The organism is Streptomyces sp. NPDC045021 (genome assembly GCF_056432645.1).
In genome coordinates, this window is the sequence record NZ_JBWKIQ010000010.1 from 57672 (window position 1) to 173014 (window position 115343).

The 115343-nt window shown below is 68.8% G+C and carries 93 protein-coding genes and 10 pseudogenes; 47 read left to right on the forward strand and 56 right to left on the reverse strand.

What is annotated here, in order from left to right; genetic code table 11:
- The first annotated feature begins 83 nt into the window (after positions 1–83).
- Positions 84–1577 (forward strand): ricin-type beta-trefoil lectin domain protein, encoded by a 1494-nt coding sequence (locus AC07DC_RS27500; RefSeq protein WP_478917176.1) that lies wholly within the window; start codon positions 84–86, stop codon positions 1575–1577.
- Between the two features lie 164 nt (positions 1578–1741).
- A complete protein-coding gene (locus tag AC07DC_RS27505; RefSeq protein ID WP_478917177.1) occupies positions 1742–3199 on the forward strand; it encodes a GH1 family beta-glucosidase in 1458 nt (485 codons plus the stop codon).
- Between the two features lie 41 nt (positions 3200–3240).
- Here AC07DC_RS27505 and AC07DC_RS27510 read toward each other — a convergent pair whose 3' ends face one another.
- Positions 3241–4401 (reverse strand): RNA-guided endonuclease InsQ/TnpB family protein, encoded by a 1161-nt coding sequence (locus AC07DC_RS27510; RefSeq protein ID WP_478917178.1) that lies wholly within the window; start codon positions 4399–4401, stop codon positions 3241–3243.
- 26 nt (positions 4402–4427) lie between these two features.
- On the opposite strand from AC07DC_RS27510, the gene tnpA (AC07DC_RS27515) reads away from it, so the two are divergent.
- Positions 4428–4856, forward strand: coding sequence for an IS200/IS605 family transposase (gene tnpA, locus AC07DC_RS27515; protein ID WP_478917179.1), 429 nt, complete (start codon positions 4428–4430; stop codon positions 4854–4856).
- Between the two features lie 926 nt (positions 4857–5782).
- On the opposite strand, the gene AC07DC_RS27520 is transcribed toward tnpA (AC07DC_RS27515), so the two are convergent.
- Positions 5783–6391, reverse strand: a complete 609-nt coding sequence (locus tag AC07DC_RS27520) for a TetR/AcrR family transcriptional regulator (protein WP_478917180.1) — start codon at positions 6389–6391, stop codon at positions 5783–5785.
- A 131-nt stretch (positions 6392–6522) separates the two neighbouring features.
- Here AC07DC_RS27520 and AC07DC_RS27525 point away from each other — a divergent pair, with 131 nt between their 5' ends.
- The 5 genes and pseudogenes from AC07DC_RS27525 to AC07DC_RS27545 all read left to right on the forward strand — a co-directional run bounded on the left by AC07DC_RS27525 (position 6523) and on the right by AC07DC_RS27545 (position 9154).
- Complete coding sequence (locus AC07DC_RS27525; RefSeq protein WP_478917181.1) at positions 6523–7284, forward strand: SDR family NAD(P)-dependent oxidoreductase; 762 nt, start codon at positions 6523–6525, stop codon at positions 7282–7284.
- A gap of 408 nt (positions 7285–7692) precedes the next feature.
- Positions 7693–7955 (forward strand): annotated as a pseudogene (locus tag AC07DC_RS27530) (aldehyde dehydrogenase family protein); the annotation flags it as partial.
- A gap of 165 nt (positions 7956–8120) precedes the next feature.
- Entirely contained in the window at positions 8121–8504 is a 384-nt protein-coding gene (locus AC07DC_RS27535) for a PPOX class F420-dependent oxidoreductase (protein ID WP_478917419.1), read from the forward strand.
- A 112-nt stretch (positions 8505–8616) separates the two neighbouring features.
- Positions 8617–8897: pseudogene (locus AC07DC_RS27540) on the forward strand (hypothetical protein); the annotation flags it as partial.
- 128 nt (positions 8898–9025) lie between these two features.
- Positions 9026–9154 (forward strand): LuxR C-terminal-related transcriptional regulator, encoded by a 129-nt coding sequence (locus AC07DC_RS27545; RefSeq protein ID WP_478917420.1) that lies wholly within the window; start codon positions 9026–9028, stop codon positions 9152–9154.
- Between the two features lie 1110 nt (positions 9155–10264).
- On the opposite strand, the gene AC07DC_RS27550 is transcribed toward AC07DC_RS27545, so the two are convergent.
- From AC07DC_RS27550 to AC07DC_RS27590, 9 genes are all read right to left on the reverse strand, one after another.
- A complete protein-coding gene (locus tag AC07DC_RS27550; RefSeq protein ID WP_478917182.1) occupies positions 10265–11929 on the reverse strand; it encodes an RICIN domain-containing protein in 1665 nt (554 codons plus the stop codon).
- 178 nt (positions 11930–12107) lie between these two features.
- The gene (locus tag AC07DC_RS27555; RefSeq protein ID WP_478917183.1) at positions 12108–12335 is read right to left on the reverse strand and encodes a class II fructose-bisphosphate aldolase; all 228 of its coding nucleotides are present in this window, start codon (positions 12333–12335) and stop codon (positions 12108–12110) included.
- Between the two features lie 66 nt (positions 12336–12401).
- A complete protein-coding gene (locus AC07DC_RS27560; RefSeq protein WP_478917184.1) occupies positions 12402–13220 on the reverse strand; it encodes a DeoR/GlpR family DNA-binding transcription regulator in 819 nt (272 codons plus the stop codon).
- Between the two features lie 160 nt (positions 13221–13380).
- Positions 13381–14295: a carbohydrate ABC transporter permease gene (locus AC07DC_RS27565; RefSeq protein ID WP_478917185.1), complete on the reverse strand. Its 915-nt coding sequence runs from the start codon at positions 14293–14295 to the stop codon at positions 13381–13383.
- Positions 14292–15275: a carbohydrate ABC transporter permease gene (locus AC07DC_RS27570; RefSeq protein ID WP_478917186.1), complete on the reverse strand. Its 984-nt coding sequence runs from the start codon at positions 15273–15275 to the stop codon at positions 14292–14294. The genes AC07DC_RS27565 and AC07DC_RS27570 overlap by 4 nt, the downstream gene beginning before the upstream one ends.
- Positions 15272–16540: an ABC transporter substrate-binding protein gene (locus AC07DC_RS27575; RefSeq protein WP_478917421.1), complete on the reverse strand. Its 1269-nt coding sequence runs from the start codon at positions 16538–16540 to the stop codon at positions 15272–15274. Before AC07DC_RS27575 ends, AC07DC_RS27570 begins: the two co-directional genes overlap by 4 nt.
- A gap of 941 nt (positions 16541–17481) precedes the next feature.
- The gene (locus AC07DC_RS27580) at positions 17482–19881 is read right to left on the reverse strand and encodes a ricin-type beta-trefoil lectin domain protein (protein WP_478917187.1); all 2400 of its coding nucleotides are present in this window, start codon (positions 19879–19881) and stop codon (positions 17482–17484) included.
- A 52-nt stretch (positions 19882–19933) separates the two neighbouring features.
- Positions 19934–21373 carry an RICIN domain-containing protein gene (locus tag AC07DC_RS27585; RefSeq protein ID WP_478917188.1) on the reverse strand — a complete coding sequence of 480 codons (1440 nt, stop codon included), beginning with the start codon at positions 21371–21373 and terminating at the stop codon, positions 19934–19936.
- Between the two features lie 652 nt (positions 21374–22025).
- Positions 22026–23513, reverse strand: a complete 1488-nt coding sequence (locus tag AC07DC_RS27590) for an RICIN domain-containing protein (protein WP_478917189.1) — start codon at positions 23511–23513, stop codon at positions 22026–22028.
- A gap of 1288 nt (positions 23514–24801) precedes the next feature.
- Between AC07DC_RS27590 and AC07DC_RS27595 the strand changes: the two genes are divergently transcribed.
- Positions 24802–26346, forward strand: a complete 1545-nt coding sequence (locus AC07DC_RS27595; RefSeq protein WP_478917190.1) for a sigma-70 family RNA polymerase sigma factor — start codon at positions 24802–24804, stop codon at positions 26344–26346.
- A 219-nt stretch (positions 26347–26565) separates the two neighbouring features.
- Here AC07DC_RS27595 and AC07DC_RS27600 read toward each other — a convergent pair.
- Together AC07DC_RS27600 and AC07DC_RS27605 are read right to left on the reverse strand one after the other, a co-directional pair.
- Positions 26566–26679: pseudogene (locus AC07DC_RS27600) on the reverse strand (transposase); the annotation flags it as partial.
- Positions 26680–26998: 319 nt separating this feature from the next.
- Positions 26999–27484, reverse strand: a complete 486-nt coding sequence (locus AC07DC_RS27605) for an ester cyclase (protein ID WP_230529430.1) — start codon at positions 27482–27484, stop codon at positions 26999–27001.
- A gap of 33 nt (positions 27485–27517) precedes the next feature.
- Between AC07DC_RS27605 and AC07DC_RS27610 the strand changes: the two genes are divergently transcribed.
- Entirely contained in the window at positions 27518–28096 is a 579-nt protein-coding gene (locus AC07DC_RS27610; protein WP_280882421.1) for a PadR family transcriptional regulator, read from the forward strand.
- A gap of 20 nt (positions 28097–28116) precedes the next feature.
- A complete protein-coding gene (locus tag AC07DC_RS27615) occupies positions 28117–29097 on the forward strand; it encodes an NADPH:quinone reductase (RefSeq protein ID WP_478917191.1) in 981 nt (326 codons plus the stop codon).
- Positions 29098–29129: 32 nt separating this feature from the next.
- Here AC07DC_RS27615 and AC07DC_RS27620 read toward each other — a convergent pair whose 3' ends face one another.
- Positions 29130–29948 carry a hypothetical protein gene (locus AC07DC_RS27620; RefSeq protein WP_478917192.1) on the reverse strand — a complete coding sequence of 273 codons (819 nt, stop codon included), beginning with the start codon at positions 29946–29948 and terminating at the stop codon, positions 29130–29132.
- 810 nt (positions 29949–30758) lie between these two features.
- Between AC07DC_RS27620 and AC07DC_RS27625 the strand changes: the two genes are divergently transcribed.
- Entirely contained in the window at positions 30759–31295 is a 537-nt protein-coding gene (locus AC07DC_RS27625; RefSeq protein WP_478917193.1) for a hypothetical protein, read from the forward strand.
- A 252-nt stretch (positions 31296–31547) separates the two neighbouring features.
- Here AC07DC_RS27625 and AC07DC_RS27630 read toward each other — a convergent pair.
- The 4 genes and pseudogenes from AC07DC_RS27630 to AC07DC_RS27645 form a co-directional block, all read right to left on the reverse strand.
- Positions 31548–31703 (reverse strand): annotated as a pseudogene (locus tag AC07DC_RS27630) (IS3 family transposase); the annotation flags it as partial.
- A 444-nt stretch (positions 31704–32147) separates the two neighbouring features.
- Positions 32148–33563: an FAD-binding oxidoreductase gene (locus AC07DC_RS27635; RefSeq protein WP_478917194.1), complete on the reverse strand. Its 1416-nt coding sequence runs from the start codon at positions 33561–33563 to the stop codon at positions 32148–32150.
- 72 nt (positions 33564–33635) lie between these two features.
- Complete coding sequence (locus AC07DC_RS27640; RefSeq protein ID WP_478917195.1) at positions 33636–36890, reverse strand: ATP-binding protein; 3255 nt, start codon at positions 36888–36890, stop codon at positions 33636–33638.
- A 768-nt stretch (positions 36891–37658) separates the two neighbouring features.
- The gene (locus AC07DC_RS27645) at positions 37659–39092 is read right to left on the reverse strand and encodes a hypothetical protein (RefSeq protein ID WP_478917196.1); all 1434 of its coding nucleotides are present in this window, start codon (positions 39090–39092) and stop codon (positions 37659–37661) included.
- A 485-nt stretch (positions 39093–39577) separates the two neighbouring features.
- Between AC07DC_RS27645 and AC07DC_RS27650 the strand changes: the two genes are divergently transcribed.
- Positions 39578–41143, forward strand: coding sequence for an acyltransferase family protein (locus tag AC07DC_RS27650; RefSeq protein WP_478917197.1), 1566 nt, complete (start codon positions 39578–39580; stop codon positions 41141–41143).
- A 403-nt stretch (positions 41144–41546) separates the two neighbouring features.
- On the opposite strand, the gene AC07DC_RS27655 is transcribed toward AC07DC_RS27650, so the two are convergent.
- The 4 genes and pseudogenes from AC07DC_RS27655 to AC07DC_RS27670 form a co-directional block, all read right to left on the reverse strand.
- A complete protein-coding gene (locus AC07DC_RS27655) occupies positions 41547–41915 on the reverse strand; it encodes a hypothetical protein (protein ID WP_478917198.1) in 369 nt (122 codons plus the stop codon).
- A gap of 18 nt (positions 41916–41933) precedes the next feature.
- Positions 41934–43091, reverse strand: a complete 1158-nt coding sequence (locus AC07DC_RS27660) for a phosphotransferase (protein ID WP_478917199.1) — start codon at positions 43089–43091, stop codon at positions 41934–41936.
- 190 nt (positions 43092–43281) lie between these two features.
- Positions 43282–43446 carry a hypothetical protein gene (locus AC07DC_RS27665; protein ID WP_478917446.1) on the reverse strand — a complete coding sequence of 55 codons (165 nt, stop codon included), beginning with the start codon at positions 43444–43446 and terminating at the stop codon, positions 43282–43284.
- Between the two features lie 13 nt (positions 43447–43459).
- Positions 43460–43798, reverse strand: a pseudogene (locus AC07DC_RS27670) (ATP dependent DNA ligase); the annotation flags it as partial.
- Positions 43799–44583: 785 nt separating this feature from the next.
- Between AC07DC_RS27670 and AC07DC_RS27675 the strand changes: the two are divergent.
- Complete coding sequence (locus AC07DC_RS27675) at positions 44584–45537, forward strand: NmrA/HSCARG family protein (protein ID WP_478917200.1); 954 nt, start codon at positions 44584–44586, stop codon at positions 45535–45537.
- 1055 nt (positions 45538–46592) lie between these two features.
- Here the strand turns inward: AC07DC_RS27675 and AC07DC_RS27680 are convergent.
- Positions 46593–47732, reverse strand: a complete 1140-nt coding sequence (locus AC07DC_RS27680; RefSeq protein ID WP_478917201.1) for an AraC family transcriptional regulator — start codon at positions 47730–47732, stop codon at positions 46593–46595.
- Positions 47733–47781: 49 nt separating this feature from the next.
- On the opposite strand from AC07DC_RS27680, the gene AC07DC_RS27685 reads away from it, so the two are divergent.
- Positions 47782–48630: a sterol desaturase family protein gene (locus AC07DC_RS27685; RefSeq protein ID WP_478917202.1), complete on the forward strand. Its 849-nt coding sequence runs from the start codon at positions 47782–47784 to the stop codon at positions 48628–48630.
- 818 nt (positions 48631–49448) lie between these two features.
- On the opposite strand, the gene AC07DC_RS27690 is transcribed toward AC07DC_RS27685, so the two are convergent.
- From AC07DC_RS27690 to AC07DC_RS27720, 7 genes are all read right to left on the reverse strand, one after another.
- Complete coding sequence (locus AC07DC_RS27690) at positions 49449–50489, reverse strand: DUF4190 domain-containing protein (protein WP_478917203.1); 1041 nt, start codon at positions 50487–50489, stop codon at positions 49449–49451.
- A gap of 1061 nt (positions 50490–51550) precedes the next feature.
- Complete coding sequence (locus AC07DC_RS27695) at positions 51551–52933, reverse strand: aldehyde dehydrogenase family protein (protein WP_478917204.1); 1383 nt, start codon at positions 52931–52933, stop codon at positions 51551–51553.
- Between the two features lie 232 nt (positions 52934–53165).
- On the reverse strand, positions 53166–54074 hold the full coding sequence (locus AC07DC_RS27700; RefSeq protein WP_478917205.1) for a dihydrodipicolinate synthase family protein: 909 nt from the start codon (positions 54072–54074) through the stop codon (positions 53166–53168).
- A gap of 120 nt (positions 54075–54194) precedes the next feature.
- Complete coding sequence (locus AC07DC_RS27705) at positions 54195–55619, reverse strand: FAD-dependent oxidoreductase (protein WP_478917206.1); 1425 nt, start codon at positions 55617–55619, stop codon at positions 54195–54197.
- Positions 55600–55914 carry a (2Fe-2S)-binding protein gene (locus AC07DC_RS27710; protein WP_478917207.1) on the reverse strand — a complete coding sequence of 105 codons (315 nt, stop codon included), beginning with the start codon at positions 55912–55914 and terminating at the stop codon, positions 55600–55602. The genes AC07DC_RS27705 and AC07DC_RS27710 overlap by 20 nt, the downstream gene beginning before the upstream one ends.
- A 28-nt stretch (positions 55915–55942) precedes the next feature.
- Positions 55943–57091, reverse strand: a complete 1149-nt coding sequence (locus AC07DC_RS27715) for an NAD(P)/FAD-dependent oxidoreductase (protein ID WP_478917208.1) — start codon at positions 57089–57091, stop codon at positions 55943–55945.
- Positions 57092–57516: 425 nt separating this feature from the next.
- Positions 57517–57897 carry an ATP-binding protein gene (locus AC07DC_RS27720; protein ID WP_478917209.1) on the reverse strand — a complete coding sequence of 127 codons (381 nt, stop codon included), beginning with the start codon at positions 57895–57897 and terminating at the stop codon, positions 57517–57519.
- A 623-nt stretch (positions 57898–58520) separates the two neighbouring features.
- Between AC07DC_RS27720 and AC07DC_RS27725 the strand changes: the two genes are divergently transcribed.
- The 8 genes from AC07DC_RS27725 (at position 58521) to AC07DC_RS27760 (ending at position 68036) form a co-directional block, all read left to right on the forward strand.
- A complete protein-coding gene (locus tag AC07DC_RS27725) occupies positions 58521–59747 on the forward strand; it encodes a metallopeptidase domain-containing protein (protein ID WP_478917210.1) in 1227 nt (408 codons plus the stop codon).
- Positions 59748–60068: 321 nt separating this feature from the next.
- On the forward strand, positions 60069–61754 hold the full coding sequence (locus tag AC07DC_RS27730) for an ABC transporter substrate-binding protein (RefSeq protein WP_478917211.1): 1686 nt from the start codon (positions 60069–60071) through the stop codon (positions 61752–61754).
- Entirely contained in the window at positions 61751–62695 is a 945-nt protein-coding gene (locus tag AC07DC_RS27735; protein WP_478917212.1) for an ABC transporter permease, read from the forward strand. Before AC07DC_RS27730 ends, AC07DC_RS27735 begins: the two co-directional genes overlap by 4 nt.
- Positions 62692–63684, forward strand: coding sequence for an ABC transporter permease (locus AC07DC_RS27740; RefSeq protein WP_478917213.1), 993 nt, complete (start codon positions 62692–62694; stop codon positions 63682–63684). The genes AC07DC_RS27735 and AC07DC_RS27740 overlap by 4 nt, the downstream gene beginning before the upstream one ends.
- A complete protein-coding gene (locus tag AC07DC_RS27745; protein ID WP_478917214.1) occupies positions 63681–64526 on the forward strand; it encodes an ABC transporter ATP-binding protein in 846 nt (281 codons plus the stop codon). Before AC07DC_RS27740 ends, AC07DC_RS27745 begins: the two co-directional genes overlap by 4 nt.
- Positions 64523–65509: an ABC transporter ATP-binding protein gene (locus AC07DC_RS27750; RefSeq protein WP_478917215.1), complete on the forward strand. Its 987-nt coding sequence runs from the start codon at positions 64523–64525 to the stop codon at positions 65507–65509. Before AC07DC_RS27745 ends, AC07DC_RS27750 begins: the two co-directional genes overlap by 4 nt.
- Positions 65506–66786, forward strand: coding sequence for an alpha/beta fold hydrolase (locus tag AC07DC_RS27755; RefSeq protein WP_478917216.1), 1281 nt, complete (start codon positions 65506–65508; stop codon positions 66784–66786). The genes AC07DC_RS27750 and AC07DC_RS27755 overlap by 4 nt, the downstream gene beginning before the upstream one ends.
- A 35-nt stretch (positions 66787–66821) precedes the next feature.
- On the forward strand, positions 66822–68036 hold the full coding sequence (locus AC07DC_RS27760; RefSeq protein WP_478917217.1) for a M6 family metalloprotease domain-containing protein: 1215 nt from the start codon (positions 66822–66824) through the stop codon (positions 68034–68036).
- A gap of 177 nt (positions 68037–68213) precedes the next feature.
- Here the strand turns inward: AC07DC_RS27760 and tnpA (AC07DC_RS27765) are convergent.
- A pseudogene (tnpA, locus tag AC07DC_RS27765) lies at positions 68214–68642 on the reverse strand (IS200/IS605 family transposase).
- A 23-nt stretch (positions 68643–68665) separates the two neighbouring features.
- On the opposite strand from tnpA (AC07DC_RS27765), the gene AC07DC_RS27770 reads away from it, so the two are divergent.
- On the forward strand, positions 68666–69823 hold the full coding sequence (locus tag AC07DC_RS27770) for an RNA-guided endonuclease InsQ/TnpB family protein (RefSeq protein ID WP_478917218.1): 1158 nt from the start codon (positions 68666–68668) through the stop codon (positions 69821–69823).
- Between the two features lie 73 nt (positions 69824–69896).
- Here AC07DC_RS27770 and AC07DC_RS27775 read toward each other — a convergent pair whose 3' ends face one another.
- Positions 69897–70868: a LysR family transcriptional regulator gene (locus tag AC07DC_RS27775; RefSeq protein ID WP_478917219.1), complete on the reverse strand. Its 972-nt coding sequence runs from the start codon at positions 70866–70868 to the stop codon at positions 69897–69899.
- A 211-nt stretch (positions 70869–71079) separates the two neighbouring features.
- Here AC07DC_RS27775 and AC07DC_RS27780 point away from each other — a divergent pair, with 211 nt between their 5' ends.
- The 8 genes from AC07DC_RS27780 to AC07DC_RS27815 all read left to right on the forward strand — a co-directional run bounded on the left by AC07DC_RS27780 (position 71080) and on the right by AC07DC_RS27815 (position 80322).
- Positions 71080–73971, forward strand: a complete 2892-nt coding sequence (locus AC07DC_RS27780) for an ATP-binding protein (RefSeq protein ID WP_478917422.1) — start codon at positions 71080–71082, stop codon at positions 73969–73971.
- A 210-nt stretch (positions 73972–74181) separates the two neighbouring features.
- Positions 74182–74577, forward strand: a complete 396-nt coding sequence (locus tag AC07DC_RS27785) for a hypothetical protein (protein ID WP_478917220.1) — start codon at positions 74182–74184, stop codon at positions 74575–74577.
- Between the two features lie 194 nt (positions 74578–74771).
- Positions 74772–75971, forward strand: a complete 1200-nt coding sequence (locus tag AC07DC_RS27790) for a branched-chain amino acid ABC transporter substrate-binding protein (RefSeq protein ID WP_478917221.1) — start codon at positions 74772–74774, stop codon at positions 75969–75971.
- Positions 75972–75986: 15 nt separating this feature from the next.
- Entirely contained in the window at positions 75987–76880 is an 894-nt protein-coding gene (locus AC07DC_RS27795; RefSeq protein WP_478917222.1) for a branched-chain amino acid ABC transporter permease, read from the forward strand.
- Entirely contained in the window at positions 76880–77917 is a 1038-nt protein-coding gene (locus tag AC07DC_RS27800) for a branched-chain amino acid ABC transporter permease (RefSeq protein WP_478917223.1), read from the forward strand. Before AC07DC_RS27795 ends, AC07DC_RS27800 begins: the two co-directional genes overlap by 1 nt.
- Entirely contained in the window at positions 77917–78732 is an 816-nt protein-coding gene (locus AC07DC_RS27805; protein ID WP_478917224.1) for an ABC transporter ATP-binding protein, read from the forward strand. Before AC07DC_RS27800 ends, AC07DC_RS27805 begins: the two co-directional genes overlap by 1 nt.
- On the forward strand, positions 78686–79432 hold the full coding sequence (locus tag AC07DC_RS27810) for an ABC transporter ATP-binding protein (RefSeq protein WP_478917225.1): 747 nt from the start codon (positions 78686–78688) through the stop codon (positions 79430–79432). Before AC07DC_RS27805 ends, AC07DC_RS27810 begins: the two co-directional genes overlap by 47 nt.
- 341 nt (positions 79433–79773) lie before the next feature.
- Complete coding sequence (locus AC07DC_RS27815; protein ID WP_478917226.1) at positions 79774–80322, forward strand: hypothetical protein; 549 nt, start codon at positions 79774–79776, stop codon at positions 80320–80322.
- Between the two features lie 52 nt (positions 80323–80374).
- Here AC07DC_RS27815 and AC07DC_RS27820 read toward each other — a convergent pair whose 3' ends face one another.
- Positions 80375–80959 (reverse strand): CGNR zinc finger domain-containing protein, encoded by a 585-nt coding sequence (locus AC07DC_RS27820; RefSeq protein ID WP_478917227.1) that lies wholly within the window; start codon positions 80957–80959, stop codon positions 80375–80377.
- Between the two features lie 106 nt (positions 80960–81065).
- On the opposite strand from AC07DC_RS27820, the gene AC07DC_RS27825 reads away from it, so the two are divergent.
- The gene (locus AC07DC_RS27825; RefSeq protein ID WP_478917228.1) at positions 81066–81923 is read left to right on the forward strand and encodes an SDR family NAD(P)-dependent oxidoreductase; all 858 of its coding nucleotides are present in this window, start codon (positions 81066–81068) and stop codon (positions 81921–81923) included.
- A 403-nt stretch (positions 81924–82326) separates the two neighbouring features.
- Here AC07DC_RS27825 and AC07DC_RS27830 read toward each other — a convergent pair.
- The 9 genes and pseudogenes from AC07DC_RS27830 to AC07DC_RS27870 form a co-directional block, all read right to left on the reverse strand.
- A pseudogene (locus AC07DC_RS27830) lies at positions 82327–82506 on the reverse strand (phosphotransferase); the annotation flags it as partial.
- Positions 82507–83287: 781 nt separating this feature from the next.
- On the reverse strand, positions 83288–83551 hold the full coding sequence (locus AC07DC_RS27835; RefSeq protein WP_478917229.1) for a hypothetical protein: 264 nt from the start codon (positions 83549–83551) through the stop codon (positions 83288–83290).
- Positions 83552–83738: 187 nt separating this feature from the next.
- Complete coding sequence (locus tag AC07DC_RS27840) at positions 83739–86201, reverse strand: FtsX-like permease family protein (RefSeq protein WP_478917230.1); 2463 nt, start codon at positions 86199–86201, stop codon at positions 83739–83741.
- Complete coding sequence (locus tag AC07DC_RS27845) at positions 86198–86929, reverse strand: ABC transporter ATP-binding protein (RefSeq protein ID WP_478917231.1); 732 nt, start codon at positions 86927–86929, stop codon at positions 86198–86200. Before AC07DC_RS27845 ends, AC07DC_RS27840 begins: the two co-directional genes overlap by 4 nt.
- Positions 86926–87540, reverse strand: coding sequence for a PadR family transcriptional regulator (locus AC07DC_RS27850; RefSeq protein WP_478917232.1), 615 nt, complete (start codon positions 87538–87540; stop codon positions 86926–86928). The genes AC07DC_RS27845 and AC07DC_RS27850 overlap by 4 nt, the downstream gene beginning before the upstream one ends.
- 735 nt (positions 87541–88275) lie before the next feature.
- Entirely contained in the window at positions 88276–89649 is a 1374-nt protein-coding gene (locus AC07DC_RS27855; RefSeq protein ID WP_478917233.1) for an extracellular solute-binding protein, read from the reverse strand.
- Positions 89650–89702: 53 nt separating this feature from the next.
- On the reverse strand, positions 89703–92420 hold the full coding sequence (locus tag AC07DC_RS27860; protein ID WP_478917234.1) for a substrate-binding domain-containing protein: 2718 nt from the start codon (positions 92418–92420) through the stop codon (positions 89703–89705).
- A 5-nt stretch (positions 92421–92425) separates the two neighbouring features.
- A complete protein-coding gene (locus AC07DC_RS27865) occupies positions 92426–93046 on the reverse strand; it encodes a hypothetical protein (RefSeq protein WP_478917235.1) in 621 nt (206 codons plus the stop codon).
- Between the two features lie 178 nt (positions 93047–93224).
- A pseudogene (locus AC07DC_RS27870) lies at positions 93225–93383 on the reverse strand (helix-turn-helix domain-containing protein); the annotation flags it as partial.
- Positions 93384–93513: 130 nt separating this feature from the next.
- Here AC07DC_RS27870 and AC07DC_RS27875 point away from each other — a divergent pair.
- From AC07DC_RS27875 to AC07DC_RS27885, 3 genes are read left to right on the forward strand one after another with little or no spacing between them, the layout of a single operon-like run.
- The gene (locus AC07DC_RS27875) at positions 93514–93972 is read left to right on the forward strand and encodes a MarR family winged helix-turn-helix transcriptional regulator (protein WP_466424111.1); all 459 of its coding nucleotides are present in this window, start codon (positions 93514–93516) and stop codon (positions 93970–93972) included.
- Positions 93973–93998: 26 nt separating this feature from the next.
- Positions 93999–95399 (forward strand): MFS transporter, encoded by a 1401-nt coding sequence (locus AC07DC_RS27880; protein WP_478917236.1) that lies wholly within the window; start codon positions 93999–94001, stop codon positions 95397–95399.
- Between the two features lie 33 nt (positions 95400–95432).
- A complete protein-coding gene (locus AC07DC_RS27885) occupies positions 95433–95726 on the forward strand; it encodes a DUF1330 domain-containing protein (RefSeq protein ID WP_478917237.1) in 294 nt (97 codons plus the stop codon).
- 45 nt (positions 95727–95771) lie between these two features.
- Here the strand turns inward: AC07DC_RS27885 and AC07DC_RS27890 are convergent, their stop codons facing one another.
- Both AC07DC_RS27890 and AC07DC_RS27895 read right to left on the reverse strand, forming a co-directional pair.
- Positions 95772–95939: a hypothetical protein gene (locus AC07DC_RS27890; protein WP_478917238.1), complete on the reverse strand. Its 168-nt coding sequence runs from the start codon at positions 95937–95939 to the stop codon at positions 95772–95774.
- A gap of 274 nt (positions 95940–96213) precedes the next feature.
- Positions 96214–96564 (reverse strand): winged helix-turn-helix transcriptional regulator, encoded by a 351-nt coding sequence (locus AC07DC_RS27895; RefSeq protein WP_478917239.1) that lies wholly within the window; start codon positions 96562–96564, stop codon positions 96214–96216.
- A gap of 120 nt (positions 96565–96684) precedes the next feature.
- Here AC07DC_RS27895 and AC07DC_RS27900 point away from each other — a divergent pair, with 120 nt between their 5' ends.
- The 6 genes from AC07DC_RS27900 to AC07DC_RS27925 all read left to right on the forward strand — a co-directional run bounded on the left by AC07DC_RS27900 (position 96685) and on the right by AC07DC_RS27925 (position 101271).
- Entirely contained in the window at positions 96685–97074 is a 390-nt protein-coding gene (locus AC07DC_RS27900) for a hypothetical protein (protein ID WP_478917240.1), read from the forward strand.
- A gap of 29 nt (positions 97075–97103) precedes the next feature.
- The gene (locus tag AC07DC_RS27905; protein WP_478917241.1) at positions 97104–97694 is read left to right on the forward strand and encodes a class I SAM-dependent methyltransferase; all 591 of its coding nucleotides are present in this window, start codon (positions 97104–97106) and stop codon (positions 97692–97694) included.
- Between the two features lie 524 nt (positions 97695–98218).
- Positions 98219–99093, forward strand: a protein-coding gene (locus AC07DC_RS27910; RefSeq protein ID WP_478917242.1) for an IS5 family transposase whose coding sequence is annotated in 2 segments (ribosomal slippage) — positions 98219–98855 and positions 98855–99093 — 876 coding nt in all. Because the reading frame shifts where the segments join, the coding sequence is not laid out codon by codon here.
- Positions 99094–99281: 188 nt separating this feature from the next.
- The gene (locus AC07DC_RS27915; protein WP_478917243.1) at positions 99282–100163 is read left to right on the forward strand and encodes a GNAT family N-acetyltransferase; all 882 of its coding nucleotides are present in this window, start codon (positions 99282–99284) and stop codon (positions 100161–100163) included.
- A gap of 332 nt (positions 100164–100495) precedes the next feature.
- Entirely contained in the window at positions 100496–100861 is a 366-nt protein-coding gene (locus AC07DC_RS27920) for a hypothetical protein (RefSeq protein ID WP_478917244.1), read from the forward strand.
- Entirely contained in the window at positions 100858–101271 is a 414-nt protein-coding gene (locus AC07DC_RS27925; protein ID WP_478917245.1) for a transposase, read from the forward strand. Before AC07DC_RS27920 ends, AC07DC_RS27925 begins: the two co-directional genes overlap by 4 nt.
- 225 nt (positions 101272–101496) lie before the next feature.
- Here AC07DC_RS27925 and AC07DC_RS27930 read toward each other — a convergent pair whose 3' ends face one another.
- The 3 genes and pseudogenes from AC07DC_RS27930 to AC07DC_RS27940 form a co-directional block, all read right to left on the reverse strand.
- Positions 101497–102336, reverse strand: coding sequence for an endonuclease/exonuclease/phosphatase family protein (locus AC07DC_RS27930; protein ID WP_478917246.1), 840 nt, complete (start codon positions 102334–102336; stop codon positions 101497–101499).
- A complete protein-coding gene (locus tag AC07DC_RS27935; protein WP_478917247.1) occupies positions 102333–103109 on the reverse strand; it encodes a hypothetical protein in 777 nt (258 codons plus the stop codon). The genes AC07DC_RS27930 and AC07DC_RS27935 overlap by 4 nt, the downstream gene beginning before the upstream one ends.
- A gap of 203 nt (positions 103110–103312) precedes the next feature.
- A pseudogene (locus AC07DC_RS27940) lies at positions 103313–103576 on the reverse strand (ISKra4 family transposase); the annotation flags it as partial.
- 59 nt (positions 103577–103635) lie between these two features.
- Here AC07DC_RS27940 and AC07DC_RS27945 point away from each other — a divergent pair.
- The 3 genes and pseudogenes from AC07DC_RS27945 (at position 103636) to AC07DC_RS27955 (ending at position 105344) form a co-directional block, all read left to right on the forward strand.
- Positions 103636–104040: a hypothetical protein gene (locus AC07DC_RS27945; protein WP_478917248.1), complete on the forward strand. Its 405-nt coding sequence runs from the start codon at positions 103636–103638 to the stop codon at positions 104038–104040.
- Positions 104041–104416: 376 nt separating this feature from the next.
- A pseudogene (locus tag AC07DC_RS27950) lies at positions 104417–104701 on the forward strand (Tn3 family transposase); the annotation flags it as partial.
- 94 nt (positions 104702–104795) lie between these two features.
- The gene (locus AC07DC_RS27955; RefSeq protein ID WP_478917249.1) at positions 104796–105344 is read left to right on the forward strand and encodes a Tn3 family transposase; all 549 of its coding nucleotides are present in this window, start codon (positions 104796–104798) and stop codon (positions 105342–105344) included.
- A 183-nt stretch (positions 105345–105527) separates the two neighbouring features.
- Here the strand turns inward: AC07DC_RS27955 and AC07DC_RS27960 are convergent, their stop codons facing one another.
- On the reverse strand, positions 105528–106289 hold the full coding sequence (locus AC07DC_RS27960; protein ID WP_478917250.1) for an SDR family NAD(P)-dependent oxidoreductase: 762 nt from the start codon (positions 106287–106289) through the stop codon (positions 105528–105530).
- Between the two features lie 223 nt (positions 106290–106512).
- Here AC07DC_RS27960 and AC07DC_RS27965 point away from each other — a divergent pair, with 223 nt between their 5' ends.
- On the forward strand, positions 106513–107088 hold the full coding sequence (locus AC07DC_RS27965; protein WP_478917423.1) for a TetR/AcrR family transcriptional regulator: 576 nt from the start codon (positions 106513–106515) through the stop codon (positions 107086–107088).
- 782 nt (positions 107089–107870) lie between these two features.
- Here the strand turns inward: AC07DC_RS27965 and AC07DC_RS27970 are convergent.
- Positions 107871–108638, reverse strand: coding sequence for a phosphotransferase (locus AC07DC_RS27970; protein ID WP_478917424.1), 768 nt, complete (start codon positions 108636–108638; stop codon positions 107871–107873).
- A gap of 507 nt (positions 108639–109145) precedes the next feature.
- Positions 109146–109496: a hypothetical protein gene (locus tag AC07DC_RS27975; protein ID WP_478917251.1), complete on the reverse strand. Its 351-nt coding sequence runs from the start codon at positions 109494–109496 to the stop codon at positions 109146–109148.
- A 300-nt stretch (positions 109497–109796) separates the two neighbouring features.
- On the opposite strand from AC07DC_RS27975, the gene AC07DC_RS27980 reads away from it, so the two are divergent.
- Positions 109797–110006, forward strand: a complete 210-nt coding sequence (locus AC07DC_RS27980) for a hypothetical protein (protein ID WP_478917252.1) — start codon at positions 109797–109799, stop codon at positions 110004–110006.
- A 245-nt stretch (positions 110007–110251) separates the two neighbouring features.
- On the opposite strand, the gene AC07DC_RS27985 is transcribed toward AC07DC_RS27980, so the two are convergent.
- From AC07DC_RS27985 to AC07DC_RS28010, 6 genes are all read right to left on the reverse strand, one after another.
- A complete protein-coding gene (locus AC07DC_RS27985; protein WP_478917253.1) occupies positions 110252–111121 on the reverse strand; it encodes a GNAT family N-acetyltransferase in 870 nt (289 codons plus the stop codon).
- An 87-nt stretch (positions 111122–111208) separates the two neighbouring features.
- The gene (locus tag AC07DC_RS27990) at positions 111209–111928 is read right to left on the reverse strand and encodes a ribonuclease FAU-1 family protein (protein ID WP_478917254.1); all 720 of its coding nucleotides are present in this window, start codon (positions 111926–111928) and stop codon (positions 111209–111211) included.
- 313 nt (positions 111929–112241) lie between these two features.
- Positions 112242–112415 (reverse strand): hypothetical protein, encoded by a 174-nt coding sequence (locus tag AC07DC_RS27995; protein WP_478917255.1) that lies wholly within the window; start codon positions 112413–112415, stop codon positions 112242–112244.
- A gap of 66 nt (positions 112416–112481) precedes the next feature.
- A complete protein-coding gene (locus AC07DC_RS28000; RefSeq protein WP_478917256.1) occupies positions 112482–113009 on the reverse strand; it encodes a tetratricopeptide repeat protein in 528 nt (175 codons plus the stop codon).
- A gap of 662 nt (positions 113010–113671) precedes the next feature.
- Positions 113672–114082: a DUF3291 domain-containing protein gene (locus AC07DC_RS28005; protein ID WP_478917257.1), complete on the reverse strand. Its 411-nt coding sequence runs from the start codon at positions 114080–114082 to the stop codon at positions 113672–113674.
- 290 nt (positions 114083–114372) lie between these two features.
- Complete coding sequence (locus tag AC07DC_RS28010) at positions 114373–114906, reverse strand: MarR family winged helix-turn-helix transcriptional regulator (protein ID WP_478917258.1); 534 nt, start codon at positions 114904–114906, stop codon at positions 114373–114375.
- Positions 114907–115343 lie beyond the last annotated feature (437 nt).

Genomic DNA, 115343 nt, shown 5'->3' on the forward strand with positions numbered 1-115343 from the left:
CGCCCACCGCGGCAGATCGCTTCGTGGCGCCCAAGGCGGCAACGACCGCCTGCACAGAGCCGCATGCAGAAAAGGAACACGACATGCCCAACTCCCAACGCACCCGACCCAGTCCTCACTCAGCCGTACTCCCCCCCGCCCGTACCCGCTTCCTCCGCCGCGCGCTGGCCTGCCTCGCGGCCGCACTGATCGCCGCGCCGATCACCATGCTGTCCACCGCGTCGCCGGCGGCTGCGGAAACCAACCCGACGGACGCCAGCAAGCTCAAGGGCGTGAACTGGGCCATGCCGGGGGACAACTTCGTCCACGGCGACGTCGTCCCGGAGGGGCTGAACAGCTCCGACAGCTACGACACCGTCAAAGCCAAGGCCAACGCCATCCTCAGCGGATTCCAGAGCACGCTCGGCGCCAACACCGTCCGGCTGCCGATCAACACCCACTCCGTCCCCGGCACGACGTGGGGCGACAAGTACACCGGCGCCATCGACGCCGCAACCGCCAAGGGCTTCAAGGTCATCCTCTCCTACTGGGAGGACGATGCGGCCCAGAGCGGCAGGATCACCAATATGGCCGCATTCAACTCGATGTGGAACTCGGTCATCGGTAAGTACGGCTCCAACAGCCTGGTCTACTTCGAGCCGATGAACGAGCCCAACGGCTACAGCGCCACCAACTGGGCGAACCTCGCCGCCACCTGGATCACCGACCGCCCCTCGGTCCCCAAAAACCGGATCATCGTGAGCGGACCCGGCTCGAACGACTACGTCACGACCGTGTGCGCCGACTCCCGCCTCGACGGGACCTACCTCTCGCTCCACCACTACGCCTTCGGTAAGCCGGAGAAGACCTACAGCGAATGGGTCACCGACTTCAAGAGCAAGGTCGGCACCTGCGGCACGCGTACCATCCTGGACGAGTTCGGCGCGCCGATGGACACAGGTCTCAACTACAACGACGCGACGAGCACCGACAACTTCGTGCGGTACCTGCGTGCCGACACCGACACCGCCCGTTCCCTCGGCATGGGCGCGGTCTACTGGCCGGCCCTCGGCGGTAAGCGCATCGACCGGCCCACCTACGACTGGTACTCCCTGTTCGACCTCAAGGGCAGCGGCACCAACCTGGCGCTGGGCGTTCGCAACATCAGCGGCATCGACCGCCTGAAGTACGCCTGGGGCAGCGACCCCGGCTCGCACACGAACATCCTGCGCAACGTCGGCAGCGACGGCTGCCTCGACGTCCCCGACCTCAGCCACAACAACGTCCAGGTCCAGGTCTGGGCCCAGTGCTGGGGCGGCGACAACCAGCAGTGGACCCGGACGCCCTCCGGGCAGATCACCGTCTACGGCGGTACGAGCACGAAGTGCCTGGACGCCTACGGAGCAGGCACCAACGACGCCACCGTGGTCGGCACCTATGACTGCAACGGCGGGGCCAACCAGAAGTGGATGTTCTACTCCGACGGCACGATCCGGGGAGTGCAGTCCGGTCATTGCCTGGACAGGGACGGGGCCACATCCAAGGTCCAGCTCTGGTCCTGCTGGGGCGGCAACAACCAGAAGTGGCAGACCAGCTGAGAGGCCACCCCCCGCCTGACACACCCACAGGCCGGTCGCGGACGTCAAGAGCCGCGACCGGCCCCATCCCCGGGGCGCTCCCCTCCGGGCCCGAGCAGCGGACCGGTCCATCCACGGTCCCATCGGCACTCCGAACGTCTCCCCACCACGAAGCGAGGAAAGCTGTGCCCCTTGACGACCTGACCGCATTCCACTCCGGCTTTGCCTGGGGAGCGGCCACCTCCGCCTACCAGATCGAAGGCGCGGTCGCCGAGGACGGCCGAGCACCATCCATCTGGGACACCTTCTGCAAGCAGCCCGGCACCATCGCCGGCGGGCACACCGGCGACATCGCCTGCGACCACTACCGCCGGTGGCCCGACGACGTGGCGTTGATGAAGGCCCTCGGCCTCAACGCCTACCGATTCTCCATCGCCTGGCCCCGCGTCATGCCGGACGGGGACAGCCGCGTGAACCCGACAGGGCTGGCCTTCTACGACCAACTGGTCGACGCACTGCTGGAAGCGGGCCTTGCTCCTCATGTCACCCTCTACCACTGGGACCTGCCGCAGGCCCTCGAGGACCGCGGCGGCTGGCCCGCCCGCGACACCGCCCTGCGATTCGCCGACTACGCCACCGTTGTCGCCGACAGGCTCGGTGACCGGGTCACCAACTGGGCGACGCTGAACGAGCCGTACTGCTCCGCATGGCTCGGCCACCTCCAGGGGGTCATGGCGCCGGGCCGCACCGACCTGACCGCCGCCGTGCGCGCCTCACACCACCTGCTGCTCGCCCACGGGCTCGGCGTCGAGGCCCTCCGGTCCACCGCCTCACAAGCGCGGATCGGCATCGTCAACATCCTCACGCAGTCCGAGCCCGCGAGCGACCGGCCCGAGGACATCGCCGCCGCCCGCCGCGACGACGGGCACAACAACCGCTGGTGGCTCGATCCCATCCACGGCCGCGGTTACCCGGCCGACATGGTCGAGGTGTACGGGACCGAACCACCCGCCAAACCCGGTGACCTGGAGGCGATCGCCGCGCCGCTGGACTGGCTCGGCGTCAACTACTACAAGCGGTCAGTCACCGTCGACGATCCGCAGGGGCCCGCACCGTTCGCCCGTCCCGTCACACCGCCGGGCACACCCCGTACCGGAATGGACTGGGAGGTCCACCCGGACCGGCTGGAACACCTGCTCGTCCGGATCAGCGAGGACTACGCACCGCGATCGATCTTCGTCACCGAGAACGGCTCCGCCTACCCCGACCGTGCAGCGCCCGACGGCAGCATCCACGACGTCGAGCGCATCGCCTTCCTGGAGTCCCACCTGGCAGCCTGCGCGCGGGCTGCCCGCCGCGGCGTCCCGCTCGACGGCTACTTCGCCTGGTCCCTGCTGGACAACTTCGAATGGGCCTACGGCTACTCCCAGCGGTTCGGCATCGTCCACGTCGACTACGAGACCCAGACACGCACCATCAAGGACAGCGGCCACCGCTACGCCGAGATCATCCGCGCCCACGGGCGCACCACACAACACGCAGCTTCCGTCGCGATTCCCACCCCCGAGAAGAGAACCTCTATTCGGAGGAGCGGCGCAGTAAGTCAACTTGACCCGGCCCTAAAGGACCGGGCTTGGAGGTAGGGCGCCACTGGCTGTGGTGTGGCCTCCTCCGTCCTGACCACCTATGGGGTGGCTGGGACGCGTGACTCACGCCCCGCGGTCCACACAGCTTCGCCCTTGCGGTCGATGTTGTGGGACGCGTTGTCGTCCGCGTGCAGGGTGACGCCGCAGGCGCGGCACTCGAACGTTGCTTGATCGACTCGGTTCTTCCGGTCGATGTGTCCGCACTGGGAGCATTGCTGGCTGGTGTACGCCGGATCGACGTACACCAGCGGCACCCCGGCCCGGCGCGCCTTGTACTCAAGGAACGTGCCGAGCTGGTGAAAGCTCCACGCATGCAGTTGTGCCCGCTGATCCTTGCGGAGCCGTACCCGGTCGCGGATGCCCGTGAGGTCTTCCAGGGCGATACCGCGACCGGTGCGTTCAGCGGTGGCGACGATCTTCTTCGAGATGATGTGGTTGATGTTCGCGGCATGCCGTGTCTCTTTGCGGCTGCGGTGTTTGAGTCGGCGTTTGGCGGACTGGGTTGCCTTGGCCTGGAGCTTGCGGCGCAGTTCGATCTGCCGCGTGCGGTGCCGGTTCAGGCCGCGCCCGGCGGCCCGGTAGCCGGTGGACGTGGTGGCGATGTTGACGATCCCGAGGTCCACGCCGATGAAGCCGGACGGGTTCTCGTTGATCGGGGCCTGGGGGACCTCGCATACCGCGATCAGGTAGAACACGCCGTCGCGTTCGATCAGATCCGACTCGCCCCTGCGGTACTCACGGAGCATGGTGAGCGCATCCGCCGAGCAGGCGAAGCGGACGGACTTCAGCCGGCCCGCCGTGGTCCAGATACTGACGGTCTGAGCGTCGTACTGCCACGACAGGCACCGGTCGTCGTACGGGTGCGCCGCATCCGCCCGGAATCCGATCGGCTTCGACTCCGCCTTGATGCGGCGCTTCGAGCCCGGCTTGCCCAGGTTCCCGGCATGGATGTTCGCCTTCAGCGTGGTGTAGGCGTCGCGGACCTTCTTGATCGTGTGCTGGGCTGCCTGCGCCCCCAGACCGCGTGTCTTCAGCTCGGTGTAGGTGTGCTTGCGCAGCTCGTACTCACGCGGGACACCGTGGGCGAAGGCCACCTCGGACACCCAGTTCGCGGCGACGTTGACCGTGCGCAAGGTCGCTGCGATGACCGGTGCCTGTACGGCATCCGGCATCAGCTTGACCTGCACGACGATCTTCACGCGGGACAGCGTACTACGGTTGATCTATGTCACCACGCTGGGAACCAAACCCCAAGATCCGCAGGGGGCGTACAGTCGTCCATACCCTCCACGCCCATTTGGTCTTCACCCCGAAGTACCGCCGCGGACCGTTCACCGACGAGATCCTGCGACGCTGCGAGGAAGTCATGCGGTCCGTCTGCGCCGACTTCGAAACCGAACTCGTCGAGTTCAACGGCGAGCATGACCACGTCCACCTCCTCGTGCACTACCCGCCGAAGGTCGCCATCTCCAAGCTGGTCGGTTCCCTCAAGGGCGTCTCCGCCCGCAGACTCCGCCAGGAGTACCCCGACCACATCCGCAAATATCTGTGGGGCGCGCACTTCTGGTCACCCTCGTACTTCGCGGCGAGCTGCGGCGGAGCACCGTTGGCCATCATCAAGGAGTACATCGAGCAGCAAAAACGCCCGACGTGACCTACGCGTCAGAGCAATCCAGAGAAGCGATTCCTCCCGGGGCTGAAGCCCCGGGGTTCCTCGCTAGATCATGCTGAACAACTCGTTGGTATCGAATCACCGAGCAGGAGGCCCCGGTGCCGCAGTGTTCCGTGTTGATGTCCGTGCAGTCCAGATCGGTCGCCCTGGAGGTGACTGCCTGGCTCACCGGTTCGGAAACGCCGCGGACAACGGGGTCCGCAAGTGCCGATACCCGACGGACAGGACGGACGCGGAGCGGGCGGCGGTCCGGCCGCTGCTTCAGTAGCTGTTGCCTTTCCGATCTTGAGATGCGCGCGCCTCCGCTGAGACAAGGCCTGGCCTCCCGGGCCGGGACGCGGGCAGGAGAACGGGCATGCTCCGAGTGGATCCGGGCAGGGCCGTTGTCCCTATTTGGGGCGTAAATCGCCTCTATCTGCGGGAATGCGAAAGTCGATATGGGCATAATCGGTGCGGAATGCATGACGTTTCGCCTGCTCATGCGGCCGAGAGAGCCTGTAGAAAATCCACATGAACCCGAACGGACCGAACTCCGCCACTACGCGGCCGAGTCTTCACTTCGTCGCCGTGGCAGGCCCGAAGGTGACGCCGGAAGATGAGGGAGCAGGCGAGTTCGGCCGCGCAAGCCGGGAAGGCCCATCGGGGCGGCGGCAGACCGTGAAAGATCCCACAAGCCGCTCTACAGCTGGCGTGAGGACAGCAGGGGGGTTATCGTCGAGAGGTAGAATGACCGGTAACCCTACCTCGGGTGGCATCTCGGTCTCCGGGCGGGACTGCCACCAGGCAAGCCACCGCCAGTGGGTCCTGGTGTACGTAGAAGAGAGATCAACAGTTCCATGAAAGCAACCCGCGCCCCGGCTTGGCCGGGGACCCGCACAGGGCCGCTGATTCCCGCGGCTCCGATGGGGTCAGCCGTCAGATCGGATGAGCCGGACCGCGTTCAGCAGGGTCTTGTGGGCGGCCGTCGAGTCGTCGAGGTAGCCGGCGGCCATCGCGCCGTCGTACATCATCAGCAACGCACCGGCGGCCGATTCCGGGTCGGTGTGGCCGAGCCGGGTGAGCAGGTCCTGGAAGAGGGTGCGGATCCAGTCCCGGTGGGACGTCACCAGGCCGCGGACCGGATGGTCGGCGTCCGGGTACTCGGCGGCCGCGTTCAGGAACGGCGATCCTCGAAAGCCGCGCTCGCGAGCGTGCTCGGCGATCGCCTCGAAGATCAGGTCGAGCGCCTCCGCGGGCGGGTGCCCGGCGGCCAGCGGTTCGGCCACCTCCTTGTAGTAGGCGTCCTTGGTCAGCAGATAGGCCACGACCAGGTCGTCCTTGGAGGCGAAGTGCCGGTAGAAGGTCACCTTCGTCACCCCGGCCTCGGAGATCAGCCGTTCCACGCCGACCGCGCGGACGCCCTCGTAATAGAACAGCCGCGACGCGGCCTGCACGAGGCGTTCGCGAGGCGGGAGGTCTGCCACAGTCTTGGTCCCCTGATGTGCGGTGTCGGTGGTCTTCTTCCCAGTGATGCTCACTTCCCCATTGTGCCCTCGGCCCGGCCTTGGGCGTCCTCCACCCCTGTACGGCCCCACCAGCAGGGCCGTATCCCCATATCCCGCACGGCTCGCAGCAAGGCGGCCGTGCCGCGTATCGAAAGGCTTGAACGATGACTCGTCGTCTTGAAGGAACCGTCGCCCTGGTCACCGGAGCATCCAGCGGCATCGGTCACGCCACCGCCCTTGAGCTCGCCCGCGAGGGCGCCTCCGTCGCCCTGGTCGGCCGCCGCGAGGACCGGCTCACCGGCCTCGCCGCGGAGATCTCCAAGGCGGGCGGAAAGGCTCTGGTCGTGCCCGCCGACATCACCACCTCCCAGGCCGCCGCGGAAGCCGTGGAGCGGACCGTCGAGAGCCTGGGCCGCCTGGACACCCTGGTCAACAACGCCGGCCTCATGCTGCTCGGACCCACCCCCGGCGCCGACCTGAACGACTGGCAGCGCATGGTCGACATCAACCTCATGGGCCTGCTGCACACCACCCACGCGGCCGTCCCCCACCTGGTCAAGGCCGCCGCCGACGGGCCGCGCCAGGTCGCCGACATCATCAACGTCAGCTCGCTGAACGGCCGCAACGCCTACGCCATGATGGCCGTGTACACCGCCACCAAGTTCGGCGTCACCGGCTTCAGCGAGGCGCTGCGCCAGGAACTGGCCAAGCAGCACGTCCGCGTGTCCGTCGTCGAGCCGGGCAGCGTCGACACCGAACTGCGCACCCACAACTCGGACGCCGTCCAGCAACTGCTCAACGCCGGCCTCGGCGACATCAAGCGGCTGCAAAGCGAGGACATCGCCGACACCATCGGTTACATCGTCACCCGCCCCAGGCACGTGGCCGTCGCCGAACTGCTTGTACGCCCCACCGAGCAGGCCTGAACACCAACGCCGGGCCCAACTCCGAGACAATCAAGGAGCCATGACAGCGGCCAGCACCCCTGTGACAGCAGCCAACACCATCGTCCGTGTTTGCCTGCTGCTGGCCGCTGCCATCGCGCTCGGAGACGGGGGTGTCTACGTAGGCGGGGCTCCCCTGTTCGCCTGGGTGGCGCCAACGATCCGATGGCAGGGAGCACTCGTCTACTTCCTGGCCGCCCCGATCTTCCTCGGTGACATCGGGCGGCTGATCTCCGCCCGGGACGGCTTTCCCAGCCCGGCGGGAGTCTTCCTCGCCTCCGCCCCCTCCTGGAGTTCACCCTGCCGATCGTCATCGTCTGGGCGCACTACCCCACTCAGGTCCAGACGAGTGGCGGCTGCCACCTGAGGTAGCGATCCCGGGCGGCAGACCTGGACGAGGCGATCGCGTCCATAACCGAGCGCGACAAGCCGCTCGCTCTGTACACCGTCACCGAGAACAACACCACCAAGCGCCACCTCGCCGCCGAGACCTCCTTGGGCGGCCTCAACTTCGGCCTGCCGATGCACCACCTGGCCGTGCCGACGCTTCCCTTCGGCGGTGTCGGCGAAAGCGGTATGGGCAACTACCACGGCCGCTACTCCATCGAGACGTCAGCCACCGCAAGGCCGTCCTCGACGTCCCGCTGAGCTGAACCATCCCGGACCCGGCGGCGGTACGCAATACCACCCCGCAACCTCACACGCGCCGCCGCCCCGCCCCCTCGGAAGAAGGCATCCCCATGCGCGAACTGGCATCGCAGTACGCCGCCCACGTGGCCAACGACCTCGAACGCAAGAACCAGGAACACGAACGCATCATGGACGACACGCTGCTCGAGCAGTTCAGCGCAGGCAAGTACATGCTGATCACCAGCTACCGCAAGAACGGCACCCCGGTCGCCACCCCGGTGTGGGTGGTGCGCGACGGAGACACGCTGGGCGTGCGGACCCCCGCCGACTCCTGGAAGGTCAAGCGGATCCGGGCCCGCGGCGACATCCTCGTCGGCCCCTGCGACCTGCGCGGCAACCCCACGGGCGACCCGGTCCCAGCCACCGCCGAGATCACCGACGCGGCGACCGGCGCCCGCTACCGCTCACTCATCGCCCGCAAATACGGCATCGTCGGCCGCCTCATGATCTTCGACAGCTGGCTGCGGGGAGCGGACCGGACGCTGGGCATCCGCGTGCGGCTCACCCCCTAACGAGTTGACGCACCGTCTACTCCCGCATCAGGGGCCGCCTGTCGGAGGGCCCGTGGTGAATGCCATCAGACGGTCACGGCACACAAGAGTGAGCGATCAAGAGGGTCGGATTGTGGAGACAGCGCAGAGTCAGCAGCAGGCGGCACCCGGCACCTTCATCGCCCCGGCCCGCTTCGTACTCTTCGGCGGCGGAGTGGGGCTCGCCTCCAGCTCGCCGTGGCGGCCCTCGCCTCCTGGATTTACTGGGGCCTGCCCAACGCTCTGATCACCGCGGCTTCCACGCTCCTCGCCACCGAGTTGCATGCCCGCTTCACCTTCGGCGCAGGCGGGCGCGCGACCTGGCGCCAGCATGCGCAGTCGGCCGGGTCCGCGGCGGCCGCGTATGCGGTGACTTCCGTGCGGCCCGTGCCCAGCTGCGTGCTGCGGGTGATGCGCCACGGCGGCGTGGCGGCGATCCATCGGCTCTGCTCACGGTCCAGGAGCTCCAGGTCGCCCGGCCGGCAGCGCATGGGCTGAGCAACCTGGAGATCGGCGCACGGCTCTCCCTGAGCCCGCGCACCGTCGGCTACCACGTGTACAAGGTGTTCCCGAAGCTGGGCATCAGCAGCCGCTCCCAACTGCGTGACGCGGACCTGGATGCCGTTGACTGACCCGCACGGCGACGAGTTGGGCCGCGATCGCCGTGGCCACCTCGGCCGGGGTGCGGCCGCCGAGGGGCAAGCCGATCGGCGAGCGGATCGCCGTGCACGCCGCCCCGTCGAATCCGGCGTCGCGCAGCCGTCCGCTGCGGTCACGGACCGTCGCCGCCGAACCGATGGCGCCCAGGTACCCGACGCCGCCTCCGCGGCTTCCAGCAGCGCCGCAACGTAGACCAGCGCGTCCTGCGTGAGCACCACGACGGCGTAGCGGCCGTCGAGCGCGCCTTCGCCGCGCAGGGTGCGCAGCCCCGTCTGCGGCAGCCCGGGGAGCACCTCCACACCGGCGTCCCGTGCCTGCGCCGCGAAGACCGGGCCGTGCTCCAGAACGACCGACCGGTAGCCGAGCTCACCGCCGATCCGGGCCAAGGACCGGGCAACCGGCGTCCAGGTGACGATCGCCGGCAGCGGCCGGGAGGCACGTGCGGCGACGAAGACGTCCGGATGCGGACCGGAGCCGAGAGCCGCGGTGCCGCCTTCGGGTAGCAGACTCCGTGCCGCCGCCTCGGCATCGCGGTCCTCCTCGTCCGCGCCGAGGCTGCCCTCCCGGCCGCCGTCGGGCAGCACGACCGGGTGGCCGGAGCTGGGGCCACGCAGTCTGACGGCGTGCGCGACGGGGCGCCCGGCCCCGACCGCCGCGGCCAGGACGGGCAGCCACCAAGCGCCGTCCGGCGACACCGGCTCGGTCCAGACCGTGACCTTGCCCCCGCAGGTCAGGCCGACGTCGAAGGGTCCGCTTCCGGGGCCGGCGGGGCCGTAGCGGCGCAGCACGGGGCTTGGTACGGCTGCTGCCTGATATAGCGGGTCGGCACGTTGTGGGACGGGAGGGACGTCCCGGTGGTCATCTGGTTCCGTCGTGGATACCCCCGCCTTCCGGCAGGAAAGGAAACGGACCCCGCGGTAGAGGGCAGGGTGACGACGCGCTCGTTGCCGCCGAGATGGTGACCAGCGGGAAGCCGTCGACATCCTGCTGGGGAGCATCGTCGGGGAAGGGAGCAGCTGACCTGGGCCGTGGTGGCGCGCCGAGGTCGCCCTACCTCCCTTGTCTGTCGGGCTGACACGGTGCTACGGCGTGAGCAGCGCGAGGTTCACGGCGTTGGCCATCGCCTGATAGCCGGCGTCGTTGGGGTGCAGTTTGTCGGGGTTGGCGTAGGCGGGGTTGAGGGCGCGGAGGTTGCCGGGGTCCTGCATTGCGTTGTCGAAGTCGATGACGCCGTCGAAGGCGCCGCTGGTGCGGATCCATTGGTTGACGGCTTTGCGGACCTGCTCGCCGTCAGGCGTGTAGTACTTGGCCCCCTCGTAGGGCAGGATCGTCCCGCCGATGATCTTCACGCCGACGGCGTGGGCTTTGTTGATCACCTTCTGCATGCCGTTCTCGAGGTCCGTGGCGGTCAGAGGGGTGGATCCGTTGGAGCCGAGGTTGCTGCCGATGTCGTTGATGCCCTCCAGCAGGATCACGCTCTTGACGTTGGGCTGGCCGAGCACGTCGTGGTCGAATCGGCTCACGAGGCTCGGGTTGTTGCCGCCGACGGTTGTCAGTACACGGTTGGAGCCGATGCCGGCGTCCACGACGCCGAGGGTGGGGCCGCCGGGGGCGGAGTTCATGCGCTGGGCGAGGTAGTCGGACCAGCGGCGGTTGGCGCCCCAAGTGGAACCGACGCCGTCGGTGATGGAGTCCCCGACGCACGCCAGTGTTCCGGTGGCGGTCGAGGAGATGACGTCCAGGCCTTCGAGGAAGAACCAGGACCACTTCTTGGTCGGGTAGTTGCCGAGGCCGTCGTCGGTGACGTGGTTGCCGACGGTAGAGGCCCAAGCATCCTGCTGTGCCTCTGCGTGCCAGGTGGTGCCGGCGGGCGTGCCCGGCAGGTGGAGGCTCACGAGCTGGTCTGTGTTCGCGGCCACGTCCATCGGGATCGGATCGCTAGCGACGTCCTGCCCGACGGGGATGGTGACGGAGGCGCTGCCTGCGAATTTGACGGTGTGGTGGGTGCCGGGGACGGGGGTGCCGGAGATGCTGCCTTCCTGGGCGAGGTCGACGGCGTCGATGGTCAGCGGTCCGGTGCCGTAGCGGTTGCTCAGTCGGACGCGGAGCTTGGACCCTGCGACGGTGGTGTGTGCGACCATGCGGATGCTCTGGTTGGTGAAGGAGGGTCCGTTGGACATCAGGCCGGCGGTGTAGGTGCCGACCCGTGTGAGCGGGGTGAGGGTCGGCGTGAGGGTCCAGTACTGGTTGGCGCCGCCATTGGACGGCCACTGGATGATCTCGTTGCCTTCTTTGTCCAAGGACTGTTTGTTGTCGGCGAGCAGGCCGTTGGCGGCGTTGGCAAGGGTGTAGGTGCCGCCGCCGGCGGACTCGATCTTCCATTGCTGGTTGCCGGAGCCGTTGCAGGTGTTCTGAACGAGCTGCGGAACGGAGTTCTCCGGGGCGGGGGCGTCCAGACACAGGCCGCTGTTGGCGCTCCTGAAGGTATAGGCGCCGGAGTTGGTCCGGGTCAGCAACCATTGCTGGTTAGCCCCGTTGTTCGACGATTGCTGGACGATGGGTGCACCGGGGGCGGTCGAGCCGTATCTGACGTCCATCAGCTTGCCGCTCGCGGCGTTCGTCAGGGTGTAGACGGTGCCGGAAGCGGGTGCTGCCGAGGCCGCGTGGGCCGTAGCGCCGGCCCCGCTCAGGGCGCAGGCCGCAAGGCCCAGGGCGACCGGGACCGCGAGATGTCTGGTTATTCGCATGAGAACCTCGTTCTTGAGTCCTTGCGTGGTGAGGGGCCCGGCGCGGGGCATCCGAAGGTCCGGCACTCCACCTCTTGCCGCCAGCCCCATGGCTTCTGCGTGATCAGCACGTGCGTTCTCGCTTTTCGACCAGGCCGGCCCGGTGAACGCTGCCGCGGAGGGTTCACCGAGGGAGTGTTCATCCGGCCCAGAGCAGGCACAGCGGCCGTGCGGCCTGCTGGGTCATCGCGGAACGTCCGGGGGCGAGGTATTTGCGGGTGTCGACCTCGGCGGGGTGGTCGGCAAGGTGGCTGCGGACCGCGCCGGTGAACACCTGGTTGAGGTGGGTGGCGATGTTCACCTTGGTCATCCCGGCTGCCACCGTTTCGGCGAGGTCGGCGTCACCGCCCCCGGCTGCGTCTCCCATGGACCACACCGCCGACCAGATCATCTACCGAAGCTGCCGATACTGCTCACGAATCTCCGGACCAGCTCACTGGTCGGCAACCACAAGGCCGGGAAAGTGCTCGGTGATCTCCTCACACAGTGCCTGAGAGAGCCTGGAGTCGGTGATGAACGTGTCCACCTGCTCCAGAGTCGCGAAGGAACTCAGCCCCACCGTGCCCCACTTGGTGTGATCGGCGACGACGACCAGCCGCCGTGTGGAGTGCACCAGTTGCCGGTTGGTTTCCGCCTCCGCCAGGTTCGGGGTGGACAGGCCTGCCTCCGCCGAGATCCCGTGCACCCCCAGGAACAGGAGATCGAAGTGGAGCGACCGGATCGTCTGGTCAGCGACCGGTCCCACCAGGGCGTCCGACGGGGTGCGCGCGCCGCCGGTGAGAACCACCGTCGCGGACCCCGGGGGTTGCCCGTTCCCGCTGCTGGATCGCTGCGCGGTATAGAAGACATCCGCGACCCGCACCGAGTTGGTCACCACGGTCAGGTCCTGGACCTCCAGCAGCTCGTGGGCCAGCGCGTACGTCGTGGTCCCTCCGGACAGCGCGATCGCGCTGCCCGGTGCGACCATCGCCGCGGCCGCCCGCGCGATGGCCTTCTTGGCGGCCAGCTCCAGATCCGACTTCACCTCGAACCCGGGCTCATGGGTGGACGTCTCGACCACCAGCAGCGCGCCGCCGTGCACCTTCTCGATGACGCCTCGCCGTGCGAGGGCGTCGAGGTCCCGGCGAATCGTCATGTCCGAGACGTTGAAGCGCTGGGTGAGCTGATTGACGCGCACGCCGCCGTGCAGCCGGACCTCGTCCAGAATCAAGGAGCGTCGCTGCTCCGCGAGCAGAATCAGGTTCTCGCTCACTGCAGGGTCCGGTCCTTCCTCATCATGTTCCTGGCTCCACAAGAAGCCTGTCTGGTTACCGGGAGGCCCCTCCTCCTCCATGTACAGCCGAGTACGGACGTGCACCGCCGTGTACCGCCTCGCGCAACCGCGGCGGCGGACCAGGTCCGCGCTCCACGGCTCAGCCCTTGCTCGACCCCAGGGACAGGCCCGCGATGAACTGCTTCTGCAGCAGGACGTAGACCACCAGGGTGGGCACGGCCGCGATCAGCGCCGCGGCCGCGATCAGGTTCTGATCGCTGACGAACTGCCCCTGGAGGTTGGCCAGTGCGGAGGTGACCGGGCGCTTGTCGCCCGACGACATCAGGGTGATGGCCCAGAAGAAGTCGTTGTAGATCCAGGTGGTCAGCAAAGTCGCGAGAGCTGCCAGCGCGGGGCGGCACAGCGGCACGGTGAGCTTCCAGAACCGGGTCCACAGACCGGCGCCGTCCACCAGCGCCGCCTCGTACATCTCTTCCGGGATCGACTTCATGTAGTTGCTCAGCACGAAGACGCAGAAGCCCTGCTGGAACGCCACGTTGATGAGGATCAGGCCGAAGGCCGAGTTGTAGAGCAGTCCGCTGCCGCTGAGGAAGCCCGGCAGCGGGACCTGCAGGAAGAGCCGGTACAGGGGGGTGATGATGACCTGCTGCGGCAGCAGGTTGCCCGCGGTGAACAGGATGAGCAGGGCAACGTTCAACTTCACGTTCACCCGAGTCAGCACGAAGGCCACCCCGGTGGAGAGGGCGAGGGTCACCACCACCGCCGGCACAGTGATCAGCACCGAGTTGAAGAAGTAGTGCAGCATGTCCGACTGCGTCCACGCCTCGGTGAAGTTCTTCAGCGTGAGGTGGTGCGGCAGCGAGACATAGCCGTACTTCTGCGTCTCGGAGTACGGCCGCAGCGCGATGTACAGGGCGAACAGGATCGGGAGCAGCCACAGCACCGAGGCGCTGACGAGAAAGAGCTGAGCACTGATCTGGCCCCAGGGGCGGGACTTGGGCCGGTCGCTGGAGCCCTGCTGCGCCGTGACCCGGGGCAGGGTGTCGGTGGTCATGGGGTGTCCTCACGGCGGAACGTCTGGAACAGGAAGATGCTGATCGGCACCAGCGAGATCACCAGGAGCACCACACCCAGCGCGGACCCGAAGCCCACGCGTTGGGTCTCGCCGACGATGTTGGAGGTGACCAGCACCGAAAGGAGTTCCAGGCCGTTGATTCCCTTGTTGGTGATGTACACGAGGTCGAACGCGCGCAGCGATTCGATGACGGTGACGACCATGATGACGATGTTGATCGGCTTCATCACCGGGAAGACCACGCGCCAGAACGTCTGCCAGGCATTGGCTCCGTCGACCTTGGCGGCCTCCCTCAGCGTCGGGTCGACCGCCTTGAGCCCGGCCAGGTACAGGACCATCACGTAGCCGGCCTGACGCCACGTCGCCTCGACCATGACAGCCCAGAGGTTGAGGTGCGGATTGCCGAGCCAGTCGATGGCGTTGCTGTCACTGTTGCGCCCGATGACCGTGTTGATCAGCCCGAAGTTCTGGGAGTACATGAACTCCCAGATGATGCCGATCAGCGCGAGGGAGAGCATCACCGGCAGGAAGAGGATGCTCTGGTACATGCGGCTGCCCTTGATGCCCCAGTCGATGACCACGGCGAACAGCATCCCCAGCGGGGTCGCGAACAGGATGAAGACGGCCAGCCAGATGAGGTTGTGCTGAACGGCGGGCCAGAACTCGGGGTAGATCGTGGCGGCCTGGTGGTAGTTCTGCACCCCGTACACACAGCCGTTGTTCACGATCGAGGGCACGTTGGGAAGGCACGACTTGGTGTTGAGGCTCCCGACGCCATTCCACTTGGTGAACGACAGCAGGACGGTGCCCAGTGCGGGGAACCAGACGAAGGCCAGCTCGATGAGAAGAGGTATACCGAGGAGCAGGGTGACGACGAGCCTGTCGCGTCCGGAGAGCTTGCGCACACCCCGGCGGCGCTGCTTCGCCGCCGGGGTTCGTGCGTCGGTGCTGGAGGTCATGAAGTGTAGATCGCCTTCGCCTGGCTCTCCGCGCTCTTCTGCAGACTGGCGATGTTGCCCGAGCTCGGATCCGCGATGAACTTCTGGATGATGGCGATCATGGCGTTGGCCATGGCCGGGTCCGCGTCACGGTCCATGAACTGGGCGACCGCCTTGCACTTGGCGATCTCGGCGACCGACTTGGTCTGGATCGCGTTGTAGGTCGGCACCTTCAGCCCGGTGGCCAGGCCGACGTCCCACTGGTCGGTCTTGAGGAACCCGGCTTCGGCCGCGCCGCTGCCGATGTACTCCAGGACCTTCTTGGCGGCGTCGACGTTCTTGGCCTTCTTGCTGAGCATGAAGCCATCGGTGGGCGCGTCCATGTAGTCCGTGCCGTACGCCGGGTTGATCTCGGGGAAGACGAAGAAGTCCAGGTCCGCCAGATCAGCCTTGTCGGTGACGTACTGCGCGGCCACCTGGTTGGTGCCCTGGAACATCATGCCGGCCTGCTTGGTCTCCAGGGCCTTCGCGGCGTCCTGCCAGATCCGGCCGTTGGCGCCGCTCTGCACGTACGGCATCAGCTGGGCCCAGTGTTCGAACACCTGGGTCACCCCCGGGTCGGTCCAGGGGATCTCGTGCTTCATCAGCTTGATGTGGTAGTCGTAGCCGTTGATCCGCATGTTGAGGATGTCGAAGGTCCCCAGCGCGGGCCAGCCGTCCTTGTCGGCGAAGGCGATCGGGATCATCCCGTCGGACTTCATCTTCGCGGCCAGGGCCACGTACTGGTCCCAGTTGGTGGGGACGGCGTAGCCCTTGGCCTTGAACACGCTCTTGTTGTAGAAGACCACCCAGGGGTAGTTGTACAGCGGCACCAGGTACTGGTGACCGTCCAGGCCGGTCGACAGCTTCTTGGCGGCGGGGCTGAAGTTGCCGCCGATCTTCTCCCAGACGTCGTCGATCGGCAGCGCCAGGCCCTGGGCCGCGAAGTACTGCATGCGGTAGCCGGCGAACCAGGTGAACAGGTCGTCGGGCGTGCCCTGCAGATAGCTGGTGATGTTGGTCTGGAAGGTGTTGTGGTCGACCGTGTTGATCTTGATCTGCGAACCGGTCGACGTGGTCGCCCCGGCCGTCAGGGCTGCGAACGCGGTCTTCACCGACGGATCCGAGTAGTTGGAGCCGAAGGTCACCGGGCCTCCGGCCGAGCCACCACCGCTCGGCTTGGGGTCGGAGCTGTCGCAGGCCGCAAGCAGGCCGCCTGCGACGGAGAGGCCGGCGATACCGGCCATCCCCCTGAGCAAGGTGCGGCGACTCGGCGATATCCCCCGGTCGTTGGTACCCGGCGAGCCGACGTCCGACATGGTGCCTCCATGGGTGGTTTGCGTTCTCGGAATGCGCTGGGGGGCGAAGTGACGACGAGGGAAGCCCTTCGCGGGACGTGCTAGCACCTGGCGATTTCAAACAGAACTCAACAGGATTAACCGTAATCTCGCTCGCAGGGGTAGTTCTACGCCCACATACCCAGCCTCGTCAACGCTCTGTTGCGCTGGTGTTGCGGGACCGTGATATATCGGCGTGCGCCGCTCCAGGCTGCGGAAATCCGCACCAGGGCTCCACCGGAGCAGCTACCGGAGGCCGAAAATGGGCGGCCGGAACGTGTCCTCGCAGGTCAAACAAGACCGCATACGTTGACTCAAGATGCATCACCCATAGCAAGGACGGCCTCGGCACCGCCGCCGTCCGACCGAGCCTCTCGGAGCCCACTTCATGAAAGGGGGCCGGGCGGCGCAGCCGCACGTCGGTTCCCTGTCTTCACCTGTTCCCTGTAGTAAGCGCATACTCCGGACTCATGACTCCACAGCCGCCCGGACACCACGGTCCGCCTCATCGTCAGACGGCACCGCCGGGGCGCAAAACCGCTTGCTGCGCTCGGCGCGAGATACCAGGACAGCGCCGAAGTATTTGGTGATGGGGCGGTCGCAGTACGACGCCGCCTCCTGGCACGGTTCCCGTTCGGTGTAAAGGTACCGACCGCATCGGACAGCTCCTCCACGACGGAGTCCGCGACCGCGTCTACCCCGGCGCGGTGTGGGCCGCCGGCGACGCGAGCCGGGTCCAGGACGCCGGCGCCGCCGGGGTCCTGGACCCGGCTCGGCCCGGGAGGCCATGCGCGCCGATACCGGATGCAGATCGGACAGGCGTGGCGAGAGAGGTCAGTGGGGACGGCCCGCTAGGGCAGGGTCCACTTCTGGTTGGCGCCCCCGTTGCAGTCGTAGATGGTCATCTGGGTGCCGTCGTTGACGGTGTTGCTGCGAGGGTCGTCCAGGCAGCGTCCTGACTGGACGCCCTTGAGTGAGCCGTCGGCCTGTGGGATCCACTTCTGGTTGTCGCCGCCGTTGCAGTCCCACAGCCCGACGGGTTTGTCGTTTACGGTCTGCTGATTGGTGACGTCCAGGCACAACCCGTTGATCCGCAGGGTGTTGTCGCCAGCCACCGTCCACTGCTGCGCGGCGCTGCTGTTGCAGTCCCACAGGTCCACGACGGCGGTGTTCTTGTCAGAGGAGTTCTTGAAGTCGTCAAGGCACTTGCCGGCCAGGCCTGAGTGCACGGCACCGGTGTGCGACGTCGCAGTTCCCGGGGCGAGGGCGAAGTTGTCGAACTGGGCGGCCTGGTACCCGGTGACGCCGAGGCCGGCCTGGCCGTTGGCGTAGCTGGAGTCCGTGGCGCTGCCGACCTGGACACCGTCCACCGTGGCTGTGAGGGCCTCGCCCTCCATCGTCAGGGCGAGGCGGTGCCAGCTGCCGGTGCCCGGTGCGGTGATCTTTCCGCTCTTCAGTGTGGTGAAGTTCCAGCTGGTGTCGCTCTTGTCGATGGACCAGTCGCCGGAGGAGCTGAGGCGCAAATGGTAGGCGCCCAGGCCGTTGTTGTTCTTGGACTGCTGGTTGACGCGGCCGAGTAGCTCGACGGTGCCGGCTTCCTCGAACATGGCCTCAGTGGTGACGGTGTAGTTGGTCCAGCTTCCGTCGCCCATGAACGTGTACGGCGCGTTGTACTTCTCGTCGGTCCAGCGGATCGGAGAGGTCGGGGCCATCTGGCGCAGGCAGGTGCCTGGGCGGCCGGCGCCGCAGGCCACGGTCTTGTAGGCCCCGTTCATGTCGGTGAAGTACTTCGGCGACGTGGTCGCCGCGGCGGTGTCGAAGTTGTCCGTGTACGGCAGCTTGAGCGGAGCGGAGGCCGGTGAGGTCGCGGTGCCCTTGCCTCCGCCGGTCGTGGTCGTGACCGTATAGGTATAGCCGGGCTGGAGGGTGAGTGTGTACTTGCCATCGGTCGGGGTCACGTCCTGCTGGTGCTGGAACCAGTCATTCGAACTGGACGAGTTCACTTTGGTGGCCCAGACCTGGACCTTCCCGGTGGACAGGCCGCCGGTGACGTTGAACGTGGCGGTCTGGGCCTCCTTAGCGTCCATGGTCTCGATGACGGTGCTGTAGTCGGAGTTGTTGGTCGACTTCAGCGTGACGTAGCTGCCGTTCGCACGGTCGCCGCCGAGGTAACCGTCGGCGGAGTCGATGTAGTGCCAGCCCGGCTTGGTGAACTGCGTGGTGTGCGAGGTGACCCAGGTCGTCTTGCCGATGGTGTAGTGGCCCGACCAGGGCTGGTTCGCGATGGACATCCCGTCGGTGGAGAAGAAGAGGTTCGGGTAGAGCGCCGCGATGACCGGCCAGTTGATGTAGGCGGACATCTTCCCGTCGATGTAACCACGGTTCATCGCCCTCGCCGCCGCGGCGGCGCCGTCGTTCGCGTCCTGGGAGCCGTTCTCACTGGCCCACAGCGTCTTGCCGGTCGCCACCGCCTTGTCGGAACTCGGGCAGAAGCTGCCGTTGCCTAGGTAACCACAGGGGTAGTGGACCCCGATGACGTCGACCGCCTTCGCGAACGCCGCGTCGGTTTGGATGTCACCCGCGACCGCGTCCCAGCCCCAGCTGTCCGCGGCGACGACCTTGGTCGCATAACCGTGGGAGACCAGTGCGCTCTTGAGCTTGACGTACCAGGACTTGTCGTAGCCCTTCTCGTTCCAGCCACCGATGTAGTCGATGGTGAGATGGTGCTTGTCCGCGCACCCCATCCACGACATCAGGTAGTCGATCATGTCCTGGGACCAGAAGTTCCCGCCGCCGATCCAGCCGGGCGCGCCCCATGACAGGGCCGCGAGTTTGAGGTCGGAGTTGCGGGCCTTGGCCTGCTCCATCAGCCACCATTCATAGCCCTGGTTGCAGTCCACGGTGCCCTTAGCGTGCATATGGCTGGGCTCAGCGCCGTCTGTGGAGTTGGTGTCGCCGCCGACCTCCGTCTTGAGCAGCTGCAGCGCAGCGCCGTAGCCCGGCTTGAACAGATAGTCCAGCAGCTGACTGCGCTGCGGTTCCGGATAGTCGGCCAGCAGACGGGAGTTTCCGCCGCCACCGGAAATGGCACCGATGCCATCGAAGGGCCGTCCAGGCTTCGTTCCGTCAATCGTGATCGAGGTCGAGGTTGCGGCGTGAGCCGCCAGCGGCTCGGCGAGACTGATGAGCGTGCCCAGCAGCAGGATCAAGGCTGCGAGCAAGGCTCTGTGTCGGGGAAGTTCACGGGTCATGCCAGCTCCTGGGGGACAGGGATGGGGGGACATGCCGGTTGGGTACCGGCGGTCAGGCTGTGCGCTGCTGGAACTGCTGGTTGGCACCGGTGCCGCAGGTGTACTGGATGAGGCGGGCCCCGTTGTCATTTGATGCGCCGGCGACGTCGAGGCACTTGCCGCTGTGTCGGGCGACCAGCCGGTAGTAGCCGTTGCCCCGGTCCTCGAACCGCCACTGCTGGTTGGCGGCGGCGCCGCAGCGGTAGTGGTTCACGAAGGCGCTGTTGTCGGAGGAGTTGTTCACGACATCCAGGCACTTGCCGCTGTGCTGAGCCAGGACTCGGACGTAGCCACCGCCCGCGTCCTCAAGCCGCCACTGCTGGTTGAGGCCGCCGCTGCAGGAGTACTGCAGGATGACCGCACCGTCGGCGGCGGAGTTGTCCGAGACGTCGATGCACTTGCCGCTGTGCCGGGCAGCAAGGTTGACGTAGGGGCCGCCGCCCACGCCGTGGACGCTTCCGGCTGCGGCGTCGATGGCAACCTGCGGGTACCACGGCAGGTTCATGCTGGTCCGGGTCGGGAAGGTCAGCGGCAGCCAGATGTACTGGGAGTTGTTGACCGTGCCGCCCATGGAGTTGCCCCAGCGGTCGCCCATGTACAGGTACGAGGTGCCCGACGTACCTTGCACGGGAAGGACGAAGGCGGTCTGCGAGCCGTAGGCGGTCGCATCGCCGGTCTCCTTCATCGGGGACCAGGGGCCGGTGATGCTGTCGGCGGTGGCGTATTTCTGCTGGTTGGGTGCCCAGCCGCTGTTGGCCGACGTCAGCATGAAGTAGACGCCGTCCCGTTTGAACAGCGCCGGCGCCTCGCGGAAGGTCCCGGGCCACGGATTGGCGACCAGGCGGTCGAAGCCGGTGTAGTCGGTGGTGAGCTTGTAGATGTCGAGGTCAGCGTTTTCGTTGGCGGACGAGATCTGGTATGCGCTGCCGTCGTCGTCCTGGAACAGCGTCATGTCCCGGGACGTGGTGCCGCTCGGCGGCCGGAAGCTGCCCCGCCAGACGTAGTCACCGTCCACCGTGTCGGCCACCGCGACGGCGGCACGGGACTCGGCGTAGTCCTTGCCGTTCTCCTTGTGCATCCACATGACGAACTTGTGGGTGGCGCTGTTGTAGATGACCTTGGGGCGCTCAATGTTGGCGACGCCCAGCTCGGGGGCGCTGGCCTGGGTCAGGACGTTCTTCCTGAACTCCCAGGTCTTCAGATCGCTCGAGCGGTAGGCGGAGACGGCCTTGAAGGTGTTGTCCGCGTTGCGGTTCTCGCCGAACCAGTAGTAGTAGGCGCCCACCTTGATCACCCCACCGCCATGCGCATGGACAGCAGCCCCGGTGGTGTCAGAGAACTGGGTCGCGTTGATCACGGTCACCGGGGCGGCGTAGGCGAGGTGGCTGGCGACGACCAGCATGAGCGCGCTCATGAAGGTGGCCATCAGGGGTCTCAGTGCTTGGCGGAGCATCGAGTCTCCTTCGGAGGCGAGAGCGGGTGAGGAGTTCTGGTACCGGCGGTCGGAGCGGCCAGGGCACACGCTCCGACCGCCGGTGGTCGAGTCCGGTCTGTAGAGCTGACCGGTTCGCTTTGTGACAGTGCGCGGGGAATCTGTCGGCTCGCAATGGCCGGGACAAGGAGGGTGTGGGGCACATCAGTTGAGTCTTGAAGTGTTGAATTCTGTGTGGCTCTGTCGGGGACCGTAGGCGCGTAGCGTGTCCCCGTCAACGGCTTGGACAGAGTTGGTTCTTGCGAGCCAGATCCGGGAGCACCTTGACAGTTGATGGCCAAAGTTGACAGTTGATGGCCAAAGATCCAATGTTCTATGAACTTCCAGATCACCCGCTGGGCTGATGTGCCCATATCTGGCCGTCAACGCCCAGTTTCAAGCAGTACCCAGCACGAAGCCAAGCCTTGCCATGCTCATACATCCGATGTCTTTTCGAGGTGAGAGAGCGCCTTCATGTAGCACCCTCCGCACCTCGGTACCCGGAATGACTCGACCGACGTGTTCAGCCGTCACCCCGCCCTATACCTCCGATGTGCGATTTTGCGGACGGCCGGGCCACTGCTCTCAACGCAGAGGCTCCGACCGTCCGTTCACTGCGGCGTCGGTGCCGGCCTCAGCGCGTGTGGCGGGCCGACGTGGTCGCGCGCTTGCGGCGGGTCGTGAGCAGGAACGCGACGCCGATCCCCAGGAGTGCGATCCCGCCGCCCACGAAGGGCAGCGAGATGGCGTAGCCGCCGCCGGTCGACGCGAGGTCGTCGCCGGCCGCTGTCGCGGGCGCGGTCGACTTGGTTTCCTTGGACTGAGGCGCTACGCCCGCTTCGGCCGACTCCTTGGAGGTGGGCTTGCTGTGTTCCGGAACGGCGGTTCCCGAACCGGTGTTGCGGAAGAGCATCTTGAAGCTCGCCTCGTCACCGCCGCCCGCCAGGCGCCCCTTCGTGGCGCGGTTCACCAGCTGATAGTGGTCCTTGGCCGGGCCGTAGGCGTCCTCCATCCACCACTCCTGCCGTTCATCGCCCTTCCGGCAGGCGCTCAGGACAGCCGACTTGGCGTCGGACGGCGTACTGCTGAGGCACTGCCGCGTACCCACGGCCTGCAACGTGAAGTACCCGTCGTCACCGGTGGTCCGCCGCCACACCTGCCCCTTGCCGCACCCCGCCTGCGCAACCGCTTTACCCACTCCCCCGGAGGTCAGGCACTGCCCGTTCTTCAGGTTCGCCAGCTGGGCGTCCACCGGGGGCGCCGGCTGGTCCTTGATCAGATACGGGCTGTTGGCGATGTTCCCCCCTGGATTCCGGGCCAGTGCACTGCCCGGCTTGGGACGCGGGTCGAAGTACGCGAACTCGTCCTTCGGGCAGTCCAGTACGACCCCCGACATCACGTCGTCGCAGCGCGGCGTCCCGTCATAGCCACGGCAGATCGGGTCATTGCCCTGAGTGTGGTCCTCGCCGCAGTGGCTGATACCGAAGCCATGAATCAACTCATGGGTGAGCGCGGCCTCGCCCCAGCATCCGTAGGTCACCGAAGCGAACCCGCCGCCGAGGCCGCCGGTGTTGCCGCCGCCGAGCCCGCAGCCTTCCATCTCGCCGGTGTCGTAGAAGTAGAGGGTTTTGTGGCGGCCGAACCATCCGCCGTCACCCTTGGCAACCTGCTCGCGAACCACCTTGTCCGCAAATCCCTTTGCCTCGCCCATCTTGTGCTTCTCGGGGAGTCCGGCCAGGGCGATCGAGGTCACTTCGATCTGGCAGTTCTTGTCCTGTACGAATCGCAGTCGGCGGCTGTCGCCCTGCCCGAAGCGGCGAGCGCTCGCCTCGAAGGTCTGGTCGATGTCCCAGGCGATGCGCCGAATGGTGTTGCGTGCGTCGTTGACGCGGTCCGCGCCTTCACGGTGCACGTAGAAGACCTGGATCCAGCCCTTCTCGGGGGTGTCCTTGTGGTCGCAGGCAACGGCGGGCGTGGCACCGGCTGACTGCTTGGGCGCGGGTTGGGGTCCTGCTCCATCGGCCCAGCTCGGTTGGCCGATCGCGGTCCACATCAGGGCCAGGATCACGCCGAGGACACCGGGGACGGCAAGTCCCCACCTCTGCCTTTGTCGTGCTCTCACGTTCAGGTCCTCCTGCTCGCATGTCGGGCAGCGCGAAGCAGGACGGCCGTGGCCGGAATTCAGGAGGTCGGACGGCACCTTAACAGCGATCCGCGAGAGCGTCCAACGCGGACCTCCGGACAAGATCGCAAAGTAAAGCATTGGCAAAGCCGCGAGCTGTGCCGGGCCGCTCCCGCTCCTTCCCCACGAGAGGCCGACACGGCCCCGATGAAGGGAGCAGCGCAAGGACGCACCGTGGAAACGGAACAGCAGGAGGTCAGCGGGTGGCGGTGTGTCTACCCCCAGTACGCACCGCCACCCGCCCTGCACATCCCATCCCAACCTGCCCCGTCCCCCACCACCGCAAAGGAACTCATCCCTATGCCCCGACTGGGGTCCGCCCTACGCGGCCGACTCATCGAGTCCTGCCGACTCGCACTGGACCACTACCGATCCCAGCCTGCATCCGGTCGCGACCCGCAGGAGGGCGACGGCAGGGCGCCGAGACCGCGTGCCCGGGTATCGAGCGGGAGGAGTTCGGCCCTTCACGAGCCGGGCCCGGGCGATGCTGCACTGACCCACCGAGAACTCCACGGACCGAAGACCGGTGCCTCGGCCCAGTGCGACAAGTACTCCGCCCTGCTCGTGAGCTCCGTCGCGGGCGGACCCACGGGCCCGAACTCCAAACGAGGGCCGGCCTGCAAACAGGCAACGCAGCACCCGCGGCACTGCGCGCGGTGCCGCGAGGCGTACCAGGCCTTCTCAGACCTCGACGGCCAACTCCGCGCCCAGCTCCCGCCGCTACTGCTCGGCTGGTGGCCCAGTCCCGACTACCGTGCGACACGGGCAAGCCTGCCGGCCCCCGAGCAGCCACCCGCGTACCCCCTTGAGGCGATGCGGGCCGCGGCGCCGGCTCAACGGCGACGCACCGCCTGGGGCAATCGGCACACTGGCAGGGTGCTGGCGGTGTCCATGGCCACGGTGACGGCGGCTGCGTGCCTCGCCATGGCGACGCACCACTCACTGGTGCGGCCGCCCGCCGAGCGACGCCCGGACGGGCAGTCGGCGAAACCCGACCCGACCGGGTCTCAAAGCGACACCGGGATGACCGAGGACCGGACTCGGGTGCGGACCCTCCACATCAAGGCGACCTGCACAGAAGCACGCCCCTGTGTCTCCAGTTCCACCAGAAGGTTCCAATGAGTGAAATCACGAAATCCATTGCTATGTACTGACAAGAACTTCCCAGCGCCCGCTTCAGGCTGCAAACTGTCTCCCGCGCACCAAACGACCATCGGGGGACGACCTCATGCCGATATCGGACGCTGATCTCACCCGCACTATCCGGGCGTCGGGACAGGACAGCCGCAGCACGCAGGAGGCCCTCGAAGAGCTGTATCGCCGGCATCGCCCGGCCGTCCTGGCTTATGCGCGGACCTGCTGCCCGGACGCGCACACCGCCGAAGACCTGGGGTCGGAGGCCTTCGCCCGCACCTTGCAGGCGGTACATGCCGGACACGGCCCCGAGTCCGCGTGGCGCCCGTACCTCCTGACGGTGGTCCGCCGCAGCGCCGCCGACTGGGCAAGCACCGCCCGCCGCACGGAACTCTCCCCGGACTTCGAACGCTGGCTCGAAACCGCCCCCACGGAGGAAAGCGGAGAGGGCCGCGTTCTCCGCCTGGAGGATGACGCCTTGGTCCTGCGCGCCTTCCGCTCCCTGCCCGAGCGCTGGCAGGCGGTCCTCTGGCACATCATCATCGAAGGCGAGTCGGCGGAGCAGGTCGGCACGCTGCTCGGCATCGGCTCCAGCGGCGTCGGCTCCCTGGCCACCCGCGCCCGCGAGGGTCTGCGCGAGGCCTATCTCACGGCGCACATCGAGACGGCGGACCAGCCGGAGTGCCGGCACTTCAGCCGTCTGCTCGGGGCCGCGATACGTCGTCCGGGCCGCCGCCCCCACAAAGACCTGACCCGCCACCTGGACGGATGTGCCCGCTGCAGCCGCGCCATGCTCGAACTGACCGATCTCAACGACCGTATGCGAGTGGCGCTGCCGGGCGCACTGATGCTGTGGGCGGGACCCGCCTACCTCGCCTCGCGGATGACCGAGGCGGGAACAGCGGCTGGCGGCGCCGGTGCCGGCCTACTCGCACCGGCGAAAGCCAAGCTCACCCCGCTGGGCACGACCGCGGTGGCGGGAACCGTTGTAGTCGCGGTAGTCGCGGCAGTTGGAGGCTTCCTGTTCTTCCCCGACGGCGGGAACACCCGGAGCACACCACCCCCACCCACGCCGAGTCCCACCGCCACCGCGGAGGCTCCCCCCACCAGCGAGCCCCCCAGTGCCATCCCGCCCACGAGCCCGACTCCCCAGCCCAGCCCGACACCGACGCCGCAGCTGCCGAAGGCGGACGACATCACCCGGCTGCGGATCAAAGCCACGGACAAGTGCATGGAGACGGCAAGCGGGTCCGGAGTCCAGCCCCGCGAGGCGACCTGCGACGGCTCCTCCCGCCAGACCTGGGAACTGGTCCGCAATCCGGCTGGAAGACTGCAACTCCGCAACCGGGCAAGCAAGCTCTGCCTCACCTATCCCCAGCAACTCCCAGACGGCGCCGTCATACGGCAACTCACCTGCGGCAAGGACACCCGCGGCCAATGGTGGGACTACTGGCACTCACCGGACACCAGCGAGATCGTCTTCAGACCCATCGGCGCCGAGATGGGCAAACGCCTCGGCCTCAACGACTGGTACCCGGCCGGCGATGGCAAACCGCACTCCCCGACCATCGGCGTCACTCCCAATTACTACAGCTCACCCTCCCTGGTCTTCCGCTTCGACGGAGACCTCTTCGCCTGAAAGTGACAGACACCCCTCAGCGCGGAACGGCCCACCTCCGAGCACACCAAGGCCCGCTCCCAATTGGCTGACCCTGCGGGAACACCTGGCATGTGCCTTCGCGGCAACGTCGGCACCGTACCGCCGGAGCAGGCCGCACCGTAAAGCATTGGCAAGACAGCGGGCTGCGTCAGGCCACGCCCGCTCCTTCCCAGGTGAGAGACCGAACAGGCAACACGGCCCGAACACCGGCGGAAGCTGCCGCCAGATGCAACCCGACGTGGCCACGAAGACGATCGCCGCCAGCGCCTCTCGATCTCCCGCCCGCCGTCGGCCACCACCCTGCGAGCGTATGACCTCCACGACCGCCTCCGTGCTCGCCCGGGAGCACTGGTGGACTGTCGGTATTCGAGGGTTGCAGTATTCGCCGTAGAGCGAGCAGTTCCGTACCCGGCTCGGTCACGTCAGCGGTGACAAGGTGTAGAGCTCTCGCCGCAACGGGTGCTGTCTGCGCGAAGACGCCGGATCAAGAAGAAGACCGGCCTCTTGCGGTGAACCCGCGACGGACGCCTGCGCTCCGGTGCGGGCCTTCGCCCTCTGCCACCGCGCCGTACGGCCCCCTCCCGGCAGCGGCAATCCCGCGCGGCAGAAGGCTCACCCGGCGCTACGAGGTTCACGGCGCCGGTACGGCACCGATCTGCTGCATCACCCCGAGGAGATCGGGCTGGCCCCGTTCGCCGACGATCCGGCCGTCGGCCAGGTAGTAGAAGTTCATGGCCTGCACCGAGATCTTGTTGCCGCTCGCCGGGATCCCGAAGAATTCACCGTCGTGGGTTCCCCGCATGGTGAACCGCGCGGCCACGGTGTCGCCTTCGGTGACCGTCTCCTCCAGCGTCCACTGGACGTCGGGGAAGGCGCTGCGCATCATCCCGATGACTTCCATGTACCCATCGGGCCCCCGCAGTGGTTCCGGGTGGCTTGGCGCGTGGAACACCGCGTCCGGAGAAATGACCTCGCGGGCGAGATCCTCGTTGCCCGTGTTGATGAACTCGACGAAACGGTTCATTACTGACTCGGTGGACTGCGATGGCATCTTGCTGTGCCTCTCCAGAGACGTTTGGGCGGGTACCTGCGAGCGTAACATCGAATCGATGTTCACATCGATTCGATGTTCGCGTGCGAAGATGGACTCATGCTGGAACTCGCGATACTCGGCTTCCTCGCCGAGGGACCCCTGCCTGGACACGAGCTGCGCCGCCGCATCTCACAGCTGACCGGCTACACGCGGCCGGTCAGTGACGGCAGCCTGTATCCGGCGATCAATCGCCTGACCAGGGCGGGCTTGATCGAGCGGCGCGCCGACCCGGCCGCGGGGGCGGCCCGGTACGTGCTCAGCCTGACCGCGGCCGGGCGGGCCGAAATGCTTCAGCGCCTGCGCAAGCCCGCCGACCACGAGATCACCGACTTCACCCGGTTCTACGTCGTCCTGGCATTCCTCTCCCACCTGCCCGACGTGGCCGAACGGCACGCGGTGCTGCGCAGACGGCTGGAGTTCCTGGAAGAACCGGCGAGCTTCTTCTACGACAACGAGCGGCCCCTGCGTGCCGAGGAGGTCGCCGACCCCTACCGGCGGGGCATGCTGCTCACCGCCCGCGCCACCAGCCGCGCCGAACGGACCTGGCTGCGCGAGACCCTCGGGGAGGAACCGCCCGTATTCGACACCGGATGCACCGACAGCGATCCGCATGCGCCCGCCGCTCCCGCGAGCTGACTGTCCACGGAGGTACCCCCATGCTTGCATCCTGGTACGACGACCAGGGACCCGCCGCCGATGTCCTGCACGTCGGTGAACTCCCTGATCCCGTCCCCGGCCCCGGCGAGGTCCGCGTCCGCGTCACCGTCTCGGGCGTCAACCCCGGCGACACCAAGAAACGGCGCGGCTGGCTCGGCTCGTCCATGCCCTTCCCGCGGGTGATCCCGCACAGCGACAGCGCCGGAGTCATCGACGCCGTGGGCGCCGGAGTCGACGTCCACCGCGTCGGACAACGGGTCTGGGTATACGGCGCCCAGTCCTACCGCCCCTTCGGCACCGCCGCCCAGTACACCGTCGTACCCGACCACCAGGCCGCACCCCTGCCCGACCACCTCAGTGACGAGCTGGGCGCGAGCCTCGGCATCCCCGGCATCACCGCCCACCGCACCGTCTTCGCCGACGGCCCGGTCGACGGCCAACTGGTCCTGGTCCACGGAGTTCTCGGCGGCGTCGGCTCCCTGGCCGCCCAGCTCGCCCACTGGGCCGGCGCCACCGTGATCGCCACCGTCCGCCGCACCGCGGACCTCGACCGCGTCGACCCGGCCGTCGCCCACGCCATCGCCCTGGACACTGGCGAGCCCGCCGCTGCCATCCGCTCGTACGCGCCGCGGGGCGTCGACCGGATCATCGAGGTCGCGCTGTCTGACAACGCCGATCTCGACAACGCCGTCGCCGCCCAGGGGGCCGTCATCGCCGCCTACGCCACCCGCGCGGACCGCACTGAGATCCCCTTCTGGCCTCTGCTGTTCAACAACGTCACCCTGCGGCTGCTCGGCAGCGACGACTTCCCCGCCGAGGCCAAGCGCCAGGCCGCCCGCGACCTCACCTCCGCCACCGCCGTCGGCGCCCTCACTGTCGCCGTCGGCGACTGTTACCCGCTGGACGACATCGCCAAGGCCCACGACCACGTCGACGCTGGCGGTGGCCACGGCCGCATCCTGGTCACCATCCCCCAATAGCGCAGACTTGGAACACTGCCCTGCTCAACTGCCTAGCCCTGCGGGGCGGCCCGTCGCGCTGCCAAGTATTCGGACCAGTTCCCGCCGGCGAGGGTGGCCCAGCGTTCGGCTGTCTTGGGGTGGATGCCGAGCAGGTCGGCGATGACCATGGGCGGCAGGTCTACCAGGGCGTCCATCATGGCGGTGTTCCGTGCTGCGCGGGCGGGCAGACCGTGGTGTCTCAAGGTGTCGGCGAGGCCGAGGGGGTTGCGCGGGCGTCCAGGGCTGTGACCGGGCAAGAGGTATCTGCATCCGGCCGTGTTGCTGTGCCGGGGGCTGTGCTGCAGCTGATCGTTGATGAGGCGGGCGAGCTTCGGCGGGAGCACGAAGGGGTGGTGGTTGACTGTCAGGTAGATATGCCCCTGGTCGTGGCGAATGTGGTCGTCGGTGAGTTCGACGATGCGGGTCAGGGGGAGGGCGTAGAGGCGGACGAGAGCAGCCGCGACGCGGACCTCCAGGGGCAACGCGGTGTCGTTGAAGCAGCGCAGCAGCTCTTTTCGGTACTCCTCCTCGGCCTGGAAGTGGCCCGGGAGTTGGGCGGCTGAGCGCTCGATGACCAGATCGGGCGGGCAGAGGCGTCGTGCAGTGCTCCAGCGGAGGAAGGGGATGGAACGGGAGCGCAGGGTTGGCCGCTCGATCGCCCAGGTGTCCAGATGCCGCTGCTGGAGCTGGGAGAGACTCAGGTGCTGCGTGCCGAGCCAGTTCAGGAAGTTGATGGCGGCGAGGACGTTGCCGCAGTCACCCTTGTGTGCGGCGCGTAGGTGTAACGGCCGCGCGATGAGCGTCGGCGGGCGTCGCGGATGATGTGCCACTCGGCGAACGGACGGATGAGGTTGGCGTGCCGCGCTGGCAGTTCGGCCACGGTCCGTGCGACCCAGTTGGTGAGGAGGGCGAGATTCTCATCGCGTGGCGGCAGGATGCCGGCGGTGACGAGTAGCCCACGCACGTAGGCGGTGGCAGCCCGCTGCGACATGGTGTCGAGGGATCTGTGGTTTAGCGCTTCGGGATCGAGTGCCAGGCAACGAGAACCGAGTACCACCCAGGGGGAGCAACGATGCATTCAACGCACCGACCCACGAAGGCAGTTGGACGGTCATGATCACCCTCGCCGCTGCCCTGATACCCGCGAGCGCCGCCCACGCCAACAGCGGCGGTGACGGTATCGTCCACAATCTGGGTGAGCGCTCCTGCCCCTCGACGACTGCAATGGCTACAAGAACACGACCAGCATTGTCCCTGCCGGATCGTCGTTCACGGCGCAGTGCTACCTGTTCGGTGACTCGTACAGCACCTTCGGGAGCCTGTGGCACCTGACGTCCGGCCAGTACACCGGGTCCACCTTCTATAGCGCCTGGGTGCTCCGTCCGTACGTCAACGGCAGCAATTCCCCAGTCGCCGGCGTGAGCCACTGCGCGATCCCGGACTGCACCTTTTGACAGCCGGGCGCAGAGTTCCCCTTGCCCGAACCGCGCTGGCAGGGGCCTCGCACAGCGCTTGTCCGGCTTTCAGCTCCGGAATGCCGGATATCCGGCTGGTGCAGCAGGGCGAGGATGTGCTCCTTGGCCAGCACCCTCTCAAACGCCCACAAACGCGGGTGAAATCCACAAGGAATCGAGGATTTGATGAGCAGCACCTCCACACCGAACCGTTGGTGCAGGACCGCGGTCAAGGCAACGACAGTGGTCGCCGCACTCACCGCGTTCATCGCGGTCAGCGTCACGGGCGCGGTGAGCGCCGAGGCGGCAACCGCCGCACCAACCCGCTCCACAACCGCAACCGGCAGCGCGGTCCTCGTCAAGGAGGTCAAGAACGCCAACGGCGTACTTGACGTCTACAAGGTGACCGGCGCAAGCGTTCAACCCAACTCAGTGACCAGCGGTTGCGCCGGCTCGAGCCTCCACGTCTGCTTAAACATCGCGGGCTCCGGGCTCTATGTCCAGATCATGGAGAACTACACGACCTTCCCCAGCGCAGGAACGGTCAACATGCAGATCAACGGCCCCTACGGCGTCATCACCCAGAGCGGCAACTTCTACGAGTCCGGTGGCGACTACGTTCTCCACTGGATGCCGTACAGCAACGTCGTTGCCGGTTACTACTGCGCCACCTCCTTCACCTACACCTCCCGCCAGGGTGCCTGCCGGACCGTGCACTCCTAGGCGAGATGTCGTGAGGGACTGGATGATCGGTGTGTGAAGACTGACATCGAGTCCCTCATCACGGGTGGCTGTTCACATATCTCGCTGACCAGGAACGTGCCCCACGAGACATCGCCTGCACAACGTTAGGGTCGGTCCACCACAGCACTTTGTCTGAGGGGCCTCGCGGTTTCCGGACAGATGTCTGACCGTTCACTTCACGCGGTGCTGCAACTTCACATATTCGGCGTGGACTTCGCAAAGAGGCCGCTAACCAACCGAAGAATGAAGACGTTGGCGATTGCACCAGAACTCGATGTACCGAGTGATGTCCTGGCGGGCTACTTCACGGGTCAAGTACGTCATTCGTGACACGCGTTCGTTCTTGAGGACTCCGAAGAACGACTCAGCCATCGCGTTGTCGAAACAGATGCAGCCGTTGCCGCGTCGTGGAAGTTGATGTCCGGGGCGATCCCGACGAGCTGTCCTCCGGGCGCAGACGCTCCGGAGGACACCACTCTGCTGCCGCTGGGGCAGTGCACGGTGCCCGTGACGGGGACGCTGCTCGAACTGCCGTAGAAGGACTGGGTCACGTACTGGATGGGCTGGGGAGGCGGGTACATCGGCCGACGCGGGCGCGGCGGCCAAGGTGAACCCGGCACCGACGATGCCTGTTGTCACGGCGGCTCCCGCACAGACGAGGCGGAAGAGTCTCAGAGTGGTCCTTGCGTTGTTGGTGGGTGGTGCGCGTCGTACGCGTGCGGTCCGCGCACCCGTCGATCTCTCGGTCGCCACAGGCCCGGCCGGAAGGTGATGTGTTCGCGCAACCCGGCCGGGGCAGCTCCCGTCAGGGTCACCCTGACGGGACTGAGGTCACCCTGAGGAGACGGAGGGGACGATGTTCTGGTTCAGCCGGAACAGATTGGCCGGGTCGTAGCGGTTCTTCAGCTCGACCAGTCGCCGATAGGTGTCAGGCGGGTAGGACGCCCGGACCAGGGACGGGTCCGACTCGCCGGTGAAGTTCACGTAGGCGCCGGCACCCGGTCCGAGCGCCGCGGTCAGCTGCCGTGCCCAGTCGACCACCTTGCCGAAACCGTCGGCGTCCGTTGTGCGGGCGATGACGTTGACGATGAACTCCTGGTCGCGCAGCGCGTAGGCCGTCTCCGACCCGGGCACCCTGCCCACGGCACCGCCGAGATGCTGCAGGTGGATTTCGGTGAGCGGATTGGGCAGCGCCGCGAAGAAGTCCCGCAGGACGCGCAAGGCATCGTCGTCGACCGTACGAAGGAGCGCCGAGCGGAAGTAGTTGTGGATCCCCCGCGGGTAGAGCGGGTCGAGGGCCTGCTGCCATCCCGCGTACGGGTGGGGCGCGAACACGTCGGCGATGACGGTGCCCAAGGAGCGGAAGGGCGCGGTGGCTGCTTCACCGGCGTCAAGGTCGCCGGACCAGCAGCCGCCGACACCGATGACCGGCGTGCCGTGGACGGACGCGGGCAGGAAGGGCACGGGCGGGGCGGTGGTCAGATTGACCAGCGTGGTCAGTTCGTCAGGAGCCGACGCGCACGCCGCCCGGTACCCGGCCAGTACCTGCTGGGCTTCTTCGGCCGGGTAGAAGACCAGACCGGACAGGACCGTCGCCCCGATCTCGTGGAGCTGGAACTCGAAGGAGGTCACCACACCGAAGTTGCCGCCTCCACCGCGCAGACCCCAGAACAGTTCGGCGTTCTCTCGCTCGCTCGCCCGCACGAACTGACCGTCAGCGGTGACGACGTCGGCTCCGACGAGGTTGTCGCAGGCCAGTCCGTACTTGCGCATGAGCCAGCCGATGCCACCGCCGGTGGTGAAACCGGCGATGCCCGTCGACGACACCAGACCACCGGTCACCGCGAGCCCGAATTGCTGGGTCTCCGCGTCCAGGTCCTTCCACGTGCATCCCGCTTGCGCGGTCACGGTGCGGCGGTCCGGATGGACCTGGACCCCCGTCATCGGGGAGAGGTCCAGCACGATGCCGCCGTCGAGAGTGGAGAACCCGGGGATGGAATGGCCCCCTCCGCGTACCGCGAGCGGCTGCCCCTCACTGCGGGCGAAGTCGATCGTGCGGATCACGTCGGCCACACCCGCGCACCGGGCGATAACCGCCGGACGCCGGTCATGCGCCCCGTTCCAAACACTACGGGCCTGGTCGTACTCCGACTCACCCGGCAGCACCGCGGTGCCGCGCAGGCCTGCGGTGAACTCGGCAAGCGTGGCGTCCCCGATAGGGCTTGCCGCGTTCTGGGTCGTGGTCATGATTCCTCCCATAGGCCGTCACATCGAGAACCGACCCTAGGGACCCCGCCCCAACGAGAACTCAACACGATCTCAACGTGCGGCCGCCCGCGCGTCGCCGCCCGCACCACCGTCACGGAGCGCGGCCAAATGGCGACCGGCGATGACGCACCGCATACGATCGAAAACGCTTGCCGCCGCAGCGGTCTCGCGGGCGGCTCGACGGTGATCCTCCAGCTCGGTGGAGAGTTCGGCCATGGCCAACCTCAGCCATCCGGCGAACCGTGGCCACGGAGCGAACCTTTCCGCAGCCCGCCGGTACAACTCACGCGCGGCCCGTGTCTCGCCGGACAGTAGTTCAATGGCCCCGAGCGCGGTCAGTGTCGCGCCGATGCCCACCACGTCACCGGCGGCCTCGAATCCGGACAGTGACCGCCGAACGCTGCCAAGACCGTCGCCGATGTCGCCCGCCATGGCCTGCAGCAGGCCCAGGCTGATGTCGGTCAGCAACTCCCCTCGACGATCGCCGATCGCGCTGCGGACTTCCCGCGCCGTCGACAGCGCCAGCCCCGCTTCCCGGAATGCACCCATGTCACGGTGAAGACAGCCGATCTGGTGCAGTGCCTGCGCCCTGGCCAGGTCATCGCCCAGGTCGGCGAACTGGTCGACTGCCTCGGCGACGAGGGAGAGTGCCGCCTGCTGATTTCCGGTCAGCCGGTGCGCGTAGCCCAGGGCGGCCTCCGCGTACCCCGTTGCCTGAACGACGCCCACACGCCGGCCCAGCAGCATGGTCTCTTCCATGTAGGGGACCAGTCGCCCGGCGATCGGGACGAGGAGCAAGCAGGGCGTGATCACGGGCAGGAAGGGGCGCGTGCCGGTATCAGCGTGGGCCAGCTCGATGAGGCAGGAGTCGAGATGCCGGATGGCCAGGGGGCCGTCCTCACGGAACAGCGCGCAATGGCCGAGCAGCCAGCTACCGGCGGCGGCATGCTCGGCCCGGCCACGTGCGATGCCCTCGGCCCGTACCTCGGTGGCCATCCGTTCGGCTTCGTCCAGGTCAAAGGTGCTCCACACCAGCGCGGCCTCCGCGATCCGGGCCATCACCACCTCGTCGGGCTCGCCGATCCGGCGGACGATCGCCACCGCCTCCGCCCCCAGCGCCCGATGCCGGTCCGAGCGCCCCTGGCGACTGTCGAGCCCGGTCAGCCCGATCAAGGCGGCCGCACGGGGCCGGGTCGGTTCGGGTGCCATTGCCAACGCCCGCTCGAGCCACCGCGCGCCCTCGACGGCATGGCCGCGCAGGAACCAGAAGCGCCACAGATTGGCGGCCAGGCGCAAGGCGGTCTCGGCATCGTGCTTGCAGGCCCACCCCAGTGCTGCGCGCAGATTGTCATGCTCGCCGTCCAACAGCTTCGGCTCTTCTCTCACCACGCCTGCGGCTCGTTCGGGGTTGTGGGCCATGGCGAATGCAAGGAAGTACGCACCGTGGACGGCCGCCGACCGCTCAGCCTCTCCAGCGAGAACGAGCTTCTCGTGCGCGAACTGACGAACCGTCTCCAGCAGCCGGTAGCGGGTCGTGGCGGCCGTTCTCGCCGGTACCACCAAGGACTGGTCCACCAACCTGACCAGCAGCTCGAACACCCCCGTTCGTCCCAGCGGAGGATCACCACACACTGCCTCCGCCGCCTCGAGGGTGAAACTGCCCGCTAACACCGAAAGCCTGCGCAACAGAACCTGTTCAGGGCCGGCGAGCAGGTTGTGGCTCCATTCCAAGGTGCCACGCAGCGTCTGGTGCCGGGTGATGGGCACGCCTCCCCCGCCGAGCAGCGACAGCACGTCGCTCAACCGGTGGACGATTTCCGCCGGCTCGAGAGCGGCGGCTTTGGCCGCCGCCAACTCCAACGCCAGCGGCATCCCGTCAAGCCGTCGGCACAGCTCGACCACCCCGGGCGCGTTGTCGGCGTCGAGCGCGAAACCGGGCCGCACCTGTGCCGCACGGTCGACGAAGAGTAGGACACTCGGCAGGTGTGCAAGCTGCTCCAAGCCGTCCGCGCGGTCCCAGTCGGGTGACGGCAGGGTCAACGAGGGCACCCGCAGCGTGTACTCGCCGTGGGCATGCAGCGGCTCACGGCTGGTCGCCAACACGTCGACACCCGAGCATCCGGCGAGGATCGCACCGACCAGCCCGGCACAGGCGGCGAGCAGGTGCTCACAGTTGTCGAGCACGATCAGCAGCCGTCGAGAGCGCAGCTGGTCCACCAGCGCCCGCCCTCGATCCGCCACATCGGAGTCCAGCCCGAGCGCCTTGGCCACCGCGTCGGCGACCATCACCGGTTCAGCGACGGCCGTCAGATCAACGAACCACACCCCGTCGGGGTACCTCGAACGCACTAGCCGCGCGGCTTGCACAGCGAGTCGTGTCTTGCCACTGCCACCAGCCCCGGTAAGGGTGAGCAGCCGGGCCTGACGGGTCAGCCTCTCCACGTCGGCGATCTCACGCTCGCGCCCGACGAAACTGGTCAACGGGGCCGGCAGATGGCCGGCAACCCCAGTGGAGGTCGAACCATCGGCTGACCGAGGGCGCTCCGCCGCCGGCGCACCCGTCAACAGTTCGCGAAACAGCGCCACCGTCTGCGCATCCGGGTCGGTCCCGAACGCGTCCAGGAGGTCATCGACCAAGCGTTCGTACCGGGCCAGCGCCTCGGATCGTCGGCCCAGGCCTGCCAGCACCACCATGGTCACGCGGACAGCCCCTTCGTGCACCGGATCGGCATCCAGCGCCCGTGTCAGGAGGAGCAGTGCCTCCTCCGGTGCCGTCCGCGCCAGCGCGGTCGCCAACCTCACCGAGATCTCACGGGACGCCGTCCGCAACTGGTCCCGCCGCGTCGTCAACCAGTCCGCGTCCGACAGATCAGGCAACAGATCCCCGGCATAGAGGTCGGCCGCGGCGCGCAACGTCGCCGCATCGTCCCCCGCCGACGCCTCCTGCGCGGACACCTCGAACCGCAACACGTCGACCTCGACCGGTCCAGCGACGTCCAGCACGACCTGCTCGTCCCGGATCGACAGCCGTCCGGGTTCCGCGGGCCCGCCGCCGGCGACCGCGCGGCGCGCCACGTACAGGGTCTGGTGCAGATTTCGGGCCGCGGCCGCCGGCCCCAGATCGGGCCACAGCTGGTCCAGGACGTGCTCGCGATGACAGCGCTGGCGCGGCGCCAGCGCCAGCATCGCCACCAGCGCCTTCGCCTTCCGCAGCCGCCACGCCCCGGCCTCGATCGTGACCCCCTCCACGGTCACGGCGAACGATCCGAGCAACTGGATGTGCCAGCTCGGGCGCTCCGGGATCACGGCAGCAGCCCCGCCGGACCTCGCGCTGGACGGGTTCCCCAAGCCGAGAACGTCTTGACCTCGTTGAGCACGGCCACCACCTCCGGAGCGTCCCCGCGACTGACCACCCCCATGCTCGCCCATCCATGCCGCACACGGGGGGCTCCTCGCCCGACCCGGGCCCCGGTCGACGGATTTACGCGGGCCTGTCCAGTCAACGGTGCAACTCGTGTGATGTGAGTTAACGGCGGCCGATGGAAAGTCGGCCGTCGAAGGCGATGTCGAACGCCTGCAGTGCGGGCTTCCATCGCATGGCCCTCAACGGGCCGAGCTTGGCGGATCATTTCACTGGTTGTGGATGTGAACCAGTTGATGGCCTGCAACCTCCTCGGCCTGGCCCCACAGGCGCGACTGTGACGGCAGCAACCGAATGAGTGCTTGCTGGATTCCCGGGCTGTCTCCCCAGGTTCTGTAGATCTTGCTCTCGGTGACCATGAGCGACTTGAGTTCCCAGTGATCGCTGCTTCCCAGGTGTGTGCGGACTGCGGTAGTCGTCAAGGACGACGGCACCGTCGGGAGTCATCAACTCCCGCGCTGCGGCGATGTCGCTGCGCACGTGAGCGTACAAGTGCGAGGCACCATGTGGGCGAAGCGGCAACTCTCCGCCGCCACAGGGCAGACGGATGGGGACAACCAGGGCCTGCGAGTCGGCGGCCGCTGGGCATCGTCTGCCCGCCCAGCCCGGAACCGGCAGCAAGTCACCCGGGGCGGGGCTCCCGCGCGGGGACGTTATGGGGCCGTGCAGTCGCCCCTGTCCGCGTGGCCGTTCTTGCCCGGGGTGATCGCTGAGGCGATCAGCCGGGTGCCCCTGTCGGGGAGCGAGCCGGGCGGGATCTTGAGGACGTGGCCGGGGCCGGACCAATGGCGACCGGTGAGCGGGTCGACCAGGTGGGTGGTGGTCGCGGTGTCCGGGCCGACCACGACCAGTCCGTCCCCGGCGGGGACGCAGCCGACCGTCACCTCGGGGCCGAAATCGACGCGGGAGTCGTAGTTCGAGCCGAGGCCCATGTAGAGCGACGGCTTGTCCATGCCGATCTCCACCAGTCCGCTGCGGTGGTTGGGAGAGTAGTTCTTGGCGACGGGGAACTGCACGTCCTGCCGGACGACCGCCACCTCGCCGGTACCCGAGGAGGGAGTGCCGTGCCACTCCAGCGTCCAGGTGACTCGGGAGGACGCAGTGAACTCATCCAGCCCTGGAGCGCCGCACAGCAGCGCCCCGGCCAACCGGCGCACGTACGCGTCGTCGAGCGGGGCCGCGTGCACGGGGTACGCCGACACGGTGTCCGTCGTCGCGTAGTCGAGGGCGATGGCGTACGGCCAGCCAGGGCTGTACAGGTAGGTGGTTTTGATGGGCTTGCCCCGCAGTGTGTCGTCGGCCTGCATCAGCGCCCCCACACCGCAGTTGCCGTGCGCGTCGACCAGGTGGGTGTCCGGCCCGCCGGCCGTTCGGTTCGTGAATTTCGGGACGGGGTCGCTGAGTCCGTCGGTGACCTTGAGCGGGCGCCAGCCGTCCTTGTCCTCGACGCCGCGCACCTGGAGGTTGGTCAGCCATCGCGGAACGGCCAGCGGGTACGGCTCGTCGTTCTGGCGGTTCCAGTTGAGGGCGATCGGCGGGCTGGTGACGGGGCTGTACTCCCAGGGCTCAGGCGCCATCCGGACGACCTTGTCGATGCCGTCGGACTCGGCGCCGGGACCGCTGGCGTAGCGGAGCAGCGCCCCGCCGGCCGACACCAGCGTGACCCGGGGCATGTTCGGGATCGTGCCGGAGAACAGGATCTCGCCGCTCGGCTTCTCGGCCGAGTTGAAGGAGGGTGCGTCCGAGGTCCGGGGGTTGATGTTGACCGCGGCGGAGTGCGGACCCTTGCCGCTGGAGAGGGCGACCTCCATGGCCTCGTGGCCCGGGCCCCGGTCGCCGGCTCGGTTGCCGAGCGTCTGCCAGCCGTACTCGGCCTCGCGAGCCTGCGCGGCGGTCACGGTGATGGGCTGCGAGGCCGGCACCTGCGGCGTGTATGTGTGGTCCGGTGGCGCGGCGAACCACCCGCCGGTGAACGCCCCGGCCACCACGGCCATGACGGCGACCCCGCCGGTCCACCGCGGGTGCCGTCGCCAAAACGACGCGCGGGCGACCGTGCCGGGAGAGCCGGAACCGGTGCCGTCAGTCACGCCGGGCCCGGCGTCCGCACCTCCGTCCGACGGTGGCGCTTTCGCTTCCGCCGCCCCTTCCGCTTCGTCGGGCACGGCACCCGTGCCGGACCTGGTACTTCCGGTCGACCGGTCCATCCGTTTTCTCTCCCCCGTCGGCAGTGGCGACTCCACGGGTGACACTATCGCCGGGGCCAACCGTTCCCGTCTGCGGGGCTGAGACCGGATCCTGCCAGGCCCGTTCACCGAGCACCCCCACGGCACCGACGGCCGGCCCCGCTACCGCGAGCTGCATCTGGATCTCGGCCGGTCAGGCCCAGCTGTAGGCACACAGCGAGCACTTGGGGGGCGAGTTCCTCGAACCGTGCGAGGCCCGGCCCACGCCACTGCTCGAGTCAATCGACAGCGCGGATCCCGCGCCGGCGGCGGCCTCTAACTGCCGCGGGAGCACAACCATCTGCCTGCCCAGGGGCGTCCTCGACCAGCTTCAGCCGATACACGTACTCGTGCTCCAGATCCGCCCGCCGCAGGAGGAACTGCCAGCGACGCCGGTGCGCCAACACCAGAACGTGAAACAAATCCCGCTGGACGGGCAACCTTTTCCGGCGCCAGAGGACTCTGAGCCGGTCATGAGCATCTTCACCCTGAAAGCGCATGGCACGGTACCTCCCGACACCGCTGCGCATCCTGTCGAAGTGACGGAGGGGATACCAGTTCGCCGCACTGGCCACGACACGACAGCCGTCATGGGCCGGGGCGGGTTGCCTCTCATGACCGTTGACACCAGCACGGCGCAGGATCTGGCACATACCGAAAAACGGACTACAGACCGTACTGTCACCCCGATACGAGTGGACTCCGTGACAGCGCTTCGCTGGTTCGCGGCCGCCGGGGTCTACTCCTTCCATACCAAGGAATACTTCAGCGAAATACCCTCCCTCGCAGCCCTCATGAGAATCGGCTACGAGGGAGTTCCCTTCTTCTTCGTTCTCTCCGGGTTCGTCATGGCCTGGTCCGCGAAGCCTGGCGGCACCGCCCGCCAGTTCTACTGGCGGCGGCTTGCGCGCATCTGGCCCCTGCTCGCCCTGACGGCGGTCGTCGCGGGCGTCCTGGAGAAGCAATGGTATGGAACGCCCTTTTCGATCACCGGCCTGCTGTACACCGTCAGCTTCACCCAAGCGTGGACAACGGCCCACTTCTTCACCGTCAACATCGTGACCTGGACACTCTCGGTAGAAGCCTTCTTCTACCTGGCGTTTCCCTTGCTGTACAAGGTCCTCGACAGATGCGCCACGTGGGCTCTCGGGCTGATCGCGATGCTGATGACGGCGACCACGGCCGGTACCCGGCTGTGGCCCGTCTGGCACCACTACCCGGCCGCGACGGAGCGCCTGATCTTCGCCTCCCCGCTCGCGCTCACCCCGATGTTCGTCCTCGGGATCTGCGCCGCGGTGGCCACCCGGCGCGGCTGGCGGCCACTGGTCGGCGCCCGCGTCTCCATCGCCCTGCTGGTCGGAACCATCGCCTTCTGCTGGGCGTGGAGCAGGCATCCGCAATGGGTCCCACACATAGCGCCGGCGCCCGGGATATTCGACGCGCTGTTCATGCCGGTCTTCGCCCTCACCATAACGACGATGGCATTGCGCGACGTACGGAGCGGCGCCTCCCTGCTGCGCCGCAGGGCCCTGGTCAAACTCGGGGAATGGTCGTTCGCCTTCTACATGTGTCACGCGATCGCGCTCCGGGCATTCAGCCACTACGGCTCGGATGCGAGCCCCGGAGTGCGGGATGACGCCGTCGTGGTCGCCATCATGCTGGTGAGTTCGGTCACCGTCGCAGCATTTCTTCATGAATGCGTGGAGAAGCCCGTCGAGCGCCGCCTGAAACGTCTGTGGAGCCCGGGAAGAACAACCGCTTCCGTCTCCGGTCGCGCAACAGCCGGAGTCACCCGACCGGCCGTCTCTGGCTCCTGCGCGGCCCGTGCGGGGTTGCTTCCTCGGTGGGCAACTTCAGCGGTGTGCGCGCCATCACGATGTGCTGGACCTGGGTCGTGCCTTCGTGACCCTGCGTGAACTTGGCGTGGTGCAGCATGTGTTGGGCCGGCAAACGTACGTCGGCCACCCTACCGGGCCAGGTCCGAGCCGTGGCCGCGTCCGATCCCTCCGGGCCGTTGACCGTGACCAGCTGGGACAGGCAGGCCGCAATCCCGCCTGTCCACGGACGGCACGCTGTGGGTCGCCTACCCGGATCGCGACGGCCGGCTCCTGGAAGGTGTTCTGCCAGACGGATCCACCGGACCCATCACCCAAAACTGCGGGGCCTCGGACTGCTCTGGCTGGACCAGGAAGCCGGGACGGCTGGCCTGGCGGAACCAGGGCGTCCTGAGGGCCAACGACGTGCCGTCACCCCGCACCCGGCGTGATGGGAGACGGGGTAGTCCGCCGCCTGGATCTCTCCGCTGGCGAGGGAGACGGGTCAGCGGCGGTCGCCGAGGAGGTCGCTGGCGCGTTCGTCGAGTTCGGCGGCGCATCGCAGCCCGCGGGTGCGGAAGCGGGACAGGTGCCGGCGCATGTTGCCCAGCGCCTTGCGGGTCCGCCCCGACCGCACCCCGTCCATATGGTCCATCGCCCGGCCCCAGGTGGTGCACGCCTGCTCGACACTGCCCTCGGCGGCCTGCGTCTCGGCCTGCGCGACCAGGTCCAGGGCGACGATCCGCGCGTAGGTGCCTGGCGGCCGGCTCGATGCCGCCGCCCCGTACATCGCCGCGGCCCGACGGCGGTCGCCGAGCGTCTCGAAGACCTTCGCCGTCCGGCTGTGAACGGTGGCGGCGGGCGGCCCCCACACAGCGCCCAGAACGGCACCTCATCGCCTTTCGCCGCACCCAGGGCTGTGCGGGCGCGCTCGACCTCCCGGACGGCCTGCGGGCGCTGGCCCGCTTTGGCGAGCGCGTGGGCGTGGGTGACGGCGAACAGCGCCTCGGTCTGGGTGTCGACCCGCCCGTGGACCTTGTCGACGGCGGACGCGGCCAAGGCCAGGCAGTGCTGCGGGCGGTGCAGCTTCATGCCCTGCTGGGACATGGTCCTCATGACGAACGCATCGTGTCCGGCGATCTGGGACTCGTGGGCCAGGGCGTACGACTGGAGGCTCCAGCTGCCAGAAGTCCCTCATCCGCTTCCACCACAGCCGACGCACGCCGTCCACCAGCGCGGATGCCTCCAGCGGCACCACGGACCGGTAGCCGCGCACGAACGCCGACACCCGAGCGAAGTCGAACACTCCGTCCATGCCGAATTGCACCTGGGCGGTCCGCACGACCTCTTCGGCGTACGGACGGACGCCGACACGGTCCCAGTCGAGGACGGCGGCCAGTTCCCCGTCCTTCCACAGCACGTTCCGGTACTGGACATCACCGTGTGTCCACCCGTACCGGCCCACAGGGACCGCGTCCTGCGGTCGACGATCGGCATGCTTGCCGATCAGCACGCGCCGCTGCTCCAGAGCGGCCAAGGCTGCCGCGTCGAACGCGCTGCCAGTGCCTTTGCTTTCCACCGCTGCGGACAGCCCCTCCGACCCCTCCACCGCCTGCTCCGGCGTCGTCACGCCGGCGGTCAGCATTTCGGGCACGGCAGGCAGCAGATCCCGATCGCAGGCCCGACCAAGCCCCTCGTGCAGGCGCCCCAGGTACGCGCCCAAAGAGGTGACCTGGGGCAGGCCAAGGTCGACACCACGGATGTGGGTGCCGGCCGCCCACGGAAACAGGCACCAGACACCACCGCCGACCTCGGCCACCAGAGACCCGGAGCCGGTGGCCACAGGAGCACTGGCAGGAACACCAGCGGCAGCCAGCCAAGCGAGCACCCCGAGGTTGCGCCTCAGCCGATCAAGCGGCACGTCAGTGACCCGCTTGAGCGCGAACACTCCGGCCGGCGTGTCCACCTTCCAGTTCGCATTCATCAGCCCATCGGCAAGGTACCGGCGCTCCGCACGCAAATGCTCGGCCGTCGTCGTCCAGATCGGCACCGGTTACCACCGCCCCTGGGTCGACCGTCACCGTGGACCGATGATCTGGCTCCGTAAGGCCGACCGTGGCCGTGAATAGTGCGCCAACCTCCTCGAACGTCAGACCCTCGACGAAGCGGACGCATCCCCGTGATCGACCTCCCTGGCAGCTTCCTGGCCCTGCTACGGATCGTGGGGTGACGCTCCAGCATCAGCGGTCGCCCGCGCAGGTGCGCCACCATCCGCCGGCGACCCTGCGGTAATATCCGGCCAGGTCGGCCTTGGTTATGCCGTCGTCCGGAAACAGCACCTTCTCCGGCCAGCCGATCTCGATGGTGCGGCCGCCAACCCGGATGCACTTCGTCGTGGTCACCATGTCTCTCGACCAGTTGTTCGCGGACCACGTCCCGGGCCGGCTTGTCGTCGCGCAAGCCCAGGTAGCGGGGGCGGCGCAGCAGGCCGGCGCGGGTCCATTCGGTGAAGCCGATCTGCGCGACCAGCTCCGGACGCACCCAGTGCGCGGCCCGCTCCCGGATCTCGTCCACGAAGGGCGAGCGCTGTTGTTCCAGGCCGTCGAGCCGGTGACGGAGGCTGCGCAGGGTGGCGGTGTCGAAGCCGGTGCCGACCTTACCCGCGTAGTTCAGGCGGCGGTCCTGGTAGTAGCCGAGCAGCAGGGCACCGAAACCGACCCGGCTGCCGGCGGGTTCGGTGAAGGCACCGATCACGAACCCCGCGGCTGGTCGCAGCAGGCACTGCTGCCTGGTCGGCAGGCGCTCGAGCAGTCCGCTCCTCGGCCGGCTCCGTCCGGACCGGTGGCCTCGGCGACCCCCTTGAGCGTGTGCCCGGTACGGGTCGAGCGGGCTCGCCGGGGCCGTGATCTCCCCGACCGCCGGTGCTCCGCACCGATCGGACACCCCGGACCGTCGACAAGGAGGTTCCGGGCGCATTCGTGCTCAGGCTTTGCCGAGCCTGACGCATCCTCGGGCGCAAGGAAGGACTCGCTGTTCGGCTTGGGAGTGCACGCGCCACCCAGGGCCCGGTAGACGTCGAGCGCCGTCTCCTTCGTTCCGCCGTTCGGGTAGACCATCACGTATTCGTCCGACGTCAAGATGGACCCACCCTTTCCGACTTGCTCACTGGACGTCGCCAACAGTTCGTGGAGAGCCAGCGGTCTCTTCTACCGAAATGACGGCGGTTCCGGCACCGGTGCCGGCTTCGGTGAGGGCTTCGGCGCCTGAGGATCGGCCGGAAACGGATGCGTCGGTGGAGCAGGATGCGGTTCTGGATCCGACGGGTCCTGTGGGAACGGACGGGTCGGTGGCCCGGTCTGCACGTCGGTCATGGGCGTCCACCCATCGGTACGACACACGAGTTACATCCAGTGTGACACTGCCCGCTCGCGGCGGCAGGAATCCCCGCTGCAACGGATCGTTCCGTTTGCCGAGAACGGTGCCATGGGTTGCGCTTGAGGTGTTGATGCGGGCACGGAGTGTATCCATGAGAGGGCAGCGTCATGGCTGAGAAGAAGATCATCGCGGTATTCGGCGCGACCGGTTCGCAGGGTGGGTCTCTGGCGAGGGCGATCCTCGCGAGCACGAACAGCGAGTTCGCGGTCCGCGCCGTCACCCGGAATCCCGGCTCGGACCGTGCCCGCGAACTGGCGGGTCTCGGCGCCGAGGTGGTCCAGGCCGACATGGACGACGACGCGAGCCTCGGTCCGGCGTTCGAGGGCGCGTATGGCGCGTATCTGGTGACCAACTTCTGGGAGCACATGTCCGCCGAACGGGAGAAGGCCCAGGCGGCTGCCCTCGCCCGGGCCGCCGGACACGCCGGGGTGCAGCACGCGATCTGGTCGACGCTGGACGACACCCGCGAGTGCATCCCACTCGACGACACCCGGATGCCGACCCTCCAGGGCTCGTACAAAGTGCCCCACTTCGACGCGAAGGCGGAGGCCGACCACTACTTCACGGATGCGGGCGTACCGACAACTTTCCTGCGCACCACGTTCTTCTGGGAGAACCTGCTCGGCACCTTCGCCCCGCAGCACGCCGAGGACGGCCTCCTCCAGTTCTCCTTCCCGATGGGCACGAGCAGGCTCTCCGGCATCGCAGTCGAGGACATCGGCAAGACCGCGCTGGCCATCCTCAAGCGGGGCACCGACCTCATCGGCACCACTGTCAGCATCGCCGGCGAGCACGTGAGAATCGCTGACATGGCGGCGGCCATCACGGAGGCCACAGGTAGACCGGTGAAGTACCTTCCGATGAGCCCGGTCGCCTTCCGGGCGCTCGACTTCCCCGGCGCGGACGAGGTCGGGAACATGTTCCAGTACTACGCCGACTGCGAGGACCGCTTCACCGCAGCCCGCGACCTCGACGAAGTCCGTGCGCTCAATCCGGAACTACAGGACTTCGCCACCTGGCTCGCCGCCCACCGTGACGAACTGCGCACCGCCTGGACCTGAGCGCGGGCGCGGCCTTCTGTGATCGGCCGGCGCGGCTGTTCGGCACGTTGAGTCCGGCGGCATTTCGGTCGTCGTCCGTACGGACGGCGACCGCGACGCGGTGCTCGCGCTGATCGGCGAGGACCGCCTGATCGGCCAGCCCGAACCCAGCTCCACCTTGCTCCCCAGGCTCTGGGGCGGGCACCCTCCCGACGGCACCGACCAATGGGCGCCGCCCTCGACACCCCGCGCACCGACATCGCAGACGACCGGCCGGACAACTACGCGGCATGTCCTACACGACACCGCCGTCCCACTGGGCGGGCTTCATCCTGTGGCTGCATGCGGGTCGTGGCGTCCGCTCTGCTCGACGCTGCGCTGGTTGGCCTGGGAGTGCGGATGCGCACGCCTTCCCCCTCGCGACCGCCGTGTCGCTGCGCCCCGGGGGCCTGCCCGCGCGCAGCCGCCCGGCGACCCGGGGCGCTGGAGAACGGCGGCTTCTCCAGCCACACGACCTCTACCATTACCACCTCCACCTGCCGCGCCTCCCTGACGTGCCTGAGCCTCGCACCTACCCGATCGCTGACGTCCAGGCGGCCGAAGACCCGCCTGGCTGGCAACTGAGCCTGTGTGACACCGATGGCGCACTCATCGGGCAGGCGAGCTTCGGCGAGCCTGTCGACGGAAGGGGTGTACTACGTCCATCGACACCGCCCACCGCGGCTGCCGACTCAGCCGCAACCTCTTCACGCAAGGAAGCGACCTCCTCGCCGGCAACAGCGGCCACGAACTGATCGCCAACCTGGACGTAGACCCACCCCGCGAGGCGCAGACCGACCGCACTGCCGCCGCCCATGCCGACCGTCGACGGCCGGGCAGTCCAGCGCGGTAGCACTGGAGTGTGATGCGATGAAAGGAGCGGGGCCTCCCGCTCCTGCCGGGTGAGCAGGATGCCCGGCTCAGGTTGGGATCCGGCTTCGGAGAGGCACTCGGTGGATTCACGGTACGACGGTGTTCGCGGCCGGGTGGTACCGATGATCACCGCCCTGTTGGGGAGCACGGTCGTGACCTGTCGCTCACGCTTCCGCGTGCTGAGTGGCGCTGCCCGTCCTGTTGGGGTCAGTCATGTCGGCGGACTCGCGATTGTCGCTCACAGCCCGCCGGTACGCCGACGGGGGCATGCCCGTCCACCTTCGAACGGCACGCGTGAACGCGGCCGGGGTGGCGAAACCCACCCGCGCCGCGATGACCGTCACTGGCAATCCGGTCGGTTCCAGTTCTGCCAGCAGGGCCAGCGCCTCCTCTCGCTTTCCGGCCTCGACCAAAGCGGAGAAGGAGAACCCCTCCTCCTGGAGCCGCAACTGGAGTGTGCGCCGGCCGACCGCCATCGTCCGCGCCACGTCCGCGAGCCGGGGTGGGCCGACCGCTCCCGAACCCTCCTGCAGAACTGCCTGCACCTTCGACGACCATGACGTGCGGTTCAACGAGAGCTGCCGCTGCGCATAGGGAGCGAGCATCGCCAGCACCACCGGATCGGCGTGCCGCACCCGCGCGCGAAGCGCACCTACCCCGAACACGCAGGCATCCGTCGGCTGCCCGAACGCCACCGGGCCCAGCGCACGGTGGTATGCCTGAGGCCGCGCCGGCTCAGGCCTCCTCAGCAACACCCGGTCCGGCGCCACGCCCTCCCCGGCGAGCCGGCGAGCGATGGCACACAGCATCGCGAAACAGGCGTCCACGGTATCCGCGTGCGCCGCGCCACCGTCGAGGTCCCGCAGGCTCACCGAAACCGTAGTCGCCCCATTGCCGACAGGGCACCGTCGGACGACCAGCTCGTTATGGCCGATGAGGGGGTGGAAGCGCCCCAGGCTGTCCAACATCGCGCCAACGTCAGGACTGTTGGCGAGGATAGGTGCCAGCACTCCACCGAGGGCGGTGGTATCGGATGACGCCGCGAACGCCAGTCCGGGGTGCTCCAGGCCGCCCTGTCCCAGGGCCTCCCACAGCGGTACGAGCCAGTCCGCCCGCGCATGGTCATCCGCCGGAGAAACGTCCGGATCGGCACCCCGGGCGAGCGCGTACGCCCGCAGTTCCGTCTCCATCAGGGCGGTGCTGCCGGGGCTTTCGGCCTCCTCGGCTGCGGATGCGCGAGAAGACAACAAGGGTACGCCCACAGGAAAGCCCGCCTCCCGGTTCGACTGCGAAGTTGGCTGCATGGAACTCAAATCCCCGGCACGACCGGGTCTGACCTACGGTACCTACCCCTTGCTCGCGACAGTCACGGCGGTTGTGGTCTGGGCCGCGGTCACCCATCGTCTGGCGATATCGCGGGATGCCGTCCTCGCTCTGCTGACCATCGGCACCGTCGCCGCAGCCTTCACCGTGGAGCGCGTCAATCCGCTCCTGGACCGCTGGCGGATGACCCGCGACAGCCTGGTCGGCCGCGACCTGCCATTCATCGGCCTGGCCTTCGTGGTCGAGCAGGTCGCGACGATGGGCGTTTCCCTGGTCGCAGCCCGCTTCGTCCCGGACGGCGGCTTCGGACCGGTCGCCCGCCTGCCGCTCCTCGTCCAGGCCCTGGTCGTGCTGCTGGCCCTGGACCTGCTCTGGTACGGCTACCATCGGGCCGCGCACACCCTCCCGCGGCTGTGGCGGGCCCACGGAGTGCACCACGCGCCGTCCCAGCTCTACGTGCTCATGCACCCGGTCTTTCACCCGATCGACCTGCTGGTCTCCCGGTTCGTGATCTCCCTGCTGGTGTTCCGCTTCAGCGGCGCCGGCCCGGATGCCGCGTTCCTGGCCCTGGTGGTACTGAATCTTCAGCAGACGATCAGCCACGTGAACTCCGACATCCGCACCGGTCCGCTCAACTATCTCCTGATCGGCGCCGAGACCCACCGCTGGCACCACGGTGCGGGAGAGCGGGTCAACTACAGCTCGGTGCTTGCGGTCTGGGACATCGTCTTCCGCACCTTTGTGTACGAGCCCGACCGAGTGCCCGAACGTCTCGGGCTCGACGACCCCGCTTCCTACCCCGACCCACGCCGATTCCACGCCACCCTCGCCTGGCCGTTCCGCCGGGCACACACCGTGAGACCCATCCCGGCCGAGTAACCACCCCGTTTCGGCGCCCCGGGCTCTCTCGACGACGTGGCCTGTGTGACGGCCGGGTTGGTTGCGCCCGGCGTACACACCGGAACTGGCAGTGGTTCCCGGCGGGCGGTGTAGCGGTATCGGCATGAGCCTGGGGCGGGCTGCGGCTGAACGGTGTACTTCTTGTGCGGGCCTGCCCCGACCGGGATCGTGCCGGCCGGGCAACCGCCTCCCGGAGTGGCGCCTGTTGTGATGCCGACTGGCTTCGATGTGGTGGGAGGCGCCGGGTTGCCGGTGCCCTTGACCCCGGTGGTACCGCCTGAGCAGGCCGTCATCGCCAGGAGCAAGGTGGTCGTTGCGGGTACCGCACTACGGACGTTCACAGATCCCCCCGAGGTGAACCGCGTGGTGGCGCCAGAGCGACAGTAGCGCCCTGCCGGTCTTCCGGAGGGGCTCTGGGCGGCGCCCACCCCATGGGGGGTGGACCAAGGGCCGGCCGCGGGAGGGGTCGCGCCTTCGTCGGCGTGCGAAAGCGGGACGAAGGCGCGACGTACGAGACCTCCTCGGGGTGCGGCCTCGCCTCCTCGCGCTACGGAACGTCCGCGACGTTGGCATGCGCAGGACGCCCGTCTGGGGTGATGGGGGTTCTCAACCTCCTGACGAGGGAGTGCGAACCCTTGTGAGCTTTCGTGACCAGGGCGGCCGCCGGCGGGCAGGGCCCTTCCGGCAACGGGCCGCCAGCGCGGGTTGACCCGCCGAAGCCTGGGGTCGCGGACGCCGGGCCTCTGGCGGGGGGGGGAGTCAGCCAGCGCTCCCGCCCCGCTCTTCGTCCGACCGTTTCAGATGGTCTGGCCCGATTGTTGACCTGTGGACAAGCGCAGCGCGGCCCGTACGTGGAAGGCCTCACGCTCGGGCATGTGCTCTTCTGCTCGCCGAGCGTGGGCACGGAACTGCGCGGCGTCTGACGCGGTGGCCGCGTCCTCCCACGCTCCGGCGCTGGCCTTGATCTCGGCCAGCATCTCGGCCATGGGCTGCTTCACCTGCGCCGACCAGGTCCGTGCCGACAGCTGGTGCTCCGTGTCGTGCAAGGCATTGGCCATGCGAGCGGCGTAGTCGCGGCAGGCCACGAGGTCCTTGACCGCCTCGGTATCGGGGCGCTTGGCATCCATCGCGTCCATGGGGGCTGCGGCCTGGAGATATGTCACCTGGTCGGAGGTCAGATTCGTGGCGTCGGACCGCAGGGGCCGGGTCAGCTGGGCCGCATCGGTGGCGAGGAAGCACACGACCTGCCGGTCCCCGGCCACCCAACTGTTGTTCGATGGCATGTAGTAGTAGGTACCCACCGAGTCCGGGAGCGCCCAGGTGTCCATGGCGTAGCCGTCCACCAATTTGCCGCACTTGTCCTCGGACGCCGCGGTGATGGTGGAGTCGCCCGGGTAGGACGAGCCTTTGTCATGCTCGAACTGCCAGATACCCGCGACCTCGGCGTCGTGCGCGTCCGTGCACGGCACGGGCGTCGCCGGATTCGTTGACGTCGAGCGCGACGCCGAGCCGGGTTGGAGCTTGCGCAGGTCGTCGTTGTGCAGGTTGAAGCACTGCCCGACCTTCATCCCTGCCAGGTCGTCGGTGGTGGTGCTGTTCCGCTGGTGGTCCGCCCCGGCCCAGCCGCCGGCGGTCAGGCCCACCACGACCAGGGCCACCCGCACCGAGTCGATGGTGATCCCCGCGATCGCGAGCCCTCGGCCCCGCTCGCTGTTCCGGCGGATCTTGGACAGCGCAACCAGACCGGTGATGAGCCCCACCGGGGGAAAGCACACCAACCCCAGCACCAACGAGGCGATGGCGACGCCGTTGGTCTTCGCCGGCAGGGCGAATGGCACCGGTGCCCATTGCTGGGGATACGGGTAGGTCACAGGCCCCGTGCGGTGCGGATCCTGCGGTTCAGGAGCCCGGGACGGTGCGGGCAGATCGTTGGCGTTCACGGTGGTGCTGGTCTCCTCGATGAAACATGGCTGCCCAACAAGCGGGTGCCCGCAGGCTGCTGCGGTGAGCACCCGCGCATAATCGCACCGGCCGCCCGCCTGGTGCGGCGGTCCTTGCGAAGGCCGTCGCACGGGCGGCAGACAGGTGGCGCTGCGAACCCGTGGCCGGCAGCGGCACCGCCACAGCGGTGTGACGTATGGAATGCCGGTCAGCGGTTCAGCGGTGCTGACGGCCTCGGCAGCGCGCGTCAGGACGCCGGCTCAGCCCGCGAGCAGGAGCACTCCGGCGATCGACGCGGGCATGACCGGAGAGGACCCGGTCTCCGCATGAATCCGTATCACTGTGAAACCTCAAGTGTTGTCGAGATGGCGGAGAACGCCCAGAAGGTCGACCGTAGTGGCCTGTGGGGATGCTGTGACAGGGGTCTCGGGCCCCAATGAATGAGAGGTGTTTCTCATCAGATCTGTACAACCAAGTGCTGATGCCGTCACCAGGTGCGGGACACCAACTCCAGCAAGGTCTCACACGACCGAAGAATGATGCCCAGGATGACGGAGCGTCACCAGCGCACGGCAAGCACTATCCACTTCACGGAATTCGTGCCTGAACCGAATCAGACCGTCAAAGCCATCCGGGACGGCCTGCGCTGCGCGCCCGCCGTCCCGATCCCGCCCGCCGCGCCCGCACTTGGCGTCTCCATGATCAACAGATCCGCCCTTCATTGGACACTCCCTGGCCCGGCGGGCGTCGGAACGGAAGGCAGTCCCCCGCTTCCCGCTCGCCGCAGCGCGACCCTTGCCACGCATGCGGAGCCGGTTCGCAACGGTTGCGGAGTCGCGCGGCCGTCGCCGACCGTCATCGGCCAACGGCGACGGTGATTGCTGCGACTGGAAGCGGGACTCCTTGAGATTGTCATCGAGGCCGGCTGGCGCAGCGCAGTTACGATCACCATGGAATGTCACCTTGTTGTCGCAGGTGACACCGTGTACGTGCGGCTGGAGGTGTAGAACTCCAGCGCGGCGTGGCCCTGTTCGCGTGGTCCGTGGCTGGAGGCCTTGGCGCCGCCGAACGGGAGGTGGAAGTCGACGCCGCTGGATGGGGCGTTGATGCGGATCATTCCGGTGTCGATCCGGTCGAGTCCGTGCAGCACCATGTCCAGGTCCCTCGTGTGGACCGAGGTGACCAGGCCGTACGGGACCGAGTTGGTGATCCGTACCGCGTGGGCCAGGTCGTCGGCGGGCAGCAGGGCCGCGACCGGGCCGAAGACTTCCTCGCGCAACAGGCGGTGCCCTGGGGACACTTTCTCGACCAGCGTCGGAGCCGCGTACCAGCCGGGAAGCCCGGGCACGGTACCTCCCGCGAGCACGGAGAGCCCGCTCCAGGAAGTGCTGACCTGCTCGCGAGCATGCTCGTTGATGAGCGGCCCGCATACGGTGACCGGGTCGGTCGGGTCCCCCACCACCACGGCGCGCAGCGCCTCGGTGAGCGCTTCCCGTAGGGGATCGAGGGCCGCTCCGACCGCGATCACCCGGCTGGTCGCGGTGCACTTCTGGCCCGCGTATCCGGCGATCGCGGCGGCGATGTGGGCCGCCGCCTGCGCGATGTCGGCGCCCGGCAGAACGATCGCCGCGTTGAGGCCGCCCATCTCCGCCTGGATGGGAGTGCCCAGGACCGTGGCGGTGCGCGCGACCGCATTGCCCACGGTCGTCGAACCGGTGAAGGAGACGACGTCGGCGGTGGAGACGAGAGCGTTGCCCTCGGACGCCCCGCCGGACAGTACGGTGAACACCCCTGCTGGCACTGCCCGTTCGACTATCGCGGCGAGCCGCTGGGCGCAGGCCGTCGCCTCGGGCGCCGGCTTGAGGACGACTGCATTGCCCGCGGCGAGCGCCGGGGCGGCCTTCCAGCTCGGGATGGCGAAGGGGAAGTTCCAGGGCGTGATGAGCCCGGCGACACCGTACGGGCGACGTCGGGTCAGGAGCATTCCCGGTCCGGCGGCGGTTTCGTGGACGGCACCGGTCGGCTCGTACGGAGCTTGGGCGTAGTAGCGCCAGATCGCGGCGGTGCGCGCGACTTCGGCCCGCGCCTCGGTGATCGGCTTGCCCACCTCGCGTACGGCGAGGTCGGCCAGCTCGTCCGCGGCGGCCTCGACGGCGGCAGCGACCGCGCTCAGCGCCGCCGAACGGGCGGCCGCGCCACCGGACAGCCAGCCGGGCTGCGCCGTCCGGGCCCGCTCCACGGCGTCCGCCGCGGCGAAGGCTCCGGGAGCCGGGATCTGAACGAGCACGTCGGAGGGGTCGGCCGGGTTGCGGGAGGTGATGAAGGGTACGGCGGCGGTCATGGGAGGAAACCTCCGGGAAAGGGGTCGTCCGGGTTGATGAAGTAGGGGGCGCCTGTGGATGGCGGCACCGCCGGTAGTGATCGGAACATGGGTGGGCAGACCGCCCACCTGGGTGGCGCCGGGTTTGGCCCGACGCCACCGGTGGTCACGCGTGTTGGCGTACCCACTGTGCGCACCGCGAGCACGGGAGACGTGCCGCCTGCGCGCGGCGGGTCTGTTCGGAGAAGGGCGGTCAGCGGTGACCGTTGGCGACGGCCTTCTCGGTAGCGGCCCGCACCCCGGCCTCGCTCTCCCCGGTGAGCGGGAAGCGCGGCGGACGGGTGGGGCCGCCACGACGGCCGGCGATGTCCATGGACAGCTTGATGGACTGGACGAACTCGGTCTTCGAGTCCCAGCGCAGCAGCGAGTGAAGAGACCTGTAGAGCGGGAGGGCCGTTTCCAGGTCGCCTGCGACGGCGGCGTGGTACAGCTCGGCGCAGCTGGCGGGAAAGGCGTTGGGGTATCCGGCGATCCAGCCCACCGCCCCGGCCAGGGCGAGTTCGAGGAGCACGTCGTCCGCACCGATCAGCAGGTCGAGTTCCGGGGCGAGTTCGGCGAGTTCGTACGCCCTGCGCACATCGCCGGTGAACTCCTTCACCGCGACGATGCTGCCCTCCTGGTGCAGCGCCGCCAGCACCGCCGCAGACAGGTCGACCTTCGTGTCGATGGGGTTGTTGTACGCGACGACCGGCACCCCGGCCCTCGCGACCTCGGCGTAATGGACGCGGACGGTCTGCTCCTCGGCGCGGTAGGCGTTCGGCGGGAGGAGCAGGACCGAGCCACAGCCGGCCTCGCCCGCCTGCTCGGCCCAGCGGCGGGCCTCCGCGCTGCCGTATGCGGCGACTCCGGGCATCACCCGCGCTCCGTCGCCGGCCGCCTCGACGGCGGTGCGGACCACCCGGGCCCGCTCCTCGTCGGTGAGGGTCTGGTACTCCCCCAGAGAGCCGTTCGGCACGACGCCGTCGCAGCCGTTGTCGATCAGCCAGCGGACGTGCTCGGCGTACGCGTCGTAGTCGACGGACAGATCGTCGCGGAGCGGGAGCGCTGTGGCGACCATGATGCCGCGCCAGGGGCGGCTGTTGTTCCAGGTGGTGGAGGTCATTGCCGGTGAACCCTTCTATAAGGTGTGACATTTTATTGATGGGTGGGTGCCCGCAGGGACAGGGCAGCACACAGGTCAGTTGTCGTCGACCGCGACGGAGCCGGGCGCGGCCTCAGAGGTTCAGTTGAGGGAACCGAGAACGGACAGCGGGACGGGCACGGCGAACGGGCGGCGTTCAGCCGGCGGTTCAACGGCACCGGCGGGGGCCGCCAGGCACGACACGGCCGCCCCGCACATCCGCCCTTGACACCAGCCCATGCCGGCTCGGGTGAGAAGTTTGACCGTGCGTGCGTCGCGCGCCCCCAGGTCGGCGACCGCATCGCGAATGGATCCCGCGGTCACTTCCTCGCACCGGCACACGTCCGTGTCGTCGGTCAGCCAGGACGTCCAGCCCGGCCCCGGCGCGTGGGTGGCAGCCATCACCTCGGCGAAGGCCCGCATCCGGTCACGGTCGCGCCGCAATCGCCGGACACGTCGGCTACGGGCGATCGCGGACTGCCCGGTCACTCGCGCTGCGATGGCGATTCCCGCCAGCTCGCCTTCGGCAAGGGCAAGTTGCGCGCCTGCGATGCCGCCGGCTTCTCCCGCCGCCCAGAGGCCGGGGACCGAGGTCCGCTGAAGGTCGTCCAGGACCAGGGCGGAGGTTCCGTCGGGCGCGGCGCGAGTCGTGCAGCCGAGAGTCGTGGCCAGTTCGATCTGCGGGACCAGCCCGTGGCCCACGGCCAGCGCATCGCACTCGATGCGGCGGCCCGACCCCGGTACGGGCCGCCAGTCCATGTCGAGGCGGGTGATGGTGACGGCCTCCACGCGGTCGGTGCCGTGCACCTCGGTGACCGCGCTGCGGGTACGCAGTCGCACCCCGTGCCGCAGCAGGGCCGCGCCATGGGTCACCGCCTCGAGCAGCTTTCGCGGATTGGTGGCGAGCGCCCGGGGACGGCGGGCGTATCCCAGGTAGTCGGATGCCTCGATCACGGCGGGGACCTGCGCGCCGGCAGCGGCCAGCGAGGACGCCACGGCGAGCAGCAGGGGACCGCTGCCCGCCACGACGACCCGCTTGCCGGGCAGCACCAGGCCGGACTTGAGCATGGCCTGCGCACCGCCGGCCCCGACGACGCCGGGCATCGTCCAGCCGGGGAAGGGCAGTTGCCGTTCGTATGCGCCGGTAGCCAGCAAAATCGCCCGGGCCTGTACCTGCGCCGGCCGCTCGTCGTTGCCGTCGGCTCCGGTGACCGCGTGCACCCGCCACAGGTCGCCGTCGTCCTTGGCCACGGTCCACACATGATGTCCGGCGAGATGGACGATGTCACCGGAACGCAGGCGTCGGCGCAGGTCGGCGAAGGCGGACCAGTCGTGGTGCAGGGCCTCGGGCCGCACCGCGCCGACGGCCGGTGCCGGATGCCGGTAGAACTGCCCGCCGGCCTGAGCAGCGGTGTCGAAAAGAGCGACGGACAGGCCGAGTTCGGATGCGGCGACGGCACCGGCGAGACCGGCGGAGCCCGCGCCGATCACCGCGAGGTCGTACGGTTCAGACAGTGACGCGGTCATGGCCGTGCCCCTCCTGGGTGGTGATCGCGTCCCCGGGGTGGGCGGGGACCAGGCAGGCCCTGCGATTGGGCTCCCCGTTGATGGTGGCGAGGCAGTCGTAGCACTGCCCGATGCCGCAGAACGCGCCGCGCGGCTGTCCGCCGGCCCGCGTGGTGCGCCAGGCGACGATGCCGGCCTGCCACAGCGCAGCCGCGACGGACTGCCCAGGCATGGCGGTGACCGAACGGCCGTCGAAGGTGATCTCGAACGACGAACCGGGTTGCGCTCCGACCAGGTCGGCGGGTGTGCGGGCCACTGCGGGCCTCCTCTCCTAGCAGATGGGGTCAGGCGGTGACTGAGAAACGTCCGGGATCGAAGGGGGCCATATTCAACGGCAGTTCACCGCCGGTCAGGGAGCGTGCGATGAGAAGTCCGGTGGCCGGAGCCAGCCCGATCCCGGCGCCTTCGTGGCCGCAGGCGTGCAGCAGACCCGGGACCCGCGGATCGGGGCCGATGGCGGGCAGATGGTCGGGCAGGTAGGGACGGAAACCCGCATACGTCCGGATCGCCCGCACCGTGGCGAGGACCGGGAACAACGCGGTGGCCTGCGCCGCGAGCCGCCGCACCACCTCCACCGACATGGTGCGGTCGAAGCCGACCCGCTCCCGGCTGGCGCCGATCAGGACCGGGCCCGCCGGGGTGCCCTCGACCACCGCAGAGGTCTGCAAAGCCGCCGAGCCGCTGGCGACATCGGCGACGTAGTCCGCCGCGTACACCTTGTGCCGCACCACGCGGGGCAGTGGTTCCGTGACGAGGACGAAGCCGCGACGGGGCAGGACGGGGAGCTCGACGCCGGCGAGCCGGGCGAATTCACCACCCCACGTGCCGGTCGCGTTGACCACGCACGGGGCATGGATGTCGCCGCCCGCCGTCCGAACCCCCCGCACCTCCCCCGATGCCCCGGTGAGCAGAGCGGTGACCTGTTCGCCGAGCTTGATCCGCACCCTCTCGCCGCCCGCCCGCAGCAGATGGGCGGCCGCCAGCGCCGGCATGACCTGGGCGTCCTGCGGGTAGAGGAAGCCGCCTGCCGGACCGGGGGCCAGATGCGGCTCCAGGTCGTTCAGCTGGTCTCCCGGGACCTCTTGCGCCTGCACGCCGGCCTTCTCCTGGCCGGCCGCGAAGGCGCGCAACGCGGCCATCCCGTCTTCATCGGAAGCCACGACGAGGCCGCCTTTGGGCTCGTACTCAATTCGCGGCGGGAGCAGTTCGGCCAGCTCTCGCCACAGCTCGCCGGAGAGCAGGGCAAGGTCGAGTTCGGGGCCGGGCTCCTTGTCGGAGACCAGCAGGTTGCCCTCCCCGGCACCCGTGGTGCCGCCCGCGACGGAGCCACGGTCGATCACGGTCACGGACAGGCCGGCGCGGGCGGCGTAGTAGGCACACGCCGCACCGACCACGCCCGCTCCGACGACGATGACGTCGGAGGAATCTCTCATCAGCACGACAGTAATATTTCACATTGCACAGGCGCGAACAAGAGGCTTCATGCGACTGGTCTCGGACGATCCGCCCGCGGAAGGGCCCGGGGACCCACGATGCCGACCGAACGCGGAGCCAGCAGACGTTCGACCATGCCTGCGGTGAGGACAACAGTGAGGAGCATCGCGATGGTGGAGAACTCCAGGTACGCGTCCGAACCGTGTGCGGAAACGGGGCCGACGGCCGACACCGATCGCGCTGCCTCGAAGAGCCCCTGCTGTCGTGCGGCCGAAGCTGCCCCCGGATCCTCACCAGCCGCGCCCGGTAACTCAGGGAACTCGGTGGCCCGTAGGGCTCGAGGCGGACGGTGTCCCCGTCCGCGTGGGCGGCGACGTGGCCGGAGGATGCATTGCCGACCTGCCGCTGCTGCGGCGGTGGGACCCTACGCGTGGGCGAGGCTGCCGAGGCCGGGCGCCGGGACGGAAGCATCGGTCGAGCCCGGAATCCGCAGCTCGAACCAGACGGTCTTCCCTTGGTGAGCCGGACGGACGCCACAGCGATGGGACAGTTCGTGGAGCAGCTGTATACCTCGACCGGATTCGTCCTCGGCGGTGGCCGCCTTGAGACAGGGGGCGGCCGGATGCGCATCGGTGACTTCGCAGCGCAGTGACCGGCCACGGACGGTCACATTGAGCAGGATCGGGCCGGCTCCGTAACGGACAGCGTTGGTCACCAGTTCGCTGACGAGCAGCTCGGCGGTTTCCGATTCCTCAAGAGGTTGTTCGACGAGGGCGTTGCGGATGAAGCTCCGGGCGGCGGCCACGGACGTGGGGTGGCGATCGAACCAGTGAGACCTGTTCTCACCTCGGTCCGGCCAGCGACTCAGCCCGATGAGCTGGAGCAGCCTGTAGGCCAGGCGGCCGTTCGGCGGACATCCCACTTCATTGATCGTCATGATCTGCCGCCCTTTCGCGATCCGGATGTCGTGGACATCTGTTGTCAGAGAACGCCTGTGGACACTGAGAGATCAACGCGTAAGGGCACCCATTAAGTGGTGGGAACGATGGGTATAGGCCGGCGGTAAGGGGGTTCCGGAGCGGTATCCGGGCCTGCACGGACGGTGGTGCGCATCAACTGGACGATGATCGTCAACGGTGTTCACGGCCCCCAGCCCATAACGCCGTGTGATGCACAGGTGAGAGCTCCCCGAGGCAGCTGCTGAGCGCGCACCATTTCCGCCAACCGAACTGCAAGCGGAACCTGCTCGGTGACAACTCCAGGCGGGACCCACCGGGACAGGCAGGCCCGCACAGCGATCGCCCGGATGATCCGGAGGCAAGCCTCCCACGCCGGCGCGATTCCCATGACGGGTGAGAGCTCCCCTCAACGAGCTGCCGACCCGCCGCCAGGCCTGGCCCGGATCACTCACCCCCCGGAGGCACCACCATGCGGTTTCACACCGGGACGCGACGCCCGCCCCCCGCAGCGCTCCTACTCGTCCTGTCCGCCCTGCTCGCATCGCTTTGCCTGGTCATCGCCCCCGCCACCCCCGCCCATGCGTTCAACGGGAGCACCTCCACCTGTGCCCTCCAGGGGACGACCGGCTACACCGACGAGGGCCAGCAAACGGACTACAACCGTTTCCAGAACCCGGTCGGCACCAAGCACGTGGCCGTGATCTACGTGGACTTCCCCGACGCCGGCGGCACTGCCCTCCCCCTCAGTCCGTACTTCAACCAGCTGTCCGGAGCCGCCAACTGGATGTGGAACGCCTCCAACGGCAAGACCTGGCTGGACCTGAAGGCCCCGTACGGCAACTGGGTGCACATGCCGAAGAACTCCACCGCCTACAACTGGGAGCGCGGATTCTCCTGGGCCACGCACCAGACCTACGTGAAGGACGCGCTCACCGGCGCCGCCGGCGCCGGCGTCGACCTCTCCCAGTACGACATGTTCTACGTCGTGCCGACCGGCACCGCGGCCGCGATCGGTCACTCCCCCACCTTCATCCAGGACGCCGCCGACCCGACCTGGGTCTGGAACCCGGGGTCGAACAGCTGGGTGGCGGTCCACTGGGCGGTGACCTTCGGCCAGGACATGTGGACCTGGGGCTACAAGGTCGCCGACCATGAGACCAGCCACACCTTCGGGCTGCCCGACCTCTACGCCTTCAACGGCGATCTGCACCAGTACGTCGGCGGCTGGGACCTCATGGGCAAGATCTCCGGCCCGGCCCCGCAGTACTTCGGCTGGGAGGCGTGGAAGTTCGGCTGGATCACCGACAGCCAGGTCTCCTGCCTGTCCACGGCAACCACCTACTCCGCCACCCTGAACGGGGTGGAGTACGGGGGCGCCGGCTACAAGCTGGCGGTGATCAAGACCAGCGCCACCACCGCCTACGTCGCCGAGTCCCGCAAGGCTGCCAACAACGACTCCAACGCCTGCGCCACCGGCGTCCTCATCTACAAGGTCAACACCTCGACCGTCACCGGCAGCGGGCCGATCCAGGTGGTGAGCAACCCCAACGCCGCCGCCCCCACCGGGACCTGCACCACGCTGGACATGCAGACCTGGAAACCCGGCCAGACGTTCCAGGACGACACCGCCCGCATCCGGATCTACGTGAACAGCTCCGACTCGTTCAACGACACCGTCTGGACCTACAAGTGGTGACCCGATAGCACGGGATGCCTCTGATCAACGGGCGGTGGGGGGGGGGGGGGGGGCCGGCCCCCCCCCCCCCCCCCCCCCCCCCGCGGGGCCCCCCCCCCCCCCCCCCCGCCGGCGGGCCGGGGGGGGGGGGGCGGGCGCGCCCCCCCCCCCCCCCCCCGCCCCGGCGTGCCGTCAAGCGTTCTCGGCAAGCGACCCGGCAGCTCCCGGGGCAGGGACCATAACGCGATGTTATGGGGATCCGAGAGCTCCCCGGCAGGACCAACCGCCTACACGCTTGTCCCCAATCATCTGTGAAATGTCACATGGTAAAGGGAGTCTGTTGTGAGAACACAACGAGTCTGGATGATCACGACGGCGGTCCTCGGGCTCGTCGCCGTGGCCGGTTGCGGGGGCACCGGCGGCAGCCAGGGTGGGCAGGGCAAGGCCGCGAGCAAGGGCGGCACGCTGCACGTGCTGTCCAGCATCGATCTGGAGCACCTCGACCCGGCCCGCAACTATGTCACCTCGTCCCAGGACGTGGGCCGGCTTGTCTACCGGACGCTGACGACGGTCGCGGCGGCACCCGGCCGGGCCGGGGGCACGATCGTGCCCGACCTGGCCACTGACAACGGGCGCCCCAGCGATGGGGCCAGGACCTGGACCTTCACTCTCAAGGCCGGGGTGAGATTCGAGGACGGACGGCCCATCACCAGCCAGGACATCAAGTACGGGGTCGAGCGCACGTTCGCAGCGGAACTGCCCGAAGGTCCGCCGTACGGCCGACTCTGGCTGACGGGCGGCACGGCGTACAAGGGCCCCTACAAGGACAAGCAGGGGCTCGCCTCGATCGAGTGCCCCGACGAGAAGACGATCGTCTTCAAGCTCAACCGGCCGGTGGCCGACTTCGGTTCGGCTGTGTCGATGCCCATGTTCGCCCCGGTGCCGAAAGACAAGGACACCGGCGCCCACTACGACTCCAGGCCATTCTCCTCCGGGCCTTACAAGATCGATGACTTCGAACCCAAGAAGCAACTCACCCTGGTCCGCAACACCCAGTGGAGTTCGGCCACCGACTCGGTGCGGAAGGGTCTCCCGGACAAGATCGTGATCGATCTCAACCTCGATCCGGCCGTGGTCGACCAGCGGCTCATCGCCGCAGGTGGCCAGGACGCCGACGCGGTCGCGCTCGAGCCGGTCGGCCCCGCCTCCGTCGGTCCCGTCATGGCCAACCCGGCAGTGCGTAGCCGACTGGTCATCGGCGAATCGATCAACACGCGCTTCCTCAGCATCAACACCCGGCACAAGCCACTCAACGACGTCCGGGTGCGGCAGGCGATCGCCTACGCGCTGGACAAGGACGCACTGCGCACCGCTCGGGGCGGCCCCATCGCAGGGGAGCTGGCCACCACCCTGCTGCCGCCATCGCTGCCCGGCGCCGTTTCCGAGGATCCCTACCCGAGCCCGGACGGGAAGGGGGATCCGGCCAAGGCCAAGGCGCTGCTCGCCGAGGCCGGCCACGCCTCGGGGCTGACCCTCACCCTCGACACCTCGGCGACGGCCACCGGCAAGACACAGGCCGAAGCGGTGCAGGCGTCGTTGGCCCGTGCCGGCATCACGGTGAAGATCAACGCGATCGGCTCGTCCGCGTACTACAGCACCGTGGGCAACACCGCCCAGGAGCACGACCTGGTGATCGACGGCTGGACGCCCGACTGGCCCGGCGCCTCCACCTACCTGCCGATTGTGTTCGACGGCCGACAGATCACCTCCGAGGGCAACAACAACCACTCGCAGTACAACTCCGCCGAGACCAACGCGCGGATCGACGAGATCGCCAAGCTGCGCGATCCGGTGGCCGCCGCGACGGCCTACGGCGAGCTGGCCAAGCAGATCATGCAGGACGCGCCGGTCGTGCCGTTCCTCTGGGACAAGGCGGCTGTCCTCGTGGGGCCCAACGTCGCCGGGGCGTACGGGCACACCGCCTACGTCGGACGTCTGGATCTGGTCTCCCTGGGGCTGCGCAAGTGACCACGACGCTCCCCACCTCCGTGCCGTCCGACAGGACACCCCGTGTCGGACGGCACCAGGTGTCCCGGCTGCGGCGGCTGCTGACGCAGCCGTCCGCGGCGGCCGCGCTCACCGTGGTCGTCGCACTCGTCCTGATCGCGCTTGCGGCCCCGCTGATCGCCTGGGCGGCCGGCACGTCGCCGACCGACTTCCACTCCGACGCGGTGGATCCCGCGCTCGGCGGCCTGCCGCGCGGGTCGGCGGGCGGGATCAGCACCACGCACTGGCTGGGAGTCGAGCCCGGCAGCGGCCGCGACATCCTCGCCCGTGTCGCGTACGGTGCGCGGGTCTCGCTGCTGATCGCCGTGCTCGCCACCGGTCTGTCGGTGGTCCTGGGAACGGCGCTGGGGTTGGCCGCCGGGTTCTTCGGCGGCTGGACCGACGCCCTCGTCGGCCGGCTGATGGACCTGCTCATGTCGTTCCCCGCCCTGATCTTCATGATCGCGCTGATCTCCGCGGCGCCCGGCGTGGACCGGCAGTTGCTCATGGTCGTCGTCCTCGGCTTCTTTGGCTGGCCGTACGTGGGGCGGATCGTCCGGGGGCAGGCGATGGTGCTGGCGCGCGGGGAGTTCGTGGCGGCCGCCCGGGTGCTCGGCGCCTCCCGGCGGGCGCTGCTGATGCGGGAGGTGCTGCCCAACCTGACCGGGCCGATCCTGGTCGTCGCGACCATGTCGATCCCCAGCTACATCGCCACCGAGGCGGGCCTGTCCTTCCTCGGTGTCGGCGTGGCCCCGCCGACCCCCTCATGGGGCCAGATGATCGCCTCCGCGGTGCCGTGGTACGCCGCCGACCCCGTCTACTTCCTGATCCCAGGCGCCGTCCTGTTCGTCACCGTGCTCGCCTTCAACGTGCTCGGTGACGCGGTACAGGACGCACTCGACCCCCGGAGCCGGCGACGATGATCCTCTATGTCCTCCGCAGACTGGCCGCAACGGCGACGATCCTGCTGGTGATCTGCGCCGCCACGTTCGCGATCTTCTACCTGATGCCCGCCGATCCAGCGCTGGGGGCCTGTGGCAAGGCGTGCAGCCCGGAGCGGATCGCGCAGATCCGCACCACGCTCGGCCTGGACCACCCGCTCCTCGTGCAGTTCCGTGACTACCTCGTCGGCATCGTGGCCGGACGGAGCTACGGCACCGGTGAACAGGCCGTGAACTGTCCTTTCCCCTGTCTGGGGTTCAGTTTCCAGACGGACGAACCAGTTTGGCAGCTGCTCACGCACCGGCTGCCGATCAGCGTGTCGATCGCGCTGGGTGCGGCCGTGCTGTGGCTGATCGTCGGCGTCACGGCGGGCGTGCTGTCCGCACTGCGCCGCGGCAGCCTGTGGGACCGGGCGGCGATGACGGCCGCGCTCGGTGGAGTCTCGTTGCCGATCTATTTCACCGCTCTGGTGCTGCAGTACCTGCTCGTCGTCAAGCTCGGGCTGCTGCCTTATCCGCAGGCGGTCCCGATCACCGCGGACCCGCTCGGCTGGGCGCAATCGATGCTCATGCCGTGGATCGCGCTGGCAATGCTCTACGCCGGGGTCTACGCCCGGATCACCCGCAGCGAGATGCTCAACAGCCTGAGTCAGAACTACGTTCGCACCGCCCGCGCCAAGGGCCTGCCCGAGCCGACCGTGATGCGCCGCCATGCCCTGCGACCGGCGCTGATGCCCATCGTGACGATCTTCGGAATGGACCTCGGCGCGCTGCTCGGCGGAGCACTCATCACCGAGTCCGTGTTCGGCCTGCCCGGCGTGGGCAAACTCGCGGCCGACGCGATCAACAGCGCGGACCAGCCGGTCATCCTCGGGGTGACCCTGTTCGCCGCGTGCTTCGTGGTGCTCGCCAACGTCGTCGTGGACCTGGTCTACGCGGCCCTCGACCCGAGAGTGAGGGCCGTGGGATGACGTTGCTGACCGTACGTGATCTGACCGTGGACTTCGGTTCCGGCGTACGCGCCGTGGACGGACTGGACCTGGATCTGGAGGCCGGCGCCGTGCTCGGCGTGGTCGGTGAGTCGGGCAGCGGAAAGTCCGTCACCAGCCTCGCGATCCTCGGTCTGTTGCCGGACGCCCGCGTCACCGGTGACATCCGCTTCGACGGACAGGACCTGACCGGAATGCACCGCCGGGCACTGCGCAGGCTGCGCGGCGACCGGATCGCGATGATCTTTCAGGACCCGCTGTCCTGCCTCAACCCCTACTACCCGGTGGCGTTCCAGATCGCGGAGGCGTACCGGGCGCACCGCGGGGCGGGCCGCCGCGAGGCGCACCGCGTGGCGGTGCGGATGCTCGACCGGGTCGGCATCCCCGAGCCCGAGCGACGTGCCCGCGCCTATCCGCACGAGTTCTCCGGCGGCATGCGGCAACGGGTGATGATCGCGATGGCGCTGTGCCTGGAGCCGGACCTGCTCATCGCGGACGAGCCGACCACCGCGCTCGATGTGACCGTACAGGCTCAGATCCTGGAACTGCTGCGGGAGCTACGGGAGCAGTCCGGCACCGCGATCATGCTCATCACCCATGACATGGGGGTGGTCGCCGGACTGGCCGACCAGGTCGTCGTGATGTACGGCGGCCGCGCGGTCGAGCGGGGCTCGGTCCGCGACGTGTTCTACCAGCCGCAGGACACCTACACCAAGGGTCTGCTCGCCTGCGTGCCACGCGTCGACGGGCCGCTGCCGCACCGTCTTCCCACGTTGCAGACACCGGTCGCAGCGCCGGTCGGAACACCGGAGGTGACGCCGTGAAGGCACCGCTGCTCGAAGTCGACGACCTTGTCAAGCACTTCCCGGTACGGCACGGCCTGACCCGGCGACTTGCCGGTCACGTCGCGGCGGTTGACGGTGTATCGCTGCGGGTGGAGGCCGGGGAGACACTCGGCGTGGTCGGCGAGTCCGGCTGCGGCAAATCGACGGTCGCCCGGCTGATCACACGTTTGATCGAGCCCACGTCCGGCACGATCCGCGTGGCCGGCCGGGACCTGGCCACGATGGACGAGACGGCTGTACGCCTGGCCCGCCGGGACCTCCAGATGATCTTCCAGGATCCGTTCTCCTCGCTGAACCCCCGCAAAACCGTGCGGCAGATCCTCACCGCCCCCTTCCGATACCAGGGGCTGACACCGGACGCACCGGTGGAGCACCTGCTGGAGCGGGTGGGGCTGCGGCCGGAGCACGCCGACCGCTATCCGCACGAGTTCTCCGGCGGTCAGGCCCAGCGCATCGGTATCGCCCGCGCCCTGGCGCTGCGGCCGAAGCTGGTGGTCTGCGACGAGCCGGTCTCCGCCCTCGACGTCTCGGTGCAGGCACAGATCCTCAACCTGCTCAAGGATCTCCAGGAGGATCACGGGCTCGCGTACGTGTTCATCGCGCACGACCTCGGTGCGGTCCGCCAGATCAGCACCCGCATCGCCGTCATGTACCTCGGCACCGTGGTGGAAACGGCCGACCGCGACACGTTGTTCGCCCGCGCCGCGCACCCCTACACCCATGCGCTGCTGTCGGCGGTACCGCTGCCCGACCCGGACGCCGAGCGATCCCGTGAGCGGATCGTGCTCGGCGGCGACCTGCCCAGTCCGCTCAACCCGCCCAGCGGCTGCCCGTTCCGGACCCGATGTTCCCAGGCGGACGAGCGCTGCAGCGCCGAGCGGCCGGCCCTGCGGTTGATCGCCCCGGGCCAGAAGGTCGCCTGCCACTACCCCGCGCCGCTCTCTGACGGAAGGACCCCATGAGCGACACCTATCGCCTGCCCGGGCTCGCGGTGACCGATCACGTCTTCACGGTTCCGCTCGATCACGCCGACCCCGCCGGCGCCTCGATCGAGGTGTTCGCACGGGAGGTGGCCGACCCGGCGCTGGCCGGGCAGCAGCTGCCGTGGCTGCTCTATCTGCAGGGCGGACCGGGAGGGAAGTCGCCGCGGCCGCTGAACGCCACGGCCGGCTGGCTCGGCCATGCGCTCAAGAGCCACCGGGTGCTGCTGATGGACCAGCGGGGTACCGGTCGCAGCACCCCGGTGACGGCCCGATCGGCCGGGCGGTTCTCCTCCGGCCGGGAGCTCGCCGACCACCTCGCCCTGTTCCGCGCCGACTCGATCGTCGCGGACGCGGAACTGATCAGGCATCGGTTGTGCGGCGGCGAGCAGTGGGAGACCCTCGGCCAGAGCTTCGGGGGCTTCATCACCCTCACCTACCTCTCGCAGGCCCCCGAAGGGTTGCGCGCCTGCTACATCACCGGCGGTCTGCCCGGACTGGACGTCACCGCCGACGCCGTGTACGCCGCGACCTATCCGCGGGTCAGAGACAAGGTGACCGCCTTCTACGACCGCTATCCCGGCGACCGTGAACTGGTCCGGCGGATCGCCGAACTCCTGGACGGCGGCAACGTCCAGCTTCCCGACGGCGACCTGCTCACCGTGCGGCGTCTGCGCACCCTCGGCCTGATGCTGGGCATGGGTGACGGCGCCGAACGCCTGCACTGGCTGCTGGACGAGGCGATCGGCCCCGACGGCGAGCTTTCGGCGACCTTCCTGTACCAGGTGATGAACCTGACCGCCTTCGCCGGCGACCCACTCTTCGTCGTGCTGCAGGAATCCATCTTCGGCCAGGGAGGCAAGCCCGCCGACTGGGCGGCCGCCCGCGTCATGGCGGGCTTCCCGGAGTTCGACGAGGACGCCGAACCGTTGCTGTTCACCGGCGAGATGGTCTACCCGTGGATGTTCGGGGAGATCGCCGCTCTGTGCCCCTTCGCGGAGGCGGTCGAGCTGTTCGCCGAACGGTCCGACTGGCCTGACCTCTACGACCTGGCGCGGCTGGCGGACAACCAGGTACCCGTGGCCGCGGTGATCTACCACGACGACATGTACGTGGACGCGGAACTGTCGCTGCAGACCGCGCGCTCGGTCGGCGCGTTGCGCGCCTGGGTCACCAACGAGTGGGAACACGACGGGGTCACCGCCTCCGGCGACCGTGTCCTGGCCCGCCTGATGGACATGGCGGCCGGACGCATCTGACGTCCGTCGCCACCGCAAGAAAGGAACCAAGAGAAATGCCACGACTCACTCCCAAGGTCCGGCGGCTCGCCGTCGCCTCGGCCGTGCTCATCCCGCTCGCGGTGGCCACCCCCCTGGCGACTGCCGCCACGCAGTCCCCGGCCACTTCCACCGCTACCACCGCTACCGACACCGCGGCCCACTGCGCCCTGCCCGGCAGGACCGGCTGGACCGACGAGGGCCACGAAACCGACTACCAGCAGTTCCAGCAGCCCATCGGCACCAAGCGCGTGCTCATGCTGTTCGTCGACTTCCCCGACGCCCCGGCCACCGATGCAACCGACGAGTACTACAAGGCACTCGCCCCGGCGGCCGACTGGATGAAGAAGGACTCGTACGGGCGGGTCGGCCTCGACATCACCCCGGTGAAGCGCTGGGTGCGGATGCCGCAGGACTCCACCACGTACGGATTCGACCGCGGGATTACCTTCGAGCAGCACGAGTTGTACGTACGGCAGGCCGTCCAGGCCGCCGATCCGTACGCCGACTTCTCCCAGTACGACATGGTCTACGTCGTCCCGAACAAGTCCGCGAAGGCGGTCACCTTCTCCCCGACCTACCTGTACGACCCGGCCGCCACCGGCATCGTCGCCGACGGCAAGCGCCTCAAGTGGGCGGTGACCTTCGGCCAGGACATGTGGCGCTGGGGCTTCAAGGTCGCCGACCACGAGACCAGCCACACGTTCGGAGCACCCGACCTGTATGCCTTCAGCGGCACCGACTACCACCGCTACGTCCGCGGCTGGGACCTCATGGGCAACATCGCCGGGGCCGCCCCGCAGCACATCGGCTGGGAGCGCTGGAAGTTCGGCTGGATCGACGACAATCAGGTCGCCTGCCTGTCCGCGGCCGGCCAGCGCACCGTCAACCTGAAGGCCGTCGAACGTCCCGGCGGAACCAAGATCGCGGTGATCCGCACCGGCGAGACCACCGCATACGTCGCCGAGTCCCGCAAAGCCATCGACGGTGACGCGAAGGCGTGTTCCACCGGCGTGCTCATCTACAAGGTCGATTCGTCCACCCAAACCGGCGAGGGACCGGTCCAGGTCGTCAACGGCAACCCCGGCGCCACCCCGCCCTCGGGCTGCAACGAGCTGGACATGGCCGCGTTCCGCCCCGGACAGTCCTTCAACGACCCCACCACCGGGGTCCGGATCGACATCGACAGCAGTAGCCCGCTGCACGACAAGATATCGATCAGCAAGCAGTAGGCCGCTGCGGTGTGGGCGGCGACCAGGCTGTTGCCGGTCGCCGCCCACACCGCCTGCCGCTCCCCGTAACCGGGTTCAGCGGGATCTAGCGAGTTCCTCCCGGGCCTTCAGGCCCGGGAGGAATCGCTTCTCTGGACTGCTCTGACCCGCGCCGGCGCACGGGCAGCACTGTTGACCTCAGTCGGGGCGCTTCTGATTCTCGATGTACTCCTTCACCACCACGAGCGGCGCACCGCCGCAGGAGGCCGCGAAGTAGGACGGGGACCAGAAGTGTGCGCCCCACAGGTACTTGCGGATGTGCTCGGGGAACTCCTGCCGGAGCCGGCGGGCTTACACGCCCTTGAGTGAGCCGACCAGGCGGGACAGGGCAACCTTCGGTGGATAGTGCACCAGGAGGCGCATGTGATCGCATTCGCCGTTGAACTCGACCAGCTCGGTCTCGAAGGCGGCGCAGACGGCCCGCATGACTTCCTCGCATCGGCGCAGGATCTCGTCCGTGAACGGCCGGCGCCGGTATTTGGGTGCGAAGACCAAATGGGCGTGGAGGGTGCAGACGACCGTACGACCCCTACGGATATTGGGGTTTGGCTCCCGGCGTGGTGACATAGAGCAATGCTACGATCACGGGTATGAAGATCGTGACGCAGGTCAAGCTTATGCCGGAGGCCAACCAGGCCGCTGCGCTGTCGGCGACCTTGCGTACGGTCAACGAGGCCGCGTGCTGGGTATCCGGTGTGGCGTTCGAGCGTGGTGTCCCGCGTGAGTACGAGCTGCGCAAGCACACGTACGCGGAGTTGAAGGCGCGCGGGCTGGGGGCGCAGGCTGCCCAGCACGTCATCAAGAAGACGCGTGACGCTTACACCACGTTGAAGGCGAACATCCGCGCCGGGAACCTGGGCAAGCCGGGGTCGAAGCGTAGGGTCAAGGCGGAGTCGAAGCCGATCACGTTCCGGTCCGAGGCCGCGCAGCCGTACGACGACCGGTGCCTGTCCTGGCAGTACGACGCTCAAACGGTATCGATCTGGACGACGGCCGGACGGCTCAAGAATGTCCGCTTCGCCTGCTCCGCGGACGCACTCAAGATGCTCCGCGAGCACCGCAAGGGCGAGTCCGACCTGATCGAACGCGACGACGTGTTCTACCTGGTCGCCGTCTGCGATGTCCCCGAGGCCGAACAGTACGAGCCCAGCGGGTTCATCGGCGTCGACCTCGGGATCACCAACATCGCTACCACCTCCACCGGCTACCGGGCTGCCGGGCGCGGCCTGAACCGGCACCGGAAACGACAGCACGATCTGCGGCGCATGTTGCAGGCCAAGGGCACCAAGTCCGCCAAGCGCCTCCTCAAGAAGCGCTCCCGCAAGGAATCCCGGCACACCGCCAACGTCAACCACATCGTCTCCAAGACCATCGTCACCACCGCTGAACGCACCGGCTGCGGTATCGCCCTGGAAGACCTCACGGGCATCCGAAGCCGGGTACGGCTCCACAAGGACCAGCGGACTCCCCTGCACTCGTGGAGCTTCCTCCAGCTCGGCCAGTACATCGAGTACAAGGCCAAGCGAGCTGGGGTGCCGCTGGTATACGTCGATCCCGCGTACACCAGCCAGCAATGCTCCCAGTGCGGACACACCGACCGGCGCAACCGCCAGTCACAAGCGACGTTCACCTGCCGGTCCTGCGGGGCCGTCATGCACGCGGACGACAACGCGTCCCACAACATCGGCCGCAAGGGCGAGACCGTGTGGACTGCGGGGCGTGAGTCACGCGTCCCTGCCACCCCCTAGGGATGTCTGGACGGAGGAGCCAACCCAGCGGCCAGTTGGGCGCTACCTCCAAGCCCGGCCCTGCAGGACCGGGTCAAGTTGACTCCAGCAGACGCACCGAGCGCGGATGGCGTTCGCGCCACCGTGCGTACGCGGGCGTGGCGGCACAGGTGGCCAGATAGCCCGTGCCGACTCTGCGGAAGATCTCGTCGCCGTGTGCGGCGAGCGGGCCGTCGCGACGCCAGGCCAGCACATGGCGGTACCAGATCGGATTCCCGGCCAGGGGGCGGACCGCGACGCCAGGCACCGCGATGAACGTGGCCTGGCAGAGGCTGACGGCCAGGCCCGCCCGTACGAGCTCGATCAGCTGCCGGCCCTCCGCCTCGAAAGGGGTCCTGGGTTGGCGGTCCGCCTGGGCGAAAATCGACGCCCAGTATTCCCGGGTGCGGTCACTGTCCGGGTGGGGCACCGCCCACTCCTCTTCGATGAGCTGGTTCAAGCTCACCTCTTCCCGCTCCGCCAGCGGGTGGGCGGACGGGATCAGGGCGAAGACGGGCTCGGTGGCCAAGGGGCGAAGGACGACGTCGTCGCGTGGTGAGAGCTCGTGGCCAGGGGCGTCACCGAGGACCGCTGCCTCCAGACGTCCCTCGACGAGGTCGTCGAGCAGTGGCGACGGGGAGTACTGACATCGGACCGTCACCTCCGACCCGGGCGTCATCTGCCTGACCGCCACGATGAGATCGGCCAGCAGCGGGGCGCCCACCGATCCGAGGCGGATGCGGTCGGGTGTGGTTCGGCAGCGGGCGGCGCGGGCGGTGTCGGCCAGCAGTCCGTCGATGCCCGGCAGGATGGCTCGTGCTCGGGAGAGCACCAGCTCGCCGAGCGTTGTGGGGACGGCACCGGCCTGCCCGCGGTCGAAGATCGCCCCGCCCAGCATGGTCTCGATGCGCCGCAGCTGCGCGCTGAGCCCTGGCTGGGTCATGCGCAGCGATGCGGCAGCTCGCGTGAGACTGCCGTCCTCCGCAATCGTGCAGATCACCCGCAGATGCCGTACCTCGAGATCCATGGCGGGGATGTTAGGGACCGGCGGGAGCTCCCGGCAGGGGAGCGACAGTCACAATCTTATGTGAAATGTCACACGTGATTCATGCGGAGGTCTTTCGCGCCGTGCAGTGGCGGCATTAGCGTGGGTGAGTACCAGGTTGCGGGTTTTGATGCGGAATGTGACGAGCAGCCGCCGGCCCGTGGCCGTTGTGAACGGCTGGGTGCGTCCAATGATGGCGAGTCTCGATCCCAGCCCCCGCAGTACCGGCGGGGGAGGCTTCGCCTTTGTGGGCCGTCGCCAGGAGTCCGGTCTGCTGAGGGGCGCCCTACAGCATCCACCCGCAGTGGTACTGATCGAGGGAGAGGCCGGGGTCGGCAAGTCCCGCCTGGTCAGCGAGGTGACCGGGGACCTGGCCGGCCGTGGCGGGCGGGTCCTGTACGGGTGCTGCCACCCGTTGCGCGAACCGTTTCCCTATGGCCCCGTCGTCGACGCCCTGCGCCAGGCCGGCCCCTATCTGCCGCCGGCCGCCGAGATGTCCCCGTCGGTCGGCGCCTTGGCGCCGCTGCTGCCGGAACTGGCTGACCACCTGCCTCCCACGCCCGCCGACATGCACGAGACCGGTGCCGAGCGCTATCGGCTCGTACGGGCCGTGCGCGCGGTCCTGGAGGCCTGCGGCACCGCGATCCTGGTCATCGAGGATCTGCATTGGGTCGACGAAGCCACCCGTGAGCTGCTGCTGCTCCTGGCCCGTGACCTGCCACCGGACCTGGCCCTGGTGCTCACCTACCGGCAGGAGGAGTTGCCGCCGCACGCGCCCGTCCTGGGCGCGGCCTATCGCCGTCCCCTGGGCACCAGCGGCGCGGAGATCCACCTGCCTCCGCTGACCGAATCCGCCATCCAAGACCTGACTGCCGCCGTCCTGGGCCCGCGCGCCACGCACGCACTGGGCCACGTCCTGTTCGAGCGCAGTGCGGGCCTGCCCTTGGTGGTCGAGGAGGACCTGATCACCGTGAGCGAGCAGGGACATCGGGGGCACCTCAGCGTCGAGGTGGTCGATCCGGTGACCGGGCTCGGCCAGGCGGTGGTGCCCCGTGGCCTGCGGGAGGCGGTCACCACGCGCGTGCGCGGCCTGGCACCGCAGGCGGTGGCGGTGGTGGAAGCCGCGGCGGTGCTGGCGGTGCCCGCCGACGAACGCGTGCTGGCCCAGGTCGCCGATCTGGACTCCGAGCAGGGCATGGAGGCCTTGATGCAGGTGCTGGGCGCCGCGGTACTGCGCGAGAACGGGCCGTTGCAGTACGGATTCCGCCACACCCTCGCCCAGCAGGCCGTCTACCAGTCCATCCCGGGCCCGCAGCGTCGCCGCCTGCATGAGCGGGCGATCGCCGCGCTGCGCACATCGGACAGCCCCCCGCTGGTGCAGATCGCTCACCACTTCCGTGCCCTGGGCGACCGGGAGGGCTGGCTCACGCAGGCCGAGGCGGCCGCTGCTCAGGCACTCGCGCTGGGTGACCAGGGCACCGCCGCCTCCCTCCTGCACGCCATGCTCACAGAACCCGGACTCGATGTGGACGTGCGCACCCGCGCAGCGCTGGCCCTCAGCCGCACCGCCACCTACAGCGTCGAATACACGGCGTCGGTGGCGGTCCTGCAACGAATCCTGTCCGATCCCCAGCTACCCGCCGCCACCCGCGGTGAGATCCGCGTCGGACTCGGCCTCATCCTCACCAGTCAGGCCGGCGACCCGGCAGGCATCCGGGAGCTGGAAAGCGCCATTGAGGAACTGGGCGACCAGCGGCCCGAGACCGCCGCGCACGCGATGAGTCATCTGGCCCTGTGGACGACGTTCAGAGGGCGGCCCGCCGCGGAAGCACTGGCCTGGATCGAACGTGCCGAGCGCGCTGTGCACGCCAGCCCCGACGAGGCAGCGCGGGCCACGGTGTACGCCAACAAGATCGCGGTGCTGACCCAGATCGGGCATCCGGAGGTGTGGGAGCTGATCGACCGCCTGCCCAGGGAAGGCAGAGACCTGGCCGTCCTGAGGCAGACCGCCAGGGCGCTGTACAACGCGGCCGATGCCGCGCTGGATCTCGGCCACGACGACCGGGTGCGCGCCCTGCTGGAACAGAGCCAGGACCTCGCGCACCGCACCGGTGCCCCGCACCTTGGGGCCATCTGCCGCATTCTGCGCCAGGAACTCGCCTGGCACGAGGGCGCCTGGGGTGACCTGGAGGCCGCCTACGCGTCCTTGTTCGCCCAGGTCACGGACATCCTGATGCTGGAGGTCGAGGGTTCGCTGGTTCTGGGGGCTCTCGCCGAAGCCCGTGGACAGTGGAGCCAGGCTCTGAAGAGGTACACCGCCGCGAGGGAGGCGAGTGACTACGCGGTCTGGTCCGCTGATGCGGCCGCCGGTATCGGCAGGGTCAAGCTTGCCCAGGGTGAGCCCCAGGCGGCCTGGGCGGTCAGCGCCCCCGCCTTGGAGAGCCTGCGGCACAACGGGCCATGGCTCAGAGCCCCGGCCCTGGTTCCAGTTGCCGTCGAGGCAGCCCTGGCCACCGGGCAGGCCGCGTCGGCCACCGAGCTGACCAGGGAGTTCGAGCGCGCGATCGAAGGCCAGGACGCGCCGGCGGCCACCGCTCACCTGCATCTGTGCCGCGGACTCCTACTCCGCTGCGACGACCCGGACGGTGCTCGCGATCACTTCGACCGTGCTCGCGCCACCTTTCAGGGCATCGGCCGCCCTTATGCTGCGGCCCAGGCCGCCGAACATGCGGCCCGCACCCTGATCCCCACCACGCCCCACCGCGCCGCGCAGGACCTGACAGAGATCGACGAGGTCTACAGGCGCCTGGGTGCCACCTTCGACGCCGCCCGCTGCCAGCACACTCTGCGCGACCTCGGCGAAGCCCGCCCCCCGGTCGGACGCCGCGGCTATGGCGAGCAGCTCTCCCCACGCGAGCAGGAGGTCGCCGGCCTCCTCGCCGCAGGAGCCACCAACCGCGACATCGCCCAAGCCCTCTTCCTCTCCCCGCGCACCGCGGAACACCATGTGGCCAACGTCCTCAAGAAACTGGGCGTCACCAATCGACACGCGGTCGGCGACGCTCTGAGCACCAACAACCCGTAGCTGCACAGGTGGGCTCAGTACTACCCAGCGTTCCCGTCCACGGACGGCAGCCCCTACCCAGCGTTCCCCGGTACGGGCTGCCATCGGTGACCGGAACGGGTCTTTGCGGCCATGGACTTGGCCGCCTTCTCTCTGTCTCCTGGAATCACAGGCCGGATAGGTCTCAGATAGTCCCCTTGTGACCCGAGAATCCGATGACAGGAGAACACCGTGGGCCTCGACATTGCTGAGCCCGGCGCAGTCAGGATCGCGGCGTACCTTCGGTGCTTTCCCTTCGATCCCTGGCGAATGGCAACGCATCAGGCGGCACTTCGCGGATTCGCCGGACAACTCGGACTACCTGAGCCCGGGATCTACCTGGACAACGGCCTGCGCTCCCGAGATCCGCTGCCGAGTCTGGAACGGCTCATGGACCTGGTGGCTCGCGGCACCTACAACGTGCTGCTGATCCCTGGACCGTTCGTCTTCTCCCTGCACGACCGTGAAGCGTCCTCGATCGTCGGACGGATCACCGATATCGGCGGCAGCGTGCTGGAACTCCCGCGCACACACGTCCCGAGCCGCGCCGGACCCGAGCGTCACGGTCCGATGGCGCTGCCTGGGTAACGGTCGAGTTCCAGCCATTGACGACCACCTCGCTGCGATGTGAAATGTCACATGCCACGTAGCGCATCGGCCGTGATCCGGCAGTCGGACGAGCCGCGCTCTGAGCCGGCCTCCGCTCATCGTGTCCCCGCCGACCGATCTCCCCAGGTCCTCACACCCGACCGTTCGCATCACCTCGCAGAGGAGCGCCTCCCGTGAAGAGATCCGCCATCCCCGCCCTCCCATCCCCCGCACGCGCCACGTCCCGCGTCGTCGCACTGACCGCTCTTCTTGTGGCGGCCGCACTGTCAACCACCGGCTGCAACGGACTCGTCGGCGGCAGCGCCGACGGTGACAGCAAGGGCCCCATCGTGCTCGGCATGGCCATCCCGCTGTCCGGCAGCAGCGCGGACACCGGCCCGTACATGAAGAACGGTGCGCAGCTCGCGGTCGACGAGATCAACGCCAAGGGCGGCGTTCTCGGCCGGAAGCTGAAACTGCAGGTGGAGGACGACGCCTGCGACCCGAAGACCGCGGTCGCCGCGGCCAACAAGCTGGTCGCGGCACACGCGGCCGTGTCGGTCGGCGGCTACTGCTCGGGCGCCACCTTGCCCACGCTGCCGATCTTCGACAAACGGAACATCCCCATGATCATTCCGGCGGCCAACTCCAACCAGCTCGTCAGCCAGCACCTCAAGCATGTCTTCCTCATCAACGGCACAGGCAGCCAGCAAGCTGCCGCCGCGGTCGCGTGGCTGACCAAGGAGGGCGCCAAGAAGGTCGCCGTCATGGACGACAACACCAGCTACTCCAAGGACATCGCCGACCTCACAGCGGCCAAGCTGGGCAGCGCGGGCGCTCCGGCGAAGGCCGCCGAGGAAGCGGTCAACCCGGGTGAGAGCGACTACAGCCCCAACGTCACCAGCGTCTTGAAGTCCAATCCCGACTACATCTACTGGACCGGCTACTACCAGGAGGGCGGTCTGCTGATCCGGCAGTTCCACCAGGCCGGATACAAGGGCAAGTTCCTCGTCGGCGACGGCTCGGTCGATCCCAAGCTCGTCAAGATCGCGGGCGCCGAACACGGCGAGGGCGTCTTCGCGACCATGACCCAGACCCCGCAGACCACGCCGGGCGCCGAGAGCTGGATCGCCTCCTACAAGGGGAAGTTCGGCGCCGAACCCGGCCCGTACTCCACCCAGTCCTACGACGCCGTCCGGGTCGCCGCCGAGGCCATCACGAAGGCCGGCAGCACCGACGGCGACAGGGTCACGGCGTCGCTCGAGGCGATCGACGGCTTCAAGACCTTCTCCGGTCCGCTGAAATTCACGTCCAACCACACGCTCGGCAACGGCGGCTTCGTGATCCTCACCGTCAAGGACGGCTCGTTCGTCCTGCGTGATTCCCTCAAGTAGCCGGGAGGAGAGCTCATGGCACAGCTCATCTGGAACGGACTGTTCGTCGGCTCGTTCTACGCCTTGGTCGCCCTCGGCTACAGCATGGTCTACGGGATCATCAAACTACTCAACTTCGCCCATGGTGACCTCTACATGCTCGCGGCCTTCTCCGGGTTCGCGATGCTCGGCGCGCTGGGCGGCTTCGTCCCCTCCGGTTCGCTGCTCGCGCTGTTTGTCGTGCTCGTGCTGACGATGCTGGCGACCGGCCTGGGCGGCGTCGTGCTGGAGCGGGTCGCCTACCGGCCGCTGCGCGGAGCGCCCCGCCTCTCACTGCTCATCACCGCGGTGGGCGCGTCGTTCGCGCTGGAGTACGGCGTCCGCATCGTCGCCGGCCCCAACCCGAGGGTCTATCCAGTACGTCTCGACGGCACCGCCGTCGCGGTGCTCGGCGCCAAAATCACCGTTCAGCAACTCATCCTCATGGCCATCGCCGCCGGCCTGATGGTGGCGCTCAACGCCCTGGTCATGCGCAGCCGCCAGGGCCGGGCGATGCGCGCGATCGCGCTCGACCCGAAAGCCTGCCTCCTGATGGGCGTCAACGTCGACGCGGTCATCTCCCGTACGTTCTTCATCGGTTCGGCCCTGGCGGGCGCCGCCGGAGTCATGTCCGGTGCGTACTACGGAAAGATCGACTTCCTGATGGGCTTCATCATCGGGCTCAAGGCCTTCACCGCGGCCGTCATCGGCGGCATCGGCAACATGAAGGGCACCATGCTGGGCGGCCTGGTCCTCGGGCTGCTGGAGTCCTTCGGCACCGACTGGTTCGGAGGCCAGTGGCGGGATGTGTTCGCCTTCGGCTTCCTCATCCTCTTCCTGACCGTGCGGCCGACCGGCCTGCTCGGCGAACGTGTGACGGAGCGAGTGTGATGACGGCCGTCCAGAACCCACCGGTGAAGCCCGTCAGGGGCCGTGGCCCCTCGATCGTCACGCGGCTGCTCGAAAGCAAGCGGCTGGGCTGGGCCGGGCTGATGACCGCCCTGCTCACCCCGTTCGTAATCGCCACTCCCTACGCGATGAACGTCATGACCAGCGCGGTCATCTTCGTGATGCTCGCCGTCGGTCTGAACATCGTCGTCGGCTACTGCGGTCTGCTCGACCTCGGCTTCGCGGCCTTCCTCGCGGTCGGCGCGTACACCGGCGGCGTGCTCGCCACGGAGCTGAAGGTCCCGCTGCTGGCCACCGTACCGGTCGTCGTCCTGGTCACCGTGGTGGCCGGAGTGGTGATCGGAGGTCCAACCCTGCGGCTGCGCAGCGACTACCTGGCGATCGTGACGCTCGGCTTCGGGGAGATCATCCGGATCGTCGCGACCAACCTCGACATCACCGGTGGTCCCTCCGGGATCTACGGCATCCCGGGACTGTTCGGCGACACGCTCTCCGACCCCGTCGTCTTCTACTACACCGCCGTACTGATCGTCTCGGTCGCGGTGCTGTTCGCCGCGCGGCTCGGCCGCTCCCGTATCGGCCGCGCCTGGCGATTCGTCAGGGAGGACGAGGACGCGGCCGAGGCCAGCGGAATCCATACGTACCGGGTCAAGTTGGCCGCCTATGTCGCGGGTGCGGTCTGGGGCGGACTGGCGGGTGTGCTGTTCGCCGCCCAGCTCTCGGCGATCTCCCCGGCCAGCTTCACCTTCCTGCAGTCCGCTCTTGTCCTGATGGCGGTCGTGCTCGGCGGTATGGGCTCCACCCCCGGTGTCGTGGTCGGCGCCGTCGTCATCAGCCTGCTGCCCGAGCTGCTGCGGGGCCTGGCCGACTACCGCTACTTCGTGTTCGGCGTGCTGCTCATCGTCGTGATGTTGCTCCGCCCGCAGGGGCTGTGGCCGCAACGCTCGCGCGAGCCCGCCCACACGGCGGTGCGGAGCACGTCCGGCGCACCCGGCCTGCCGGTGAAGGAGGAGAAGTGATGCTCGAGGTAACGGATCTGCGGCTGGCCTTCGGCGGAGTTCGCGCCGTCGACGGCCTCACGTTCTCGGTCGGTGAGGGCGAGATCGTCTCGATCATCGGCCCCAACGGGGCGGGGAAGACCTCCGCGTTCAACTGCATCAGCGGGTTCTACCAACCGACCGGGGGCGCCGTCCGGCTGGTGGGAGAGGACGTGACGGGCCTGCGCCCGTCTGCAGTCGCCGCCCGCGGCCTCGCCCGCACCTTCCAGAACCTACGGCTGTTCGGCGAACTGTCGGTGCTGGACAACGTACGGGCGGGCACCCATTTGTGGCTGCGGCAGAGCACCCTCGACGCGATGCTGCACACCCGTCGTTACCGGCGCAGCGAGCGCGAGAGCACCGACGAGGCCCACGCATGGCTGGACTTCGTCGGGCTCCGCGGCGACCGGGCCGGACGGGCACGTCACCTCCCGTACGGCGAGCAGCGCCGGGTGGAGATCGCCCGCGCCCTGGCCAGACGGCCGAAGCTGCTGCTCCTCGACGAACCGGCCGCCGGACTCAACCACGGCGAGAAGGCCGAGTTGCTCACCCTCATCCGCCGGATCCAGGAACTGGGCATGGCGATCGCGCTCATCGAACACGACATGGGCCTGGTGATGGAGGTGTCCGAGCGGGTGATCGTACTGAACTTCGGAAAGGAGATCGCCGACGGCAGTCCGGACGATGTACGGCGTGACCCGGCCGTCATCGAGGCCTATCTCGGCCGGGCGGCCGACAGTGACGAGGTCCATGCCGCACGATCCGGCTTCGCCGGCGAGGAGGCACACCGTGCTTGAGATCCGCGGACTCGACGTCCGATACGGAGGAGTGCGGGCACTGCGGGGGCTCGACCTCACCGTGGCCCCAGGGGAGACCGTCGCCCTGCTCGGCAACAACGGCGCGGGCAAGACCACCACGCTCTCGGCGGTGTCCGGGCTGGTCCGACCCACCGCGGGCCGCATCGTGCACGCGGGTGACGACATCACGAAGACCGCTCCGCCGAAGATCGTGGCGCGAGGGGTGATCCACGTCCCCGAGGGACGCCGGATCTTCAGCACCCTGACCGTGCAAGAGAACCTGCAGCTCGGAGGCTATCTGGTGCGCGACGGCACCGAACTCGCCCGGCGCGTCGAGGAGGTCTACGAGCTGCTGCCCCGGCTGGCCGAACGGCGGTCCCAGCACGGCGGGACACTGTCCGGCGGGGAGCAGCAGATGCTCGCCATCGGCCGGGCCCTCATCGCCCGCCCCCGCCTGCTGATGCTGGACGAACCGTCGATGGGCCTGGCCCCGCTCATGGTCGCCGCGGTGATGGAGGTGATCAGGGACATCAACCGCGGCGGCACGGCGGTGCTCCTCGTCGAACAGAACGCCACGGCCGCGCTGAAGATCGCACACCGGGGATATGTGATCGAGAACGGGGAGACGGTGCTGGAAGGCGCAGCGGCCGACCTGTCCGCCGACCCCCGCGTCGCCCAGGCCTACCTCGGCGGGGCTTAAGCAACGGTTGCCGCCCCCATGGCGGGGTGGCTACCTTCCGGCCGGTGGCCTCCTTCAGCGTTTCGAGGGCCCGAGATGGGAAAGGCGGCGGCCACCACCGACTGGGACGGAGTGAAACGTCAGCGGCAGGTTCGCCTGCGACTCCGGGCACTGGCGCGAGATGCGGTAGAGATCAACTGTCGTTAGTGGCATCGATGTTCGTCAGGACAAGCAGCGCGCGACCACGGGATCGTCCCCGTTGTCGTTCCAGACCGACGAAGCCCAGGTCGGACAGAGCGCGGAGGCCGACAGCACGCAGGTGGGGGGCACCGGATGGTGAGGGGTTCGCCCGGATCGAGCGGGTGGAGGTCATCTCCGGCATCGGCTTCCTGGCACCGGGCGCCACCCACGTGCGGATCCGGGCAGCCCGGCAGATCGCGGTCGTGTTCTGCCACGGTATGCCGGGCCCGGTCATGCTGCGCGAGGGTGATCAGTGGACCCTCGGCGAGGTGGACGGCGACCGGGCCCGCTGGGATGCCACCCATCCCTGGTGGCCCGAGATGCCCGAGCCGCTGTTCACCGGAAGCAGCTTGGCAGCAGGACCGCCCCGCTTCCGCAGCAGCGTCCAAGGCCCCGCCCTCGTGACGCCCGACGCCTCGTGCGAACCGCAACTGCCGCGGCAGCGAGCAGCGGTGTTCAACAAGCCGGCCCACACGGTCATGGTCGGTGACTACCTGCAGACCCATGCTCTGCGCCACCCGACGTGGGACATGCGCATCGACGAAGGATTTCACCGTGTCGAATGGATCGGCCACCTCACCGGTGAAGCCCTCGCCGGAGTGCTGAACGATCCTGCCTGGGCGCACGGCCGCCTTACCCTCGCCTGCGTCGGAGAGAAACGAGAGATCTGACCCCGTGAAAGTTACTGTAATCAGATCATGTGCAAGGTCGCCGATGCCGTAGCTACCGGCCTTCTTCCTTCGCCTTGCGGCTGCGGTAGGCGCGCATGGCGACCTGGGCTCCGCATCGGTTCGGGCTGCAGTAGGCCGCGGAGGAGTTGCGTGTGCGGTCGTAGAAACCGAGGTGGCACGGCGGGTTCCGGCAGGCCTTGAGCCGCATCCAGCTGCCGCGCAGGGCGACATCGGACGCGGCGGCGAGCATCGCCGCGAGCGCGCCCGGCACTCCGGTCTGGGTGGGCGCGAGGTGCACACCGGTGGCGGTGATGACAGGAGCCAGGGGGTACAGCCCCGCACTGCGACGCAGGTATTCCTCGGCTCCGGCCCGGCCCTGGTCGTCCTGCTCGCCCGAGTGGGCGAGCAGGACGAGGACCAGAGCGTCCCTCAGTTCACGCGCGGCGGCAGCATCCGCGTCGGTGACGAGCGACGCGGAGTCGATCAGATCCTCCTGCCGCAGCCACTGCGAAAAAGCCGCGCCGTCGAGGAGTTGTTCCCGGCTGCCGTCGATCGCGCGGGTGTTGACGAAGGTGAGGACGACCTCGGCCGCCGCCGAAGGGCTCAGCGTCGTCGTCCCGCTCGCATCCATAGCCATGGAGCCCACTGTACTCGAAGCGGGAGAGGCGTCATCCCCGACAGACATAGACAGTAGAGATCTATCTGGCTTGCTAGTTATGAGCTACATGCCTATGGTCATCACCATGACAACTGACGGCAACACCACGAACCCTGCCCGCACTTGGTTCATCACCGGCGCTTCCCAGGGCCTCGGTCACGCACTCGCGATCGCTGCCCTCGACCGTGGCGACCGCGTCGCTGCCACCGCCCGCCGGACGGAGTCGGTCGCCGACCTCGCCGACCGCTATCCGGGCCAGGTCATCGCGCTCGAACTCGACGTCCGCGACGAAGGCGCGGCCCACCGTGCCGTCGAGCAGACCCTCGCCACCTTCGGACGCATCGACGTGGTCGCCAACATCGCGGGGTACGGACTGTTCGGCGCGGTCGAGGAGGCAACCGACGCACAGTCCAGGGCCATCTTCGACACCAACGTCTTCGGCCCACTCAATGTGCTGCGCGCGACGTTGCCCGTCCTGCGCCGGCAGCGATCGGGCCACATACTCCAGGGATCCTCGCTCTACGGGCAGTCGGCGCACCCGGGCGTCGGCCTGCTCGCCGCCAGCAAGTACGCACTCGAAGGACTCTCCGACGCCCTGGCGGCCGAACTCGCCCCCTTGGACATCAAGCTCACCCTGATCGAGCCGGGCTACATGGGCACGGGCTTCCTGTCCCATCTGGCATTCACCGAACCCGCCCCGGACTACGACCGGACCGTGCGCACCGTCCAGAGCTCACTCGGTGAGCTGCCCCCCGACGCGTTCGCCGATCCCGCCCGAGTCGCCGCGGCTGTTCTCACCGCCCTCGACGCCAAGCAGCCGCCCCTGCGCCTGGCGTTGGGGCGCGCGGCCGAGGACGGCCTTCGCAGCGCCCTCACCGCACGCTTGCGTGAGTTGGACGACTGGGCCGACGTCACCCGAGCCGTGGACGCCAGCCACTCGTAAACGCTGGGCCTCCCGGCCGTCGCAGGCGTTGAGCAGGCATGGAGCAGGCGTTCCCGGCCGGGGTAGTCCAGTTCTCGGACGGTCCGGCCGGCGGCGGCCACGGTTGGCTCGGGGCGGGCCGGATCAGTCCATCCGGCGCACACGAGCACCGCGGCCGCTGCGATCGCCTGGAAGCTGGTGTCCAGGGCGCCGCTCAGGGCCGCCCCCGCCACCCCGCTGCGTGCCGTGTGCGAGCCCAGCGCGGTGCCCATGGCGGCGACTCCCACGGCGCTGCCCACCTGGCGGGCGGCGCCGTTGAGCCCGGAGCCCATGCCCGCTGGGCTACCCCAGCGTCGCACCGGTATCGCGGGCACCCAACCGGGGTGGGCTTAGCTTGCTTTCAACCTCCTGCCAGGGTGCTTGATCACTGGTGGATTGATGCGGTGAGGCGTCGCAGCGCGGCGTGGGCGGGTGGGCCCCAGGCGGGCTTGCCTCCGGGGCGGCCGTGGACACCGGCGTCTCCGATGTGGGTGCCGCTGAGGGCGCGCAGCACCGCCCAGCCGCGGGCGCGACGCAGGGTCGCGGGGTCCGGGCGTGGCTGGTACAGAAATCAGCGCGCGGGACCGGCTATGGCCAGGGTTCCGATCAGCCGCGAGACGGTCGGGTCGGAGGCCACCGGCCCGCACAGGGTGGGCCGGGGGCTGGGAGATCAGCAGGCTCGCCGACGTCGCTGGCCAGCACGTCGAGAGATACCGCACCCAACTCAACCGGGCACGCGACAGCACCAGCGCCAAATAGGGCGAGTGCCCCAGCCGGACCGCGGAGAAGGCCCAGCCTGCTGCGGCCCCCGATGCGAGCAGTAACGAATCCGGGGCCGGGCACGCCTCCTTAGATGTGAGGCACTCGGATCCCATCGGGTGAGATCACGACGGGACTCCCCGTCGTCCGAATGCCGAGGTCAGTCACCGGCCGCCGGGCTGCTCCACCCGGCTGCCGAACGGCTCCCGCTCCGACGCCCCTCCCCCGGTGGCGTCGGCTGGTACGGCGTGATTCCCCCGGTCACGCTGGACCGGGCGCACCGTGCAGCGCGACGCAAACCCCCCTCGCGCCGCACGGTGCGCCTCATGCCGTCCCCGGCCCCGACTCCGCATTCGCGGCCCACCACCGTGATGGTGCGGGCCTCGAGCGTGCAGGGCCGGGCAGGGGGCCGTAGTTCCCTCGCGGCCAGGCTTGCCGATGAACTACTCAGCGCACCGTTTGACCAGGCCAGGGGTTGTGTCAACAACCCAACATGGCGTACATCTACCTTGCCGAAAGGATCGCCCCAGGGTGAGGCTGTCCGGCATGTCCCTGCCGAGGACGACACGGCGATACTCGACTACGACTCACACGAACGGCTTCTGGGCATCGAACTGTTCAGCACCAGACGCCGATTGCACCCGGACCTGCTGGCCAGCGCCGAGAGCATTGACCGTGAATTGCGTCCGCCGAGCGCGTGATTCGCTGAGAGAGTTGTGGGAAGCAGGGGCGATCCGACGGATACCCATTGGGAACGCGTTGAGCCGCTTCTGCCAGTGAGCAATCGCGCGGTCTTCGGGTGAGGTGCGCGGGCGGGCAGCCGCAGTCGTTGACATGCGCTGCTTGGCCATGTCAGGTGCATCCCCACGCGGGCGGGGAGCACGGGTAACGCCCCTTCCTGGCTTCCCCGGCGGCATCCGGGGCCCGGTCTTCACGGACAACCTACGGGCCCCGACATCGTCTCCGTGGGCCTGGTGGCTACACCGCCAACGGACCTGGGACGACAGGGTCGTCCCCTCCCACTCCACGGACGTCCGCTCATTCCAGCAGGCGGCGAGTCATCGTGGTGGGTTCGCGACCGGCGGTGAGCCACGCTGCGGAGGTGGCCAAGAGGGGTATGCCGACGAGGGCAAGGGCGAGTGGCATGTACGGAACGTGGGCGAGGGAGCCAAGATCGTCGGAGAAGGCGGCGAGGAGCACGAGGTAGGCGCCGGCGGTGCCGAGCAGGACACCAGCGAGCGCGAGGAATCCGGCGGTTGCGGCAGTCAGATTGCGGCGGATGGTGGTGGTCGCGCCGGTGGCGGCCAGAGTGCGCAGTTCGTCGGCGGCCTCACCACGGATGGTGCCCACGGTCATGGCCAGCACGCCCAGTGCCAGGACCGCGCCACCGGCCACCGAGGCCCAGCGGAGCGTGGCGAGGCCGTCCTGATGGTCGCGGACTTCGGTGACCAGTCCGTTGGCGGCCGCCAGTTCGCGGGCGGCGGTGATCTGGGCGCCGGTGAGGTCGTGGGGTGCCTGGACGAACCACCCGGCGGTCGCGGATCGCCAGCCGTTGCGGCTCAGTGCAGCGGGCGTCAGGAAGGAGTGCGGGACGGCACTGTATGCGGAGCCGGGGATGGGTGCGGTGCGGGCGGTGAGGTCGCGCTGCGCGGTGCCGAGGATGTCCCGCTGTCCCGCTTCCGGAGTGAGGACGTCGGTGTCCGGGCCGCCGGTCGCGATGTCGAAGCCGAAACGTGTGGCGGCTTCGGGCGTGGCGACGTACAGCGGACCGCTGGCCCATTGGTTGGCGCTAGTCCTGCGGCCCAGTTCGATGACCGGATGATCGGCGCCGTTGGGGGTGGGGCCGCCCCTCATCGGCGGCGCGTCCGGTGAGTACGCCGTGAGAAGGGGCGTCGCGGTGGTCCCCAGGGCATGGGCGTACTGGTCGATCAGGGCACGCAGCCGGGCGAGGTCGGCGGTAGGCAGCTCGGTCACGACCGGGCTCCTGCCGTCGCCGATTCGCACGACGAGCTGGCTCGCCGACAGATTGCCCCGGTCCGCCGAGACCTGGCTGGATGCGGCGAGGACAGAGACGGCGACCGGGATGCCGATCGCGAGGGTGATCGCGGCCAGTGCGGCTCCGGAACGGGCCTGATAGCGCCCGAGATCTCGCAGTGCGAGCCGCGTGGTCAACGGGGCTCGGCCCGCGAGAGTGGTGAGCGCCCGGACGGCGAGCGGACTGAACAGCAGCAGACCGAGCACCACTGCGACGATGCCGAGCGACATCAGCCGTGCGTTGGCGCGGTGCGCGGGAATCAGGCAGCCGATGCCCGCGGCCAGCAGTGCCGAGGCCGCCCATGCGGACTGCCGGGCGGGTACCGGCCGGGGCGGCCGTGCGGACAGTGCTTGGGCGGCGGGGATACGGGCCATAGCGCGGGCGGGCCACCACGCGGCGGCGGTCGGGGCGAGGACCGCGACGAGGGCCATGAGCACGATCAGGACCCAGGGCAGGTCGAGCCGGTCGATGCGGTGCCCGGCCGCGTCCTCCATCCGCGGGGCGATCGGCAGCCAGGCCGCGAGGCCGGTCACAGTGCCGACCACTGAGGCGATCGAGCCGGTCAGCGCGCCGTGCGCGATGAGTACCAGTCGCAGGTGGCGGTCGGTGCCACCGATCGCGGCGAGCATGCCGATCTGGCGCAGCCGACGCTGTGCGATGACGGCGAATCCGGCCGCGGCGACGAGCGAGACGAGCAGCAGGACGACGGTGGAGAGCGCGAAGATGGTCGCGGCGACCACCGACCCTCCGAAGTCCTTGCGTTCGTCGAAGGTCTTGGGAGTCGAGTCGGTAGTTCGGTAGGTGTCGAACGCGGTGGGTGATGCGGCCGCGAGGAGGTCGGCGGTGGCTGCGGGACGGCCGGCGACGGTGGATCCCGGGGCGGCCAGGGCGAACTGGTCGTCGAGTTTCTGCGGGTTCTCCACCAGCCCGACCACGGAGTACGGCTGTCCGCCGAGGATGACGGTCGAGCCCGGGAAGGCGTGGAAGATGTCGGCCGCGGACCGGGTGAGGGCGAGCTCCGTGCTGGTGGTGGGGTGTCGTCCGCGGGTCAGCCGCAGCATCGCGGACCCATAGCGCCCGTTCGGGTCTTGGGCGCGGATGTCGAGGGGCCGGACGGATCCGGGGATCGGGACGGCCCGGTGGCCGATCACCTCGGAGGGGCCCAACGCGCTCTGTGCCGTGGCGATCTGGGTCGTCACCTGTCCCGGGTCGGCGCCGTTGAGGTGCAGCACCTGCTGTGCGGATCCGAAGGTGCCGGCCGGGGACTGCTGGTACGCGTTGGCGGCGTTGAGGGAGCAGACTGCGCCGGCGACGGTGAAGGCGAGCAGGAGGACGAGCAGGGTCTGCTGCCGGATCTCCCGGCGCAGCAGCCGCCATGCCCAGCGCACGATGGCGGAGTGGGCCGGCAGTCCGCCGCCGCGCGGGCGGTCCGGTGCGGGGGCCGGGGTGAGGGTGGTGGTCGTCATCGTCCCGGCCCCCCGCCGGGCGACAGCAGGGATTCGGGGCCTTCGAGGGGCGCGGTGGTGTCGATGACCGTGCCGTCCCGCACGAAGACCACCCGGTCGGCCCAGGAGGCCAGTTGGGCGTCATGGGTCACCAGGACGGCGGCGGCTCCATCGCGGCAGGCGGTTCTGATCAGGCGCATGACGTCTTCGCCGGTGTGCTGGTCGAGAGCGCCGGTGGGTTCGTCGGCCAGCAGCAGCCGCCGGTCCCCGACGAGGGCTCGGGCGATGGCGACGCGCTGTCGCATGCCGCCGGAGAGTTCGTCGGGGAAGCTGTCGGCGCGGTCGGCGAGACCGAGCTCTTCCAGCGCGCGTAGGCCGGCCTGTCGGGCGTGTTTGGCTTTCATGCCGTCGAGTTCCAGCGGCATGGTGATGTTCTCGACGGCGGTGAGGCCGGCGAGCAGGTTGAAGTCCTGGAAGACATAGCCGATGTGACGGCGACGCAGCCGGGCCCGGTCGTTGCGGCTCAGCCCGGACAGCGGTGTCCCCTCGATGATCACGTCGCCGGTGGTCGGCTCCTCCAGGCTGCCGGCGATGGTGAGCAGGGTGGACTTGCCGGAGCCGCTGGGCCCCATGACGGCGACCAGTTCCCCGGCGTTCACCTGGAGATCGACACTGTCGAGCGCCCGCACGGCGGCGGGTCCGGTGCCGTAGGTCTTCGACACCTTCTGAAGGTCGAGCAGCGCGCTCATCGGACGGCTCCTGGTACTCCGGCGCCGGCGTCGGTTTCCGCTGTGGCGGAAGGATCGTCGGCAGGGTGCGGTGTCTGAGGGGTACGCGGCTGCTCGGGAGCGTGGTGCTTGAGGCGGCCTTCGGTGGAATCCAGCCAGCGCACCACTGATTCCAGGCGGTAGAGCTGGGCGTCGGCGACCAGGAGCAACGGCAGATCCTCCGGTGCGTCCTCCTTGAGCCTGGTGTACTGCCGCATCTGGGTGACCGTGTGACGGCGGTGCGCCTGAAGGATCTCCGACACGTCGATGCCGGGCAGTCGCAGCGCCACGAGCACCTTGATCACCAGCTCGTCGCGGGGTGGAGCGTCGGCGCCGGGCGGGGTGCGCAGCCAGGTGGTCAGCTCGCCGCTGCCGTCCGCGGTGATCTGGAACTTCTTCTGCGGGCCGTCCATGGTGTCGTCGGAGTCCGACTCCACGAGTCCGTCCCGCTCGAGACGTTGCATCGTCGTGTAGACCTGGCCGACGTTGAGCGGCCAGACGTCCCCCGTCCGTGCCTCGAACTCCTGGCGGAGCTGCAGCCCGTACTTCGGACCCTCGCTGAGCAGGGCCAACAGGGCGTGACGCACGCTCATCGAACCTCCCGAGTGTTTATGTATACCGAGTAGGATACTCGGTATACATAAACACGGGGAGAGGTAGAGGCGAAAACTTTCACACCCAAAGAAACGGCCTGGCGTGCCCGTTGCCCACGGTGCAGCAGAAGGACAGGTCGCCACCGGCCGCCCGGGAACCGGTGGCACGGGGCACCTGGCGCAGCAAATTCTCGTTCCCGGCCTGGCGACGTGACGACGTCTCGGTGCAGCTCAGGGTCGCAGCGGGCGGGTTTCTCCGACCAGGTCCTGCCCGCCCGCTACCGGCGGACTTCGGCCTGACGCGGACCCGTTCGGTATGTCGTCCGAGCGGGGGCATCAAGTGAGGGGCGTCCGTTGACAGTGCGCCAGGAAGTCCCTACTGGCTCTCCGGCTTTTCGAGCCGATAGCCGTGGCCTCGGATGGTGGTGATCTCCAGCGGCCGGGTGGGGACTGCGGCGGTGGCAGCGGCATGGTGCAAGCGGCGTCGCAACGAGGCCAAGAATCGGCCGCCGGCCGGACAGAGAGGGGGCCATCCGGCGTCCCATCAGCCCCGCCCGGCCAGCCGGCCCAAAGCGATCCGGGCCGTCCGTGGCTGGCTGACGCCCTGGGCCCGCTGCAAACGCTACTGGCGAGCCTGGACAACCAAGCCCCCGTCCGCCGAGCTCCAAGACCTGATCAACGCCGTCAGCACCGGCATACCCATCGACCTCTACACCCCTGCTTGACAAACCACCGCTAGTGACCGGCCAGTGCCGCCCGCAGTGCCGTGTCCAGTTGGGCGGCCGTCGCGTCGGTGTCCGGGCGCTCGGCGGTGAGCCAGGCGTGGACGATGGACTGGAGTACCTGGGTGAACGCCCCGTAGTAGGGCGTACGGGGCCGTTGGACCGCGTCGTTCAACGCGTCGCGCAAGGTCAGGGTGTACGCCGCCCTGACCGCCGCCGGCTGGGCCGGCCACCGGCCCTCACCCGTCGCCGCCGGGTGCAGCGCGGCGGCGACGGCGGGGTGGCAGGGCTTCGCGTCGTCGGCGTAGACCGAGGTGCGGGTGGCGGCGAAACCGGCGTCGAGCAGACAGCGTTCGCTCGCCCGCGAGGTGAGGAAGGCGATCAGTTCGCGGGCGTGCTCCGCCCGGGGCGAGCCGGTGGCGACGGCGAGGTTCTGGCCGCCGAGCACCGTGGCGCCCGGCAGCCGCGTGACGCTGTACGCGGTGGGCGGCAGCAGCGTCGTCAGCGACCCGAAGCCGTACGGCCAAAACCGCAGGAAGGCGGTCCGGCCGGCACCGAACTGGGTGAGGGAGGCGCTCTCGTCGAAGGTCGGCGTGCCGGGCAGGGCGCGGTCCGCGCGGGCGCGCAGCTCACCGAGGCCGTCCTTGAGTTGCTGCTGGTCGGCGATGTAGCGGCCTTCGTCGTCGGTGAGCCGGACGCCGACGGACTCGAACGCCTCGATCGTGTTGACGGTCAGGCCCTCGTACGGGGCGAGCTGGGTGGTCCAGCCGCTGGTGTAGCCGCCCTTGCGGGGGCCGGGGGCGGTGGTGGAGTCGAGTGTCTTGATGATGTCGGTGAGGTCGGACCACTTCCGCGCCGCCGGCGGCTGTTTGGTCAGGTCGACGCCGGCCTGCTGGAGGTAGTCGGGCCGGTAGAGGAGCAGCCCGACGTCACTGTTGAACGGAACGGCGTAGGTGCGGCCCTTCCAGCCGGTGGTCCCGGCGACCTGCGCGATGACATCCGGGTCCTTCCCCTCGTCGCCGGGGAAGGGGCTGATGAGGCCGGCCGCCGCGAATTCCGGCACCCAGGTGACGTCCAGGTTCACCACGTCATAGCGGGCGCTGCCGGACTGGAGGGCGCCGAGCAGCTGGCTGCGCTGCTGGTCGGCGCCGCCGGGCAGTTCGACGAGTTCGGCCTGGAGGTCGGGAGAATCCCGGTGGAGCCGGTTCCACTCCTCGATGAGCTGCTGGCGCACCCCGTCCGACCCGGTCACGTCGAGACCGGAGGCGACGACGATCGGACCGGGCGCCGCCGGGCCGCCGCCGGATGGCGCGGCGGAGTCGCCGCCGGAGGAGCAGGCGGCGGCGCACACCAGCAGCGGCAGGGCGGCGGCGAGGACGCGCCGCACGGTCCGGATCCCGCTGCCTGCGGGCCGGCGTCGCCTCCCCTGCGGGTCCCGGTTCATTCGGCGTCCCCTGTCCCCGTCTTCGCGACCTCGGCCGTCAGTTCCGTCGCGATCTCGACCGCCGGGTCCAGGCAGCGGCCCCCGGTGGCCGCCGTGATCTGCTGGTCGAGGGGGACCGAGGTGCAGCCACCGGTGTGCAGCGAGACGGTGACGACGCGCGTCTTGGGCCCGGTCGCCGCGTCCTGCGCCAGGGACTTCAGGGCGGCGGGCGGGATGTCCGCCGAGTCCTCGTCGTCCGTGATGAGCACGATCAGCTGCGGCCGCTCCCCGCCGGCTGTGGCGCGCTCGCGCAGGGCGGCCAGCGCCGCGTGCAGCGCGCCAGCCGGGTCCGCGTCCTGCGGGACCGTGGTAGCTGCGGCCACCACCGCCTGGGCCGCCTTGCGGTCATGGGCGCCGAATCCCAGCAGATCTCGGTGCCGGCCCGCGCCGTCGCCGACGACGGACCACAGTGCGTACTCGTCCTTCGCGCCGAGCGCGGCCAGGGACCGGGCGAGCAGATCCTTGGCGCGGCCCGGACCCTCCCAGACCCGGTCCATCGAGGACGAGCTGTCCAACAGGTACAGCACCCTGCCCGGGCCGAGGGCCTGCCGGTAGTGCTGGAGGGCGTCCCTGAGGGCGGCGGGGGTGGCCACCGGCGTGGCCGGCGGCGTCAGGTCGGTGCGCACGGCGCGGGCGTTCGCGGGCCGGGTGAGCGGGGATCCGGCCCCGGGCGCGGCGGGAGCGCCGTCGCGCACCCCGCGGTACCCGTCGCCGGTGAACACCTCCTGGCCGGCCGGTCCCGCCAGCCAGTCGTAGAAGTCCCGGACATCCTCATTCCGCCGGTCGGTGTTCCGCTCGGCGCCCTTCCAGGTGACGTGGATGAACGGCAGGTCCGGCGTATCGACGTCGACGGGGTACTGGGCGACGCGCCGGGACAGCGTCGAACCGGCGCACGACGGGCGCCCGGGGTCGCCGGAGTCCAGGTTGAACTGGGCCATCGTCTGCTCGGGGACGAGGACGGCGGCCCGGTCCTCCAGCGCGTTGTTCGCGCTCAGCGACAGCGCGCACATCAGATCGCGCGCGGTGCCGGGCGCCGGGCTGAGGGAGCGCGTCATGCCCTGCTCGATCTGCTCGGGCGACTGCCCGGTGCCACCCAGCGACGCGTACACCGCCGTGGTGCCGAGCAGCGCGGCGTCGGTGTACTCGGGGTCGGGACGCAGCAGCGCCGCCTGCGACTGCGGAGCCCGCAGGTGGGCGATGATCCGGCTGAGCGGGGCGCCGGTCTGATCGGCGGCCGGCAGCGACACGCTCTCCGGGACGGCGAGCACCAGCGGCGAGAACGCGACGGGCCCGAACCGCTCCAGGGTCGCGACCGGCTGCCCGCCGCCCTGGGCGCGCCGCCAGGTGCTGCTCGCGCCCGGTATCCAGATGTCCGGCTGCGCGCCCACGTCGCGCTGAGGCCGCAGGCAGTCACCGGTGCGCGGGCAGGCGGCGGGCGGTGACTGCCAGACGGCGGAGTTCTGGAAGGCGGTGACGACGTCGGTCGCCTTCGCCTGGTACACGGTGATGCCCACCGTGCGGCAGTGCGCGGGGTCGCGTTTCACATACGCGTCGGCCGCTTTCTGGACGGTGGGGAACACATCCGGATCGGCCAGCAGCCGTAACTGGGTCGGCGGGGCACAGACCGCGCCGCTCCCCGAGGAGAACGCGTAGATGCCGCCCGCGGTGGCGAGGGCCAGGACGGCAAGAGCGACGGCCGCACCGCGAGTGACGGTCCGGCTCCACGCCCGGCCCCCACTCCGGCTCCACGACCGGCCCCAACGCCGGCGCCGGGGCCGGCGGGCCGCGTGGGGGAACGTCGATGGCGGAGTGCCGGGGGACCTCTCCGGCAGCGCCTCGGGTGACGCCTTGGGTGTCGTCGGCGCGGCGGTGGACGTGGTCCGGGCCGGGGTGGAAGGGGGCAGTGGGTCGGCCGGCGCGGGCGACGCGTGGGAAAGCACGACGTCATCGCCGCGGCGCCGCTCGTCGGGCAGCCAGCGGTGGCCGTCGACCGCGCTGACCGGCGCCATCGCCTCCCGGACGGCCGCCACCAGCCCGGTGAAGGTGACCTGCCGCTGCCCGGGAACACCGGTGGTCAGCAGCCGGTGCAGTGCCTGGGTGAAGGGCGTGCCGTCCTGCTCGGTGCCCTCGGGGATCTCAACGCCTGCCTCGGCGGCGGTGAGGACGGCGAAGTTCTGTTCGCCGTCGGGGGTGAAGTCGTGCAGCGCGTTGCCCGCGTAGCAGCAGTCCAGGATGACGACGACCCAGTCGGCCGTGGCGTGGATGAGCGAGCCCATGACGTCGTGCCAGGAGATGGCGTCCACGAAGGGGTGCTCGCGGTTGTGGGTCACCCGGGAGCCGCTGACCATCAGATGCAGGTCGGTACCGTCGCTGCGGACCAGTCCGTGGCCCGCGAAGTACACCAGCAGCAGGCCCTCGGCCTGGTCCCTCGCGGTGGACAGCGCGGTCCGGAACGTGGCGGCACCCAGCGGCCCCTCGGGCACGATGATGTCGTCAGGATCCAGCACTCCGGTGCCCTCGGCGCTGAGTGCCGCTTCCATCAGCCGCACGCTGCGGGCCACCGGGATCAGCGGCGGAAGGTGCTCGTAGCCGGCGGCGCCGAGGAGCACGGCGCGGTGCCGCTTGCCCCCGCCGCCCCCGCCGTTCCCCTGGCCACGCGGATCGTACGGTGGCACGACTGCTAGGCCCCCTCCGGCTCGTCGGCGTCGGCCGGCCCGTAGTCGTCGGGTGCGTGGCGGTGGGCGTCATCGGCGTGGGTAGCGGGGGCGGGACTCGGTGATGCCGGGGAAGTTGCGGACGGTATCGCGGAGTTGGTGCCGTCCGCCGCGTCAGGTCCCGGATCGCTGTCCAGGCGGATGTCCCCGCCGGCCGCGGTGCCGCCACCGTCGAGTGTCACGCGGGGGTGTTCGCGCCGGTCGGCGAGCCGACGGCGGTTGCGCACCCAGGTCAGCGACGAACGCCAGGCGCTCTCGGCGACGGGGCGGGCGGCCTCACCGATCACGACCAGCACGATGTCCTGGAGGATCTCGCCCGCCATCGTCTCGCGCTGATCGCGTGATGCCCTGCGCTCCACGGTGAACTCGCCCCGGTCACGGGCCTCCTGGAGGGAGGGGGCACTCTCCAGCCACTCCCGCAGGGCTTCGAGGTCCAGGTGCCGGTTGTGCGTGCCGGTGACGCTGATCCGTAACTCGGTCCGTTCCGCACCGCCGTCGTCCGCACTGCCGGCGCTGCTGCTCGCACCGCCGTCCGCGTTGCCACCCGCACCGGTTTCCGCGCTGCCCGCGGCGTTGCCGTCCGTCATCGCTGTGCCCCCATCGGCGCCGTCGTCACCCGCCGCGCTGTGTCGCTTCCAACGGCCCGTCACCGCCGGTCCCGCCGTCTGCCGATTGTTCCATGGCGGCCGGGGCGCCGTGGAGTATCCCTTCGATCTGCGGACAACCGGCTCTGTGGACAACCGGCGCACTGCCACCGTCCCCGCGTCAGCTGAAGGTGCGCCGGTAGGCCTGCGGGCTGACGCCGGTGGTGCGCTTGAGATGGTCGCGGAAGGCCGTCGGCGAGCCGAAGTCGACCTGAGCGGCGATCCGTTCGACGGTGTGCCCGGCGATCTCCAGCAGGTGCTGCGCCTGGCGGATGCGGGCCGAAGGGATCAACAGGGCGATCAAAACCGACGCTCGTTCATCTTTACGCGAACGCGTTGTAAGCCAAGCATCGCCGAACCCCGATCGGGAGATGCATAAAGGATTCATATAAAGCTGCTATGCTTCAGGCATGAGTCGCCGAGACGCCGCGCACGGCGCTTCCGATGCCATCGGGTCAGCCCTCTACGGTCTGGCCACCAGGGCCGTGAGACGCCTTCCCCGCGACATGAGCCTGACGTCCGCCGCCACCTTGGCCACCCTGGACAAGACCGGCCCGCGACGGATCACCGATCTGGCGGTGGCCGAGGGCGTCACCCAGCCCGCGATGACCGTCCTGGTCCGGGTGATGGAGGAATCCGGGATGGTCGAGCGGAAGGGCGATCCGTCCGACAAGCGGGTCACGCTGGTGTGCCTGACCGAGGCCGGCGCGTCGTACGTCCGGACGCGACGCCAGGCGGGCGTCGACGCGTACGCGCGGTTGATCGACGAACTCACCGGTGACGAGGTCGAGGCCTTGGCAGCAGCCCTTCCGGCGCTGCTACATCTGGCGGAGCTCGAAAGCCACGCCCGAGAGGAGTCGGACCGGTGACCGCGGCCCAGGCTCAGGACCAGCCCATGCGCACTGCCCTGATACGTTCCGAGGCACGTCTGCTGGTCCCCGCTCTGATGTTCATCGCCCTGGTCGTGGCGGCGGTCGCCAGCCTCGGGACGCCGCTCATCACCAGCGTGGCGACCACGTTCCACGTCTCCCTCGACAGCGCGCAGTGGACGCTGACCATCGCCCTGCTCAGCGGCGCCGTCGCCACACCCGTCCTCGGCCGGCTCGGAGCCGGTCCGCACCGGCGGGCCACGATTCTCGCCACGCTGGCGATCGTCGTCGTCGGCAGCGCGCTCACCGTGCTGCCGCTGCCGTTCGCCTGGCTGCTCGTGGGCAGAGCGGCCCAAGGCGTCGGACTCGGTCTCACGGCGCTGATGATGGGCGTGGCCCGCGACCATCTTCCCGAGGAGCGCAGCGCGGCCACGATCGCCCTGATCTCAGTGGTCTCCATCATCGGAGCCGGCGTCGGCTACCCGCTGGCCGCGCTGCTCGCCGAGTTCGGCGGACTGCGGGCCGCCTACGGCCTCGGCCTGCTCGTCACCGCCATCGCCTTCGTGACCGCGTGGCGCTCCATGCCCGCAGCTCCCGAAGGCCGCTCCGCTCACGTGAACGTGGCCGGTGCGCTCGTCCTGGCGGGTGGACTGCTCCTCGTCCTGTTCCTGGCCGGCGAGAGGAGCCTGTGGAGCCGACACCTCGCCGTGGCGGTGACCCTTGCCGTCGCCGCCGTGCTCCTGCTCTGCGTCTGGACCGTTTCCGAACTGCGAACCAAGACGCCCCTGGTCGACGTCCGGGCGATACGGCACCCGGCGGTCGCCGGGGCGAACCTCGCCATGTTCGTCGGCGGGAGCGGCATGTACCTCCTGCTCACGCTCATCACCCGCTACGCGCAGACGCCGCACGGCGCCGGCTACGGCTTCGGGCTGACGACCTTCGTGGCGGGGCTGGTCCTCATCCCGTTCTCCGTGCTGGGGTTCGTCGCCGGCAAGCTCACGCCGCGGGTCCGCGAACGGATCGACGGCCCCCTGCTCCTGGCCGGCAGCGCCGCCATCGTCGGCGGCGGGTTCGTCCTGTTCGCCACCGCCCGGTCCAACCTGGCCGAACTGCTCGCGGCCATGGGCGTGCTCGGCTTCGGCGTCGGCAGCTTCTCGGCCGCCATGCCCGGCGTCATCCTGGCCGTCACCCCCAAGAGCGAGACCTCGAGCGCCATGAGCTTCAACTACGTCGTCCGCAGCGTCGGGTACTCCCTGGGCAGCGCCATCGGCGGCCTGATCCTCGCCGCCGGCACCGGCCCCGGCCACCTCTTCCCCGACGACAACGCCTACACCACCGCGGCGCTGGTCGGCATCGGCGCCATGGCGATCACGACGCTGACAAGCCTCGCTCTCGCCCGCCGACGTCCGTCCGAGACCAACCCGTAAGTCAGATGCACTCATCCCAACACTGGAGGTTCCATGCCCAAGGGCTACTGGGTCAGCGTCTACCGCACCATTGCGGACCCCGAGAAGCTGGCTGCCTACAACAAGCTGGCCGGTCCGGCCGTCCGGGCCGGGGGCGGGCGGACCCTCGCCCGTGGCGGTCGGGTCGTCGCACACGACGCCGGAATCGCCGAGCGCACCGTCCTGATCGAGTTCGACAGCTTCGAACAGGCGGTCGCCGCACATGCGAGTGCGGCCTACCAGGAGGCGCTGGCCACACTTGCTGACGGCGTCGAGCGCGACTTCCGCATCATCGAAGGCCTCGACTGACGATCGAGGCTGCGTCGGCGACGAACACGAAGCCGACTGCGGGGATCACCCCGGGTCGTCAGCGCGCCGCACCGTCGCGAACCGCGTCAGGCCAGTGGCATCGGCGGTGATGTCCAGTCCGGCGACGGTTCCCGGCGGCGCGGCGGCACGGACGTCGGCCTCGATGTCGGCGGGGGTGCGTTCGACGAGGTTCCAGCGGCCGATGTGGGTCATCAGGGCGGCGTAGGGGTTCGGGGTCGCGATGGTGGAGAAGTAGAACGTGCCTCCGGGGCGGCACAGGCGGGACAGAGTGGTGCGGATCAGGGCTCGGGCGAAGCGTTCTTCGAGGTAGTCGAAGAGGCCTCCGGCCAGGACCAGGTCGAAGGGGCCAGTGGTCGGCGGCCAGGTGGGCGACGGTGCGCAGGACGTTGCCGGGGGCCGCGGCAGTCTGGGCGCGGGTCGCGGGCGGCAGGTGTGTGGGGGCGCGGCAACGGCCCCAGCCGAGCCGCTAGCTGGCGCCCCTGGCAGGGGTAACTGCCGGTGTCGTGGCCATCGTGGTGCCCCAGGCGCCCAGCGCGCGGATAGCGGGTTCGAGGCCGAGGCCCGTGTCGGTCAGCGTGTACTCCACTCGCGGGGGGATCTCGGCGTGGATGACACGCTGCACGAGCCCGTGCTCCTCGAGGGAGCGCAGCCGGTCGGTGAGGGTTTTCGGGCTGATGCCGGCGAGCGAGATACGCAGCTCGGAGAAGCGCTTGGTGCCGCCGAGCAGGTCACGGATCACGAGCATCGTCCATTTGCCGTCGAGGATCTTCACTGCCAAGGCCACCGGGCAGGTCTCGTCGGCGCATTCCCTGTTCATGACGTCTCCGCTGGTCAGAGCCAATAGTTCAAGTACGGATACTAGTTCACTCTTTGACAATCAGCTACGGCGCTCACCTACAGTCACGGAATCGTCGACCAGCTGAACGGAGCACCACCCGTGCGAGCGCTACGCGTCACCCTTGTCATCGTCGGAGTCTTTCAACTCATCCTCGGGGCGCTGTTCCTGGTGGCGCCCGGCGCGAGCGCCGAGGCGCTGGGCCTGCGTCCGGCAGCGCCGCCGTGGGTGAACTGGCTGTTCGCGATGATGGCCGCCCGGTTCCTCGGCTACGCCTACGGCATGTTCGCCGCAGCGCGGGCACCACGCGTCCGGGACGGCTGGATCAACACGATGATCGTCATCCAGGTCATCGACTGGACGGCCACCCTCGGGTACCTGGCCGCAGGAGACCTGACCTTACGTCAGGTGAGTTCCGCCGCATTCGCTCCGCTACTCTTCATCGGCGCACTCCTGTGGTTCCATCCGCGCCGGCTGCCGGCCGAGCGCTGACCAGCCGACCGCCCACAGATGGAGTCCGCATGCGCCGTACCTACCGCGCGCTCTACCGCCTCGGCATCGTTCCTTGGGACGGGGCCGGGATACCGGCCCCGCTGGTCGACATCGTCGAGGGCTCTGCCCCGCTGCCGCCCGCCCAGGCAGTCGACCTCGGCTGTGGCACCGGCCGTCAGGCGCGCTACCTCGCCGGGCACGGCTGGTCGGTCACGGCCGTCGACTACACAACCCAGGCTATTGCCGCTGCCCGAAACGGGGATCCACAGGGTCGAGTCCTCTGGCTTGTCGCCGACGTGACCGAGCCGCACGCGGTCGACCCCGACGGCCGGCTCGCCGGCGCCACCTCGCTCCTGCTCGACAACGGCTGCCTGCACGGGATCCCGGAGCAGCGCCGGCCGGGCTGGGCCGACACCGTCAACACCCTTGCCGCGCCAGGAGCCATCCTCCTTGTACGTGCCGCACCGCGCCAACGCCGCAGCATCGGGCCCCGCGGCATCAACGCGGGCGAGGTTGCCGCGCTCCTTGCTGACCGCTGGCGGCCTGTCGCAGCGCCCGGGTGGACCTGGTACTGCTACATCCGGACGTCTTCCGAGACCGCGCCATCGGCGCTCAAGTGAGGGGGAATTGATCCGGGCAAAGCCACGAACACTGCCCCAGTCTGACGCGCCATTGCTGTCTGTGAGGGTGACAACGGCTGGGCGGCCCCCATTGCTCTTGATCGACCGATACCGCTTGTGCTCACTGAGTCCGGATTCGGGGCCTCCTGCAGGAAGCAGTGCTCACGCAATCGCGGACGCTACATCGGTCAGCCCGAGAGCCTGATCATCTGCGAATGGATGGAGAGCGCCCCGCTTCTCCTGCGAGGCCGCTGGGAGGGCGAGCTGGAGGACGTCTGCTGGAGGACGTCGAATTCTCATGGGGACCACGCACCCGTCTGAGCGGGTGAATCTGCGGACAGACAGGAACGAGCAGCGGGGCCGGACAGGGTTCCTGTCCGGCCCCGCTGCTATGTGGTCAGCCGAATGCGAGCGTGCCCGGCAGCGGAGTCGATGGGACTGGGGGTGGCGAGCTCGACTGGGCGCCGTTCTGCGTCTAGGCCGTGTATCGAAAGTCGATCTCGGGCGATGAGTGATCACGGTTCATGGCGCGGGGAGATCTCACGGACGAACGGTGGGCGATGTTGGAGCCGTTGTTGCCGAAGGGGACGAGGGCGGGGCGGCCGCCCTTCTGGCCCCGACGGCAGCTGATCGACGGGATACGGTTCCGGATCCGGACAGGGGTTCCGCGGCGGGACGTGCCCGTCGAGTACGGGCCGTGGGGCCGGATCTACGATCTGTTCCGCCGATGGCAGCGGGACGGCACCTGGCACCGGGTTCTCACTCAGCTCCAGGCCCCGGCTGATGCGGCTGGTGCGATCGTGTGGGACCTGAGCGTCGATTCCACGGTGTGCCGCGCCCATCAGCATGCGGCTGGGGCACGGAACCAGGGTGACCTGCAGAAGGAACCGCCGGGCGGCATCTTCACCGAACCCGCTGATCATGGGCTGGGACGCTCGCGCGGTGGATTCACCACCAAGCTCCATCTGGCAGTCGAGCAGGGCCAGAAGCCCCTGTCGATCGTGGTGACGGCCGGGCAGCGCGGGGACTCTCCGCAGTTCGAACCCGTGCTGGAAAAGGTCCGCGCGGCCCGCATCGGGCCGGACCGGCCGCACGTCCGTCCCGATCGAGTACGCGCTGACGAGGCGTACGCCTCCCGCAAGAACCGCACCTACCTGCGCAACGCGGCATCCGCCGCACCATCCCGGACAAGGCCGACCAGGCCCTCCACCGGAAGAAGCGCGGCTCGCGCGGTGGCCGTTCGGCGAAGTTCGACAAGAGTGCCTATCGGGACCGGCACGCGGTCGAGTGCGGGATCAATCGCCTCAAGCGCCACCGGGCCGTGGCCACGAGGTACGACAAGCCGGCGGTCCGCTACGAGGCAACCGTGCTGGTCGCGGCCATCAACGAGTGGCTGTGACCGCACGCTCGCACAGGCTTTTCGTTAACCCTTTGCCGAGGAGCCGATGGGCCAGCTAGGTTCTCCCAGCCGTCCGATGTTGTTCGGGACCGGCGCTGTCGACGAGGAGGTGTGGAGCACATGCGCAGGAGTGCCCAGGTGTTGAGTCCGCGTACTGACCTTTGCCACCTCCTCACGACGGAGACACCTTGTCGTTTCGCATCACCCCACTGACCGACCCTGCTCACACGCCGCACACCCGGCGTCTTGCATGGCTGGCGTCCGACGCCGATTCCATCCCTGTCGGGACCGCCTTCCTGCGGCTGTTCACCGACCCCGGACAGGCGCACCTGGCCGAACTGACCCTCGGTGTCCATCCCACAGAACGACGCAAGTGCGTCGGTTCCCGGCTCGTCGACGCCGCCGTGGCCGCTACCTGGGCCAATGCCCGACGCTGCGTCATCGCGCAGGCCGAGGCCGGATCGCCAGGCGACCGCTTCCTGCCAGCGCGCGGTTTCCGCAAAGTCCTCACCTTGAGGTTCTCCCGGTTGCCGCTGGCCGACGCGGACACCACCGCCCTCGCCCGCATCATCGAGGGTCCGCATCCCGGCTACCGGCTGATGTCATGGCACGGAGCCGTGCCCGACGGGCTCGCCGAGACGTTCGCCGCCTCGCGTCGCGCCATGGACGACATGCCCATGGACGACACCGACTACGGCACGGTGACCTGGGACGTGGACCGTGTCCGGGCCGCGGCGAAGGTCGTTGAACAGCGAGGCGACCACCTGCACACCGTCGTTGCCGTCGACGCCTCCGACGGCTCGATCGCCGGGTTCCCCGAGCTGGTCGTCCCCGGCGACGGCAAAGGTGATGGCCAGAACTACGGCACCGGCGTGCTGCCTGAGCACCGTGGACACGGCCTCGGCCGATGGATGAAGGCCGAGTCGATCCGACACGCCCATGGGCGCTATCCAGACCTCGGCGGCCTCCTGACTGACACCGCCGACAGCAACATGCACATGAGACAGATCAACAACAGTCTCGGCTACACGCCCACGCACACGACACACGAGTACCAACTCGACCTCTAGCGGCGGACGGACGGGCCGGACCTGGACATCACATCGTCCGGCCCGTCCATGGTCTCGATACACGTCCTAGATGCGATCGGCTTCCTCACGCAAGACGGCGAGCGGCGACCTTGTGCTGTTCCAATAGTCCGGCGAGCGACAGCATCCACAACCTCCCAAGGAGCAACGACACGACACGCCACCACTCCCACCGGACCGCCACCCCTATGGCCGACCAGCGGAAACGCCGTCCTCAAGCCCGAAAAGGACAACAGCGCCACACGCCCTCAAGCTCAGTTGGGTGTGGCTCCCCTCGGGGGACGGGTTGAGCTGGGAGAACGCCCTTCGGGGTGATGGTGGCGTCGTCGACCGCCTCGGCCGGCACCTCGCCGACGCCCAGTTCCCTCGCCCGGGTACTGACCGCCGCCGGCCTGACCGTCTTCGACATCAACCGGCCCGATCGGCGCATACGCCACCAGCACGGCAAGTCCGACCCGATCGACGCCTACGCCGCCGCCCAGGCCGTCGCCTCCGGCCCCGCGAACATCATCCCCAAGGCCCACGACGGCGCCGCCGAATCCCTCCGCATCCTGCACAACGCCCGCACCTCCGCCGTCAAGGCACGCACCCCGCCGCCGCAGCCAAATTCACGCTGCGTCGACTGGCCCGCCGCTACCAGGAGCTGGACCGTGAAATCGCCGACTACGACACCGAGTTGAGCACGATCGCCACACAGGCCGCCCCCGACCTCCTGGCCGTGAACGGCGTTGGGCCTGAAACCGCCGCCCACATCCTCGCCGCTGTTGGTGACAACCCCGAACGACTGCGCTCCGAAGCCGCCTTCGCCCGCCTGTGCGGCACCACTCCGATCCCCGCCTCCTCCGGGCGCCGCGACCGTCACCGGCTCAACCGCGGCGGAAACCGATCCGCCAACGCCGCTCTCTACTGCATCGCTGTGGTCCGGATGCAGCACGACCGCCGCACCCGTGAGTACGTCGCCCGCCCCACCGCGCAGGGGCGCCAGAAGAAGGACATCATCCGCTGCCTCAAACGGTACATAGCCCGCGAGGTCTTCACGGCACTGACCTGCGCGAACGTCACAACAATCGACCTCGCGCAGGCCGCTTGACAAGACATAGGAGCATCCCCGGTTGAACAGGGCGACTTGGCAAGGTCACCCCTCTCAACGGGAGCTTCGTTGCGTTCGTAGCGCCCCACCAGCACATCGTCACACCGCCGTGACCAGCCCACCCACATGATCAACCCGACTGGTCCGTGATCGGCCGCGCCGCCCAAACACTCTTCGTCACCCCGGCCCCAGCAACCCCGACCCGAGCGAGCAGAACTACCAGCCTCAGGGGACTGCGACCCTGGCGACCTGCGCCACGTGGTCCGAGAGGAACGTCGTGCCGCCCGACCGCAGCGCGACCGGCTCCGTGAACAGCCGGTCGGTCCCGATGACCGGATAGCGATCGGGGTCGCCCTGGACCAGCAGGTAGTCGACCCGGTACGCCGATGCACCGGCGGGCAGCAACTCGGCGTGGAAGGTGGGCAGGTCCGCCGCAGCGAACGGGTCCCGCCACGCACCCGTGTCCAGCACCTCCTGGTACAGAGCAGAACCGCTGGAGAGATTGAAGTCGCCGCTGGCGATCACCAGTTCCGTGTCTCCGCCCCGCGCCTCCCGCAACACCTGCTGCACCCTCCCCAACTGCGCAGCCTGCAGGGCTTCATGCCGATTTCCCGCCGCCCAGTTCCCATCCCTGTTCGCGGTCAGATGCACATTGCCCACCACCGTTCGGCGACCGGACACCTCGAAGGTCAGCACCCCCTGCAAGCGGCTGCTCAGCGCCAGTGAAGCGCGGAACAACGGGCCGCCGGCCTGCGGCTTCGTGCCGCGGAACGAGACGTATCCAACCGCCCGCAGGGGCGTCCTGGAAAAGGAGACCAGGCCTCCGGCCGGCTGGCCGAGCGCTCCGGTCCTGCGGGCGACAAACGGGAAGGACGGCAGGTGCCGGCGCAGGAACCCGTGCAGTCCCGATGTCCAGACCTCCTGAAAGTTCACGATGTCCACGTCCGCCTGCTCAAGACGGCGGCAGAACTCGGCCGCTCGCTCCTTCACCGGCGGCAGAGGATTGGACAACCCGCAGCAGACGTTCAAGGACGCCAGGCCGATACTCCCGATGCCGGTCGTCACGCGTCCTCCCATCTCCGCAGCACTTTGCGGCGGATCCCGCGCCTGCGCAGCACCTGCACCAGGGAGTCCTCCCCGTGGTCCTCCCCGTGGCCGCCGAACACTCCGTATCCACAGAGCGCCAGGGACAAGGTCCAGAGCACCCCCAGGAACACATAGTCCGATGTGCCCATTTGGTAGGTCAGGGCGTCATGGATCATGCTGACGGTCCAGAAACCGAAGCAGACCCACCCGATGGGCCGGCAGCCGAAGTTCCCGAAGAGGTGGCGGAGCGTGCCGTCCCCCAGCAGGAACCATACAAGCAGGCCCAGCCCGACCCAGGCCAGCACCGCGGTGCTTGTCAGCGCGCCCTCGGTGGACGGGTCGAATCCGTCGCTCTGGCCCGCCACGGTGATCCAGACCACCTCGTCCCGCCAGGTCTCCAGGTCCGCCCGCGCCCCGGACTTGGCGGCATCGTAGACGGAGGAGACAACCTCTTTGGTCTCCTGCGTGCCGGACGCGCGCCGGTACGTCACGTCGTCGTGGGTCTGCTTGGTGGTCCCGGACTCATCGGTGGTCGTCTCCACATGGGTGTCCCGGCCCGTCACGCTGCCGATCTCGCGTGCGATGCAGCCATGCGTGGCGGAGACAGGGGTCGGTACGCCTCCGGAGCACAGGTGCGCGTGGCGGAACGCCATGGTGTCCCGGTACGGCGCCACCGACGCCACGACCGCGTAGACAATCGCGGCGATGCCGACCAGCAGTGCCCCCGCCCGCACGATCACGATCCACCGCATGCGCCCCCCAGTGCACCCAAGTTACCCGTTTTGACGCGGCGCGGAGCATAGCCGGTTGCAGAGGGCGAGCCAGACGGCGAGCGAGTGTCTGAACGCCCGGCCGGACGGCATCTGTGAACGATCACGCAATTCCCCAGGTCCTGGCCTTGTCCATGTCTACTTGATCGAGAGCTTGTTCGTCTTGTCGGTGGGACGATCGCTGATCAGGCTGTGAGGCGGTGGTCGTGTCGGTCGGGAGTGGGGTAGAGGTGTTCATGCTCGCGGGCGAGGTGGTGTCGCCAGTACTCCTCGAAGTTGCCGTCGTCCTTCAGCGCGCGGAGTTTGAGGATGGCTTCGGCGCCGGCCAGGCCCCATCGTGACCCGGCAATGGCGAGCCTGTCGGCGATGATGTGGCGGCAGGCACCCTCGATCGGACCGGTGGCGATCGGCCAGCCGGAGGCCAGCGCGGTGTCGTAGTGCAGGCGGTCCGGGACCGGCCGCGAGGACATCTACGAAGGCTGGCGCTGACAGCTGTCATCCTGATCCCATGTCCGCACGAAACCGAAGACTGCCCCGGCACCGTGCCTGGCCACTGACGACCACCGACATCAGCGATGCTCTCGGCACCGACATGACCCACATCAGGGATCTAGAATTTCTCACCGGGCACAGCAGTGACGCGTATGTCCTCGGGGTCGAATGGGTCGCTCCGCAGCCCTTCAGCTACGGCCGTGGCATCCATCCGAAGAGCGTCGGATTGCGGATCGATGTCATCCCGGTCAATGCCGGTGATCGCGCTGCCACTCGCGCCGCTCTGCAGGCACATGCCCTCCCGCAACTGCACGAGTGGATCACACAAGCCCTCAACGCCGACGAGACCTGGCGGCAAACCCGCCACCGTCGCTACTGGCGATTCCTCGACGGCCACCTCACCCACCACGACGAGCGGTAATTGATCCGGGGGTTTCCGGACGCCACAGTCAGCACGATCGCCAACGCAGGTTCACCGCGAACCCACGGGTCCATCCCCCAGAATCCGTGCACCGGACCCTCGGGTTCCCGCTGAGAACCCTTCAGTTTTCGCGAACTCGCTGCGGTCCTGGCCCTGTTCTCGTATAGCTACGGCCAGGTGGCGTGTAGCGCTCAGTAACCGCCGTAGACCTCGTTTCGAGGCCCAGTTCTGTCGCGGCAGGGTGGAGCGGATCTCACACGCGACGCGCTCGCGCCTGGAGGACCTGGTCGTCGGTAGCGAGGACGAGACGGGCGAAGGAGGGGACAGTGAGGGTGCCTCCGACAGCCGCAAGTTCGGCGCCTGGTCCTCCAACCTGATGACCGAGTGGCATCAGCGCTACCGGGGCCCCGGCGTGATGATCTACTGGCATCTGGAGCGGAAATCGGTCTGCATCTACTCCCAGCTCAAGAGTTGTTCGACATCCGAGGTCGCCTCGATGAGCGAGGGCGTGCTGCGGCACTGCACCGACATGGAGGTGGACCGGCAGTACACCGACATGCACGGCGCCTCCATTGGCGGGTTCGCCTTCGCGCACATGCTCGACTTCAAGCTGATGCCCAGGCTGAAGAACATCGGCTCCGCGAAGCTGTACCGCCCGGCGGCCGGGGAGGACGGCCAGTGGCCGAATCGGGGCCCGGTGCTGTCTACCAAGACGATCGACTGGCGACCTGATCGCCCAGCAGTACGACCAGATCGTGAAGTACACCACCGCACTGCGCCTGGGCACGCCGAGGCCGAGCAGGTCCTGCGCCGGTTCACCCGGGGGAGGCCCCAAGCACCCGACGTACCGGGCGATCGAGGAGCTGGGCCGGGCGGTGAGGACCTCGTTCGTCTGCGATTACCTCGCCGACGCCCGGATGCGCCAGGAGATCCACGAGGGGTTGCAGGTGGTGGAGAACTGGAACAGCGCGAGCAAGGACCTCTTCTACGGCAAGGACGGCGACCTGGCGGGTTCGGACAAGGAGTCCCAGGAGGTCAGCATGCTTGCGCTGCACCTGCTCCAGTCCGCCCTGGTGCACGTCAACACGCTGCTGATGCAGGGGGTCCTGGCCGATCCGAAGTGGGCGGACAAGCTCGCCGACGCGGACCGCAGGGCGCTGTCACCGCTGTTCTGGACCCACGTCAATCCGTACGGCCGGTTCGAGCTGGACATGAACAGCCGCCTGGACTTGGACCTGTCCATCCGGGCGACAGTGCCCGGCCCGCGCACCCCGCAGGGAGAGGCAGCCGCGGCCCTGGCGTGACACCCGGGCGGGGGTGTACGTGGCGGGGGCGGGCGCACGGCCTCTTCCCCCTCCGGAGCCAGCCGCGGAGCACGGGTCAGGGACGGGAGTCGGGGGCGTCGGCCAGGATCGTGCCGTCGTGCTGGATGACGGCGGCCGTCGTGGTGGTGTGGCCGATCGCCCACAGGCCTGGGGGTGCGGCGGCTACACCTGAGCCATGCCGCCGTCCACGAACAGTTCGGCGCCGGTGATGAAGCTGGAGGCGTCGCTGGACAGGAACACGGCGGCCTTGCCGATCTCCCGCACGTCCGCGATCCGCCCGGTCGGGTTGTCCTGGCCCATCGCCTTGACTCCGGCGTCCACCTGGTCGGGGCCCTGCGCCATCGCCAGGGCGCGCCGCAGGGATTCAGTGTCCACCGCGCCGGGGCTGAGGACGTTCATCCGGATGCCTGTCCCCTTGATGTCTTGGACCCAGGCGCGGACGAAGCCGCGCACGGCGGCCTTGGAGCCGCCGTACAGGCCCATGCCGCGCGGGACATGGATCGAGCCCGTCGACCCGATGATGACGATCGTGCCGCCGGTCGGGAGGAGCGGGATGGCCGGCTGCACGGTGAACAGCACGCCCTTGGCGTTGACGTTGAAGGTCCGGTCGAACTGCTCCTCGGTGATCGATCCGAGGGGGGCGTGCGCTCCGAGGCCGGCGTTGGCGACGACGGCGTCGAGGCGTCCGTACCGGTCGATGACGTGCGCGTACATCGCCTCCATGTCGGCGAGCTTGGTGACGTCCGCGACGAATCCCGAGGCGTTCGGCCCGACAGCGGCGACCGCCTGGTCCAGCGCCGACTGCTGGAGGTCGGTGATGACCACTTTGGCGCCGTGGTCCGCGAACTCCTGGGCGATGCCCAGGCCCACGCCGGACGCGCCGCCGGTGACGACGGCGGTTTTTCCTTCGAGCGTGAGGCTCATTTTTTTCTCCTGAAACCGTTTTGTGCGCAGCGCGAGCCGACCCGGCGCGCGGGTGGGTGCCTGAACACGGGGGGCGAGCCGCCCTCGTCCGAGGGCCGCCGGGTAAGCCGTGGGTACAGCGCGTCCCGTAGAGTGGAACCGGAGGCACCGCCACTTCCATGAGCGTAAGCGGAGATGCCCCCACTTATCAAATATGACCGCCGCGAGCGTGAGGAGAGCGCAGATGGCCAGGGACACCGGGCGACCGTTGAGAGCCGACGCCCAGCGGAACCGGGAAAAGATCCTGTCCGCAGCGGTGCGGGTGTTCGCTGAACAGGGGCTGGACGCGCACCTCGAACGCATCGCCAAGGAGGCGGAAGTCGGCTCCGGCACCCTCTACCGCAACTTCCCGACCCGGGAGGTCCTGATCGAGGCGGCCTACCGCAACGAACTGGCACGCCTGTGCGACGCCAGCCCCGAGCTCCTTGCGACGCTGCCCCCGCGCGAAGCCTTGCGCGCCTGGATGGGCCGCTTCATCGACTACGCGACGGCCAAGTTCGGCATGGCCGAAGCCCTCCGCAGCGTCACAGAGGCGGGCGTCAACCCGTACGCCCAGAGCCACGCCATGATCCTGGAAGCCCTGACAGCGCTCCTCGACGCCGCCACCGCCGCCGGCACCATCCGGTCCGATATCGGCCCGTCCGACATGTTCGCCGCCCTCACCGGCATCGCCCTCACCTCAGCGAAGCCCGAACAGCGCGAGCAGGCCGAACGCCTCCTCGACCTCACCATGAACGGACTGAGCGCAGACCGGCGCTGACGCCCACGGACGGGCCGCGATGTCGGTATCGGTATCGGGCGACAGCCGGGCTTCCGGCGCGATCCACCAGGAGCCGTCCGGGGCGGAGGCCAGCGCGTCGGCTCCCCAGGACCCGTCCCGTACCCGTACCCCCAAATCAGCGCGGGCGCCCGCGCCACCCGCGGCCCAGGCGAGTTCGAGCTTGTGGAGGTAGGTGGTAATGCTCCGATTCCCCCTCGCGCGGCGATCTCCCAGTCCGGGGCATGCGGGGCATGGGCCAAGAACCGCATCCCCGCACGGGGGTCTTCGCCTGCGCCGAATGCCGGCACTCAGCGCAGGCGATCAGCGCAGGCGGCTTCACCTTCCACACCGCTTCCCACGCCTGCCCGCAACCGAGATCCGGCAGGTACGCGAAGACGACTCCCCCGCGTGCACAACCCGAAACGCCATCGGCCCCCTCTGAACGACAATCAGCTCAGAGTGTTCCGCCGAACCGCTGACAGTCGGCTCCGACCGAATCGGTCGGACTCCCGAACCTGGACCGGAAGTTCGACGATCGGAGCGCCGCGGCCACAGGTTCGGCGCCCGTTACTCTCACAAACGGTCCTTTGCGCGAGCAAGATCAATCATGTGCCGTCGGGCCCCCGCCGATCCCGGATTCGTTCGCAGAACCCCTTCTCACTCAAAAAGCGGGACGGATCCCCTTCTGAGACTTGCAATGTGCGAAGATCCGGGCCCATGAGGGACCCTCAGCAGCCTTCCCCGGCCGAGCGGTCGGACGCCGACAAGGTCGAACAGCCTGTTCAGGCCAGCAACGCCGCCATGAACGTTTCCCGCTGGGTCATCAGCCAGGCCTGCATGCGGTCCCAGCGTTCCCAACCGCCGTGCTCGGCCAGTGCGTGAAGGTAGACCGGGTCACCGTCAGCCACCCGGTCGGCGACGAAGGCCCGGCACATCTCGGTAGCCTCTTCGATCACTCCCGGCAGCTCGGCTCGATCGTGGGGAGACATTCCGTAGCCGTCAGCCAGGAGCCGCAGCCGCACTGGTGCATCCAGCCCGTCGGGATAGTCGAGGGCAGCGGAGGTGGGATCCAGCGTCGGAACCCAGTAGCGCGCGGTCATCGCAACGTCCCAGACAGGCCGACCCGGAGCGGCCAAGTCGAAATCGATCAGGGCGGCCGCTCGGCCGTCGCGGAAGACAACGTTCTCCGGGCACACGTCGTTGTGGCAGAGCATGGTCCCGCCCCGAGGGTCGGCCAGGTCCCGGGCCCAGGCGGCCGTGCCGTCCAACGGCACCGTGGCGCTCGCCTCGTGCAGGCGCCTGAGCAAACTACCCACCGATCTCAGGGCGGTTGCCGTCATGGCCCATCGCGGAAACGGCGGCAGGGCAACGTCACCGGGCAGGAAGGTCAGCTCCTCACGGCCCTCGGGGGTGAGGCCGATCGGCATCGGACCACCGTCGAACCCGCGTTCCCTCAACGCGAGGAGGTAGGCGTGAAGGGCCTGCGCATTCCGTGGCGCGGGCCGTTCAACCACCGCACCCCGACGGAAGACCCCACCCGCGTTCGCCATGCCACCGGTCAGCGCTTCACTGTCCACCGCTCCCCCATCCCATTCCCAGGAACGACCTTGCCGTCCACCGCGCTGTCCCAGGCGGTCGCCCCTCGAAGCAACCCTACGAGGACCGACAAGTCATCGGGACAGATTAGGCGCCCACCCGGGCGCCGCCCGGTCTCGCTGCCCCCACGGTAAAGAACGAGACTCGGGATGCGGACAACGTGCTCGACACCTGCAACTACGCCGACCGGATCACCGTCGGTAGGGCCGAAGAGAACGCCACCGCGTAACACCAGCGTGGACAGGCGCGAACCGCGGTGGTCCCTGGACCGGCTGACAGCCAGCGGCTGGGCCCTCATGCAGGTAATCCGGCTCGTGGCGTCCACCAACCCGTCACCAGATCGGGGCACAGTGGGTGCATGACGGTGCCCCCGCGCTGTTAGCCGTCTGAGCACGCCGCACGACACGGGCGTCCGCAGCCAAGGGAGGGCTGGCTTCGGACGCCCTTCGACGGTTCGGCCCTCAGCCCAGGACCCGCCACGGCTCCCGGCCGTCCTTACCGGGACCAGATCGCGCCACCGCCGCACGATCGAACTGCTCGTACGCCTCCTGCAGATATTCCGGCGACAGGTGGGATCCACCCGCCAGAGACTCAAAACTCTGACCGTGGGCGAGCGCCTTCTCGACCGCTTCGTGCAGGCTCATCTGAGTACGCCGGTTGGCCTCGACCAAGTCCACGACCAGGTCCACCCAGCGGCCGTCGCGCAGGCTGGTGGCCGCATTGTCGGCGATCATGCCAGCGGCCATGGCCAGGCTGGCATCCAGCACCTTCAGGTCCTCGGGAAGGGGCTTCTTCTTGCCGGAAGTCTTCATAACGGCACAGTAGGCCCCGCGACCCTCCACCCGCAGGGGTCCGCCGCTAGAACACCTCTCCGAGGCCCGCCGCCGCGGTTTCACCGTGCCGGTGGCCGAGATGCACTCGGTGGTGCCCCTCGCCAGGCTGAAAAGTTCGGTCGCGGCTCCGTAGCGAAGTTCACCGCGTTCCTCCGCCAGGACCTCGACGCCGTCACCGCCGCACTGACCCTCGAATGGAGCCCCGGCATCGTCGAGGGGTGCATGGCAGATGTGGTGGAGCGATGTCCAAGCTTCCCGGTAGGTTCGGTTCAGTCCGTCGTGACCATTCCTGTTTTTGCCGTGCTCATCGCGTTGGTGTCGGTCCTGCTCGTCGCGGTGCGCAAGACACGGCCGGCGGACGTCCCCGCCATCGTGCAGACCGGGCTCACCCGGCTCGCGATTGCCGCGATCGTGGGCCTGGTGCTGCTCCGGACCAATCCTGCGGACATCCCGAAGATTCTGGAGACTCTCGCCGGTCTGTACCGCTGACCTTCTCCGGCGGGGGCGTTCGCCCGGACGCGTGCGGGTGTGCTGGGTCCGCGCTGCGGCGCGGACCCAGCACACACGGGGCCGGCGGCTGCTGCTCATGGACACGTTCGGCAAGGATGAGGCCGGCCTGCCCAACGGCCCGCTGGCCAGGGTCGCTGCGGCGGGGCCGGTCCGGAGTCTGCGGAAGACGCGCCAGGGGAAGGGCCCCATTTCGGGCCCTTTCCCGCTTGCTCGATCGAGGACGCCTACAGTGCGCGCGTGTAGGAGTGGAGCCGGTCGATCTCGATGAATCCTGCCGATTCGTAGAGGCGGTTCGCTGCGGTGCGGTCGCGGTCGCCTCCAGGAGGAGCGTCGTCATCGACGTACAGGATCACCTCGGTGGCGCCCAGCCCGGTCAACACGTCCAGGGCGGAGCCCAGCAGGGCCCGTCCCAGCCCTTGGCCGCGTGCGGATGCGGTCACTTCGATCCACCACAGGACGCCGATGCCCTGGACGGGCGGGCCCACCACCGCCTCGGCGACCACGACGGGGCCCTTGCGGATCTCCAGCCGTCGGGCGTTCTTGCCCGTGTCGTCGGCGGGGCCGACGTGGACGTGGGCGGCGTGGGGCAGACCGGGGGCGGGCAGGGCGGCGCGCAGGTACCGCCACAACTGCTCCCCCGTGAAGCCCGCCCGCCGCAACGCCTCATCGGTGACCGCACGGTTCCGGACCGGCAACGCCTCCATTCCCAGGGACAGCGCGGAGGCGATCTGGAACGCCTGGACGGGGCGCGGCGCCAGTGCGGCAACCGCGCGATGGATCAGCAGGTCGGCGGTCCGGGCGGCCTCCCCGCAGTGCAGCCACAGGATCAGCCCCGTGTCGTCCTTGGGCTGGACGGCGTAGGACACCACGCCGAAGACGGCCCCGGTGTCCTCCACGGCCACCTCGGTGGTGGGCTGGTCCAGTGCGGCCCACCACTGCGCATCGACCGGCGAGCGGCCCTCCAGCGCCTGGTGGAGCATCGCGGGAGTGGTCGCAGGCTGGCCGGGCAGGCGGTCGGCGTTGATCAAGTGGAGAACGGCCGTCTGGTCGGCCGGGGTGTACGGGCGCAGCGTCACGCCAAGAGGGGTACTCACGGATACGACCATGGCCGGATAAGTCCCTTCTGTCCAGGGTGGGGCGGCGAGCCGTGCAGTGCACCGCCCCCACCGGTCGAGGCGGCGTCAGTCGATCCGTGCTCCGTGCTCGATGGCTCCCTCACGCTGGGGCAGACATGGCGGCGGCCAGGTGGGGTTCCAGCGCCAGGCCGACCACTGGTCGGCGTCGGCGAAGGGCCCGGCCCTTTCGTCGATCATGGCGAGGACCTGGGCGCGGGCGAGCTCCACCGCCTGATGCTCGGTGTCGGTGACGATGCCCAAGCGCCGGACGTGGGCGTACTCGTCTTCGTCCTTCCATGTGCGGGTGCTCAGGTCGGGGTCGATGACGAGGTCGATGGTCAGGTCGAAGGTGTCGAATCCGGCCTCGGTGCGGCGGGTGGGGTGCTCGAAGTTGACGTACCAGTTCCTCAGCCCGGCCGCGGTGTAGAAGGCGTTGATGCTGAACCACGCCGCCGGCGGCTTCCACAGCAGCAGCTCCGTCTCCTGCCACACCCCGGGCCCGAGCTCCCACTCCCCCGTCGCCATCGCGTCGAACGCCTCCTTGCGCACCGACCGTTCGCCCTCCTCGCGGGCCCTGGCGTACAGGGCGGGCCAGCGGGCCTGAGCCCCAGGCGCGCACGCGGTCACCAGCGCCTCGCCCGTGTCGGCGAGGACCCGTAGCGCCTGTTCACTCCACACCCGCCCGGAGCGGTGTACGTCGCGCCGAACGACCGTCTCCCCCGTCTCGAAGGTCTCCACCGGTGCCTCCCTCGCGAGCCCGGCCAGGACATCCGGCAGGGCGGGCACCACCTCAGCGCACGGGGGGCGGGGTGGGCAAGCCGCCGTTCGGATCCTGTCCGGCCCCGCTGTCGTCGGGTCAGCCGAAGTCGAGTGTCTCCTGCGTGAAGTCGGCCGGGGCCGGGCGGGGCAGGGGCGGCGGTGCGCTGTCTTGGCGTGCGGCTTTCCAGCGCTTGGTCAGCTCGTCCTTCCATCCCTTGGGTGGCGGCCAGGAAACGCCCCAGGCGGCGAGCTGTGCTCTGCTGTAGCCGCCGTTGGGTGAGCGGGCGGCTTCAACCTCTTCAGGCGATGGAAGTTTCGGCCTGGACAGTGAGAAGCTGTTTCACTTCTGCTTTCCGCAGGTGAGAGCCTTGGAGGTGGGGTAGCTCTGCCGGTTGCCGTTCGGTTGGGCGTCGATGGACGGTGCGACGGACGGCAGCGGGGCATCAAGGTCAGGCAGCGAGAGAGATGGGTGCCTGCTGGCCATGTGGCAGGGGCGGGCCAGGCGGCGGGCCATGACTCCTCGAAACCGGCAGGTTCGCGCCCGCTCAGCATCCCGCCGCCGTGCGCAGGGGGACGCTTCCTATTCGGGGCGGCCGTCGGCGAGCCACTGGGCGAGGCCGCTCAGCCCGACCGCCCACCGCCCGAGGTCGGTGGCCTCGGCGTGCCCGGTGACGACGGTGAGCAGCTCGGCCACCGCCTCGTCTGGCCGCTGGGCGTCGTTGAGGGTCAGGGCGCGGAAGACGCGTACGGAGTCGGAGTCGGGGAACTCCCTGCGGGCGCGGTCGAGCACCACGAGCGACTTGTCCAGCTCGCCCAGCCACCTCAGGGTGCTGGCGTACTGGCACAGGCACCGGCGCAGGGTGTCACCCTCGAGGCCGAGGGCGAGCGCCCGCTCGTAGTAGCCGCGGGCGGTCTCTTCCAGGCCCGCGGTGTCGTAGGCGCCACCCACCTCGTATACGAGGACTGGGTGGTCAGGGTGTTCGGCAAGCAGCGCCTGGAAGTAGGCGATCGTCGGCGCCATGTTCGCCCGGTCGCGCTGGTCGTAGCCACACTGGATCGCCTCGGCCAGTTCGGGTGTCACGTCGGTCGTCACTACTGCAGCCCCCATGTGTACGAGTGATCAACTGACCCTATCGCAGGCACGTCCGCAGACAGTTGGACGTGTTCTTCCAACTTCTGGCAAGCAGTGCCTCGGCGAGTTGGGTTGGAACAGGGATGTGGGCGCGCAGTCCTCGCCCGGCCAGGTCGGGATCGCGTCCGGCGTCCTCCGGGGTGGCTTTTGCCACTTCGGTCAGCTCGATGACACCGCCTCGAGCTGAGTCAGCTCGTCCGTGCTCAGCTTGACGGGCACGGTCCGAGCCGAGTCCTTGATGGAGGCCGGGCGGCTGGCTCCCGGCACTGGGATCATCGCTGGGGATCGGCCAGCAGCCAGGCCAGGACGATCTGCTGCGGGCTGACGCCATGCTCGGGGGCGATGTTGTGGAAGGCGGTGCCTGCCGAGGTCGTGCCGGAGCGACCGTCGAGGGAACTGCGGGAAATGCCGCCGAGTGGGCTCCAGAGCAGGAAGGCCAGGCCCAGTTCGGTGCTCGCGCACCTCCGCCACCAGATCGGGTGTCGTCCGGCACCCGGACGCCAGTCCCCAACCGCTCCGTTCGACCACCACGCAGCACCTGCCGGAGCCGGTCGCGCCCGGGACCGCCAACGGCGTGGCTAGACGATCTTTGTCCGGACGGTAAGTGGGCGCGGCTGCGGACAGGACACATCAGCTGGTCAGCGCTCCTGGGCTTCCTTGGTCGCCATTTCGTCGAGTCGTCGTTCGGCCTCGGTCCAGCTGATCGGGAGATCCGCGACGGAGGCGTCCCAGAACACGAACGTGGAATCGCTCATCGTGGAGCGCATCGCCTTCATGATGGAGCGGTGCGGCTCCGTCTGAACGAACGTCATGAGCTGCTCACGGCTCTCCCATGCGGACAGGGTCTGGAACGTCCGCTTGACAGGCCGGGCCACGAGCGAGGCGCCGAAGCAGCCTGGAGCTTTGCGGACCTGGCGCCACGCCGCGAGCGAGTTGAGGAAGAACCGCGGCACGTCCTTAAGGCTCCGGACCTCGAATCGGGACGCCATGATCAGCGCGGCTTCGTGCCCTTCGGGAGAGTTGGGGGTGGTCCAGCGCAAGGTGGGCATTGAAGGACTCCTCGGTAGTGGCGTCGTGCTTGCCAGGGCAATCTGATGATGGCGGGGAGGGAGCGTGCGAGCTGGTCGAGTTGGGGATGACGCAGGTGTCGCCCGAGCGGACCGCCGCGAGGTCTTGGTCCGGTCCGGGCCGCTCCCGGTGGGTGCCGGTGAGAGAGTCGCCTACGGACCCGGAGTGGAATGTCTAGTTCCCCATCGCCGTGCGATTACGGCCAGGTTCGAGGCGAGAACGGAAGCGGCGGGGATGCCCTGGCGGATCGGACTGCTCGGGGGCCCGTGGCTCAAGCCTCGCCCGCCGGGCTGACGTCGCTCGTGTCATTCGCCTGATCACCCAGGCTGATCAGCAGGGTGCGCAGGGTAGCAGCGAGGTCGCCTTGCTGGTGCGGGTCGAGCGCGGCGAGGATGCGCCGTGAGTTGTCGAGGTGGGCGACGACGACGCGGTCGATGAGCTCGCGGCCGGCGGGGGTGAGGGCGACGATGACCGTACGCCGGTTGGCGGGGTCGAGGTCGCGTGTGACGTAGCCCTTGGCGACGAGCCGGTCGAGCCGGTTGGTGATGGCACCTGCTGTCTTCATCGAGTGGCGGGTCAGTTCCCCCGCGGTCATGCCGCCGGGTGCGCCGGCGCGGAGGAGGGTCCCGAGGACGTCGAACTCACCCATCTGCAGCCCGAATTCGCTGAAGAGCGCTTGGAACTCGCGCTCGACGATGCGGGTCACCCGTGACAGGCGGCCGAGAACGTTCATCGGGGACGCGTCGAGGTCGGGGCGGACGCGAGCCCACTGTTCCACGATGAGGTCGACGGCGTCACGTTCCACGAGAACTCCTCAACGTTGAAATGTTTGACGTTAGATTACCACCGTGACGTACGGTCCTCAACGTCAAACATTTCAACGTTGAGGAGTCCCTCATGGGCACCGCGTCACTTCCCGCGATCACCGCGCCAGCGCTCATCGGTGAGGCTCTGGGCCTGACCGCGCTGACAGCGTTGAGGTGTTCTGCTGAACCCTGACAACGAACCGTTGCGTCGACGAGCCCCGCACACTCTGCGGGGCTCGTCGTCGTCCGCCGACACACCGTCATCAGGACGGCCGCTGCGAGCGAAGGGAGGTCGAGTGGATCGGGCGGCGTGCGCTGCACTCGGTCGCCGAGGGCCGCGTATCGCGCGTGGACCACCCGCTCGGCCTCGGTCAGGTCCACCCCCAGCGGACGCAGTGCCTCCCAGACGGACCTGACCGCAGCAAACCGACGATCA

Excerpts from the sequence above, each read along its gene's own strand:
- AC07DC_RS27585 (WP_478917188.1), bottom strand. The coding sequence starts at position 21,373 with ATGCTCCGCCAAGCACTGAGACCCCTGATGGCCACCTTCATGAGCGCG.
- AC07DC_RS27525 (WP_478917181.1), top strand. The coding sequence starts at position 6,523 with ATGACTCGTCGTCTTGAAGGAACCGTCGCCCTGGTCACCGGAGCATCC.
- AC07DC_RS27975 (WP_478917251.1), bottom strand. The coding sequence starts at position 109,496 with ATGAAGACTTCCGGCAAGAAGAAGCCCCTTCCCGAGGACCTGAAGGTG.
- AC07DC_RS27935 (WP_478917247.1), bottom strand. The coding sequence starts at position 103,109 with ATGCGGTGGATCGTGATCGTGCGGGCGGGGGCACTGCTGGTCGGCATC.
- AC07DC_RS27555 (WP_478917183.1), bottom strand. The coding sequence starts at position 12,335 with ATGGGAGACGCAGCCGGGGGCGGTGACGCCGACCTCGCCGAAACGGTG.
- AC07DC_RS27570 (WP_478917186.1), bottom strand. The coding sequence starts at position 15,275 with ATGACCTCCAGCACCGACGCACGAACCCCGGCGGCGAAGCAGCGCCGC.
- AC07DC_RS27845 (WP_478917231.1), bottom strand. The coding sequence starts at position 86,929 with ATGAGCGCGCTGCTCGACCTTCAGAAGGTGTCGAAGACCTACGGCACC.
- AC07DC_RS27800 (WP_478917223.1), top strand. The coding sequence starts at position 76,880 with ATGACGGCCGTCCAGAACCCACCGGTGAAGCCCGTCAGGGGCCGTGGC.
- AC07DC_RS27695 (WP_478917204.1), bottom strand. The coding sequence starts at position 52,933 with ATGACCGCCGCCGTACCCTTCATCACCTCCCGCAACCCGGCCGACCCC.
- AC07DC_RS28005 (WP_478917257.1), bottom strand. The coding sequence starts at position 114,082 with ATGCCCACCTTGCGCTGGACCACCCCCAACTCTCCCGAAGGGCACGAA.
- AC07DC_RS27725 (WP_478917210.1), top strand. The coding sequence starts at position 58,521 with ATGCGGTTTCACACCGGGACGCGACGCCCGCCCCCCGCAGCGCTCCTA.
- AC07DC_RS27615 (WP_478917191.1), top strand. The coding sequence starts at position 28,117 with ATGCTTGCATCCTGGTACGACGACCAGGGACCCGCCGCCGATGTCCTG.
- AC07DC_RS27960 (WP_478917250.1), bottom strand. The coding sequence starts at position 106,289 with ATGAGCCTCACGCTCGAAGGAAAAACCGCCGTCGTCACCGGCGGCGCG.
- AC07DC_RS27565 (WP_478917185.1), bottom strand. The coding sequence starts at position 14,295 with ATGACCACCGACACCCTGCCCCGGGTCACGGCGCAGCAGGGCTCCAGC.
- AC07DC_RS27675 (WP_478917200.1), top strand. The coding sequence starts at position 44,584 with ATGGCTGAGAAGAAGATCATCGCGGTATTCGGCGCGACCGGTTCGCAG.
- AC07DC_RS27740 (WP_478917213.1), top strand. The coding sequence starts at position 62,692 with ATGATCCTCTATGTCCTCCGCAGACTGGCCGCAACGGCGACGATCCTG.
- tnpA (WP_478917179.1), top strand. The coding sequence starts at position 4,428 with ATGTCACCACGCTGGGAACCAAACCCCAAGATCCGCAGGGGGCGTACA.
- AC07DC_RS27965 (WP_478917423.1), top strand. The coding sequence starts at position 106,513 with ATGGCCAGGGACACCGGGCGACCGTTGAGAGCCGACGCCCAGCGGAAC.
- AC07DC_RS27575 (WP_478917421.1), bottom strand. The coding sequence starts at position 16,540 with ATGGCCGGTATCGCCGGCCTCTCCGTCGCAGGCGGCCTGCTTGCGGCC.
- AC07DC_RS27810 (WP_478917225.1), top strand. The coding sequence starts at position 78,686 with ATGCCGCACGATCCGGCTTCGCCGGCGAGGAGGCACACCGTGCTTGAG.
- AC07DC_RS27745 (WP_478917214.1), top strand. The coding sequence starts at position 63,681 with ATGACGTTGCTGACCGTACGTGATCTGACCGTGGACTTCGGTTCCGGC.
- AC07DC_RS27715 (WP_478917208.1), bottom strand. The coding sequence starts at position 57,091 with ATGAGAGATTCCTCCGACGTCATCGTCGTCGGAGCGGGCGTGGTCGGT.
- AC07DC_RS27760 (WP_478917217.1), top strand. The coding sequence starts at position 66,822 with ATGCCACGACTCACTCCCAAGGTCCGGCGGCTCGCCGTCGCCTCGGCC.
- AC07DC_RS27850 (WP_478917232.1), bottom strand. The coding sequence starts at position 87,540 with ATGAGCGTGCGTCACGCCCTGTTGGCCCTGCTCAGCGAGGGTCCGAAG.
- AC07DC_RS27610 (WP_280882421.1), top strand. The coding sequence starts at position 27,518 with ATGCTGGAACTCGCGATACTCGGCTTCCTCGCCGAGGGACCCCTGCCT.
- AC07DC_RS27580 (WP_478917187.1), bottom strand. The coding sequence starts at position 19,881 with ATGACCCGTGAACTTCCCCGACACAGAGCCTTGCTCGCAGCCTTGATC.
- AC07DC_RS27775 (WP_478917219.1), bottom strand. The coding sequence starts at position 70,868 with ATGGATCTCGAGGTACGGCATCTGCGGGTGATCTGCACGATTGCGGAG.
- AC07DC_RS27885 (WP_478917237.1), top strand. The coding sequence starts at position 95,433 with ATGCCCAAGGGCTACTGGGTCAGCGTCTACCGCACCATTGCGGACCCC.
- AC07DC_RS27535 (WP_478917419.1), top strand. The coding sequence starts at position 8,121 with ATGGACGACACGCTGCTCGAGCAGTTCAGCGCAGGCAAGTACATGCTG.
- AC07DC_RS27770 (WP_478917218.1), top strand. The coding sequence starts at position 68,666 with ATGAAGATCGTGACGCAGGTCAAGCTTATGCCGGAGGCCAACCAGGCC.
- AC07DC_RS27680 (WP_478917201.1), bottom strand. The coding sequence starts at position 47,732 with ATGCAGCCAACTTCGCAGTCGAACCGGGAGGCGGGCTTTCCTGTGGGC.
- AC07DC_RS27875 (WP_466424111.1), top strand. The coding sequence starts at position 93,514 with ATGAGTCGCCGAGACGCCGCGCACGGCGCTTCCGATGCCATCGGGTCA.
- AC07DC_RS27835 (WP_478917229.1), bottom strand. The coding sequence starts at position 83,551 with ATGGCCAAGCAGCGCATGTCAACGACTGCGGCTGCCCGCCCGCGCACC.
- AC07DC_RS27895 (WP_478917239.1), bottom strand. The coding sequence starts at position 96,564 with ATGAACAGGGAATGCGCCGACGAGACCTGCCCGGTGGCCTTGGCAGTG.
- AC07DC_RS27795 (WP_478917222.1), top strand. The coding sequence starts at position 75,987 with ATGGCACAGCTCATCTGGAACGGACTGTTCGTCGGCTCGTTCTACGCC.
- AC07DC_RS27865 (WP_478917235.1), bottom strand. The coding sequence starts at position 93,046 with ATGACGGACGGCAACGCCGCGGGCAGCGCGGAAACCGGTGCGGGTGGC.
- AC07DC_RS27805 (WP_478917224.1), top strand. The coding sequence starts at position 77,917 with ATGCTCGAGGTAACGGATCTGCGGCTGGCCTTCGGCGGAGTTCGCGCC.
- AC07DC_RS27890 (WP_478917238.1), bottom strand. The coding sequence starts at position 95,939 with ATGACCCACATCGGCCGCTGGAACCTCGTCGAACGCACCCCCGCCGAC.
- AC07DC_RS27820 (WP_478917227.1), bottom strand. The coding sequence starts at position 80,959 with ATGGCTATGGATGCGAGCGGGACGACGACGCTGAGCCCTTCGGCGGCG.
- AC07DC_RS27595 (WP_478917190.1), top strand. The coding sequence starts at position 24,802 with ATGCCGATATCGGACGCTGATCTCACCCGCACTATCCGGGCGTCGGGA.
- AC07DC_RS27970 (WP_478917424.1), bottom strand. The coding sequence starts at position 108,638 with ATGGCGAACGCGGGTGGGGTCTTCCGTCGGGGTGCGGTGGTTGAACGG.
- AC07DC_RS27550 (WP_478917182.1), bottom strand. The coding sequence starts at position 11,929 with ATGCGAATAACCAGACATCTCGCGGTCCCGGTCGCCCTGGGCCTTGCG.
- AC07DC_RS27880 (WP_478917236.1), top strand. The coding sequence starts at position 93,999 with ATGCGCACTGCCCTGATACGTTCCGAGGCACGTCTGCTGGTCCCCGCT.
- AC07DC_RS27905 (WP_478917241.1), top strand. The coding sequence starts at position 97,104 with ATGCGCCGTACCTACCGCGCGCTCTACCGCCTCGGCATCGTTCCTTGG.
- AC07DC_RS27825 (WP_478917228.1), top strand. The coding sequence starts at position 81,066 with ATGACAACTGACGGCAACACCACGAACCCTGCCCGCACTTGGTTCATC.
- AC07DC_RS27945 (WP_478917248.1), top strand. The coding sequence starts at position 103,636 with ATGTCCGCACGAAACCGAAGACTGCCCCGGCACCGTGCCTGGCCACTG.
- AC07DC_RS27840 (WP_478917230.1), bottom strand. The coding sequence starts at position 86,201 with ATGACGACCACCACCCTCACCCCGGCCCCCGCACCGGACCGCCCGCGC.
- AC07DC_RS27755 (WP_478917216.1), top strand. The coding sequence starts at position 65,506 with ATGAGCGACACCTATCGCCTGCCCGGGCTCGCGGTGACCGATCACGTC.
- AC07DC_RS27700 (WP_478917205.1), bottom strand. The coding sequence starts at position 54,074 with ATGACCTCCACCACCTGGAACAACAGCCGCCCCTGGCGCGGCATCATG.
- AC07DC_RS27665 (WP_478917446.1), bottom strand. The coding sequence starts at position 43,446 with ATGGTGACCACGACGAAGTGCATCCGGGTTGGCGGCCGCACCATCGAG.
- AC07DC_RS27920 (WP_478917244.1), top strand. The coding sequence starts at position 100,496 with ATGGTGGCGTCGTCGACCGCCTCGGCCGGCACCTCGCCGACGCCCAGT.
- AC07DC_RS27995 (WP_478917255.1), bottom strand. The coding sequence starts at position 112,415 with ATGGCCCGCCGCCTGGCCCGCCCCTGCCACATGGCCAGCAGGCACCCA.
- AC07DC_RS28000 (WP_478917256.1), bottom strand. The coding sequence starts at position 113,009 with ATGGGGGCTGCAGTAGTGACGACCGACGTGACACCCGAACTGGCCGAG.
- AC07DC_RS27780 (WP_478917422.1), top strand. The coding sequence starts at position 71,080 with ATGGCGAGTCTCGATCCCAGCCCCCGCAGTACCGGCGGGGGAGGCTTC.
- AC07DC_RS27500 (WP_478917176.1), top strand. The coding sequence starts at position 84 with ATGCCCAACTCCCAACGCACCCGACCCAGTCCTCACTCAGCCGTACTC.
- AC07DC_RS27705 (WP_478917206.1), bottom strand. The coding sequence starts at position 55,619 with ATGACCGCGTCACTGTCTGAACCGTACGACCTCGCGGTGATCGGCGCG.
- AC07DC_RS27625 (WP_478917193.1), top strand. The coding sequence starts at position 30,759 with ATGAGCAGCACCTCCACACCGAACCGTTGGTGCAGGACCGCGGTCAAG.
- AC07DC_RS27635 (WP_478917194.1), bottom strand. The coding sequence starts at position 33,563 with ATGACCACGACCCAGAACGCGGCAAGCCCTATCGGGGACGCCACGCTT.